General features: G+C 73.6%; 97 protein-coding genes and 2 pseudogenes (2 of these 99 cut by a window edge). 46 read left to right on the plus strand and 53 right to left on the minus strand.

Features of this window, described 5'->3' with window-relative positions; translation table 11 throughout:
• Positions 1-178, minus strand: the 5' end (the start) of a protein-coding gene (locus AC067U_RS26450) for a MarR family winged helix-turn-helix transcriptional regulator (protein WP_478832263.1). The gene continues 263 nt to the left of window position 1, outside the view; 178 of the gene's 441 nt are visible here — the first part of the coding sequence; it begins with the start codon at positions 176-178; the stop codon falls past the left edge of the window.
• A gap of 138 nt (positions 179-316) precedes the next feature.
• Between AC067U_RS26450 and AC067U_RS26455 the strand changes: the two genes are divergently transcribed.
• Both AC067U_RS26455 and AC067U_RS26460 read left to right on the plus strand, forming a co-directional pair.
• Positions 317-1,840 carry an MFS transporter gene (locus AC067U_RS26455; RefSeq protein WP_478832264.1) on the plus strand — a complete coding sequence of 508 codons (1,524 nt, stop codon included), beginning with the start codon at positions 317-319 and terminating at the stop codon, positions 1,838-1,840.
• A 218-nt stretch (positions 1,841-2,058) separates the two neighbouring features.
• Complete coding sequence (locus AC067U_RS26460; RefSeq protein WP_478832265.1) at positions 2,059-3,258, plus strand: alpha/beta hydrolase family protein; 1,200 nt, start codon at positions 2,059-2,061, stop codon at positions 3,256-3,258.
• A gap of 73 nt (positions 3,259-3,331) precedes the next feature.
• Here the strand turns inward: AC067U_RS26460 and AC067U_RS26465 are convergent, their stop codons facing one another.
• Both AC067U_RS26465 and AC067U_RS26470 read right to left on the minus strand, forming a co-directional pair.
• Complete coding sequence (locus AC067U_RS26465) at positions 3,332-4,141, minus strand: SGNH/GDSL hydrolase family protein (RefSeq protein WP_478832266.1); 810 nt, start codon at positions 4,139-4,141, stop codon at positions 3,332-3,334.
• Between the two features lies 1 nt (position 4,142).
• Entirely contained in the window at positions 4,143-4,895 is a 753-nt protein-coding gene (locus AC067U_RS26470) for a hypothetical protein (RefSeq protein WP_478832267.1), read from the minus strand.
• Positions 4,896-4,963: 68 nt separating this feature from the next.
• Here AC067U_RS26470 and AC067U_RS26475 point away from each other — a divergent pair, with 68 nt between their 5' ends.
• From AC067U_RS26475 to AC067U_RS26495, 5 genes are all read left to right on the plus strand, one after another.
• Positions 4,964-5,506 (plus strand): MarR family winged helix-turn-helix transcriptional regulator, encoded by a 543-nt coding sequence (locus AC067U_RS26475; RefSeq protein ID WP_478832268.1) that lies wholly within the window; start codon positions 4,964-4,966, stop codon positions 5,504-5,506.
• A 223-nt stretch (positions 5,507-5,729) separates the two neighbouring features.
• Entirely contained in the window at positions 5,730-7,919 is a 2,190-nt protein-coding gene (katG, locus tag AC067U_RS26480; RefSeq protein ID WP_478832269.1) for a catalase/peroxidase HPI, read from the plus strand.
• A 104-nt stretch (positions 7,920-8,023) separates the two neighbouring features.
• Positions 8,024-9,079: an FUSC family protein gene (locus AC067U_RS26485; protein WP_478832270.1), complete on the plus strand. Its 1,056-nt coding sequence runs from the start codon at positions 8,024-8,026 to the stop codon at positions 9,077-9,079.
• A gap of 98 nt (positions 9,080-9,177) precedes the next feature.
• Positions 9,178-10,545, plus strand: coding sequence for a cytochrome P450 (locus tag AC067U_RS26490; protein WP_478832271.1), 1,368 nt, complete (start codon positions 9,178-9,180; stop codon positions 10,543-10,545).
• Positions 10,546-10,596: 51 nt separating this feature from the next.
• Positions 10,597-11,004, plus strand: a complete 408-nt coding sequence (locus AC067U_RS26495) for a hypothetical protein (RefSeq protein ID WP_478832272.1) — start codon at positions 10,597-10,599, stop codon at positions 11,002-11,004.
• Between the two features lie 52 nt (positions 11,005-11,056).
• Here the strand turns inward: AC067U_RS26495 and AC067U_RS26500 are convergent, their stop codons facing one another.
• The 4 genes from AC067U_RS26500 to AC067U_RS26515 form a co-directional block, all read right to left on the minus strand.
• Positions 11,057-11,491, minus strand: coding sequence for a VOC family protein (locus AC067U_RS26500; protein ID WP_478832273.1), 435 nt, complete (start codon positions 11,489-11,491; stop codon positions 11,057-11,059).
• A 69-nt stretch (positions 11,492-11,560) separates the two neighbouring features.
• On the minus strand, positions 11,561-12,982 hold the full coding sequence (locus AC067U_RS26505) for an amidohydrolase family protein (RefSeq protein WP_478832274.1): 1,422 nt from the start codon (positions 12,980-12,982) through the stop codon (positions 11,561-11,563).
• A gap of 134 nt (positions 12,983-13,116) precedes the next feature.
• Positions 13,117-14,616: an APC family permease gene (locus AC067U_RS26510; RefSeq protein ID WP_478832411.1), complete on the minus strand. Its 1,500-nt coding sequence runs from the start codon at positions 14,614-14,616 to the stop codon at positions 13,117-13,119.
• A gap of 234 nt (positions 14,617-14,850) precedes the next feature.
• Positions 14,851-15,561 (minus strand): TetR/AcrR family transcriptional regulator, encoded by a 711-nt coding sequence (locus AC067U_RS26515; RefSeq protein WP_478832275.1) that lies wholly within the window; start codon positions 15,559-15,561, stop codon positions 14,851-14,853.
• A 146-nt stretch (positions 15,562-15,707) separates the two neighbouring features.
• Between AC067U_RS26515 and AC067U_RS26520 the strand changes: the two genes are divergently transcribed.
• The gene (locus tag AC067U_RS26520) at positions 15,708-16,934 is read left to right on the plus strand and encodes a saccharopine dehydrogenase family protein (protein WP_478832276.1); all 1,227 of its coding nucleotides are present in this window, start codon (positions 15,708-15,710) and stop codon (positions 16,932-16,934) included.
• Between the two features lie 156 nt (positions 16,935-17,090).
• Positions 17,091-17,963 (plus strand): glutaminyl-peptide cyclotransferase, encoded by an 873-nt coding sequence (locus AC067U_RS26525; RefSeq protein ID WP_478832277.1) that lies wholly within the window; start codon positions 17,091-17,093, stop codon positions 17,961-17,963.
• Positions 17,964-18,324: 361 nt separating this feature from the next.
• Here AC067U_RS26525 and AC067U_RS26530 read toward each other — a convergent pair whose 3' ends face one another.
• Positions 18,325-18,627: a hypothetical protein gene (locus tag AC067U_RS26530; protein ID WP_478832278.1), complete on the minus strand. Its 303-nt coding sequence runs from the start codon at positions 18,625-18,627 to the stop codon at positions 18,325-18,327.
• Between the two features lie 124 nt (positions 18,628-18,751).
• Complete coding sequence (locus tag AC067U_RS26535) at positions 18,752-19,375, minus strand: LysE family translocator (RefSeq protein ID WP_478832279.1); 624 nt, start codon at positions 19,373-19,375, stop codon at positions 18,752-18,754.
• A 538-nt stretch (positions 19,376-19,913) separates the two neighbouring features.
• On the opposite strand from AC067U_RS26535, the gene AC067U_RS26540 reads away from it, so the two are divergent.
• Positions 19,914-20,489, plus strand: a complete 576-nt coding sequence (locus AC067U_RS26540) for a dihydrofolate reductase family protein (protein ID WP_478832280.1) — start codon at positions 19,914-19,916, stop codon at positions 20,487-20,489.
• A 171-nt stretch (positions 20,490-20,660) separates the two neighbouring features.
• Here the strand turns inward: AC067U_RS26540 and AC067U_RS26545 are convergent, their stop codons facing one another.
• The 3 genes from AC067U_RS26545 to AC067U_RS26555 form a co-directional block, all read right to left on the minus strand.
• The gene (locus AC067U_RS26545) at positions 20,661-21,149 is read right to left on the minus strand and encodes a hypothetical protein (protein WP_478832281.1); all 489 of its coding nucleotides are present in this window, start codon (positions 21,147-21,149) and stop codon (positions 20,661-20,663) included.
• A 114-nt stretch (positions 21,150-21,263) separates the two neighbouring features.
• Positions 21,264-23,708 carry an ATP-binding cassette domain-containing protein gene (locus tag AC067U_RS26550; protein WP_478832282.1) on the minus strand — a complete coding sequence of 815 codons (2,445 nt, stop codon included), beginning with the start codon at positions 23,706-23,708 and terminating at the stop codon, positions 21,264-21,266.
• A 194-nt stretch (positions 23,709-23,902) separates the two neighbouring features.
• On the minus strand, positions 23,903-24,355 hold the full coding sequence (locus tag AC067U_RS26555) for a VOC family protein (protein ID WP_478832283.1): 453 nt from the start codon (positions 24,353-24,355) through the stop codon (positions 23,903-23,905).
• A gap of 193 nt (positions 24,356-24,548) precedes the next feature.
• Here AC067U_RS26555 and AC067U_RS26560 point away from each other — a divergent pair, with 193 nt between their 5' ends.
• The 3 genes and pseudogenes from AC067U_RS26560 (at position 24,549) to AC067U_RS26570 (ending at position 27,862) form a co-directional block, all read left to right on the plus strand.
• Positions 24,549-25,022, plus strand: a complete 474-nt coding sequence (locus AC067U_RS26560; RefSeq protein ID WP_478832284.1) for a hypothetical protein — start codon at positions 24,549-24,551, stop codon at positions 25,020-25,022.
• Positions 25,023-25,369: 347 nt separating this feature from the next.
• Positions 25,370-26,996 (plus strand): annotated as a pseudogene (locus AC067U_RS26565) (ATP-binding protein).
• Between the two features lie 170 nt (positions 26,997-27,166).
• Positions 27,167-27,862 (plus strand): hypothetical protein, encoded by a 696-nt coding sequence (locus tag AC067U_RS26570; protein WP_478832285.1) that lies wholly within the window; start codon positions 27,167-27,169, stop codon positions 27,860-27,862.
• A gap of 56 nt (positions 27,863-27,918) precedes the next feature.
• Here the strand turns inward: AC067U_RS26570 and AC067U_RS26575 are convergent, their stop codons facing one another.
• The 3 genes from AC067U_RS26575 to AC067U_RS26585 all read right to left on the minus strand — a co-directional run bounded on the left by AC067U_RS26575 (position 27,919) and on the right by AC067U_RS26585 (position 30,435).
• Entirely contained in the window at positions 27,919-28,593 is a 675-nt protein-coding gene (locus tag AC067U_RS26575; RefSeq protein WP_478832286.1) for a DUF4232 domain-containing protein, read from the minus strand.
• A gap of 292 nt (positions 28,594-28,885) precedes the next feature.
• The gene (locus AC067U_RS26580) at positions 28,886-29,881 is read right to left on the minus strand and encodes a GlxA family transcriptional regulator (protein ID WP_478832287.1); all 996 of its coding nucleotides are present in this window, start codon (positions 29,879-29,881) and stop codon (positions 28,886-28,888) included.
• A gap of 107 nt (positions 29,882-29,988) precedes the next feature.
• On the minus strand, positions 29,989-30,435 hold the full coding sequence (locus AC067U_RS26585) for a GNAT family N-acetyltransferase (protein ID WP_478832288.1): 447 nt from the start codon (positions 30,433-30,435) through the stop codon (positions 29,989-29,991).
• 169 nt (positions 30,436-30,604) lie between these two features.
• Here AC067U_RS26585 and AC067U_RS26590 point away from each other — a divergent pair, with 169 nt between their 5' ends.
• Positions 30,605-31,261: a hypothetical protein gene (locus AC067U_RS26590; RefSeq protein WP_478832289.1), complete on the plus strand. Its 657-nt coding sequence runs from the start codon at positions 30,605-30,607 to the stop codon at positions 31,259-31,261.
• A 104-nt stretch (positions 31,262-31,365) separates the two neighbouring features.
• Complete coding sequence (locus tag AC067U_RS26595) at positions 31,366-31,914, plus strand: 2'-5' RNA ligase family protein (protein ID WP_478832290.1); 549 nt, start codon at positions 31,366-31,368, stop codon at positions 31,912-31,914.
• A gap of 27 nt (positions 31,915-31,941) precedes the next feature.
• Here AC067U_RS26595 and AC067U_RS26600 read toward each other — a convergent pair whose 3' ends face one another.
• Positions 31,942-32,592, minus strand: coding sequence for a class I SAM-dependent methyltransferase (locus AC067U_RS26600; protein WP_478832291.1), 651 nt, complete (start codon positions 32,590-32,592; stop codon positions 31,942-31,944).
• A 237-nt stretch (positions 32,593-32,829) separates the two neighbouring features.
• Positions 32,830-33,240, minus strand: a complete 411-nt coding sequence (locus AC067U_RS26605; RefSeq protein ID WP_478832292.1) for a YciI family protein — start codon at positions 33,238-33,240, stop codon at positions 32,830-32,832.
• 145 nt (positions 33,241-33,385) lie between these two features.
• Here AC067U_RS26605 and AC067U_RS26610 point away from each other — a divergent pair, with 145 nt between their 5' ends.
• The gene (locus tag AC067U_RS26610) at positions 33,386-34,666 is read left to right on the plus strand and encodes an MFS transporter (RefSeq protein WP_478832412.1); all 1,281 of its coding nucleotides are present in this window, start codon (positions 33,386-33,388) and stop codon (positions 34,664-34,666) included.
• 29 nt (positions 34,667-34,695) lie between these two features.
• On the opposite strand, the gene AC067U_RS26615 is transcribed toward AC067U_RS26610, so the two are convergent.
• Positions 34,696-36,162: a helix-turn-helix domain-containing protein gene (locus tag AC067U_RS26615; RefSeq protein WP_478832293.1), complete on the minus strand. Its 1,467-nt coding sequence runs from the start codon at positions 36,160-36,162 to the stop codon at positions 34,696-34,698.
• 139 nt (positions 36,163-36,301) lie between these two features.
• Between AC067U_RS26615 and AC067U_RS26620 the strand changes: the two genes are divergently transcribed.
• Together AC067U_RS26620 and AC067U_RS26625 are read left to right on the plus strand one after the other, a co-directional pair.
• Positions 36,302-37,693 (plus strand): M64 family metallopeptidase, encoded by a 1,392-nt coding sequence (locus AC067U_RS26620; protein WP_478832294.1) that lies wholly within the window; start codon positions 36,302-36,304, stop codon positions 37,691-37,693.
• Between the two features lie 130 nt (positions 37,694-37,823).
• The gene (locus AC067U_RS26625) at positions 37,824-38,477 is read left to right on the plus strand and encodes a flavodoxin family protein (RefSeq protein WP_478832295.1); all 654 of its coding nucleotides are present in this window, start codon (positions 37,824-37,826) and stop codon (positions 38,475-38,477) included.
• 27 nt (positions 38,478-38,504) lie between these two features.
• Here the strand turns inward: AC067U_RS26625 and AC067U_RS26630 are convergent, their stop codons facing one another.
• Both AC067U_RS26630 and AC067U_RS26635 read right to left on the minus strand, forming a co-directional pair.
• On the minus strand, positions 38,505-38,930 hold the full coding sequence (locus AC067U_RS26630; RefSeq protein WP_478832296.1) for an SRPBCC family protein: 426 nt from the start codon (positions 38,928-38,930) through the stop codon (positions 38,505-38,507).
• Between the two features lie 190 nt (positions 38,931-39,120).
• A complete protein-coding gene (locus AC067U_RS26635; RefSeq protein ID WP_478832297.1) occupies positions 39,121-39,705 on the minus strand; it encodes a hypothetical protein in 585 nt (194 codons plus the stop codon).
• 93 nt (positions 39,706-39,798) lie between these two features.
• Between AC067U_RS26635 and AC067U_RS26640 the strand changes: the two genes are divergently transcribed.
• Positions 39,799-40,800, plus strand: a complete 1,002-nt coding sequence (locus tag AC067U_RS26640; RefSeq protein WP_478832298.1) for a hypothetical protein — start codon at positions 39,799-39,801, stop codon at positions 40,798-40,800.
• A gap of 264 nt (positions 40,801-41,064) precedes the next feature.
• Positions 41,065-41,607: a GNAT family N-acetyltransferase gene (locus AC067U_RS26645; RefSeq protein WP_478832299.1), complete on the plus strand. Its 543-nt coding sequence runs from the start codon at positions 41,065-41,067 to the stop codon at positions 41,605-41,607.
• A gap of 233 nt (positions 41,608-41,840) precedes the next feature.
• Here the strand turns inward: AC067U_RS26645 and AC067U_RS26650 are convergent, their stop codons facing one another.
• Together AC067U_RS26650 and AC067U_RS26655 are read right to left on the minus strand one after the other, a co-directional pair.
• On the minus strand, positions 41,841-42,716 hold the full coding sequence (locus AC067U_RS26650; RefSeq protein WP_478832300.1) for a DUF8017 domain-containing protein: 876 nt from the start codon (positions 42,714-42,716) through the stop codon (positions 41,841-41,843).
• Positions 42,713-44,287 (minus strand): outer membrane protein assembly factor BamB family protein, encoded by a 1,575-nt coding sequence (locus AC067U_RS26655; RefSeq protein WP_478832301.1) that lies wholly within the window; start codon positions 44,285-44,287, stop codon positions 42,713-42,715. The genes AC067U_RS26650 and AC067U_RS26655 overlap by 4 nt, the downstream gene beginning before the upstream one ends.
• A 181-nt stretch (positions 44,288-44,468) precedes the next feature.
• Between AC067U_RS26655 and AC067U_RS26660 the strand changes: the two are divergent.
• The 5 genes and pseudogenes from AC067U_RS26660 to AC067U_RS26680 all read left to right on the plus strand — a co-directional run.
• Positions 44,469-44,981: pseudogene (locus AC067U_RS26660) on the plus strand (hypothetical protein); the annotation flags it as partial.
• A 54-nt stretch (positions 44,982-45,035) separates the two neighbouring features.
• Entirely contained in the window at positions 45,036-46,484 is a 1,449-nt protein-coding gene (locus tag AC067U_RS26665) for a hypothetical protein (protein WP_478832413.1), read from the plus strand.
• Positions 46,481-47,947, plus strand: a complete 1,467-nt coding sequence (locus tag AC067U_RS26670) for a vWA domain-containing protein (RefSeq protein ID WP_478832302.1) — start codon at positions 46,481-46,483, stop codon at positions 47,945-47,947. The genes AC067U_RS26665 and AC067U_RS26670 overlap by 4 nt, the downstream gene beginning before the upstream one ends.
• Positions 47,948-48,027: 80 nt before the next feature.
• Positions 48,028-49,149 carry an ATP-binding protein gene (locus tag AC067U_RS26675; protein ID WP_478832303.1) on the plus strand — a complete coding sequence of 374 codons (1,122 nt, stop codon included), beginning with the start codon at positions 48,028-48,030 and terminating at the stop codon, positions 49,147-49,149.
• Entirely contained in the window at positions 49,146-51,977 is a 2,832-nt protein-coding gene (locus tag AC067U_RS26680) for a DUF5682 family protein (protein ID WP_478832304.1), read from the plus strand. The genes AC067U_RS26675 and AC067U_RS26680 overlap by 4 nt, the downstream gene beginning before the upstream one ends.
• 117 nt (positions 51,978-52,094) lie before the next feature.
• Here AC067U_RS26680 and AC067U_RS26685 read toward each other — a convergent pair whose 3' ends face one another.
• Complete coding sequence (locus AC067U_RS26685) at positions 52,095-52,583, minus strand: hypothetical protein (protein ID WP_478832305.1); 489 nt, start codon at positions 52,581-52,583, stop codon at positions 52,095-52,097.
• A 211-nt stretch (positions 52,584-52,794) separates the two neighbouring features.
• On the opposite strand from AC067U_RS26685, the gene AC067U_RS26690 reads away from it, so the two are divergent.
• Positions 52,795-53,610, plus strand: coding sequence for a hypothetical protein (locus tag AC067U_RS26690; RefSeq protein WP_478832306.1), 816 nt, complete (start codon positions 52,795-52,797; stop codon positions 53,608-53,610).
• A 225-nt stretch (positions 53,611-53,835) separates the two neighbouring features.
• Entirely contained in the window at positions 53,836-54,486 is a 651-nt protein-coding gene (locus AC067U_RS26695; RefSeq protein WP_478832307.1) for a DUF4360 domain-containing protein, read from the plus strand.
• 48 nt (positions 54,487-54,534) lie between these two features.
• Here the strand turns inward: AC067U_RS26695 and AC067U_RS26700 are convergent, their stop codons facing one another.
• Positions 54,535-55,170 carry a nucleoside/nucleotide kinase family protein gene (locus tag AC067U_RS26700; RefSeq protein WP_478832308.1) on the minus strand — a complete coding sequence of 212 codons (636 nt, stop codon included), beginning with the start codon at positions 55,168-55,170 and terminating at the stop codon, positions 54,535-54,537.
• Positions 55,171-55,180: 10 nt separating this feature from the next.
• On the minus strand, positions 55,181-55,363 hold the full coding sequence (locus AC067U_RS26705; protein ID WP_478832309.1) for a hypothetical protein: 183 nt from the start codon (positions 55,361-55,363) through the stop codon (positions 55,181-55,183).
• 124 nt (positions 55,364-55,487) lie between these two features.
• Between AC067U_RS26705 and AC067U_RS26710 the strand changes: the two genes are divergently transcribed.
• From AC067U_RS26710 to AC067U_RS26720, 3 genes are all read left to right on the plus strand, one after another.
• Positions 55,488-56,495 (plus strand): alpha/beta fold hydrolase, encoded by a 1,008-nt coding sequence (locus AC067U_RS26710; protein WP_478832310.1) that lies wholly within the window; start codon positions 55,488-55,490, stop codon positions 56,493-56,495.
• A 185-nt stretch (positions 56,496-56,680) separates the two neighbouring features.
• The gene (locus AC067U_RS26715; RefSeq protein WP_478832311.1) at positions 56,681-57,052 is read left to right on the plus strand and encodes a hypothetical protein; all 372 of its coding nucleotides are present in this window, start codon (positions 56,681-56,683) and stop codon (positions 57,050-57,052) included.
• A 278-nt stretch (positions 57,053-57,330) separates the two neighbouring features.
• Positions 57,331-59,022 (plus strand): FAD-dependent monooxygenase, encoded by a 1,692-nt coding sequence (locus tag AC067U_RS26720; protein WP_478832312.1) that lies wholly within the window; start codon positions 57,331-57,333, stop codon positions 59,020-59,022.
• 102 nt (positions 59,023-59,124) lie between these two features.
• Here AC067U_RS26720 and AC067U_RS26725 read toward each other — a convergent pair whose 3' ends face one another.
• From AC067U_RS26725 to AC067U_RS26740, 4 genes are all read right to left on the minus strand, one after another.
• On the minus strand, positions 59,125-60,414 hold the full coding sequence (locus AC067U_RS26725; RefSeq protein ID WP_478832313.1) for an NAD(P)/FAD-dependent oxidoreductase: 1,290 nt from the start codon (positions 60,412-60,414) through the stop codon (positions 59,125-59,127).
• Positions 60,411-60,740 carry a 2Fe-2S iron-sulfur cluster-binding protein gene (locus AC067U_RS26730; RefSeq protein ID WP_478832314.1) on the minus strand — a complete coding sequence of 110 codons (330 nt, stop codon included), beginning with the start codon at positions 60,738-60,740 and terminating at the stop codon, positions 60,411-60,413. The genes AC067U_RS26725 and AC067U_RS26730 overlap by 4 nt, the downstream gene beginning before the upstream one ends.
• 189 nt (positions 60,741-60,929) lie before the next feature.
• Positions 60,930-62,270 (minus strand): phytase, encoded by a 1,341-nt coding sequence (locus AC067U_RS26735; RefSeq protein ID WP_478832315.1) that lies wholly within the window; start codon positions 62,268-62,270, stop codon positions 60,930-60,932.
• Positions 62,271-62,561: 291 nt separating this feature from the next.
• On the minus strand, positions 62,562-64,514 hold the full coding sequence (locus tag AC067U_RS26740) for a protein kinase domain-containing protein (protein ID WP_478832316.1): 1,953 nt from the start codon (positions 64,512-64,514) through the stop codon (positions 62,562-62,564).
• 367 nt (positions 64,515-64,881) lie between these two features.
• On the opposite strand from AC067U_RS26740, the gene AC067U_RS26745 reads away from it, so the two are divergent.
• Positions 64,882-66,360: a glutamate-cysteine ligase family protein gene (locus tag AC067U_RS26745; RefSeq protein ID WP_478832317.1), complete on the plus strand. Its 1,479-nt coding sequence runs from the start codon at positions 64,882-64,884 to the stop codon at positions 66,358-66,360.
• 183 nt (positions 66,361-66,543) lie between these two features.
• On the plus strand, positions 66,544-67,512 hold the full coding sequence (locus tag AC067U_RS26750; protein ID WP_478832318.1) for a nucleoside hydrolase: 969 nt from the start codon (positions 66,544-66,546) through the stop codon (positions 67,510-67,512).
• Positions 67,513-67,658: 146 nt separating this feature from the next.
• Here the strand turns inward: AC067U_RS26750 and AC067U_RS26755 are convergent, their stop codons facing one another.
• The 3 genes from AC067U_RS26755 to AC067U_RS26765 all read right to left on the minus strand — a co-directional run bounded on the left by AC067U_RS26755 (position 67,659) and on the right by AC067U_RS26765 (position 70,134).
• Positions 67,659-68,405: an anti-sigma factor family protein gene (locus AC067U_RS26755; RefSeq protein ID WP_478832319.1), complete on the minus strand. Its 747-nt coding sequence runs from the start codon at positions 68,403-68,405 to the stop codon at positions 67,659-67,661.
• On the minus strand, positions 68,402-68,983 hold the full coding sequence (locus tag AC067U_RS26760; RefSeq protein ID WP_478832320.1) for a sigma-70 family RNA polymerase sigma factor: 582 nt from the start codon (positions 68,981-68,983) through the stop codon (positions 68,402-68,404). The genes AC067U_RS26755 and AC067U_RS26760 overlap by 4 nt, the downstream gene beginning before the upstream one ends.
• Positions 68,984-69,111: 128 nt before the next feature.
• Positions 69,112-70,134 (minus strand): DUF1996 domain-containing protein, encoded by a 1,023-nt coding sequence (locus tag AC067U_RS26765; RefSeq protein WP_478832414.1) that lies wholly within the window; start codon positions 70,132-70,134, stop codon positions 69,112-69,114.
• 360 nt (positions 70,135-70,494) lie between these two features.
• Here AC067U_RS26765 and AC067U_RS26770 point away from each other — a divergent pair, with 360 nt between their 5' ends.
• The 4 genes from AC067U_RS26770 to AC067U_RS26785 all read left to right on the plus strand — a co-directional run bounded on the left by AC067U_RS26770 (position 70,495) and on the right by AC067U_RS26785 (position 77,101).
• Complete coding sequence (locus tag AC067U_RS26770) at positions 70,495-70,746, plus strand: EF-hand domain-containing protein (protein WP_478832321.1); 252 nt, start codon at positions 70,495-70,497, stop codon at positions 70,744-70,746.
• A 135-nt stretch (positions 70,747-70,881) separates the two neighbouring features.
• Positions 70,882-71,694, plus strand: coding sequence for a VOC family protein (locus AC067U_RS26775; RefSeq protein ID WP_478832322.1), 813 nt, complete (start codon positions 70,882-70,884; stop codon positions 71,692-71,694).
• Between the two features lie 423 nt (positions 71,695-72,117).
• Positions 72,118-73,878 (plus strand): S8 family serine peptidase, encoded by a 1,761-nt coding sequence (locus tag AC067U_RS26780; RefSeq protein WP_478832415.1) that lies wholly within the window; start codon positions 72,118-72,120, stop codon positions 73,876-73,878.
• A gap of 436 nt (positions 73,879-74,314) precedes the next feature.
• A complete protein-coding gene (locus tag AC067U_RS26785) occupies positions 74,315-77,101 on the plus strand; it encodes a helix-turn-helix transcriptional regulator (RefSeq protein ID WP_478832323.1) in 2,787 nt (928 codons plus the stop codon).
• A gap of 131 nt (positions 77,102-77,232) precedes the next feature.
• Here AC067U_RS26785 and AC067U_RS26790 read toward each other — a convergent pair whose 3' ends face one another.
• Together AC067U_RS26790 and AC067U_RS26795 are read right to left on the minus strand one after the other, a co-directional pair.
• Positions 77,233-77,901 carry a DUF4360 domain-containing protein gene (locus tag AC067U_RS26790; protein WP_478832324.1) on the minus strand — a complete coding sequence of 223 codons (669 nt, stop codon included), beginning with the start codon at positions 77,899-77,901 and terminating at the stop codon, positions 77,233-77,235.
• Positions 77,902-78,043: 142 nt separating this feature from the next.
• Positions 78,044-80,101 carry a SpoIIE family protein phosphatase gene (locus AC067U_RS26795; protein ID WP_478832325.1) on the minus strand — a complete coding sequence of 686 codons (2,058 nt, stop codon included), beginning with the start codon at positions 80,099-80,101 and terminating at the stop codon, positions 78,044-78,046.
• A gap of 109 nt (positions 80,102-80,210) precedes the next feature.
• Here AC067U_RS26795 and AC067U_RS26800 point away from each other — a divergent pair, with 109 nt between their 5' ends.
• Positions 80,211-82,241: a SpoIIE family protein phosphatase gene (locus AC067U_RS26800; protein ID WP_478832326.1), complete on the plus strand. Its 2,031-nt coding sequence runs from the start codon at positions 80,211-80,213 to the stop codon at positions 82,239-82,241.
• A gap of 23 nt (positions 82,242-82,264) precedes the next feature.
• A complete protein-coding gene (locus AC067U_RS26805; protein WP_478832327.1) occupies positions 82,265-84,943 on the plus strand; it encodes a SpoIIE family protein phosphatase in 2,679 nt (892 codons plus the stop codon).
• Between the two features lie 21 nt (positions 84,944-84,964).
• Here AC067U_RS26805 and AC067U_RS26810 read toward each other — a convergent pair whose 3' ends face one another.
• Positions 84,965-85,885, minus strand: a complete 921-nt coding sequence (locus AC067U_RS26810; protein ID WP_478832416.1) for an NADP-dependent oxidoreductase — start codon at positions 85,883-85,885, stop codon at positions 84,965-84,967.
• Positions 85,886-85,996: 111 nt separating this feature from the next.
• Positions 85,997-86,620 (minus strand): LysE/ArgO family amino acid transporter, encoded by a 624-nt coding sequence (locus tag AC067U_RS26815; RefSeq protein ID WP_478832328.1) that lies wholly within the window; start codon positions 86,618-86,620, stop codon positions 85,997-85,999.
• An 89-nt stretch (positions 86,621-86,709) separates the two neighbouring features.
• Between AC067U_RS26815 and AC067U_RS26820 the strand changes: the two genes are divergently transcribed.
• Positions 86,710-87,612 carry a LysR family transcriptional regulator ArgP gene (locus AC067U_RS26820; protein ID WP_478832329.1) on the plus strand — a complete coding sequence of 301 codons (903 nt, stop codon included), beginning with the start codon at positions 86,710-86,712 and terminating at the stop codon, positions 87,610-87,612.
• On the opposite strand, the gene AC067U_RS26825 is transcribed toward AC067U_RS26820, so the two are convergent.
• The 7 genes from AC067U_RS26825 to AC067U_RS26855 form a co-directional block, all read right to left on the minus strand.
• Complete coding sequence (locus AC067U_RS26825) at positions 87,601-87,927, minus strand: TcmI family type II polyketide cyclase (RefSeq protein WP_478832330.1); 327 nt, start codon at positions 87,925-87,927, stop codon at positions 87,601-87,603. The two genes, AC067U_RS26820 and AC067U_RS26825, sit on opposite strands and share 12 nt — an antisense overlap.
• A gap of 12 nt (positions 87,928-87,939) precedes the next feature.
• Positions 87,940-88,386, minus strand: coding sequence for an SRPBCC family protein (locus AC067U_RS26830; protein ID WP_478832331.1), 447 nt, complete (start codon positions 88,384-88,386; stop codon positions 87,940-87,942).
• A 2-nt stretch (positions 88,387-88,388) separates the two neighbouring features.
• The gene (locus tag AC067U_RS26835; RefSeq protein ID WP_478832332.1) at positions 88,389-88,646 is read right to left on the minus strand and encodes an acyl carrier protein; all 258 of its coding nucleotides are present in this window, start codon (positions 88,644-88,646) and stop codon (positions 88,389-88,391) included.
• 13 nt (positions 88,647-88,659) lie between these two features.
• A complete protein-coding gene (locus AC067U_RS26840) occupies positions 88,660-89,940 on the minus strand; it encodes a beta-ketoacyl synthase N-terminal-like domain-containing protein (RefSeq protein ID WP_478832333.1) in 1,281 nt (426 codons plus the stop codon).
• Positions 89,937-91,220: a beta-ketoacyl-[acyl-carrier-protein] synthase family protein gene (locus AC067U_RS26845; protein ID WP_478832334.1), complete on the minus strand. Its 1,284-nt coding sequence runs from the start codon at positions 91,218-91,220 to the stop codon at positions 89,937-89,939. The genes AC067U_RS26840 and AC067U_RS26845 overlap by 4 nt, the downstream gene beginning before the upstream one ends.
• Positions 91,217-91,669 (minus strand): cupin domain-containing protein, encoded by a 453-nt coding sequence (locus AC067U_RS26850; protein ID WP_478832335.1) that lies wholly within the window; start codon positions 91,667-91,669, stop codon positions 91,217-91,219. The genes AC067U_RS26845 and AC067U_RS26850 overlap by 4 nt, the downstream gene beginning before the upstream one ends.
• Before the next feature lie 119 nt (positions 91,670-91,788).
• Complete coding sequence (locus AC067U_RS26855) at positions 91,789-92,904, minus strand: SchA/CurD-like domain-containing protein (protein ID WP_478832336.1); 1,116 nt, start codon at positions 92,902-92,904, stop codon at positions 91,789-91,791.
• Between the two features lie 293 nt (positions 92,905-93,197).
• On the opposite strand from AC067U_RS26855, the gene AC067U_RS26860 reads away from it, so the two are divergent.
• On the plus strand, positions 93,198-94,856 hold the full coding sequence (locus tag AC067U_RS26860) for an FAD-dependent oxidoreductase (protein WP_478832337.1): 1,659 nt from the start codon (positions 93,198-93,200) through the stop codon (positions 94,854-94,856).
• Positions 94,857-94,966: 110 nt separating this feature from the next.
• Here AC067U_RS26860 and AC067U_RS26865 read toward each other — a convergent pair whose 3' ends face one another.
• On the minus strand, positions 94,967-95,191 hold the full coding sequence (locus tag AC067U_RS26865; RefSeq protein WP_478832338.1) for an acyl-CoA carboxylase subunit epsilon: 225 nt from the start codon (positions 95,189-95,191) through the stop codon (positions 94,967-94,969).
• Between the two features lie 450 nt (positions 95,192-95,641).
• Here AC067U_RS26865 and AC067U_RS26870 point away from each other — a divergent pair, with 450 nt between their 5' ends.
• Positions 95,642-97,447, plus strand: a complete 1,806-nt coding sequence (locus AC067U_RS26870) for an ABC transporter ATP-binding protein (protein ID WP_478832339.1) — start codon at positions 95,642-95,644, stop codon at positions 97,445-97,447.
• A gap of 165 nt (positions 97,448-97,612) precedes the next feature.
• Here AC067U_RS26870 and AC067U_RS26875 read toward each other — a convergent pair whose 3' ends face one another.
• From AC067U_RS26875 to AC067U_RS26910, 8 genes are all read right to left on the minus strand, one after another.
• A complete protein-coding gene (locus AC067U_RS26875; RefSeq protein ID WP_478832340.1) occupies positions 97,613-98,293 on the minus strand; it encodes an ADP-ribosyltransferase in 681 nt (226 codons plus the stop codon).
• 206 nt (positions 98,294-98,499) lie between these two features.
• A complete protein-coding gene (locus AC067U_RS26880) occupies positions 98,500-99,327 on the minus strand; it encodes a class I SAM-dependent methyltransferase (RefSeq protein ID WP_478832341.1) in 828 nt (275 codons plus the stop codon).
• A 75-nt stretch (positions 99,328-99,402) separates the two neighbouring features.
• Positions 99,403-99,969, minus strand: a complete 567-nt coding sequence (locus AC067U_RS26885) for a GNAT family N-acetyltransferase (protein WP_478832342.1) — start codon at positions 99,967-99,969, stop codon at positions 99,403-99,405.
• An 11-nt stretch (positions 99,970-99,980) separates the two neighbouring features.
• Positions 99,981-100,589, minus strand: a complete 609-nt coding sequence (locus tag AC067U_RS26890) for an N-acetyltransferase family protein (protein WP_478832343.1) — start codon at positions 100,587-100,589, stop codon at positions 99,981-99,983.
• A 66-nt stretch (positions 100,590-100,655) separates the two neighbouring features.
• Complete coding sequence (gene galK, locus AC067U_RS26895) at positions 100,656-101,792, minus strand: galactokinase (RefSeq protein ID WP_478832417.1); 1,137 nt, start codon at positions 101,790-101,792, stop codon at positions 100,656-100,658.
• Between the two features lie 17 nt (positions 101,793-101,809).
• On the minus strand, positions 101,810-102,841 hold the full coding sequence (gene galT, locus AC067U_RS26900; RefSeq protein WP_478832344.1) for a galactose-1-phosphate uridylyltransferase: 1,032 nt from the start codon (positions 102,839-102,841) through the stop codon (positions 101,810-101,812).
• A gap of 89 nt (positions 102,842-102,930) precedes the next feature.
• Positions 102,931-103,521, minus strand: a complete 591-nt coding sequence (locus AC067U_RS26905; RefSeq protein WP_478832345.1) for a VOC family protein — start codon at positions 103,519-103,521, stop codon at positions 102,931-102,933.
• 278 nt (positions 103,522-103,799) lie between these two features.
• On the minus strand, positions 103,800-104,003 hold the full coding sequence (locus AC067U_RS26910; RefSeq protein WP_478832346.1) for a DUF2191 domain-containing protein: 204 nt from the start codon (positions 104,001-104,003) through the stop codon (positions 103,800-103,802).
• Positions 104,004-104,139: 136 nt separating this feature from the next.
• Here AC067U_RS26910 and AC067U_RS26915 point away from each other — a divergent pair, with 136 nt between their 5' ends.
• From AC067U_RS26915 to AC067U_RS26930, 4 genes are all read left to right on the plus strand, one after another.
• Positions 104,140-105,984 carry an RNA ligase family protein gene (locus tag AC067U_RS26915; protein ID WP_478832347.1) on the plus strand — a complete coding sequence of 615 codons (1,845 nt, stop codon included), beginning with the start codon at positions 104,140-104,142 and terminating at the stop codon, positions 105,982-105,984.
• Positions 105,984-108,953 (plus strand): poly(A) polymerase, encoded by a 2,970-nt coding sequence (locus AC067U_RS26920; RefSeq protein ID WP_478832348.1) that lies wholly within the window; start codon positions 105,984-105,986, stop codon positions 108,951-108,953. The genes AC067U_RS26915 and AC067U_RS26920 overlap by 1 nt, the downstream gene beginning before the upstream one ends.
• Positions 108,954-109,965: 1,012 nt before the next feature.
• Positions 109,966-110,772, plus strand: coding sequence for a hypothetical protein (locus tag AC067U_RS26925; RefSeq protein ID WP_478832349.1), 807 nt, complete (start codon positions 109,966-109,968; stop codon positions 110,770-110,772).
• A gap of 151 nt (positions 110,773-110,923) precedes the next feature.
• Positions 110,924-112,201, plus strand: coding sequence for a radical SAM protein (locus AC067U_RS26930; protein WP_478832418.1), 1,278 nt, complete (start codon positions 110,924-110,926; stop codon positions 112,199-112,201).
• 19 nt (positions 112,202-112,220) lie between these two features.
• Here AC067U_RS26930 and AC067U_RS26935 read toward each other — a convergent pair whose 3' ends face one another.
• Positions 112,221-113,297, minus strand: a complete 1,077-nt coding sequence (locus AC067U_RS26935) for an RNA ligase (ATP) (RefSeq protein ID WP_478832350.1) — start codon at positions 113,295-113,297, stop codon at positions 112,221-112,223.
• A 160-nt stretch (positions 113,298-113,457) separates the two neighbouring features.
• Between AC067U_RS26935 and AC067U_RS26940 the strand changes: the two genes are divergently transcribed.
• Positions 113,458-114,105, plus strand: partial view of an SDR family NAD(P)-dependent oxidoreductase gene (locus AC067U_RS26940; RefSeq protein WP_478832351.1) — the 5' portion only. Its footprint extends 93 nt past the window's final position; 648 of the gene's 741 nt are visible here — the first part of the coding sequence; it begins with the start codon at positions 113,458-113,460; the stop codon falls past the right edge of the window.

Raw genomic sequence — 114,105 nt, forward strand, 5'->3', positions numbered from 1 at the left:
CGGCGAGGCGGCGCATCGGCACCGGGCCGTCGAGCTGGGCGAGCACCCTGGCCTGGGTGGAGGTGAGTCCGTGGTGGGCCGCCGCAGCCGCGAAATCGCGCCACTGGGCGGTGGCGATGGCGGCGAGCAGCTCCTGGAGCTCGAGCTTGGTGGGGGCGTGGGGGGCGGTGGCGCTCATGCCCCCGGAGGGTACGCACTTTACTTCAGATTATCAATTGTTTACTTGACGTACTTAATCATTGAGGTTTACCGTCATCGAGTACTTGAGGACATGAAACATCTACGACCTGAAGCAGTGAGAAGGATCTTGCCAGCCATGAGCACCGCCGCACCCTCCCAGGCCAAGGCCCCGGCCGGGGCCGAGGCCAAGACCACGGCCAGAAGCGGGAACGAGACGGTCATCGTCTTCGCCCTGAGCCTCGCCGCCATGGTCGTGTCGATGATGCAGACCCTGCCGGTCCCGATCCTGGGCCTCATCCGCAACGATCTCGGCGCCTCGACCGCCGGCGTCAGCTGGGTGACCACCGCCACCCTGCTCTCCGCAGCGGTCTTCACCCCGCTGCTCGGCCGCTTCGGCGACCAGCACGGGAAGAAGCCCACGCTGGTGGCGGTCCTCGGCATCATGGTCGTCGGCTCCGTGATCACCGCGGTGGCGTCGTCCCTGCCGATGCTCATCCTGGGCCGGACCCTCCAGGGCGCGGCCACCGCGATCTTCCCGCTGGCCCTGTCCGTGCTGCGCGACGAGCTCCGGCCGCAGAAGCTGCCCGGCGCCATGGCCCTGGTCAGCGGCACCCTCGCGTTCGGCAGCGGCCTCGCGCTCGTGGCCACCGGCCTGCTCACCTCCGGCGAGGGCGCCGACTACCGCAACGCCTTCTGGATGGCCACCGCCTTCGCGGTCCTGGCCCTGCTCGCCGTCGTCTTCCTGGTCCCCGCCACCCGCACGAAGAGCGGCGGCCGCACCGACTTCCTCGGTGCTCTCACCCTCGGCCTCACCCTGTTGCTGCTCCTGCTGGCGATCTCGCAGGGCCACGAGTGGGGCTGGACCTCCGGCCGCACCCTGGGCAGCTTCGCCGGCGCGGCCGTCATGACCGTCGTCTGGGTGCTGACCGAACTCAAGGTCCGCGAGCCCCTCGTCGACATGCGGATGTTCGTGCACCGCCCGGTCCTCATGGCCAACCTGGCCGGCGTCCTCGTCGGCTTCGGCATGTTCGCGAACTTCCTCGGCATCTCCTACCTCGTCCAGATGCCCGAGGCGCTCACCGGGTACGGCTTCGACGCCTCCATCCTGCGTGCCTCCGTCCAGTTCCTGCTGCCCAGCGCGATCGTCTCGCTGCTCGCCTCCCCGGTGGGCGGCCAGCTCGTCCGGCACCGCGGTCCCCGGTACGTGCTCGGCGTGGCCGCGGCCTTCGGAGCCGTCGGCTTCGGCTGGCTCGCCCTCGACCACACGCACACCGCCTCGGTCATCGGAGCCGGCCTGTTCGCCGGCGCGGCCGTGAGCTTCGGTTACGCCGCCATGCCGGCCGTGATCATGGCCAGCGTCCCGCCCCAGCAGAGCGGCATCGCCAACGGCATCAACTCCATCTCGCGCTCCACCGGCAGCGCGATCGGCAGCGCCATCGTCACCACGATCCTCGCGTCGCAGACCATCGAGCACCTGCCCGCGGGCGTCCCCGCACTCCCGGCCGAGTCCGGCTTCACCCTCACCTTCTGGATCGGCGGCGCGGCCTTCGCCCTGCTCGCCGTCATCGGATGGCTGGGGCTGCGCGGCGGGCACGGCCCCCTCGCCACCGCGGCCGCTCCGGCCGCGGCCGAGCCCGCGAAGGTGACCGAGTCGGCCTGAGTGCCCGCGCGCTGGGGACCGCACCCTGAGCACCGCGCCCTGACGTCCGCAGCCCCCGCCCGCCTGACCCCAGGCCGGCGGGGGCTGCGGCGTGAACCCGCCTTCCCTGTCTACGACTTCGGAAGGAGGGCGGGCCCCCTCTCCCGGGTGAGGGCGACGCGTCGCACTCCTCCATGAAGATGACGGTCCGTCCGGTTCCGGCCCCTAGGTTCGATCACATGAACCAACGCCAAGCCGCCGCCGCCTTCGCCGTTCTCCTCGCCCTGGCCGTACCCCTGCCCCTCGTGGCGGCCGGGAGCGCAGTCGCCGCTCCCCCGGCATCGTCCGTCGTGGCCGCCGCCCCCGCCGCGGATCGCCAGGGAGTGCAGCTCGCGCTTCCCCGGCCCACCGGCCGCCACGCCGTGGGCCAGGACACCCTGCACCTGGTGGACCGCAGCCGCACCGACCCGTGGGCGCGTACCGGCCCGCGCGAACTCATGGTCACCCTGCGCTACCCGGCCCAGCGCGGCACCGGCGGCACCCCGCGCTACCTCACCGACGAGGAGGCGCGGCTGATGCTGGCCCGCGGCGGACTGGACCAGCTCGTCCCGGCGAAGACCCTGGCCGGCACCACCACCCACTCCCGCGAGCGGGCCCGCCCCGTGCCCGGCCGGTACCCCCTGGTCATCCTCTCCCCCGGCTTCACCGTGCACCGCGCCACCCTGACCTCTCTCTCCGAGGACCTGGCTTCCCGCGGGTACGTCGTGGCCACCGTGGACCACGCGTACGAGAGCGCGGGCACCTCCTTCCCCGGCGGCCGGGTGCTGGAGTGCCTGGCGTGCACCCGGGTGGAGGAGGGCGGGGGCACTCCGGACAACTACCGCGAGGTCAGCGACACCCGCGCCCGCGACGTCTCCTTCCTCCTCGACCGGCTCACCGGCCGCGCCCCGGCCTGGCGCCACGCCGGTCTGATCGACCGCGGCCGCATCGCGATGGCCGGGCACTCGATCGGCGGCGCGGGAACGGCCGCCGCCATGGCCGGTGACCGGCGCATCCGGGCCGGCGTGGACATGGACGGCACCCTGTTCACCCCGGTCCTGGAGAAGGGCCTCGGCGGCCGTCCGTTCCTGCTGATGGGTGCCGCCGACACGGTGCCGGGCAGCGAGCACAGCTGGGACGAGGCCTGGCGGCGGCTGGACGGCTGGAAGCGCTGGATCACCTTCAAGGACGCCGACCACTTCACCTTCACCGACGTCCCGTCCATCGGCGACCAGCTCGGCCTCCCCCCGATGAAGCCCCCGCTGCCCGGCGACCGTTCGGTGCGGCTGACCCGTTCCTACGTCGGCGCCTTCTTCGACCGCCACCTGAAGGGCATCCCGCAGCCGCTGCTGGACGGCCCGTCCCCGGACGCGCCGGAGGCCGTCTTCCACCGGCCCTGACGGAAGGCCGGCCGCCACGGGTCGGACGATGTGGCGGCCCGACCCGTACGGGACACCCGTCGGCGCCGGCGGTTCAGCGGCGAAGGGCCTGGAGCAGGGCCCCGGTGAGGGCCCGCTGGCCCGCGGGGGTGAGGTGGACGCCGTCCGGCTCGTGATGGGGGCGGGCCGCCGGGCGGGTGTCGACGGCGGGTTCCGGCTGGGTGCGCAGGAAGTCGGCCACGGCGTCGATGTCCGTACCGGACCAGGTCAGTCCGGCACGGCGGAAGTGCGGGTAGGACTCGATCCGGGCGGGGTCCACACCGGTGGGCGTGAGCCAGATCCAGCGGGCGCCGGTGCGCCGGACGGCGAGGTCGCGGAGGGCGAGCAGATTGCGGCGCGTTTCGGCGGGGGTGACCAGCGGAGTGCCGTCGAGCCGCTGGGCATCGTTCCCGCCCAGCATGCACAGGACCCAGTCCGGGCGCTGAGAGCCGAGCAGCGGGAGTTGGGCCAGGGCCTGCGTGGTGCTGCTGCCCGAGACCGCGAGGTTGGTGCACCGGACGCCGTCCGGGAGCAGGTGGCGGAGGATCTCGAACCACGAGAGCCGGTCGGCGGTCGTGCTCTCCCCCACGGCCACGAGGTGCTCCCCGGGCCGGAACGGCAGACCGGCGATCCGGGCGGGCGCGCCCGGGGCGGCGGCGAGTTCGGCGGCCGCCTTGCGGTTGCGCTCCTCGAGCCGTGCCAGTCGGTCGCGATAGTCGGTCACGTCCGTTCCGAACAACGCCGCCAGTGCCGTGTCGTCCTGGGGGCCCAGTCGGCGCAGGATCCGCTCCGGATGATAGAAGCGCAGCCGGCGCTCCGTCTCGTCGGGAAGCGTCTCGTCGGAAGGTGTCTCACGGTCCGTCATGTCAGGACTCCTCGCGGGTGCGGCGGCGCGGCAGGCGGAAGCCCGCCGCGATCAGCCAGGCCATGCCGGCGAAACGGGCCACCGGGAGCAGCAGGGCCATGCCCTCGGCCAGGAGGACGAGGGTGGAGAGTTCGGCCACGGCGGCCACCGCGAGCCCCGTGAGGGCCAGGGTGCGCGGCAGGAGGCCGGCGAGCAGGCCGGGGACGGCGATCCCGGCGACGAGCAGGCCGAGCAGCACCACGTGACCGGGCCCGCCGAGGCCGAAGGCCAGGTACTGCAGGGCCCGTACCGGCGCGGGCGCGGCCGTGACCGCGTCGTGCGAGAGCACCCAGGTGACCAGTCCCGAGCAGGCCAGGAACGCCGAGGCGAGGATCCCGCCGGAGAGGGCGATCGTGGCGCCCGGCGCACGGACCCCGAGCCGGTGCAGCCGGGCCGAGACGGTCGCGGCGTAGAGGGCGAGCGGGACCGAGGCGGCGAACTGGAGCGCCCCGGAGACGCGGACGGCGTCGGCATGGTCGCGGAAGTAGTCGGTGATGCGGTCGCCGGCGCCGAACGGCGAGGGGAAGGTATCGCCGTCCGCCAGCAGGGTGCTGACGATCAGTCCGGCGAGGAACAGCGCGGTGAAGACCACGGCCAGGATCCCGGGCGGCGGTCCGGCTTGCGGGTCGCGGCGGGTTCCGCGCGCCGCGCGGTTCCCGTTCGCCGGTGCCGTCGCCGCAGCTGCGACCGCGGCTGTCGCTTCGATCTTTTCCACGGGGGAATCCGTTCTCTTGGAGAATGATTCACTGTAGAGAATCGTTCGATGTCGCGTACGATAGCTCGGTGACCAGCGCCCGGCAACCAGAGACGACGTCCACCGCCGCAACGCCTGCCGCACCGGCCCCGGCCCCCGGCCCTCGCGGTGCCGCGTTCCTGCTCGCGCAGATCGGCGCGCACGCCGCCGGGCGGTTCGCCGAACGCGTCGGGGACCTGGGCCTCACCCCCGCCGACGTCGGCCTGCTGCGCATGATCGGCGGCCGGCCCGGCCGCAGCCAGCGCGCCCTCGCGGAGGACCTCGGCGTCGTACCCAGCCGCGTCGTGGCGCTGATCGACGGCCTGCAGGACAAGGGCCTGGTCGAACGGCGGCGCAGCGCCGAGGACCGCCGCAACCACGAACTGCACCTGACGGCCGACGGCGGGCGCGCGCTCGGCTCCGTCTCCCGGATCGCCGCCGCGCACGAGGACGACCTGCTCGCCGCCCTGGACCCGGAACAGCGCGAGCTGCTCCTCGGTCTGCTGCAACGCGTGGCGGCCCAGCAGGAGCTCACCCCCGGCGTGCACCCCGGCTACCGCACCCCGCAGAATCCCCGGCGGTCCCGGGACTGACCCGGCCGGGCGCCCGGTACCGGACACCGGTGCGCGAAGGACCTGTCACTTTGCGCCAGTACCGGACTCGCCCTGCGTGTTCTCACGGCTCTGCGGTCCGTGGTGCGCGACCATAACGGACGCCGAGACGGGGGGTCGCCGTGCTCGACACCGGCAGGGCGGCCGACGTCACGGGCGGGCAGCAGCCAGCACAGGGAAGTACCAGACAGGAAGAAGGACGTACGTGTCCGGCAGCGAGAGCGAAAACCCGGTGATCCCCTCCCCGACCCCCACGCCGACCCCGCCCAGGACGAACCGGGACTGGTGGCCGAATCAGCTGGACCTTCAGGTGCTCCACCAGCACTCGCCGCAGTCCAATCCTCTGGGCGAGGACTTCGACTACGCGGAGGAGTTCAAGAAGCTCGACGTCAACGCGCTGAAGCAGGACGTCTTCGACGTGATGACGAACTCCCAGGAGTGGTGGCCCGCCGATTACGGCCACTACGGGCCGCTGTTCATCCGGATGAGCTGGCACGCCGCCGGGACGTACCGCATCGCCGACGGCCGGGGCGGCGGCGGCAGCGGCGCGCAGCGGTTCGCGCCCCTCAACAGCTGGCCGGACAACGCGAGCCTCGACAAGGCCCGCCGGCTGCTCTGGCCGGTGAAGCAGAAGTACGGCCAGAAGATCTCCTGGGCCGACCTCCTGGTGTTCGCCGGCAACTGCGCGATCGAATCCATGGGATTGAAGACCTTCGGCTTCGGTTTCGGCCGGGAGGACATCTGGGAGCCGGAGGAGGTCTTCTGGGGGCCGGAAGACACCTGGCTCGGCGACGAGCGCTACGTCGGTGACCGGGAGCTCACCGGGCCGTTCGGCGCCGTGCAGATGGGCCTGATCTACGTGAACCCCGAAGGGCCCAACGGGAACCCGGACCCGCTGGCCGCGGCCGTGGACATCCGCGAGACCTTCGGACGGATGGCGATGAACGACGAGGAGACCGTCGCGCTCATCGTCGGCGGCCACACCTTCGGCAAATGCCACGGCGCGGTCGACGCCGAGTACGTCGGCCCGGAACCCGAGGCCTGTCCCCTGGAGGAGCAGGGCTTCGGCTGGCGGAACACCTTCGGCAGCGGCAAGGGCGCCGACACGCTCACCAGCGGGCTGGAGGGCGCCTGGACCAACGAGCCGACCAGGTGGGACAACGGGTACCTGGACAACCTGTTCGCGTACGAGTGGGAGCTGACGTCGAGCCCCGCCGGCGCGCACCAGTGGACCCCCAGGGACGCCGCGGCCCAGGGCACCGTGCCCGACGCCCACGACCCGTCCAAGCGGCACGCCCCCATGATGCTGACCACGGACCTCGCCCTGCGGCTGGACCCGGTCTACGCTCCCATCGCGAAGCGCTTCCACGAGAACCCGCAGGCCCTCTCCGAGGCCTTCGCCAAGGCGTGGTACAAGCTGCTGCACCGCGACATGGGGCCCGCCTCCCGCTACCTCGGCCCCTGGGTTCCCGAGCCGCAGCTGTGGCAGGACCCCGTTCCCGAGCCCGGCCGCGACCTGGTGTCGGAGGCGGACGTCGCCACCCTCAAGGAGAAGGTCCTCGCGTCGGGGCTGCCCCTCCCCCAGCTGGTCTCCACCGCGTGGGCGGCGGCGGCGAGCTTCCGCGGCACCGACAAGCGCGGCGGGGCCAACGGCGCCCGGATCCGGCTGGAGCCGCAACGGCACTGGGAGGGCAACGACACCCCCGAACTGGCCGCGGTGCTGCAGACCCTCGAAGGGATCCAGCGGGACTTCAACTCCTCCCGGGCCGGGGGCGCGGAGGTGTCGCTCGCGGACCTGATCGTGCTGGGCGGGTGCGCGGCCGTCGAGAAGGCGGCGAAGGACGCGGGTCACGACATCACCGTCCCCTTCGCGCCGGGACGCACGGACGCCTCGCAGGAGCAGACGGACGTGGAGGCGTTCGCCGTGCTCGAGCCGAGCGCGGACGGTTTCCGCAACTACCTGCGGGCGGGAGAGAAGCTGTCGGCGGAGACGCTGATGCTGGACCGGGCCAGCCTGCTGACGCTGACCGCCCCCGAGATGACCGCGCTGGTCGGTGGCATGCGGGCGCTCAACGCCAACTTCCGGCAGGCCCCGCACGGCGTCCTCACCGACCGGCCCGGGACCCTGACGAACGACTTCTTCGTCAATCTGCTCGACATGAGCACGGAGTGGAAGTCCTCGGAGTCCGCGGAGAACGTCTTCGAGGGCCGGGACCGGGCCACCGGGAAGGTCAGGTGGACGGCCACCGCCGTGGACCTCGTCTTCGGCTCCCACTCCCAGCTCCGGGCCCTTTCGGAGGTCTACGCGTCCCAGGACGCCGGCGGGAGGTTCGTGCGTGACTTCGTGGCGGCGTGGGACAAGGTCATGAACCTCGACCGGTTCGACCTCGTCTGAGCCGGGTCCGGGCCGGCCGGCGATCGGCCGGCCGGCCCGGAGCGACCCGTTCGACGGCGGTGAGTGCGAGGGTCCGGGCTCCCGGACCGCGGAGCGGTGGGCACGTGGACGACGGCGAAGGCGGGGGCGGCGGGGGCGGGGGCGTGTGGGGCCGGGCCCGCCGGGTGGTGGCGGCCGAGGGTCCGGTGGCGGCACGGATCGCGGTGACCGTGGTCGCCGCCTGGCAGACCGCCCTGTGGCTCGGCGCCGACCAGCCGCCGGTGTTCGCCGCCATCGTGCCGCTCGTGGCGGTGCGGAGCGATCCCTCCGCGGTGTACACCACCTCGCTGGAGCGCGTCGGCGGTGTCGTGGCGGGAGTGCTGCTGGCGATCGCCGTGCTGCAGGGCTTGCGTCCGTCGACGGCGGCACTGGCCCTGGTCGTGGTACTCGGCCTGGCGCTGGGCATGGTCCTGCGCTCGGGGAACGGCATCAACGTCCAGATCGCCGTGTCCTCCCTGCTGGTACTGGCCAACCCCAGTCCCGACGCCTACGCCCTGGACCGGGTGTGGGAGACGGCCGCCGGGGCGGCGGTGACGGTGCTGCTGGCGCCCCTGCTGTGGCCGCCCGACCCCCGGCGCGCGCTGGCCGCCTCGGTGGAGGAGTGCCGGCTGCGGCTGGCCCCCGCCCTGGCCGGAAGCCTACGGGTACTGGGGACCGATCCGGCCGCCGCGCGCGACAACCTCGGTGTCGTACGCCGTGGGACGGAGGCGGTGCGCCGGTCGGCGAGCGAGGCGCGCAACGCCCGGCGCGTCCTGAGGTTCGATCCGCTGCGCCGGCGGCGGCGCGAGGAGGTGAGCGGTCTCGTCCGGCGCCTGCTCCTCGCCCGCGACCTGTGCGGCGGGGTGGAGACGCTGGCCGAGGAGGTGGTGGCGTTCACCGGCCGCGCGGACCTCGCGGCCGACGTCGACCGGGCGCGCCGGGACCTGGCCCCGCTGGCTTCGGCCACGGCGCGGGCGGTGGACGACGCCCTGGCCGGGCGCGACCCCGGGCCCGCGGTCGCGGAAGCCCGCGGCTGCTTCGCCGGGTACTCGGCCGCGGTGACGCGCCCCGTCGCGGTGGCCCTGCGCCGGCCCTTCCTGCGGCTGCTCGACACGGTCGACGCCGCCGGGCGGCCCGGCTGAACGGCCGCACCCGATCCGGCCGAACGGCCGCGGGCGGCCAGGCCGTTCGGCTGCGCGGGGGTCTGGTGCCCGTACGGCGGCGGTGTCACGATGCGGGCGTGACCGCCACCCTGCTGCCCTCCGGTACCGAGCGCGGACCCCGTCAGTGGCCGCTCCTCGGCAATCTGCCCGCCTTCGCCCGCGACCCGCTGGCCTTCTTCGAGCACCTGCGCGACGAGTACGGCGACTGGGTGCCCTGGGCGCTCGGGCCGCGGCGCAACGTGCTGGTCTCGCGGCCGGCACACGCCGGGGAACTCCTCGCGTCGGTGGAGACGACCTTCGCGCCCACCGAACTCGGGTGGGCCTTCCGGCAGTTGCTCGGCAACGGGGTGGTGCTCGCCACCGGGGACGACTGGCGGCGCAAGCGGGCCCTGGTCCAGCCCGCCGTACGTCCGCGCCAGGTTCGGGCGTACGCGGCCGAGATGGTCCAGTGCGCGGACGCCCTTGCCGGCGGCTGGAGCGAGGGCCAACGGGTGGACGTCCACCGGGAGATGGCCGGGCTGACCCAGCGGATCGCGGTCCGCACCCTGTTCGGGGGCAACGCCGCCGGCCGTGAGGCGCCGATCAGCGCCGCCATGGCCACCGCGCAGCACGAACTGGGGGCGGAGTTCCGCGGTATCACCCTCTTCCTGCCGCCGTGGGTGCGGACCCCCGGGCGGACCAGGATGCGCCGGGCCGTGAACGTCCTGGACCGGGAGATCGCCCACGTCATACGGGAGCACGAGCAGGCTTCGGCGGCCGGCAAGGAACGCGACGACCTGCTCAGCCGGTTGCTCGCCGCCCGCGACGAGCACGGCCGGCCGTTGTCCCGGCGGGAGCTGCGGGACGAATCGATCACGCTCTACATCGGCGGCCACGAAACCACCTCCACGACGCTGACCTGGGCCTGGCAGCTGCTGTCGGGCGCCCCGGCGGCACGGGCGCGGCTGACGGAGGAACTGGACCGGGTGCTGGGCGACCGGCTGCCCACGTACGAGGACTACGCGCGGCTGCCCTGGACCCGGCAGGTGGTGAAGGAGGCGCTGCGCATCTATCCGCCGATCTGGCTGATCTCCGCGGTGGCACGGGAAGGGGCGCGGATCGGCGGGCGTCCGGTGCCGGCGGGGACCACGGTGTGGACGAGCCCGTGGTCGCTGCACCGGGACCCGCGCTGGTTCCCGGAACCGCTGGCCTTCCGGCCCGAGCGCTGGGACGAGGACGCTCCGGACCCGGTCCCGGAGCACGCCTGGATCCCGTTCGGCGGCGGCCCCCGCGCCTGCCTGGGCGCCCGATTCGCCCTCGTCGAGGCGGCGCTCGTGCTGGCGGTCCTGGCCCGCCGCTTCCACCTGGACACCGGCGCGACCCCGGTCCCGGTCTTCCCCGGCCTCACTCTCCAGCCGGCCGGGCCGGTGCGCGCCGTACTCCGCGACCCGGAGCGGACCCGATGACCCGATCACCCGATTATCGTCATTGAGACGATAATCGGTTATGATCAATCCATGGATGAAGCGAAGCACGACAGTGACGCCGAACTCGCTTGGCAAGCCGCAGAGTTGGCGACGGCATGGGTGTCGGCCGACATCCGTCTGACGGAGAATCAGGGGTGGACACTGGTCGGCTTCCAGTACGTCGGCTCCGCGCAGGAGGAGATGTACGTCTGGGGGCAGGTATGGGCCTGGGAGCGCGCGCTGGCCGAGGTCCTCGCCACCGATGACGGCACCGAGGAGAGCCGGAAGCGGATCGAGGAGGCCCGGCTGACCGCGACCGGATCCATGCGCGACATGCTGCTCGCGGGGATCCCCAAGGGCGGCCCGTCGCACCGGGGCTGGAAGCACGGACGGCTGCCCGACCCCCGCGACGCCCTCCGCCGGTTCATCGCCACCCACACCGCGGCCGCGGCCGGCTGACCGGGTCTGAGCCGCAGGCCCTCCGCGTTCGCGACCCCGGCGCCGGAGGGAGTCAGATCACCGGCTCACCGATGCCCAGCAGGTTCCCCTCGCTGTCGCGGAACCAGGCGGCCCGTTCGCCTCGGGCGCCCTTGCTCGGATAGTGGCCCTCGATGTCGGCGATCCCGCCATGGGTGCGGAAGCCGGGCACGTCGACCTCCTCGAACACCACGCCGCGCCGCCGGAGTTCCGCCACGGCGGTGTCCAGGTCGTCGACCTCCCAGCCCATCTGGGTGAAGGTGCCCGGCGAGGAGCCCACCGACGCGAACACGGCGAACTCCGTACCGCCGCACCGGTACAGCAGTCCGCCAGGCCGTTCGTCGACGGGTTCCAGGCCGAGCTTCTCGGCGTAGAAGCGCCGGGCCCGGTCCAGGTCCCGGGCCGGCAGCCGGGTGGCCACCCGCCCCCTGGCCAGTACGTTCCCGTTGTCGCTCTGCTCTGCGTTCATGCCCCCACTGTGCCGTGGGGGCCGGCGAACCGGTGGGAAGCGGGCTGCGCCCGGCCTCGTCGGCGCGGGTCAGGCCGCCGCCCGGAGACGGGATGCCGCGCGTTCGGCCCGGCGAACGACGGACGGCACGTCGACGTCCACGAGGGCGCCGCGGTCCTTGCGCAGGTGCCCGTCGACGAAGACGTGGCTGATGTTGGACGGGTGCCCGTTCAGGACGATCTGGCCGGTCCAGTCGGTGCGGGGGGCGAAGTTCAGCGCGGCCGGATCGATGACGATCACGTCGGCGCGCTTTCCGGGGGTCAGCGATCCCACGCGGTCGGCGAGGCCGATGCATTCGGCGCCACCGAGGGTCGCCATGCGCAGCACCTCGGGGATGCCGGGGTGGATCGTGGCGTCACGGTGCAGTGCCCGCTGCAGGCCCACGGCCGCCTTCATCAGCCCGAACATGTCGGAGGTGTCGTTCGCCCCGCCGTCCTGTCCGAGTCCCGCCCTCACCCCGCGGGCGTGCAGCGCGGGCAGCCGCATGATGCCGGAGGCGAGCCGCATGTTGCTCAGGGGGCAGTGGGCCACGCGCACGTCGTGGTCGGCCATGCGGGCGATCTCCTCGTCCGTGAGGTGGATCGCGTGGTTCAGCAGCAGGTCCGGGCCGAGGGCCCCGATGCTGCGCAGAGCTCCCACGGGGTCGTCCGCCCGGTCGTCGGGGTGCTCCAGCACGTGCGAGTTGAACATGATCCCCAGGTCCCGGGCGATCTCGTGGAAGCGCCGCAGCGGGTCCAGGACGGACTGCTGGGCGTGCACGGCGACCTGGGCCGAGGCGAGCGGCAGTGGGTCCAGGAGCTCCCTCTTCACCCGGGGCACCAGGTCCGCCTGCCGGACGTCCTGCGCCATCGCGTACACGAACCGCAGGCCGGTGTCGGCGAGGGCGCGGACGTAGCGCTCGCTGGTGTCGAAGGGGATCGGGTGCACCCAGTCGACCACGGTGGTGACTCCGGCAGCGAGCACGTCGAGGGCCGAGAGGCGGACGAAGTCGTACATCTCCTCGGCACCGATACGGGCGAGGGTGGGCCGGTTGCACGCGCCCAGCCACCCGTAGAGGTCCTTCGAGGCACATCCGCCGCGCATGCTGGACTGCCACAGGTGGTTGTGGATGTCCACGAAGCCGGGCATGACGATCCGGCCGGTCATGTCCAGGACCCGGGTGCCGTACGGCGCGGACAGCCGGCGGCCCACGGCCGCGATCGCCCCCCTGCGTATCAGCAGGTCGGCACCGGCCAGGGTGCCCAGCGGGCCCTCCCCCACGGCCGGGTCCATGGTGAGGACCAGGTCGGCGCCGAGGAGCAGTACGTCGTCCGTCCCGTCCGGGGGGCGGGCCGGGGGCCGCGGGGACGGCTCGGGGCGGCGGGCCGCGGCGGAGGGTGCGGCGAGGGCGAGGGGGGTGACGGCGAGGCCCGCGAGGAGGCCTCTTCGGCTCGGGTGCGAGAAATCGGTCATGTGGGGTGTATCTCGCGCACACTGCCCTGACGCAAGGTCAGTTTCCGGACAACGAGAACGGATTTCCGTTTCCACCGGACCGGGGCGGGCCCCGCATGGTATGGAGGGCCCGCCTCCGCAGCCCCCGTGTCCGCTCAGCCGGTGGCGGCGGTCTCCGCGTCCCGGGGCGGGCGCGGCGCCTGGTGCGCGCCGGGGCGCTCGCGCCAGAACGCCCCGGACGCGGCGCGGCGCAGCAGCATCAGCACCACCCCTGCGGCGGCCAGGAGGAGCGCGATCACGAGGGGCGCGCCCAGCCCGAACCAGGCGCTGCCGCTGTAGGAGTTGGCCGGGTCGGCCATGTCCGCGACGGATTCGGCCAGCAGCCAGATCAGCATCGCCGCGCCGAGCAGCGGGCCCGCGCCGAGGAGCAGGAAGGGGCCGAGCCCGCTGGTGAGCCGGCGCCGGTACCAGACGGCGCAGGCGATGCCGGTGAGGGCGTAGTAGAAGGCGATGAGGAGCGACAGCGCGGTCAGGGAGTCGGCGAGGGCGTTCTCGCTGATCCGGTGGATGACGACGTACCAGACCGTCGCGGTGCCGGCGACCCACCAGGTGCTGGTGCCCGGGGTGCCCCGGTGGGGGTCGATCCGGGCGAACCGGGCGGGCAGCGCGTGGCGGCGGGCCATGGACAGGGCGGTGCGGGAGGCCGGGATGATGGTCGTCTGCGTCGAGGCCAGGGCCGAGGTGCTGACGGCGAGGAGCAGGATCCAGTCCCAGCCGCCGAGCACGTCGCCGGCGAGGGCGGCGAACACGTCCTCCTCGGCATCGGCCTGTCCGGTGAGGTAGCCGGTGCCGGCGTAGGCGACGACGGCGAGGGCCACGGACAGGTAGGTGACCAGCAGGACGACGGTGGACCAGATGCCCGCCCTGCCCGGGGCGTTGGCCGGGTCCCTGGTCTCCTCGGTCAGGTTGACGGCCGACTCCCAGCCCCAGTACGCGAACACGCCGAGCAGCAGGCCGCCGGTGAGGGCGGTGCCGCCGGCCCCGAAGGGGTCGAGCCATTCGGCGGCCGGGCGGATCGAGCCGGGGCCGCCACTGCCGGTGTGGACGCGGTACAGGGCGACGGCCGCGAACACGACCAGGCAGACGACCTGGAGCAGCACGAGCACGTTCTGGAGGCGGGCGGACACCTCGGTGCCGCGTACGCACAGCCAGGACATGCCGAGGATGACCAGGACCGTGAGCGCTTCGCGGACCAGGGTGTTCGCGGCGAGACCGTCCGCGCCGACGGCGAGCAGGCCGAAACCGACGGCCACGTCGGCGAGGGAGCCGACGACCAGCACTCCGGTCATCGCGATGGCCCAGCCGCCCAGCCAGCCGGTGGTGGGGCCCAGGGCCCGGGTGACCCAGGAGAAGGTGGTTCCGCAGTCCGGATCGGCCCGGTTGAGGAAATGGAAGGCGGAGGCGATCAGCAGCATCGGGACGAAGGAGGCGAGCATCACGCCGGGGGCGTGCACACCGACCAGGGCCACGACGGGACCGATGACGGCGGCCAGCGAGTAGGCCGGCGAGGTGGCGTTCAGGCCGATGGCGAGGGCGTCGAGGAAGCCGATGGCGTCCGGCTTGAGCGCACCGGACGGGGCGGCCGGCGTCGGCATGGCGCCCTTCGCGGGAGCGGCCTCGACCGCGGCGGCTTCGGCTGTGGCGGCTGTCTCCCGCGGGGTGTCTACGGCCATCGTCCCTCGCTGTGCTGAGTGCGCTGCGCTGAGCGCGGTGTGCGGGCTGCGGTGTGCACACCGTGCCGCATCGGCGCAGTGTGAACAGGGCGTGAATGGGGAAGAGGAAACCCGCGCGGCCGCACAGGGGTCAATGGTGTTGGCGTAAGCGCCGGATCAGCCGTCCCGCAGTGCCTGAAGACGGCTCTCCGCGCTCGCGAGCAGCATGTCCAGGGCCACGGGGTAGGCGCTGTGGTTCATCCGGGCGGCGAGCAGCCGCGAGGTGGCCGCGATGTGCGGGTACTGCTCGGCCGGCAGCCGGGCGTACGTGGACTCCCACTGCCGCTCGTCGGAGGTCCGGGAGGACTCCGCCAGGGCGAGGGCGCCGGCGTCGAGGGCGGCGAAGGCCAGGCTCTGGTCGATGAAGGCGTGGTAGATCAGCACCGCCTCGGGGTCGGGGAAGCCCGCGGTGCGCAGGATGCCGAGGACCGCCTCGTCGGCGGCGATCTCGCGGGGCCGGCCGGTCACACGGCTGGCGGTCAGTACGGCGGCCTGCGGGTGGGCGAGATAGGCACCGTGGATGCGCAGCCCGAGTTCCCGCAGGTCACGGCGCCATTCCCCGGTGGCGCCCCAGCCTTCGAGGGCCCGGCCGATGAGTTCCTCGCCGATGGCGAGGGTGAGGCCGTCCATGCCGTCGAAGTACCGGTACAGGGTGCTGGGGTCCGCGCCGAGCGCGGCGCCGAGCCGCCGGGCGGACAGGCCCGCGCTGCCGTGTTCGCGCAGCATCCGCAGGGCGGTCTCGACGATCAGCCGCTCGGACAGGACGGTGCCCTGCCGGGTGGGGCGCCGCCGTCTGCGGGCCTCCTCGGGGACCACTTTCTTCGCCATTCCCTACCCCTGCTCCGCCATCGCGTCAGGTGACGTCCTGCGCACGACCTTATGCCAACACCATTGACCTTATCTCGTGCACGCGGTTTTCATCGCTTCCCATGAGGCGCGGACCTCCGTGAACCTCACCTAGAGAGGGTTTCGTCATGCGTGTTCTGCTTGTGGGCGCCGGTGGCGTCGGTACCGCGATCACCCGGATCGCGGCCCGCCGGGACTTCTTCGACCACTTCGTGGTCGCCGACTACGACCTCGCCCGCGCCGAGGCGGCCGTGGCCGCGCTCGGCGACGCCGCGGGCCGCTTCAGCGCACGCCGGATCGACGCCTCCGACGAGGCGGCGGTGGCCTCGCTCCTGCGCGAGGAGCGGTGCGACGTCCTGCTGAACGCCACCGATCCCCGGTTCGTGATGCCGCTGTTCGAGGCCGCCCTCGCGGCGGACAGCCACTACATGGACATGGCGATGTCACTGTCCCGGCCGCACCCCGGCCGGCCGTACGCGGAATGCGGGGTCAAGCTCGGCGACGAGCAGTTCGCGCGCGCCGAGGAGTGGCGGAAGTCGGGCCGGCTGGCGCTGGTCGGCATGGGCGTGGAGCCCGGCCTGTCGGACGTCTTCGCCCGCTACGCCGCCGACGAACTGTTCGACGAGATCGAGGAGATCGGCATCCGCGACGGGGCCAACCTGACCGTCGAGGGCCATGACTTCGCACCGTCGTTCAACATCTGGACGACGATCGAGGAGTGCCTGAACCCGCCGGTGGTCTACGAGCGGGACCGCGGATGGTTCACCACCGAGCCGTTCAGCGAGCCGGAGGTGTTCGACTTCCCGGAGGGCATCGGCCCGGTCGAGTGCGTGAACGTCGAGCACGAGGAAGTGCTGCTGGTGCCGCGCTGGGTGGACGCCCGGCGGGTCACCTTCAAGTACGGGCTGGGCGACGACTTCATCGGCAAGCTGAAGACCCTGCACGCGCTGGGCCTGGACTCGACCGAGCCGGTCACGGTCCGCGGCGCGGACGGAACCCCCGTACGCGTCTCCCCGCGCGACGTGGTCGCCGCATGCCTGCCCGACCCGGCCACCCTGGGCGAGCGGATGACCGGCAAGACCTGTGCGGGCACCTGGGTGAAGGGCACCAAGGACGGCCGGCCGCGCGAGGTGTACCTCTACCACGTGGTGGACAACCAGTGGTCGATGGGCGAGTACGGCTCCCAGGCCGTGGTGTGGCAGACCGCCGTGAACCCGGTCGTGGCACTGGAGCTGATGGCCGGCGGGGTGTGGGCGGAGGCCGGGGTGCTCGGCCCGGAGGCCCTTCCGCCGCGCCCGTTCCTGGACCTGCTGACCGCGTACGGCTCCCCGTGGGGCGTCCGGGAGCAGGGCTGACCACCGCCCCGGCGGAGCGGAGCCGCCGGGGGTGCGTCCGGCCGGCGTACGTCCGGCCGGGTGAGTTGTGGCCCGGCACCCGTGGTCCTGTCCCGGTCCGCGGGTCCGCCGGGAACATCCTCGGAGGACACGTTCGCACGGCTGTGAGGCGGCTCCGTGGTGGGTGCTCTGTCGCGCTGCGGGCCGCTGATCACCGGCGCCGCGCTTCCCCTGGTGCTCTTGGGACTCCTCCCCGAGGTGACCGCGGACCGGGAGGAGCGCCCGCACGCCGCCGTGGCGAGCCGTGCCGCGGAACGCCCCCGGAGACTGCGGGTGCGGGTGCTCGGCACGCTCCCGCACGACAGACAGGCGTTCACCCAGGGGCTGGAGCTGCACGACGGCCTGCTCTACGAGGGAACCGGGCTCACCGGACGGTCCGAGGTCACGGTGGGTCCCCCGGGCGGGACGCCGACGCGCCGCGCGGCGCTGCCCCGGGAACTCTTCGGCGAGGGCATCACCCTCGTCGACGACCGGCTGTGGCAGTTGACCTGGCGCGACGGCATCGCCTTCGAACGCGACGCGTCCACGCTCGCCGAGCGGCGCCGGGTCTCCTACGAGGGCGAGGGCTGGGGCCTGTGCGCCCAGCCCGGCCGGCTGGTGATGAGCGACGGGTCCGCCACCCTCGTCTTCCGTGATCCGGCGACGTTCACCAGGAAGGGGTCGGTGACGGTGACCGAAGGCGGCCGCCCGCTCGGACGGCTCAACGAACTGGAATGCGCCGCCGACGGCTCGGTGTACGCCAATGTGTTCCTCACCGAGCGTCTCGTACGCATCGACCCGGCCTCGGGCGCGGTCACCGCGACGATCGACGCCTCGGGCCTGGTCAGCCCCGCGGAACGGGCCGAGGGTGCCGGGGTCCTCAACGGCATCGCCGAGATCCGCGGTACCGGCGGGTCTCCTGGTGCCGGCGAGTCACCCGGTACCGGCGAGTTCCTCGTCACCGGCAAGAACTGGCCGCGGGTCTTCCGGGTGGCCTTCGTCCCCGAGTGAGCCGCCCCGGGATCAGCGGGTGTGGGTGCTCTGGTCTGCGGGCTCGGTGTCCAGCGCCTGGCGGGCGAAGACGAGCATGCCGTGATCAGCTCCAGCAGGGCCGCGCCGGGCAGGGCCGCCATGAGGACGACCCCGAGGCCGAAGATCAGGAGGGTGGCCGGGATCGGCGTGCGCGTACGCGGCCGGCGCCTGCTCCTTCTCCAGCACCGACTCCTGCTCCTGCTCCTGTCCGCGCCCCCGCCTCGCCGGAACTCCCGCCGTCCGGCCCGCCACCCATCGGAGCGCGTGCACCGTCGTCCGCGCCCGGCAGGACGCCGCCGGGCCGGTCAGCGAAGGACCCGTCCGGCGAGCCGGCCGACCGTCAGGCCGGGTCCAAGGACATGAGCTGATACTTGAGGGTCATCTCGGGTTTCAGGATCTCCGGCTTCGTTTCGTGCCCCGGAGCTTCCGGCAGGGTCTCGGCCTCGGGAGGCTCGGGCTCGCAGTACACCTCACCCCTGCCCTGAGCGAGGTCCGGATGACCTCCGACGACGGCAGTCACGTCTGCGCGCTGCGCCGGAGCGGAAGCGGCGAACGCGCCGACGGGCAGGAGCAGAGCACCTCCGACGAGCGCGGACGAAAGGGCGACCATCGCAAAACGCCGCTTCCTGGGCATGCGGGTCATGGCAACTCCCCTTGGGGAAGGAAAGACGAATGGGAGATCCATTCAGCCCTCTGCCCAGCAGCCCCCGCACGCCCCGGAATCTCGGGGCTTGACAGCCGACGGCCGGCACTCCGCCCCGCCGCCCTCAGGCCCGGCTCGTGGCGACCTTCACCCCGAAGCCGATCAGGACCACACCGGTGACGCGGTCCAGGGCGCGGCGTACGGCGGGCCGCTCGAAGTACGCACGGGCCTTGGCCAGCAGCATCACGTAGCCGCCGAGCCAGAGCACGGTCAGGGCCGCGTGCAGCAGGACCAGCAGCGCCATCCCCGCCTGCGGGGCGAGGCCGGGCGGAGCCAGGGTGGGCAACAGGCCGGTGTAGAAGACGGCGATCTTCGGGTTGAAGATGTTGCTGACCAGTCCGGTCCGCCACGGGCTACCCGATACGGCCGTCTTCCCGCGTGCTGCCGAGGCCCCGGGCCTGCTCCGGCGGCTGTTCCACAGCGCCTGCGCACCGAGGAAGACGAGATAGACCGCCCCGGCGAGCTTGACGGCGGCGTAGGCCGTCGCGGACGCCGCGAGGACGGCGGCCAAACCCACGACGGTGAGAACGCCCCAGGTCAGCAGTCCCGCCGCGATGCCGCCGACGGTCCGCAGACCGTCCTGCCGGCCGGCGGCGATGGCCCGTTGCGTCGTCACGGCCATGTCCGGACCGGGCACGATGGTCAGCACGGCGAGCACACCGGCTGCGGCAAGAAACTGTACGAGCATGAGCCCAGCCTCTCGCACCGCCCCACGACCGCTCCAGCGACGGAGAGTACTCCTGTGCACGAGCGGCCGGTGGGGGAACGGGTCCGTGACCCGTTCCACCGCATGGGGTTGCCGCCGTCACCCCGACGACGGGCTGTCCCGGATGTGCGGCGAGCGGAACCGGGTCACCATGGCGGAAGACCAGTCGGCCGGCGCGCGGGCGCCCGCCACGACGGGGAACGGCATGTCCCGGTCGGGAGGCGATGCATGCATCTGGACGAGTCGGCCAAAGCATGGGCCATGATCATCGGCGTCTTCGCCGTCATCCTCGGGAATCTCCTCGCGATCATCCTGATGAACGCCCTCGGGCGGTGACCCCGCCCTCTGAGAGCGACGCGACGCGACACGGAACGGAACGGTGACTTCGGCGAGGGGCTGAGGGGTGCCGCAGGTCCCCACGCGCAAGGCCGGCCGGCGGCGGGCGCGGCTTCCCCGCGCTGGTGGCAATACCACAAATCGGCGGCGGTGGTGTGGAAACCGTTCCCGGGGAGGAGTTCCGATGCGCGGCGTGACCTACTCGATGGGTGTCTCACTCGACGGCTACATCGTCGGGCCGGACGGCAGCTTCGACTGGACGACGCCGGACGAGGAGGTCTTCCGCTTCGTCACCGAGGAGGTTCGAGGGGTCGGCGTCTACCTGTTGGGACGGCGGCTGTACGAGACGATGCTGTACTGGGAGACCGCCGACCGGGATCCATCGCTCGACGACTCCATGCTCGAATGGGCCGCGCTCTGGAAGCCGCTCCCCAAGGTGGTGTTCTCCACCACGCTCTCGGCGGTGCAGGGCCATGCCCGCCTGGCCTCCGGCGGTCTGGCGGAGGAGATCGAGCGGTTGCGAGCCGAGCCGGGGGAAGGCGACATCGCGATCGGCGGCGCGACCCTCGCCGCCGAGGCGGCCGCGCTGGGTCTGATCGACGAGTACCGGGCCAGGGTCTACCCGGTGTTGGTCGGCGGTGGCATTCCGTTCTTTCCCCGGCGCGAGCGCCGGGTCGATCTCGAACTCGTCGAGACCCGCGCCTTCGGCTCTGGAATCGTCTACCTCCGCTACCGCGTGGCGCGCCATGCCGTGCTCTAGAAGGTGCCGACGTGCTGGGGCGGGCCGTCCGGGAAAGTCGGGCACGTCCTCGCACGGGTCGTCGATGCGGTCGCCGCTTCCGGGCAGTCACTCACGGTCGGCTCGGCGTCGATGTGGAACCGTCCGCGTGGGTGCCCGCGTTCGCCCCCGTTCGGGGGGCGGACCGGACCGTCACCCTCCGCGCGCGGTACGCCGAACGGGGGCGGGGCGGGGTGACGGTGCGTAGGGGACCAGGGCGGCCGAGGGGTCGTCCGCGGGGGTGACCGGCCGCCGGTTCCGGGAGCGGTAGAACACGTCCTCGAACTCGACGCTGTGGTCGAGCAGCAGGGCCGGCTCCGGGGCGTCGGACAGGGGTGGCAGGTGCGGGGCCAGGCGGTAGCCCGTTTCGAGGACCTCGTCGGACGGGCCGCTGCCGCGGACCGCGGCGAAGCCCCCGGTGTCGGCGGCCCATTCGCCGGCGACCTGCCACGTGTAACGGAGGGTCAGCCGACCCTCGGCCGGGCAGTGCCAGCGGAAGCGGCCGACGCCGAGTTCGCCGCTGATGCTGTCGAACCTGCTCCAGCCGCGGCCGTCGGGCAGGAACACGATCGCGCTCGATTCCATCACGCCCACGATGGAGCCGGACCAGGAGCCGATCAGGCGTTCGTCAAGGAAGATCACCTGTCAGTGGCAGTGGTTCGGGCCGCCGCCCCGGCCATGACAGAGCCCGACGGCGACGGGGACGACGACGGGGCCGCATCGTGAGCGGCCCCGTCGGGGTGGTCGTGCGCCCGGTCAGGTGGTGACGTAGGCGGCGAGGTGTTCGCCGGTGAGGGTGGAGCGGGCCGCGACGAGTTCGGTGGGGGTGCCCTCGAAGACGATGCGGCCGCCGTCGTGACCGGCGCCGGGGCCCAGGTCGATGATCCAGTCGGCGTGGGCCATGACGGCCTGGTGGTGCTCGATGACGATGACCGACTTACCGGAGTCGACGAGGCGGTCGAGGAGGCCGAGGAGGTGCTCGACGTCGGCGAGGTGGAGGCCGGCGGTCGGTTCGTCGAGGACGTAGACCCCGCCCTTGTCGGCCATGTGGGTGGCGAGCTTGAGCCGCTGCCGTTCGCCACCGGACAGGGTGGTGAGCGGCTGGCCGAGGGTGAGGTAGCCGAGGCCGACCGCGGCGAGCCGCTCCAGGATGCGGTGGGCCGCCGGGGTCTTCGCCTCACCGGCGGCGAAGAACTCCTCCGCCTCGGCCACGGACATCTCCAGTACCTGGCTGATGTCGCGGCCGCCGAAGCGGTATTCGAGGACCGACGCGTCGAACCGTCTCCCCTCGCACTCCTCGCAGGTGGTGGCGACGCCGGCCATCATCGCCAGGTCCGTGTAGATGACGCCGGCTCCGTTGCAGTTGGGGCAGGCGCCCTCGGAGTTGGCGCTGAACAGCGCCGGCTTGACGTCGTTGGCCTTGGCGAAGGCCTTGCGGATCGGGTCGAGCAGGCCGGTGTAGGTGGCCGGGTTGCTCCGCCGCGAGCCGCGGATCGGGGCCTGGTCCACCGACACCACGTCCGCACCGGCCGGGATCGAGCCGTGGATCAGCGAGCTCTTGCCGGAACCGGCGACGCCGGTGATGACGGTGAGCACGCCGAGCGGCACGTCCACGTCCACCTCGCGCAGGTTGTGCGTGGACGCGCCCCGGATCTCCAGCGTGCCGGTGGGCTTCCGTACGGACTCCTTGAGGGAGGCGCGGTCGTCGAAGTGGCGGCCGGTGATGGTGCCGCCGGTCCGCAGTCCCTCGACGCTGCCCTCGAAGCAGACGGTGCCGCCCGCGGTGCCGGCGCCGGGCCCGAGGTCGACGATGTGGTCGGCGATCGCGATGACCTCCGGCTTGTGCTCCACCACCAGGACGGTGTTGCCCTTGTCGCGCAGGCGCAGCAGCAAGCTGTTCATCCGCTGGATGTCGTGGGGGTGCAGGCCGGTGGTGGGCTCGTCAAAGACGTACGTCGTGTCCGTGAGCGAGGATCCCAGGTGGCGGATCATCTTGACGCGCTGTGCCTCGCCGCCCGAGAGGGTGCCGGCGGGCCGGTCGAGGGAGAGGTAGCCGAGGCCGATCTCCACGAAGGAGTCGAGGGTGTGCCGGAGCGTGGCGAGCAGTGGTGCCACCATGGGGTATCCCCTGCTCGAAGAGCTTGGGGACGGCTCGGTGAGGCCGCCGACCCAGTCGGCGAGGTCGCTGATCTGCATCGCGCAGGCGTCGGCGATGCTGATCCCGTCGATCTTCGAGGAGCGGGCTGCTGCGCTGAGCCGGGTGCCGTCGCACTCGGGGCAGGTGGTGAAGGTGACCGCCCGGTCCACGAACTCGCGGATGTGCGGCTGCATCGACTCCCTGTCCTTGGAGAGCATCGACTTCTGGATGCGCGGGACCAGACCCTCGTAGGTCATGTTGATTCCCGCGATCTTCATCCGGGTCGGCTCATGGTGGAGGAAGGCCTCCAGTTCCTTCTTGGTGTACCGGCGGATCGGCTTGTCCGGGTCGTAGAGGCCGGACTCGGTGTAGAGGCGGTGGTTCCAGCCGCCCGGCTTGTAGCCGGGGATGGTGAGGGCTCCCTCGTTGAGCGATTTGGTGTCGTCGTAGAGCTGGGTGAGGTCGAGGTCGGTGACGGATCCACGGCCTTCGCAGCGCGGGCACATACCGCCGGTGATCTTGAAGTCTCGGCGCTCCTTCACGGTCTTGCCGCCGCGCTCGAAGGTGACCGCGCCGGCGCCGCTGATCGAGGCGACGTTGAAGGAGAACGCCTTGGGCGAGCCGATGTGCGGGGTGCCGAGGCGGCTGAAGAGGATGCGCAGCATCGCGTTGGCATCGGTGGCGGTGCCGACCGTGGAGCGGGGGTCACCGCCCATCCGCTGCTGGTCGACGATGATCGCGGTCGTGAGGCCTTCGAGGACGTCTACCTCGGGGCGGGCCAGCGTGGGCATGAAGCCCTGGACGAACGCGCTGTACGTCTCGTTGATCAGGCGCTGCGATTCGGCGGCGATCGTGTCGAAGACCAGTGAGCTCTTGCCCGATCCGGAGACCCCGGTGAAAACCGTCAGCCGGCGCTTGGGGATCTCGATGCTGACGTCCTTGAGGTTGTTCTCGCGTGCGCCGTGGACGCGGATCAGATCGTGGCTGTCGGCGACCTGCCGGCCGGGCGACGGCGACTGCGACTGCGCGTCGTTCGCGTCCGTCGTCCTGGTGCGCTTGCTCATCGTGTCTCCATCCGGGTGGGGCCGCCCGCGCGGGCTCCTGGCGGCGCACCGTCGTCCAACTGATCAACTTCGAGCAGTATGACCGGTACTGCCCGCGCGGCGGCCGGAATGCTGAGTTCGGCCGGCTCCGCGGCCGGGGGCCGGAGAGCCGGCCGGCCGGCCGCGGTCGTGGTCGTGGTCGTGGGGGAATCGGCTCAGCGCAGCTCGTTGAACCGGATCAGATTGCCCGCGGGATCGCGGAACGCGCAGTCGCGCACACCGTAGGGCTGCTCCGTCGGCTCCTGGACGACCTCGGCCCCGCCCGCCCGCAGCCGGGCGTAGACACCGTCGAGGTCGGAGGTGGCCAGGGTGATGCGGGCGTAGGTGCCCTTGGCCATCATCTCGGTGATGGTGCGGCGCTCTTCGTCGGTGATACCGGGGGTGACGGCCGGGGGTTCGAGGACGATGGAGGTGTGCGGCTGGTCGGCGGGGCCGACGGTGATCCAGCGCATCGCACCGTTCCCGACGTCCTTGCGGACCTCGAAGCCGAGGCCGTCGCGGTAGAAGGCCAGTGCGGCGTCGGGGTCGTCGTGCGGAAGGAAGGCCCAGTGGATGCTGATGTCGGTGGTGTTGGTGTTGGTGTTGGTGTGCGCGCTGTCGGTGTCCATGGGCCTCAGGCTAGGGACGGCTCGCTGACCGGCGCTTCTCCGATCCTGACCGGTTCCGGCAGGAGCCGTCGCGCCCGCCCCGCGCGGCACCCTCGGCGGGTGCCGCCGAGCCGCAGCGGGTGCGAGGTGCGCCCGATTGGGGGAAGCTGGCGGTGGCCGGACCCATCGGAACGGAAGGGCGAGGAGGGGTCTCGTGAATACACCGGGCGCCCGTCGGAACGCCGGCGCGGTCTGGAGCAGGGCACGGGCGGTGACGCTGCTGTGTCTGGCGGCGGCCTTCGCCACCGCATCCGTACCGGCCTCGGCAACCGGGCCGGTCCAAGGGCCGGAGCCGGTGGTGGTCGTCGACTGCTTCGGCGAACCGCAGGTACGTCCCGAGGAGTACCTGCTCGCCTGTGGCGACGGGAACAACCGCCTCGTCGGGCTGAAGTGGGAGAACTGGGGCGCCAGGACGGCGGTGGCCCGCGGTACCGACATGGTCAACGACTGTGTGCCGTACTGCGCGGCCGGCCGGTTCCGCGCGTACCCGGTCGACGTCACCCTGAGCCGTCCGGAGTCGTGGGACGCCCGGCCCGGCACGCAGCGGTTCACCACGATCCGCCTGGTGTACCCCGGCCCCGCGCCGACGCCGATCCCCCACGACGTCACGTACAAGATCGCCTACTGACGCCGCTACCGGAAGAGGCAGCGAAGCCCTGTACGGCGATTTCAGCGGCTGCCACGCTTTCCGAATAGGGGGGATGGCAGTCGGACTGCGAACGGGCCGCTACGCGACGATGAAAGCCTCAGAGAAGCCATTGCGCAGCTGACCCTGGGCCGCCGAGATCGCATTCGCGATGACTTCGGCCGGCCGAATCGGTAATCTGGACGAGTCGACGATCTCCGCGTCCGCCGTGGTCGTCGGCTCAGTCGTGCGCGCCGTCGGCTGTCCGGCCGGCCGTCTTCCTGTCCTGTGACGCGCTCCCGCCCGCCGTGGCGGGAGCGTGCTTCGTGCTGCGCTGGAAGGAGTGTTCCGTGACCGTTTCCGGTACCGCCGCCCCGCCCGCCGCCGTCTCCACCTCCCCCGGGGGCAGCCCCGCGTACGACGGCGGCTCCATCACCGTCCTCGACGGGCTGGACGCGGTGCGCACGCGGCCGGGCATGTACATCGGCTCGACCGGCGAGCGGGGGCTGCACCACCTGGTGTACGAGGTGGTCGACAACGCGGTCGACGAGGCGCTGGCCGGGGTCGCCGACACCATCGAGGTCACGGTCCTCGCCGACGGTGGCCTCCGGGTGACCGACAACGGCCGCGGCATCCCCGTCGACATCGTCCCGTCGGAGGGCAGGCCGGCGCTGGAGGTCGTGATGACGGTCCTGCACGCGGGCGGCAAGTTCGGCGGAGGCGGCTACGCGGTCTCCGGCGGCCTGCACGGGGTCGGCCTGTCCGTGGTCAACGCCCTGTCCTGGAAGGTCAGGGCCGAGGTGTGCAAGGACGGGCACCGCTACGTGCAGGAGTTCAAGGCGGGCAGGCCCGTCGCGCCGCTGGAGCGGCGCGGGGCCACCACGGCGACGGGAACGGCCATCACCTTCTGGGCCGACCCCGACGCGTTCGAGACCACCGACTACTCCTTCGAGACCCTCTCGCGCCGGTTGCGGGAAGTCGCCTTCCTCAACAAGGGCCTGACGGTCACGTTGCGGGACGAGCGACCCGGGTCAGCGACCGAAGCGGTCGCAACGGACGCAAAGGGCTCAACAGGCGCAACGGGCTCGGCCGGCGGCAGTCCGGCCGCGCACGGGGACCGACGCACACCGGCCCGTACGGTGACCTACCGCTACGAGGGCGGCATCGCCGACTTCGTGGCCCACCTCAACTCCCGCAAGGGCGAGACCGTACACCCCGGCGTGATCTCCTTCGAGGCCACCGAACCCGGGCGGACCCTGTCCGCGGAGATCGCGATGCAGTGGAGCACCGGCTACAACGAGAGCCTCCACTCCTTCGCCAACGCCATCCACACACACGGCGGAGGCACCCACGAGGAGGGCTTCCGTACGGCGCTCACCTCGCTGGTCAACAGGTACGCGCGCGACAAGAGGCTGCTGCGCGAGAAGGACGACAACCTCACCGGTGACGACATCCGCGAGGGTCTGACCGCGATCGTCTCGGTCAAGCTGGGCGAGCCGCAGTTCGAGGGCCAGACCAAGGACAGGCTGGGCAGCACCGAGGCCAAGGCCTTCGTACAGCGCGTCACGCACGAGCACCTGTCCGACTGGTTCGACCGCCATCCCGGCGAGGCGGCCGACATCGTCCGGAAGGCGACTGCCGCCGCCACCGCGAGGTCGGCCGCCCGCAGGCCCGGGACCTGACCCGCCGCAAGGGACTGGCGACCGGCACCGCGACGCCCTCGTCGACCACGGCCGGCGCCGGGGCAAGCGGCTGCGCGACGACACCATCCAGCGCTTCAAGGGCCTGGGCGAGATGAACGCCGAGGAGCTGCGCGTCACCACCATGGACGTCGACCACCGCGTGCTCGGCCAGGTCACCCTGGACGACGCCGCCCGGGCCGACGACCTGTTCTCGGTGCTGATGGGTGAGGACGTCGAGGCCCGGCGCTCCTTCATCCAGCGCAATGCCAAGGACGTCCGCTTCCTCGACATCTGAGTCGGTCCGGGGCGGATCGGGACTCGGTTCGCGCGGTCCCCGGACGGTGAAGAGCGTGGCCCGGACGGGTGTTCGCGCGTCGCCGCTGACCCCGTGCGGTCAAACCGGCCCGGCGGAAGGGGTGGCCCGCTAGCGTGGAGGCGGATGGGCACCCGGTGCTGGGAGGGGTCGTGGCGACGACGGTGGTGGGGTTCCGGATGGGCTGCGATGTGCGGGCCCGGCAGATCACCGTGCTGGTCTCCCATTCCGGTGTCCTGTACCGGTCCAACGGCCCCTACGGGAAGGAGGCCGCGCTCGGGAAGCCGGAGCTCTCGCCCGCGCTGTTCGGGCCGCCCTCGCCCGTGGGACGCGAGCACCCGCTGGCCAGGCCCATCGCCTCGCTGCGGAAGTACCACGCCCAGTGTCTGGAGAACGGCTACACCCGGGTGCTCATCCCGCCCGGCGTCGCCGTGCTCGACGTGGACGAGCGGCTGGACGTACCGGTCCCGGCGCCGGACCGGCCGCGGTTGCCGCACCGGGAGCTGGCCGAGGCGTTCGTGGGTGAGGCGCCGTGCGCGGAGCAGTCCCTGGAGGATGCGATCCGGGCCTTCCGGACCCTGCTCGGTCTGCCGAACCGGTCCCTGCCGGTGCAGGGCGGCGGGGGCGCCACCGGCGGCGCCCCGCTTCCCCCGCGCGCCCAGGCCATGGCGCGCATGCTCGAGAACGGGCAGGTGCTGTCGTCACCGCGCGGGCTGGGGGTGGGCTGGACGGTGAGCGGTGACAGCGTCCGGCTGCACGTCGGACGCACCGGCCAGTACCTCAACCGGGCTGCCGCAGCCGAGCTTCACGCGGCGCTCACCGCCTGGTTGTCCATCGGCCGGCCCTGACCTCGACCCGGCCCGGACCCTGCCCCGGCCCGGACCCTGACCGGGCCGGTGTGCCGTCACAGGGTGAGCGCGTCCTCCGCGGTCGTCATCCACGGGGTCACCGAGTTCTTGTCGGGAGAGACGTACAGGCCGGGGGTGGAGGCCTTGAGCGGCGTCTGCTTCAGGTCCGACTGGGTGCTCATGGTCATCGAGATCGAGTCGACGGTCTTGCCCTTGCCGTCCTTGACCCCGCCCATCAGCCCGGCGTAGGCGGACTCGCCCGGAGCGATCTTGAACGCGTCCTCGATGCCGGGGGCCTCGCCCCGCTCCGTGGCCTGCCCGTCCAGGTCTCCGAAGGTCACGATGGGGAAGTCCAGCACCCGGCACGGCTTGGTGCTCTTGTTCGTGACCTTCAGCAGGTAGCCGCTGTGGGTGGCGCTGGCGAGGCTTGCGGTGAACGTCACGTCGAAGGTGCTGCACGGGAAGACGCCGTAGTCGGGGTCCTTCGGGCCGCCGCCGGGCGGGGTCTTGGTCGGGGAGGCCGCCGGGATGCCCGGCTTCGAGGGCTTGGGCGGCGTCGGCAGCTTGGTGGGAGTCGTGGGCAGGGCGCTCGGAGTCGCGGACTTCGTCGGGCTCGCGGTCGGCGTGCCGCTCCCGCCCGCCGCCTCGTCCTCTCCGGGTCCGCAGGCGGTCAGGAGGGCGAGGGCGGATGCGGCGGCGAGGGCGACGGCTGCTCTGCGTACGGTGCTCATGGTGTGGGTACCCCCGGCTGTGAAGTGCGAAGTTCGCTGGGCTGACGAACACCAGCGTCCCGCCGAACCTTCACAGGTTGGTGACGGTGTGTTGCCGAGTCGACCACGATCGTCCCCACGGCGGTGCTCGTGGTGCCGGTCGTACCCGTGGGACTCGTGGTGTGGGTGGCGGCAGTGGCCATCAGGGCCTTCCACCAGGACGAATCGGGCAGGCCGAAGTGCTCCGCCGCGCGACATGCCGAAGGGACAGGGGTGGTGGCCTGTGGTCGGACCGGACCCCGGTCCGGTCCGGTCAGACCGGCTGGGTGCGGAAGCGGCGGCGGTAGGCCGCCGGTGTGGTGGCGAGCTGCCGCCGGAACGCCCGGTGCAGGGTCTCCACCGAGCCGAGTCCGGATACGGACGCGACCTGATCGAGCGGCGAGTCGGTGGTCTCCAGGAGTCGTCTCGCCGCCTCGACCCGGGCCGCTTCGACGTAGGCTGCGGGGCTGATGCCGGTCTCCTGTTTGAAGACCCGCGCGAAGTGCCGTTCGCTCAGGCACATCCGGGAGGCCAGGGCCTCCGCGGACAGGTCCTCGTCGAGGTGGTCGGCGATCCAGGTCCTCAGTGCGTCGATGTCACGCCGGTTGGCCGCGGGACGGCTCAGCGGTACGGAGAACTGGCTCTGGCCACCCTGCCGCTTGAGGTACATCACCAGTTGCCGGGCCACCGACAACGCGGTCTCCTCCCCCAGGTCCACGGCCACCAGGGCCAGGGCGAGGTCCAGGCAGGCGCTGATCCCCGCCCCGGTCCAGAGCCGTCCCCGGTCGGCGCGGACGAAGATCGGGTCCGGGTCGACCGTGACCTCGGGGTGTTCGGCGGTGAGCTGGGCGGCGGTCGACCAGTGGGTGGTGGCCGTCTTCCCGTCCAGCAGTCCCGCCGCGGCCAGCAGGTGCGCGCCCACGCACACCGACGCGACGCGCCGGGCGTGCGGGGCTGTCGCCTTCACCCACTCCACGACGGCGCTGTCGACGCGGGCCACGACACCGTCGCCGACGACGTCGACGGCGCCCGGCACCAGGAGGGTGTCCACCTGTTCGCCGACCTCCTCGAAGGCCAGGTCGGCATGCAGGCGCACCCCGGCGAACGTCCGGACCGGCCCGGCGGCCGGCCCGGCGAGCCGGACCTCGTAACGCTCGCCCGCGGTCACCCGGTTGGCCAGCGCGAAGACCTCGGCCGGACCGGTGACATCGAGGAGGTCGACGTCGGGGAAGACCGCGATGACGACCCGGTGCGGAGGAGGAGTGGGCATGCACCCACCCTCGCCGCCGCCGTCCATGGCCGCAATGACGGTTCCCTGTCACATCCGGACACCGCGGTACGCCGTCCGCGCGGTCGCACCGTCCCTCATGGACCGGCTCACCGGTCCCCCGTGGGCTTCAGCTCCTTGGTGAAGTGGAAGGCCACGATGTCGAAGCGCTCACGCAGGTAGAAGCGGTGGGCGCCGGTGCGGTGGGTGCCGGAGTCGAGGTTGAGCTCGTGGCAGCCGGCCGCGCGGGCGTGCGCCTCCAGATGGCCGATGAGCGCGTGGCCGACGCCGGTGGAGCGGGCCGAGTCCGCGGTCACCAGGTCGTCGACGTAGAGCTTGCGCAGGGAGCTGGTGTTGTCGATGATCCGCCAGCCGGCCGCGCCGACGCAGGCGCCGTCGTCCGCGTACGCGGCGGTGAAGCGCAGGCCCTGGGCGCGGCCGCGCTCGTACACCTCCAGGAAGAGTTCGGGGGTGAGGTGGGGGCGCAGTTCGCGCAGGACCGGAAGGAGTTCGCTGACCAGGCGCGGGTCGCCGGGCTCGAGGTCGATGATCTTCATGCCAGGACGATATCCGTACCGGATGCCGAACCGTCCCCTCGGATGGGCGGGCGCTGCCGGTAGGCTCGCGCGTCGTCGGACCGGCGGTCACCGTCGTCGTCACCGGTCCGGTGGGCCGGGCCTGACGGCACGTGGTCCCCGGTGGTCCTCCCGAGAGCGGAGCATGGTGATGACGGCCCACGAGTTCGGCTACCGGGTCCTGCCGGGCGTGGCACTGGAGACCCCGGGGATCGAGGAGGTCCTGCGGCGGCGTGAGCGCGGTCTGAGGTGGGGCGCGTGGGCCGTGGCCGTCGAGGTGCTGCTGCTCGTGGTCGTGCCCGTGCTCAGCGGTCCCGCGTCGGTGTCCGCCCTGCTGGTGTTCGCGGGGCTGGGTCCCGTCACGGTGGTGACGGTGGGGCTGCTGTTGTTGTGGCGCCGGGCGCGAAGCAGGGAGCGGCGCGTGGTGGCCACGTACGGGTGGCAGGTGTGGCCCTGCCGGCCCCGGCAGGTACGGGTGATCGCCGCGGAGGGGCAGCGGGCGCAGGGGCGTCGGTGGGGAACGCAGGGCCAGGTCGTGCTGTTGCGGCCGGACGGTCAGAGCCACTGCTCGTTCCCGCCCCCGTGGGAGGGGTGGGACGGGCCGAAGGTGCCGCGCCCGGCGGAATCCCCGGAGGAGGTGTGGTTCGCCGGTGACGCCCGGTTCGGTGGGATGCTCGCCCTTCCGGGGGGTCTCCCGTTCCGGTACGTCCTGCGGTCCGCGCCGGGCCGGAACCGGGCTTCGGCGGCCGAGGACGAGGCGGCGCGGCGGGCCGGGCTGATGCCTCGGAACTGGCAGCCGCGTTCCTGACGGACGGCCCGGACCGGCCCGGAGAGCCGGTCGGTTCCTCGGACGGGCGGCGGATACGGCGATGTGCCCTGCCCGCCGCTGTGGAGGTGGCAGCATGCGGTGTCATGGCAGACGACCAGAGCAGTGTGTTCGAGGCCGGGCAGACGGCACTCGTCATCAACGTTCCGGAGGCCGAACCGGCCGTGCGCGGATGGCGTGAGCGCCTGGATCCCGCCGCTCGGGCCGGGGTTCCGGCACACGTCACCGTGGTCTATCCGTTCCTCGACGAGAGCCGCGTCGACGAAGGCCTCTGCGCGGCCCTCACCGACGTGTTCGGCCGCCATCCCGAGTTCGACCTGCGGTTCGCGCGGTGCGGACGGTTCCCGGGCGTGCTGTACCTCGTTCCCGAGCCCGACGGGCCGTTCCGGCGGCTCACCGAAGCGGTCGTCGGGCGGTGGCCCGAGGCTCCGCCGTACGGCGGGAAGTTCGCCGAGGTGGTGCCGCATCTGACCGTCGTCCAGGTAGAGGACGACACGGTCCTCGACGAGATCGAGGGCGCCGTCCTCGGACGGCTTCCCTTCACCTCGCGGGTCTCGTCGGTCGACCTCATGGTGTACGACGGCGTGAAGTGGCAGGAGCGGGCGTCGTTCGCGCTCCGGCCCGCAGCGGAATGAAGCCGTTCGGTCCCTCCCCGGGGGCGATCAGCCCGGCGCGCCGTCCTTGCGCATCAGCAGGCGGCCGTGCCGGAAGCGCTCCGTGTCCTGCGGAGCCCGCACCATCCGGCCGACCTCGGTGAAGCCCGCCGCGGCGGCCAGACCGGCGAGGCCGTCGACGGGCCACCGGTAGGCCGTCACCACCTTGTGGTCGAAGGCCGTGACCGGATCGCCCTCCGACTCGAAGAAGCCGAGCAGGAGATGGCCGCCCGGCGCGAGGACGCGGTGGAACTCGGCGAAGTACGCGGGCAGCTCCCGCGGTGGGGTGTGGATGACCGAATACCAGGAGAGGATGCCCCGGAGCGTGCCGTCGGCCAGGTCCAGGGCGTCCATGGAGCCGACCTCGAACCGCAGGTCCGGGTGGGCCTCGCGGGCGAGGCCGATCATCACGGGTGACAGGTCGAGGCCGAAGGCGTCCAGCCCCAGGTCCCGCAGGTGCGCGGTGGTCGCGCCCGGACCGCATCCCAGCTCGGCGACGGGTCCCGGCCCGGTGCCGCGCACGAGTTCGGCGAACGCGGCGAGGAACGCCCGGTCCAGCGGGAGGGCGTCGAGCGCGTCGCGGAAGAGTGCGGCGTAGCGGACGGCGACGGCGTCGTAGGCAGCGGCGGTCGCGGCGAGGTACGGGGAGGGTCCGGTCACGAGCGACAACCCTAATCCCGCGCCCGCGCGTTCAGGAGTCCCGCGCAGGACGCGGGGGTTGATGCGGTTGAGGCACCTGCGGCGCCCGGGGGGCGGCTGCGGTTCGAGTCGTTCTCCGGGTGCTGCCGGGTGTACGCCCGGCTGACCTGCTGCGGGAGGGGCTCGGCGGGGCCGGCACGGGACACGGCAGCACCGACGTCGACGTGAACGCCGCGCGCGGCGGGCCACGTGGCGGGCTCAGGTGCCGGGGGCTTCGCCGATCGGGCGGATCACCACGGGGTATTCGGGGGAGCCGGACGGTACCGGGCACTGGGTGATCCGGGCGGCGATCTCGGTGACCCGTTCGAGGCTGGAGCATTCCAGCAGCCAGTAGCCGGCCGGCTGGACGTCCGTGGCGGCGTAGGGGCGGTCGGTGACGACCGGGTTGGTGCCGGGTGATCCGGTGACGAAGCGGGCATCGGCGGGCGGGCCGAAGCCCTGCGCGTCGAGGAGCTCGCCCGAGGCCGCGAGTTCGTTGTTGAGCGCGCCCATGAAGTTGACCATGGCGAGCACGTCCTCGCGGCTCCACCGGGGCGAGCCCGGCGTTTCCGTCCCCTCCATGGCGTCGTAGTCCATCTCCGTCGCCTGGACCGTCACGAAGTATTTCACCGGCCCAGCGAAGCAGCTCACCGTCCCCGGCGGTGCGGTGGCGGGCCGGTGTGCCCGCGATTTCCCCCGCGCGGGCGGAAAACCGGTTGCTCCGGGCAGGGGCGGTGACGAACGATCGGCCGTTGTGAGCAAGACCCGCACCCGCATGGCCTCGATCCTGCCCGACACCTCCCCCTGGCGTTCCAGCCGCGATTTCCGGCTGCTCTTCTACCAGGGCACGGTGACCTTCTTCGGCAGCTTCATGGCGATGATCGCGCTGCCGCTGCAGATCAAGGACCTGACCGGGTCGCCGCTCGCCGTCGGTGCGATGGGGGCGGTCGAGCTGGTGCCGCTCGTGGTCTTCGGCCTCTACGGAGGCGCGCTCGCCGATGCCGTGGACCGGCGGCGGCTGATCCTCTGGTCCGAGGCGGGCCTGGGCCTGCTGGCCCTGGTGCTGCTGGTGAACGCGCTGCTGCCGGAGCCGCTGTTGTGGCCGCTGTACGTGGTGGCGGCCGGCGTGTCGGCGCTGTCCGGGTTGCAGCGTCCCGCGCTGGACTCACTGACCGCCCGGATCGTGCCGCACGACCAGCTGACGGCGGCGGCCGCGCTCGGCTCGCTCCGCTATCAGATCGGCGCGATCGCCGGTCCGGCGCTGGCCGGCCTGGTCGTGGCCTACGCGGGCCACGCCCCCGCGTACGCGGTGACGGTGGCCGGGTTCACGGTGTCGGTGCTGCTGTGCGCCCGGCTGAGTCCGGCTCCGCCGGCCCGGGACGCCGAGCGGCCCTCGCTGCGCGGGATCGCGGAGGGCGCCCGGTACGCGTGGAGCCGGCCGGTGCTGCTGGGCACGTACGCGATCGACCTGGCGGCGATGTTCTTCGCCTTCCCGAACGCGATCTTCCCCTTCCTCGCCGACGAGCTGGACGCGCCGTGGGCGCTCGGGCTGATGTACGCGGCCGGGTCGGTGGGCTCGCTGGTGGTCGGGCTGACCAGCGGCTGGACCTCCCGGGTGCACCGGCACGGGCTGCTGGTCGCCGGCGGGGCGACCGTGTGGGGTCTGGCCGTGGCCACCGCGGGCTGGTTCACGAACGTGTGGCTGGTGCTGGTGTGCCTGGCGGCGGCCGGGGCCGGGGACATGCTGAGCGGGCTGGGCCGTTCCACGATCTGGAACCAGACCATCCCGGAGGGGCTGCGCGGGCGGCTGGCCGGCATCGAGGTGCTGTCGTACAGCGTGGGGCCGCAGCTCGGGCAGGTGCGGGCGGGCTGGTCGGCCGGCTGGACCGGTACCCGTACCGCCTTCTGGAGCGGTGGTCTGGCATGTGTGGCATCGGTGGCACTGCTGGCGGCGCTGCTGCCCGCGTTGCTCGCGTACGACGCGCGCACCGATCCGGACGCCCGCCGCCGGGCGGCGCAGGCCGCCGGCCGGGGGACCGCTCCGACGGCGGCCTGAGGTTCCTCCCGTCCGGCACGCCTCCGCCCTCAGGAGCGCCACTGCTCCGGCCCGGCCCCGTCCGCGGCGACCGTCGGGGCCGGGCCCAGGGTGGTGGTGCCGATGGCCGCGCGGTGGCCGAGGCCGGTGCGGTACGCGTCGAGGGCGGCTTCGGTCCGGCCCGTACGGCGCAGCAGGTCGCCCAGGAGCCGGCACAGGTCGGCGAGGTCTCCGGTCGCGCCACTGCGTTCCAGCAGGGCCAGGGCGCGTACGTAGTGTTCCTCGGCGGCTTCGGTCTCGCCGCGTTCCTCGGCGATGAGGCCGAGCAGCCGGTGGGCGCCGCCGGCGTGCACGGCGCCGCGGTGGTCGGCCAGACCCTGGTGGCCGTCCGGGTCCTGGTGGCTGTGCGGGTCCTGGTGGCTGTGCGGGTCCTGGTGGCCGTCCGGGTCCTGGTGGCCGGGCCGGCCTTGGGGGCCGTCCGGGCCGAGCAGGGCCGACAGCAGTTCGGCGGCCTCCCCGTGGCGGCCCAGGCGGCGCAGTACGTCGGCGAGTTCGACCTCGACCTGTGCGGTGTAGAGCGTGGCGCGGCGGGTGGCGAGCATCGCGCGGGCGGTGCGCAGCTCCTCCTCGGCGGCCTGCAGGTCGCCGCACTGGGCTTTCACATAGCCGCGCATCCAGTGGCAGTGCGCGAGGTCGGTCGCCAGCTGGAGCTGCCGGTACACGGCCTGGGCCTTGGCCAGTGAGGCGTCGGCGTCGGCGGTGCGTCCCTCGGCGAGGAAGGTGCGGGCGACCTGCCGGTGCATGCCGGCGATCAGGACGGGGTCGGTGACCCGGGGAGCCAGGGAGAGGGCGGTCTCGGCGGCGTGGGCGGCGCGCGCGTGGGCGCCCATGTCGATGTACGGGCCGATGACCGCGGCGTAGAGCAGGACGAGTGCCTCGGGGTCGGCGAGGCCGCCGGTGCCGAGTTCGTCGATGGCGGATTCGAGGAGGTAGCAGGCGTAGCGCAGTTCCCCGGCGAGGAGGTGGGCGACGGCGCGGCCCCGGATGGCGCGGGCACGGCGCGGCAGCGGTTCCCCGGCCTGCAGGGATTCCGCGGCGGCGAAGTGTGCCCGGGCGTCGGCCAGGTCGCCGGTCTCCAGCGCGCAGTCGCCGAGGCCGAGCAGTGCTTCGGCCTGTTCGGCGGGCAGGTCGAGGTGCCGGGCGTCGGTGAGCAGGCACCGGTAGTGGACGGCGGCCTCGTCGGCGGCGCCGGTGGCCAGGGTCCGCTGGGCGTCGGTGAGGGCGAGCCGGAGTTCGGTGGCGAGGTGGGCGGGGCGGCCGGTGGCGAGTTCCTCGTATGTGGTGCCGAGGCGGGTGGCGAGGAAGCGCAGCGCCGTTTCGGACGGGCGCACGCGGCCGGATTCGAGGGTGGAGATGTAGGCGGCCGTGTAGGAGGGCTCGGCGAGCCGGCGCTGGGTCAGGCCGGCTTCGGTGCGGAGCCGTTGTACTCGTCTGCCGATCTCGGCCGGTTCGTCCATGCCGCACCCCCTGGTCGGTCAACTCCCTTGGTTTTCAAGGGGACACGATCATTGCGCATCCCCTCCGGCACCCCCTAGTTTAAGCGACCGGTTCAATCTGCTTAAGCGAGTGGTTAATTACCGTATCCGGGAGGATGCCGTGCGCTCTGCCCTGCGCAGTTCACTGCTGTCGGCGGGGGTGGCCGCGGCCGTCGTCGCCGCGCTCGGCGCCGTACCGGGCACGGCGTCCGCCGTACCGGGCGGCCCGTCGTCCGTGCCGGGCGCGGCGGTCTCTGACCCCGGACCGCGCCCGCTGGTGGAGGTGGAGATACCGGGCCCCGAAGACGGGGTGACGGCCGGATCGGGGCACGCCTCCGTGCCGTCCGAGGGCCGGGGCGCACCCGCCGGGCGCCGCCTTTCGGAACCGGAGGCCCAGGCGGACGGCGCGATCGCCAAGATGATCGACAACGGCCCGTCCGCCGACCGCTTGGACGTGGTCGTGATCGGTGACGGGTACGCGGCGGACGAACTGGGACGGTTCCACGCCGACGCCCGGGCGAAGTGGGGCGAGCTGGCGGCCGTCCAGCCGTACACGACGTACCAGGGGCTGTTCAACGTGTGGACGGTCGACGCGGTCTCGCGGGAGTCCGGGGTCAGCGGTGATCCGGGCCGGGACGTGGTGCGGGACACCGCCCTCGGGTCCTCCTTCTGGTGCGGGGACATCGAGCGGCTGCTCTGCGTCGACCAGGAGAAGACCGACGGGTACGTGGCGCTGGTGCCCGATGCCGATCTGGTCCTGGTGCTGGCGAACAGCTCCAAGTACGGCGGGGCGGGCTACAACGAGCCCAGCAAGACGCTCGGTTACGACGGCATCGCCACGGCATCGGCGCGCAACGCGAAATCCGGACAGGTCGCGGTGCACGAGACGGGGCATTCCCTGGGGTGGCTGGCCGACGAATACTTCTACCCGGGCGTTCCGGACTACGAGCGGTACACCGGTCCCGAGCCGGCCGAGCCGAACGTGTCCGGGATGGACGCCGACGCGATGGCGGCGCGCGGGGAGAAGTGGCACCGGTGGCTGGGCGAGGCCTCCCCGGACGGCGGCTCCGTCGGCGCGTACGAGGGCGGCGGCTACTACGTGAAGGGGCTGTACCGGCCGACGGAGGGCTCGCTGATGCGGGTACTGGACCGGCCGTTCAACCTGCCCGGCGTCGAGGCCATGATCGCCGGGTTCTACCGGCACGCGCGACCGGTCACCGCGCTCACTCCCACCGGGCGCACGCTGCGCGCCCACCAGTCGGCGGAGATCTCGGTACCCCGGCTGACCGGAGCGGAGGCGCGACAGCTGTCCGTCCGCTGGTACCTGGACGGGCGGGAACTGCGGTTCCTCGAGGGGCGGAAGCGGGTGTGGGTGGGCGAGCTGGGGCTGCCGCTGCTCGACTTCCGTACGCACCGCCTGTCGGTGCGGGCGGAGGACCGGACGGGCTCGGTACGGGACCCGGAGGTCGCGCGGACCATGGCGGCGACGGTCGAGTGGAAGGTCCGGCTGTAGGGCCTGGCGGCGGGCTTCGGGGGTGCGACTGCCCCGCGCGTCCCGCGCGAATCCCGTGCCAATCCCGTGCGAATCCCGTGTGACCCGCCCGGCCGGAATTTCGGCCCGGTGGCCGGGGTTGGTAGCGGTCATGACGATCGAGACTGGCACTGATACTGGCACTGGCACTGACCCGCGGCCCGGCACGGGCTCGGACCGTTCGTTCCTCTTCCTCCTCGGCAGTTCCCGGCCCGACGGCAATACGGAGACCCTCGCGCGGACGGCGGCCGAGCAGCTCCCCGCCGGTGTTCGGCAGCGGTGGGTGGACCTCAGCCGGCTGCCGCTGCCGGACTTCCAGGACGGACGGCACGAGTCCGAGGGGTGGCCGGTCAGCGAGAACGAGGAAGAGCTGCGGCAGGCGACCCTGGACGCCACCGACATCGTCCTCGCATCGCCCCTGTACTGGTACACCCTGTCCGCGAACACCAAGCGCTACCTGGACTACTGGTCGGGCTGGCTCGCGGTGCCGGGGCTGGACTTCAAGGCGCGGATGGCGGGGCGGACGCTGTGGGGGGTGACCGTCATGGCGCACGAGGAGGAGGTCGTCGCGGACGGCCTGGTGACCACCCTGACCCACACGGCTGCGTACATGCGGATGCGGTTCGGGGGTGTGCTGTTCGGCAACGGGTCCCGGCCGGGCCAGGTCCGGGACGACGAGCGGGCCGCCCTCCGCGCCAAGACCTTCTTCCAGCAGGATGCCCCGCCCGCCTTCTTCCCGTACGAGGAGCAGGCCGCGGACCGGTAGGGCGAGCGGGGCGCCGCCACCGCCTGCCTAGGGGCGCTCCATGAGCCTCTTGAGGGTGGCCAGGTCGGTGCGTACGGCGGTCGCGTCGTGTTCGAAGTCCTCCTCGGTGGTGCCGGGGCGCCGGCGGAGGGTGAAGACCACCTCGCAGCCCGCCCCGGTGGCGTCGGGGAGGACGCGCATCGGATTGTGGACGGTCTCACCGGTGGGGAGGGTGACGTGGTGGTCGAGTACGCCGAACTCGTTGCGCGGGGCGAAGGCGACCACCACGCGGCCCGGGAGGGCCTCGTCGGCGATCCACCGGCCGTCGACGTACTCGACGGTCCTGCCGAGGCCGTGGGCCCACTGCGGGAGGTTGGCCGGGTCCGAGGCGAAGGCGTAGACCTCGTCGGCGGGGCGGTCGATGTGCGAGGTGATGTGGCGAGTGGGTGATCCGCCCGCTCCGGGGGTTTCCATGGGGGCGACGGTAGTTCGTCACCGGGCCCGCGGTCTTGAACGAATCGGCCGGATCGGCCGGTGGTCGTTCCGAGTCATGGCCTCGCCCCGGCCGCGCGTGGGTAGCCGGTGATCCCGGGTTCCGGAGGGTCCCCGACCTGTTGGACGGGTTCACCGTTCCGGGGATCCCTCGGTCCGGGGGGTAAGCGGATCAGCGGACGCCGCGGTGCTCGTAGACGGTGAGGGCCAGGGCCTTCATCGCTGCCTCCGCGAGAGTGGAGTCCGCTCCGTGGTCGATGGCTTCCAGCGCTTCGGCCGCCGAGACGCGCACCGGGCGGGGCAGGCCGTCGTAGGCGGAGATCCGGTAGGCGATGGTGCGGCGGGCGGCCCGCTCCTCGTCGGACACCCCGTCGGGGGTGAGGGGGAAGACCGCGGCCTGGTAGGTGGCGATGCTCAGGACGACCGCGTCGGCGATGCCCTCCGCGTAGCCATCGGCCCGGGAGGCCTCTCCGGCCGCCTTGCCTGCCGCTCCTCCGGAGGTTCCTCCGGCGTTTCCTCCGGCCGCTGCGCCGGCCCCGGGCCCCCCGGGCGGATGGTCCGGCCCGAGGTGGGCGATCACCTGGCGGCGGGCCAGGTACGCTCCGAGGCCCGCGCCCAGGGCGGCCGCGCCGCCGGCGAGCACGGCCGTGAGCCACCCGCCCAGGATCAGGCCGACCAGGGCTCCGCCCAGCGCCCCGCACATCACCAGCACGCCGGTGATGATCAGATGGACCCGGTTGCCGAGCGTGAAAGCCATACCCTGCAGTATGCACAGCGCCCCGTACGCCCCGTACGCCCGGACGGAGCATCCGGGCCTGCGGGCCTCCGTGCGGGGATCTTGAATGGCCGTATGGCAGCCAAGCCGGACGGAGAGCCCAAGAACCTGCTGCGCGCCGCGCTGGCGGAGCCGAGCCGGCTGCCCGAACTGCTGGCCGGCTTCGGTCTGCGGTTCTCCGGACCCCGCGCCGCACGCAACGTGGCCCGGCTGCGGGCCCGGCACCCGGACGCGGACCCCGCCACGCTCGGCGCGGAGGTGGTCGCCCACGGCATGCGGCGGACGGTGGCCGAGGGCGCCTTCGTGGGCGGCCCCTTCCTGGTGTTCATCCCGGTGGCGTTCTGCGCGGCGCTGCTCAGCCAGGCTCAGATCATGCTGGAGCTGGCGGCGGTCGGGGGACACGATCCGACCGCTCCCGAGCGGGCCGCCGAACTCCTGGTACTGCAGGGGGTGCACCCGGACACGGCGACGGCGGCGAAGGCCCTGGAGGCCGGTCCGTCTCCCGCCGTCACCGGGGCCTCCAAGAAGCGGCACAGGCGGCTGTCGGTGCTGACCGCGCTCACGGTCCGGATGGCCAAGCTGCTGGGGCTGGTGACCCCCGATCAGGCGACCACGGTCACCTGGCGGACCCGGCTCGCCCGGCTGGGATCGTGGGTGCTGCTGGGCGTGGTGCTGGTGGTGGGGATGGTGGCGCCGCTGGTCTGGATCCCGTACATGGCGGTGTCCTACCGGAAGGCCACCGCCCGTCTGATGCCGCGGGTCATCGCCTTCTACCTCGACGACGTCCCGCTGCCGCCTCGGCGGCGCGGCCCGTCCCGGCTCGACCCGGGGTCGCTGGCGGGAGCACTGCGGGCCCTGTCCTCCGTGCTGGTGCCGCTGAGCGTGGTGCTCGTGGTCCTGTTGGCCGACCTGCGGCTGTTCGGAAGCTCCTGGCCGGTGCTGGGCATCGCCCTGGTGGCGGTCTCCATCGGAGCGGGTGTGCTGTGGCACCTGCACCGACGGCGCCACCACCGTGACGAGGCCGCAGACGAAGACGGGAACGGAGACGGGGCGGGAAACCCGGCCGGGGCCTCCTGACCCCGCTCCCCACACCCGGTCACGATGCCGACCGGCCAACCCGATCGTCCGGCCACTGACGGTCCTCCGCAAGAAGCCGCTCGTACGCGTTCGGCTCTCGTCCCGAACCGTCTTGTTCCTCCCTGCCCCGCTCCACAAGCACCCCCCGCAACACGGCCTTGCCCGAACTGGGTCCAGTATTCCTCCGGACGCTCCAGCCCTCCATGCCGTTGCCCGTCAGATATTCGTTTGCCGTCGGCCGGGCCGGGCGGATAGGAAGCGTGCATGCTCAGAGGCGGCAAGGTTGGGCTCAGGGCCCGGTATGAGGACGACATCCCGATCCTGCGGGCAGAGCTCTACGACGACGTGGTCAACTCCTCGCGGGCCGAGAGCGGGCCGTGGCGGCCGATCACGCCCGGGTCGAAGGATCCGCGGCTCGTGACGGACGACAACGACCCGGGAAGCGTCAAGTTCTCCGTGGTGGAGCTGGAGGCCGGCACGCTGGTCGGCTCCGCGACCCTGTGGGGCATCGACGACCACAACCGGTCCGCGCACATCGGGCTGGGGCTGCTGCCGTCCTCCCGTGGCAAGGGCTACGGCACGGACGTGGTCGCGGTGCTGTGCCACTACGGTTTCGTCGTGCGCGGTCTGCAACGGCTGCAGATCGAGACGCTGGCGGACAACGCGGCGATGCTGCGCTCCGCCGAGCGCAACGGCTTCGTCCGCGAGGGCGTGCTGCGCTCCTCGGCCTGGGTGATGGGCGAGTTCCTGGACGAGGTGCTGCTCGGGCTGCTCGTCCGGGACTGGAAGCCGGAATCAATGGTCTAGGCCGCCGCAGCCGGGTGTGGACACGCGGGTGAATCAGCCCCGGAGCGGCTCCTCGTAGTCATACACTCGGAGATGAGATACGCCTCCCGGGTCTCCCGCCGAGTGTGTGTTTTCGGTTGGCCGGCGCCCTTGCCACCCGCCTCGGCGGAAGTGGGCGCCGGCCGTTTGCACTCACTCGCCCGGGAACGGACCTTTTGCGCGGACCATGTGCGCGGACCATGTGCCGGGCGGCTTCACGGCAGTCCCGGGTCCGGGGAGGGCTCGCCGGAGAGGCGGACCGTGCTGAGGATCTTCATGACCACTTCGTCGGTGACGGCGCCCGGTACGCCGGTGCGGCCGTAGAAGTCCCAGGCGACGAAGTCGCCTTTGGAGTTCTTGAAGCCGAAGGCGATGGCCCGGCCGTCGCCGGCGCACTTGTGGCTCCGCTCGACGCCCTCGGAGCGGGCCTTCACATAGCTGCCCCGCACACCCGACCTGGTGGTGTACGGGACCGGGTCGTCCCACTTCACCGCCGATTTGTCCGGCTGGGCGTAGGCGCCGTAGACCCAGGCCCTCGCGGTCTCGCGGGCGACGTCGTCGGTGTCCGTGCCGCCGTCGGCCCCCTTGCTGCCCGCGGAGGCGAGCGGGAAGTCGGTGATCATGCCGTCCCCGTCGGAGTCGACGCTGCACCACTTGGACTTGTGGAACGCGGGCGCGGTGTGCCCGGCGATCACCTTCTTCGGATCGGTGCGGTCCTCGTAGCCGCTGAACACGGTGGATGCGGCGACCTCCCAGTCCGGCGGGACGTCGAAGGCCGTGCCGTGCCGCGGGTTGACCACGGTCTTCCAGCCCGCGATCGACGGCTCGGGCGGGCCGACGGCGGACCCGGTGGGGGTGGTGGGAGGGGTGGAAGTGGTGCCGCCCGATGCCCGGTCGCCGCGTCCGTCGTGGCCGAGGACCACCGCGGTGGTGACCGCGGCCGCGATGAGCACCGCCGCCGCGGAGCACACCGCCACCAGCCTGGTCCGCTTCCTGTCCTCTTGCCTCGGGGGCGGCGGGCCGAAGGAACCGGGCACCGGCTGACGGTAGGGGTCGGGGCCGTACGGGTGCGGGGGCTGGTGTTCCGTCATGACTGCCTGCCGAACGAGAGGAGGGCGTGGTCCACCTTCTTCGGCTCGGGGCCGTTCACCCTGCCCTTGAGCAGGAAGATCCGGCCCTCCGACCAGGCGACCCGCACGTGGAAGGGGTAGAAGACGGACTCGGCGCCGGTCGCGGCCGCCGGGCTCTGCAGCACCACCTGCGGGGCGCCGCCGGTGACCGGGAGCGTGGCGACCGCTCCTGCTGCGCCCGTGGAGGGGGTGACGTAGACGGTGATCCTGCCGTCGGCGACGGCCAGCGGCCACATGGCACGGCCCTGGGGGGCGGCCGCGCGCCACTTCTCCCGGCCGGTGTTCAGGTCGACGGCCACGACCTCGTCGGTGGTGTCGATGCCGAGCTCCCTGCCCGGTTTGCCGGCCGCGAGGTAGAGCGTGTCGGCGTCGGCCACGGCGGCGTTGCAGTAGTGCAGGCCGTAGGTCCCGTCGCCCCAGCCGTTGCACCGGCTGGTCACCCCGAACTTCGGCTCGGTGCGTGAGCGGACCTTGCCGTCGGGGGTGTACGCCGTGATGCTCCAGACCTTGCTCCCGCTGTGGTAGGCGGCGACCACCAGGGGGTCCACGGACAGGGCCCGCCCGACGGTCCAGCCCTTCTCGTACGAGTGGCTCCACTTGGGTGCGCCGGTCAGCGGGTCGGCTTCCTGGAGCATCGCGTTCAGCGAGCCGGCGTCGCCCGGGTCGGGGCAGCCCCGCAGGACGAGCAGTCTGGGGCCTCCGCCGACGCCGGTGGGGAAGCAGTTGCCGGTCTTCGAGGTGCCGAACAGCTTCCTGCCGTCGGTGACGGAGAAGCCGCTGATCACGGCCGAGCGGACCACGGCGACGGTGTCCCCGGAGACGGCGAGCTGGAACTCGAGCGCGCGGTCGAAGGCGTTCTCGGGCGGCACCTCGGTCTTCCAGCCCGTTCGGCCGGTGGTGAGGTCGATCTGCTGGAGGTGCGTGCAGTGGGCGCCCTTGGAGGTGCTCGCCAGGACTCCGACGACCAGTTTCCCGTCCGCCGCCGGTGCCTGCGGGGCTCCGCAGACCGGGGTGTCCAGGGAGACCTTCCACTTCTCCTTGCCGTCGGTGACCGTGTGGGCGACGACCTCCCGGTACATCACCCGGACCACCGTGTCGCCGACCCGCCACGGGCCGTACTGGGTGACGCCGGAGCCGGGCAGCTCGGTCCGGTTGTCGACCACCCAGACCGGGGCCTCACCCTGCTCGATGCCCGCGTTGGGGTCGTAGGTCTCCGGGCCGCCGCCGGGGCCGCTGCCGTCGCCCTTGTCGACCGACGGCGTGGCGGAGGGCATGGCCGGATCCGATCCCCGGGCGGCGGGCCCACCGGGTGCGTCACGGCTGTCGTCGCCTCCGCCGGCCACGGTGGCGTAGACACCGCCACCGATGAGGAGGACGGCCGCGGCGACCGCCGCGATCAGCACGGCGGGCCTGCGGGCCCGTGGGCGGCCGGACCGCCCGGGGTCGAACGCCGGGGGCGGCGGCCCGAATCCCGGCACCACGTGCCCTCGCCCCGAGGGGTACCGCTGTTCACCTGAGTCGCGACCGGTCATGGGGGAAGTGTGGCCCGGGGAAGGGCCCGTCTGGAACGTTTTTTTAGACCTTCTCTCTAGTTTCCGGCGCGGCGTCGAGGCCCGTCGACGGATACCGCACACAGCCCGGACGGCGTTGTCAGTGGTCGCCCCTATGTTCGTTCGTGTTCCGCCGGTGCGGCACTGAAGTGCTGTTTTGTGCATGGGAGATGGTGCGTTGTCAGTTTGGGAGAGGTCGAGCACGGCACGGGTGACGGTGCCCGCGCGGCCGCGCAAGCTCGCCAAGGTTCCGTTCGTCGAACTGGCCGACGGGCGTCTACAGGGTGTGGTGTCCAGCGGCTCGGACATCGGCCGGGTCTACGTCTCGTCCGTCGCGGCGGGTACGTACGCCTTCGCGTGCAGCACCAACAACAACCGGCCCTGCGGCGGGGCTCGGGGATCCTTCTGCAACCACATCCGGGCTCTGGTCACCGAGGCGGTGCTGCAGTACGGGGCCGGGCGCGTCGCCCGCTACCTGAAGGCGGAGCCGGCGGACGGGGAGCCGAGCGCGGCGGGCATCACGGCCGATATGACGGCCGCGCGGCCGTCGCAGGCGGACAGGACGGCCGCGGCGCAGGTCTTCAGCCGGTTCCTGCGGCACCTGGCCTATCTGGAACTGGCCCCGTCCACGGTGCCGTTGCCGGAGATGCAGTGGTTCCCACCGACCCGGGCAGTGACGATGGGGGTTCCTCGGCGCGGGCTCGACGTGAGCGCGGGGGCGGACGTGAGGATGGCGGCCGGTCCGGTGGAGGGGCTCGACGAGGCGCTGGCAGCCGTCGACGGTTTCGACCGGGCGCTCGTGGCCGGGCTCCTGCGGCCGCGGGCCGAGGAGGCGGCGGGCCTGACCGGGCTCGCCGACGCCGTCGCCGGGACGCCGCTGGCCGAGCGGGTGGCCGAGGCGGCCGGGAAGGCTGCCGCCGGAGCCGCGGGCGAGGACCACTTCGTGGCGCTCGCCGCCGCCCGTACGGCGCTGCTGGGCTCCGTCCACGACGCACTGACGGCCCGGGTCGCGGAGACGACCGGACGGTCCGCCGGGGCGGCGGAGGCACCCGCCGCGCCCGCGCCCGGGGCCGGGGCCGGGGTGAACGTGCTGGTCGCCGCCCGGTCCTGGCTGTCCGACCTGGCGCGCCGCGGATGGCGGGGCATCGACCACGAGGTGGTGTCCGGGGCGGCTCCGGTGGTGTCCGCGATGCTGCCGGATCCGTCGCTGCGGCGCCTCGCGATGCTGCTCGACGGTTTCGCGGCCGAGCTCGCCGCGTCCTGCCCCGGGGCGTCCCTGGAGCGGGTGCCGGTACGCCGCTGGGCCGACCTGTGGTCGCGGGCGGTGCTGCTGACCCTGCCCGGGGCCGCGGAAGCGGCCGCCACCGGGACGGCCACCGGCCGCCTGCTGCCCCTCGGTGTCGACCTACAGGAGCATCCGACCGGCGCGCAGGCCCAGGTCCATGCCGTGTTCGAGCCCGCGGACGGTTCCGCGCCCCGTCTGGTGCGGGCCGCGGTGTCGGTGCCGAAACCGGACACCGTCGTCGGGGCGGGCGTCTGGCAGCTGCTCCGCCCGCACATGTCGCTGCTGGCTGCCGTCGGCGAGGGGCGTTCGATGGAGCTCACCGGTATGCCGGTCACCGCCGAGGGCGACCTGATCTGGAGCGATGAGCACGCCCGTCAGGGCGAGCCCGCCGACGCGTTCGCCACGGCCCGGGTCGCGCTGCCCCGAGCCGCCGATGCCGCGGCCGCGCCGCTGGACCGGCATCCGGCACGGATGGCCGTGCCCGTCTTCCTGGAGGGGTACGCGGTCGAGCCGGCCGCGGACGGCGGCGGGACCGGGAGCACGGACGGGGAGGGCGGCGGGGACGGCGAGGACGGCGGCGGGGACGCCCTCGTGTTCACCGTGGCCGGCCGTCCGCTGGCGGTGGACACCGACCGGATTCCGGTCGCCGGTCCGCTCACACCGGCGGGGGTCGCGGCCTCCGGCGCGTGCATCGGGCTGCTCCGCTGGGACGCCGGGGCCTTCCACGTCCAGCCGCTGGCGGTGGAGGCGACCGTACGGAAGAAGCCGGTCGCGGTGCACGCGGGCGGATGGGCCGGGGGCACGGCCGACAAGGCCGGTGTGCGGGCCGAGAAGGCCGCCACCGACGCCGTGGCCGTGCTGCGGGAGCGGGCGGGAAGGCTGCTGCGGAAATGACGGAGACACAGAACGCGCCCGGTCCCGGGCAGACGGACCCGGCGGCAACGGGAGGGCGGGTGCACCCGGAGGCTCTGGCCGACCCCCAGGACAACCGGCGGCAGGTGCTGTACTGGCGGCTCCTGGCCCGCCTCTTCGACCACGAGGAGCAGGCCGCGCTGGAATCGGCCAGCCTCGCGGTCGTCGAGGACATCGGCCTGCCGACCGCGCTGCTGGACCCGAACGCCTCGGTGGACTCGGTGGTGCAGCGGCATCCGGAGCTGGCCGCGGAGTTCGACGGACTGATGGCGCCCGCAGCGGAGGAGGACGGCGCCCGTGACCGGTCCGCCGAGGTGCGCCGCGCCGCCCTGGTCTCCAAAGTGCTGCTCAACGTCTACGCCTCCGGTTCCGGCACGGTCTCCGCCGGACAGCTGGCCCGCTGGCAGTCCGACGCGGGCTGGCTGGAGCGGGCGCTCGGCTGCCGGCCGGGCGACCTCCGCGGCGGACCGGGAGCGGGGCGCGCCGCGGGGCGCGGTGCCGGCCCCACCGGCAACGGCGGACCGGGCACCACCCCCGACCTCAGCCGCCTCATCCCGGCGATCGGCCCCGAACTCGGCGCGATCGAGGCCGACCTGGTCAAGCGGATGCACCTGCGGGAGGTGCTCGCCGACCCCGGGCTCGCGGCGCGGCTCACCCCGAGCATGTCGCTGATCGAGCAGCTGCTGCGGGACAAGGACAACCTGTCCGGGGTGGCCCTGGCCAATGCCAAGGCGCTGATCCGCCGCTTCGTCGACGAGGTCGCGGACGTGCTGCGCACCCAGGTGGAGAAGGCCACCGTGGGACAGCTGGACCGGTCGGTGCCGCCCAAGCGGGTGTTCCGCAACCTCGACCTCGACCGCACGATCTGGAAGAACCTCACCAACTGGAGTCCGGAGGAGGAGCGGTTGTACGTCGACCGCCTCTACTACCGGCACACCGTCCGCAAGACCACGCCCCAGCGGCTGATCGTCGTCGTGGACCAGTCGGGCTCGATGGTCGACTCGATGGTGAACTGCACCATCCTGGCGTCGATCTTCGCCGGGCTGCCGAAGGTGGACGTGCACCTGATCGCGTACGACACCCAGGCGCTCGACCTCACGCCCTGGGTCCACGACCCGTTCGAGACCCTGTTGCGCACCAAGCTGGGCGGCGGCACCGACGGGACGGTCGCCATGGCCCTGGCCCAGCCGAAGATCGCCGAGCCGCGCAACACGGTGGTCGTGTGGATCTCCGACTTCTACGAATGGCAGTCCGAGAAGCTGTTCGAGAGCATGGCGGCCGTCCACCGCTCCGGGGCCAGGTTCATCCCCGTCGGGTCGGTCACCAGCTCCGGCCGCGGCAGCGTCAACCCGTGGTTCCGGGAGCGCTTCAAGGACCTCGGTGCACCGGTGCTCTCCGGGCACATCCGCAAGCTCGTCCACGAGCTCAAGGCCTTCCTGGCCTAGCACTTTCGCAGGAGGTCCTCGACCTCCTCGCCCGGAACCTTCCCTTCCTCGCTCAGACCCGTTCGTAGAAAGGCCCTTTCATGTCCGACCTGCTGCGCGCCCCGGCCGAGATCAAGTACGCCGAGGAGCTGGACTGGCTGGAGTCCGTCGACGACGGACCCAAGCCCTTCTCCTGGCGCCTCTCCCCCAAGATGGTCCGCCTGTTCATCCTGGGCTCCGAGCGCTCCGACGGCCTGGACCGGGAGATCCCGCAGAAGTGGTTCGGCGACCGCAGTTTCGTCGAGCGGTCCATCGTCACCCTGGCCTCCGACCGCGGGCTGCTGCTGATCGGCGACCCCGGGACCGGCAAGAGCTGGCTGGCGGAGCTGCTGGCCGCCGCGATCTCCCGCAACTCCACCCAGGTGGTGCAGGGCACCGCCGGCACCACCGAGGACCACATCAAGTACTCGTGGAACGTGTCCATGGTGATCGCCAAGGGGCAGTCCAGGGAGTCGATGATCCCCTCTCCGATCATGAACGCGATGGAGACCGGCACCATCGGCCGGTTCGAGGAGCTCACCCGCTCGACCAGCGACGTCCAGGACGCCCTGATCTCGATCCTGTCCGAGAAGTACGTCTCCGTCCCCGAGCTCGACGGTGAGGCCGGCGACAACATCGTCTTCGCCAAGCCCGGCTTCTCGATCATCGCCACCGCCAACAGCCGCGACCGGGGCGTCAACGACCTGTCCTCCGCACTCAAGCGGCGCTTCAACTTCGTCCGCATCCCGGTGGTGACGAACAAGAAGAGCGAGGCGGAGATCGTCCGGTTCCGCACCGAGGAGCTGCTGCGCCGCCACCGCATCGAACTGGACGTACCGCCGACGCTGCTCGACGTGCTGCTGCAGAGCTTCGCCGATCTGCGGGCGTCCTCGGCCGCGGCCGGCAGCGACGACGAGAAGCTGGAATCGGCCCTGTCCACGGCCGAGCAGATCGGCGTCCTCGAGGACGCGATCCTGCACGGCACCTTCTTCGGCGAGCGCGCCCTGACGGCGCGTACGCTCGCCTCCTCGCTGGTCGGTTCGCTGGCCCGGCGCGAGCCGGAGGACCTGGCCATCCTCAACAAGTACCTGCACGGCGTCGTCGAGCCGCGCAGCAAGGAGGAGGGCGGCTCCTGGCCGGAGTTCCTGGAGGGCGGCCGCGACGCGATCGCCACCCTGTCATGAGCGCCGCGGAACTGCGGGAGGGGACCTTCGAGGCGCTGCGCGGGCAGCTGCAGGAGGCCGCCGCGGCCTTCGCCGGCGGGCCCGACGCCCTGGAGGGCATCCTGCTCGGCATCGTCGACGACGTCGACCGGGCGGTGCGCGAACCCCTGGAGATCTTCCCCGTCTGCCACCACTCGCCGGCCTCCGCGCTGGCCATGGCGCGCCGCCTGCGGGAGAAGCGGCCCAAGGTGGTGTACCTGGAGCTGTGCGAGGACATGGCACCGCTGCTGACGGAGCTGCGCAACTGCCGGCTGCCGGTGGCCGTGCAGGCGTTCGCGACCGAGGTGGACGGCTTCCCCGCCGAGTGGGCACCACTGTCGGTGGTCGCCCCGGTCACCGAGGCGTCGGCGGAATACCAGGCGATCGCGTACGCCCTGGACACACCGGGCGTGGAGCTGGTCCTCGTCGACCGTTCCTCGGACCACGTCTACCAGTGGGACGCGCGCCGCGCCGGGTCCGGCACGCCCGGGGACCCGGACGGTCCGCCCGACGGGGAGGAGGCCGCCCTGCACGGCGACGCGGTCGGCGTGGAGATCGGCGACCTGCGTCCGCGGTTCTCCGAACTGGAGGAGCACCTGCTGCGGCACGGCCGGGTGCGGCACTGGTCGGAGTGGTGGCACCAGTACGTCGAACTGCCGCTGGGCGAGGCCGACCACGACGGCTACCGCCAGGTCATGCTGCTGATCGGCAGCCTGTTCCGCCGCCTCGCGCCCGGCGACCCGCACCGGGTCCGGGTGGACGAGGACCGCGAGCGCCACATGTGGACCAGGATGCGCGAGCACCTGGCCGCGACCGGCACCGATCCCGCGGACTGCGTCTACGTCTGCGGCGCCTTCCACGCGGCCAGCCGTGTCGCGGAGTTCGGTGTGCACGGCGCGGACACCTTCGAGATCGGGCCGCGGACGGCCACCACTTGGCAGCACGGCCTGATCCCGTCGAGCCATGCCGCGATCGAGGCGCAGTTCGGTCTGGCCGCCGGGTCCGTGTCGATCGCCGCGACGGAATGGGCCAAGCAGCTGAAGCGGACCCGGGTGGAGCCGTACCGGCTGGCCGGGCAGGCGGGCGCGGCGCGCGCCGCGAAGCCGAAGGGCGGCGGGCGGGGGCGCGCCGTGCAGTCCGCCGTTCCGGCGGACCTGCCGAACGAGCCGCCGGCGGACCGGCTGACCGGCTTCCTCCGGCGGCCGCCCGTGCTGGACCGGCTGGACGAGGCCGAACTGCTCGGCTGGTCGGTGGAGATCGTGCGGGCGGCACGGCGCAACGGCTACCTCGCCTCGACGGCGGACGCCATCGCGGTGTTCGAGACCTCGGTCCTGCTGGCGGGGATGCGGGACCGCGCCAAGCCCACCCCGTACGACTTCCAGGACGCCGCGGTGACCTGCATCGAGAAGGAGGCCGTGCCCGGGCGGCGCGACGTGCGCCGGCTGGTGGAGATCATGATGGGCGGCGACCGGACCGGCCAGGTCGGGTACGACGCCCTGCCGCCGCTGGCCCGGGACGTGCACGACCGGCTGGCCCCGCTCGGCCTGAAGCTCCAGCAGAGCGGTGTGCGGCGGGCGCTGCTGGACATCGCCTCCCGGCCGGAGCTGGAGCAGTGCTCCGACGTGCTGTGGATGCTGCGGTACCTGCTGCCGCGGGGCGCCGCCCGGCCGATCATGGGTGAGCGGCGGCTCGGCGAGCGGCCGATCCAGGAGTCCTGGGACCTGTCGCTGGGCACCCACCAGCGGGCGCTGATCGAGCTCGGCTACGAGGGCGTCAGCATCGAACAGGTCCTCGAACAGCGGCTGCGGCGCACCGCGTACGGGCCGCAGGCCACGGCGGCGACGGTGCTGGAGGCCGTGGAGGACGCGACGCTGTACCTGGGCAGCCGGCGGCTCGCGGACGAGCTGGGCATGCGGGCGCTGGAGGTGCTGTCGGCCGAGCGCAGCGTGGACGGGGCGCCGGAGGTGCTCCACCGGGTGCGGCGGCTGCTCGCGTACTACCGGACCGCCGAGCCGGTGCTGCCGCCGTGGATCGAGGCCTTCGTGAAGACCGGCTACGCGCACTACTGCACCCTGCTGCCCATGGTGTTCACCGACGAGGACGCGACGCTCCGCCAGGTCGCGGCGACGCTCGGCTTCCTGTTCGGCATGGAGGGGCTGGCGCTGTCCCTGGGCTGCGACCGGACGCAGCTGGAGCTGGCGGTGGCCCAGTCGCATCCGGCGGACCCGTCGAAGACGGCACTGCTGTGGGCCGCCCGGAACCATCTGGGCGGGATGTCGCGCGCGGAGCTCCGGGCCACGTGCGACGAGCTGCTCGGCAATCCCCTGGTGGTGCCCGCGTACCCGCGCTACCTCAGCGGGTTCGTGCACGCGCTGGAACCGGTGCCGGCGCTCGCCGACTTCGTGGTGGAGGCGGTGTCGAACGCGTTCGGGCGGCTGCCCGACCCGGTGCTGCTGCCGTGGCTGCCGACCCTGATCGGCACGCTCCGGTCGAGTGGCGCGGACCTGGCGCCGCTGCTGATCCGCGAGGCCGGGCGGGTCTTCCCCGGCCGGCTCGCGGAGCTGGACGCGTGGGTGCCGCCGTGGCGGGCCCCGGCCGCGCCGGAGGCCGTACCTCCGGCCCGGCGTGCGGGACGTGGCCCCGCCGGTGCGCTGCTCGCCGCCCACCCGGCGTCCTGCGGGGCGGTCGCGGCCCTGCTGGGCTGCGAGGGCACCTGGGAGTCACCGGGCAACGGGCCCGCGGGAGCGGCCCTGCTGAGCGCGCATCCGGCGACGGCGGAGGCGCTGGGAGTGCTGCTGGCCGGGGTCTGACCGCCGCGCGGGGGCCTCCGGCCTCCGGGGCCGCCGCCCGCCCCCGTACCCCGGCCGGCGGGAGCGGGCAGGCGGGCGGCCGCAGACCGTCACCGGTCAGCAGTCAGCGGTCAGCGGTCAGCGGGCGGGCTTGATGTGGTGGCCGCCCGCCGGGCCGGGCAGGACACCCGCTTCGGCCGCGGCCAGGATCGCGTCAGCCTGGGCCCGGGTCAGCTTGCCGTCCTTGACGGCCTGGTCGAGGCGCTCGGAGAGCTTCTCCTTGAGCTCGGCCGGGTCCGGGCGCCGCGCGTCGCGCTCCTTCGGGGACCCCTCTCGTCCCCCGGCGCGCTTCTTGTGCTCCTCGCGCTGCGCGTCCCGGAACTTCTCCAGGGACTTGGTCACCTTCTCCACGGGTACGCCGAGGTCCTTGGCGAGCGACTCGGCCAGTTCCTTCCGGTGCTGCTCGTGCCGCTCGGCGGCCTTCTCCTTCTTGAGGACCGGCTGTGCCTGGGTGACGGCGGCCGGCTTGCCGGAGTCCTCGGCGAAGGCGACGGCCGGGAAGACGAGGCCGATGCCGGCCAGGGCCGCGCCGGCGGCGATTCCCGCGCGTTTGCGGACGTTGTTCATGAACACCCCTCCGTGCTCTCGACCGGCAGGTCCGATCGATCGACGGGGCTCATTCTGCGGGTCGCGGCTGAGCGGGAGCTGGGCGCCGGATGAGAAGTTCCTGAGGACGGGACCTCCTGTGGCGGCGAGCGGGCCGGGCACGTCCGGCGCACGGCCGGGGCCGCGATATATCGAATGTACGGGCGACCGGTGCGCGACCTACGCTCGGCACATGGACCCCGTCATCGTGGCCTGCGCCGAACTCCCCGTCACAGCACTGCTGTACGGGATGCTCGGCGTGCGCGGGGCCCGGCGCCGCCGGTGGCTGAGGGTGTCGGCGAAGCGCTTGGCCGCACTCGTGATCGACCCGTACCACGCGGCAGCCCAACGCCGGCTCGAGGACGACGTCCAGGCGGCGGCCTCGCGGCTGCTGCTCGACGGACTGGTCACCGTCAACCACCGGGGCAACCTGTTCCTCACCGCGACCGGCGCCGACCCCGCGGTCTTCGCGGGACACCCGCTGCCGGACGCACTGCTCGGCGCGCTGCGCCGCCGCACCGCGCCCGCCACCCTGGGGAACATCGCCTTCCACGACGACGTGTTCCTCGCGCGCCGGAGGGAATTCCACGCGATGTACCGCGCCAGGCTGTGGTCCCGCATACCCGACCCGCCGCGCGAGGCCGGCCGGGTGGCCCTGGTCGGGGGGTGGGTGGTGCTCGCATGGCTGCTGTTCACCACGTTCGTACTGATGAGCAGCTTCCCCCGCGGGGCGGGGGCAGGGACCGCGGGGTGGGTCATCTGGTTCGCGCTGGTGGCACAGTGCGTCTGGTTCGGCCTGTACGGCCGGCAGCGGAACAGGCCCGGCAGCCTGCCCGACCCGATCCACGCACGGCTGACCGCCCTGGACAGGCACCCGATGCTCACCGAACTGGCAGCGCGCGACCCGGAAGCCGTGGCCCGGCTGCGCGTGAGCCGGCTGCGCACCCGTCGCGGCCGCAACCGGGGCCGCCCCCGCCGCCGCACGGCACCGGCCGGGACGGCCGGCTGAACTCCCGGGAATGGCCAAACTCCGCGCTGGTACCGGGCGGTGGGGGACCCTACGATTCCGCTGTCCGGGTGGCCGCGTGCACCGCCCACCCGGAGGCGTGGAAATTGTCATGACCACGCTACCACCGTGCCAATAGCACAGGTCAGTCCTGTGCCCCTGCGGCTTCCGCCGGCTCCACACCCCCCACTTCACCCCCGCGTCTCCCAAGCAGCGGATTGGAGAGTCATGGCCGGAGGAGTTCTCGTGAGCGGCGCGATCGGCGTGCTGCTCGCAACGGCCCTGCCCGCACAGCACGACACCTCGGTGATCACGGACCCGCCGCCGGACCGGATCGTCATCGAGGTCGCGACGGTCAACGGGTCGGGGTGCCCCAAGGACACCGCGGCGGTCGCCGTGTCCCAGGACAACACCGCGTTCACGGTGACCTACAGCGAGTACCTCGCACAGGTCGGGGGCGGTGCGCCGTCGACCGCCGCGCGCAGAAACTGCCAGCTCAACCTGATCGTGCACGTGCCCCACGGATTCACCTACGCGATCGCCAGCGCGGACTACCGCGGCTACGCCTCCCTCGCCCCCGGTGCGAACGGCACCTCGAAGGCCTCGTACTACTTCCAGGGTTCACCGCAGACGGCCGCCCGCGAGCACGTGTTCAACGGCCCGCTCGAGGACAACTGGCAGGCCACCGACACGACCGACTGGGCCCAGCTGGTGTGGGCGCCGTGCGGCGTGCAGCGCAACTTCAACATCAACACCGAACTCCGCGTGCGCAAGGGCACGTCGGCCCCCTCCTCCACCAGCTACATGACCATGGACTCCACCGACGGTGACATCAGCACCGTGTACCACCTGGCCTGGCGGGAGTGCCCCGACCGCTGACGCCGGCGTACGGCGGGCAGGTTTACTCCCGCGCCGCCCCCGGCCGTGTCACGTGCCGTCGACGACGAGGTCGGCGCGGTGCCGGCCGGGGGCGATCAGCCGGGCGTTGGCCTCGTCGGAGCGTGCCACCCAGGCGCGGGCGTGCTCGGGCTCCCTGCCGTACCGGACGTGGCGCTCGATCAGGCGCCGTACGCGCAGCCCCTCGTCGGGGGCGAGGTACCACGCCTCGTCCAGCAGGGGGCGGACATGTGCCCACTCCCCCGCGTCGTGCAGCAGGTAGTTCCCCTCGGTGATGACCAGGGGGACGCCAGGGCCCACCCGGATGCTCCCGGCGATGGGCTCCTCCAGCGCGCGGTCGAAGGAGGGGGCGTAGACCGCGGCCGGTCCGGCGGCGCGGAGCCGGCGCAAGAGGGAGGTGTATCCGGCCACGTCGAAGGTGTCCGGGGCGCCCTTGCGGTCGGCCCGCGCAAGCCGGTGGAGTTCGGCCTGGGCGAGGTGGAAGCCGTCCATCGGGACCACCACCGCCCGCTCCGGCCCCAGTGCCCGGGCGAGCGCGGCGGCCAGGGTGGACTTGCCCGCTCCCGGGGGCCCGGCGATGCCGAGGAGGCGCCGTCCGCCACGGGCGGCCAGCGCGCCCGCCCTCGCCGTCAGTTCGGCGCTCGCCGCCGGTTCCTTCGTCTCCATGGGTACGTCCTCACCTCCTGCGGTCCGCCCACGCCGAGATCTCCTCGGCGCCCCGGCGGACGGCTGCTTCCGGGAGCGTTTCCGCGGCTTCGGGAACCTCGGCCAACGGAGCGAGATCCCGCCCGGCGCGGACGCGCCGCGTCCACGACGGGGACGAGGCCTCGGCCAGCGCCGCTTCCCACCCGCTCGTCATGTCCGGCATGGTCAGACGGTCTCATGCCCCGTGAAGCACACCGCCACCGCCCCCGGCCCGCCCGCTGGCTTGATCGTTTCCGTGGACGCGGGGGCGGGATCCGGCCGGATCTACGATGCGGCACATGACCGATACAACGGGCAAGACGGGCAAGGGACATGGGCGCCGCACGCTGCTGCGGGCGGCGGTTGCGGGGGCGGGGGCGGTCGGTGCCGCGGCGGCGGGTACGTCGACGGCGGCGGCCGCGACCGGGGCGGCCGAGCGGGGAGGCGCCCGGCCCGGAGCGCCGACGTTCGTGTTCGTGCACGGGGCGGGGACCAGTTCGGCCTCCTGGCAGCCGGTGGTGGCGGAGATGGGGATCCGCGGCCACCGGGCCGTGGCGGTGGACCTGCCGGGCCACGGCTGGGGCGCGTACGTCCCCGTGTCGTACCAGTCCCCGCAGGACCTGGAGCGGCTGCGCACCGAGCCCTCGCCGCTGGCCGAGGTGACGCTCGACGACTTCGCCGACCACGTGGAGGACGTCGTCCGGCGGGCCCGGCGCAACGGGCCGGTGATCCTGGTGGGGCAGAGCATGGGCGGCGTGACGCTGAACGCCGTCGCGAACCGGGTCCCCGAGCTGCTGGCCCACCTGGTGTACGCCTCCGCCTTCTGCCCGACGAAGCACCCCACGGTGGTCTCGCTGGCGGTCGCGCCGGAGAACGCGGGGAGTGCGCTGTTCGCCATACCCGTGGTGGCGACGCCACGGGAGCTCGGGGTGAACCGGGTCAACTGGCGGTCCGCCGACCCCGCGGTGTTCCGCGCCGCGAAGCTGGCGATGGCCGCGGACTACCCCGACGACGAGATCCGGATGCTGATGGCGCTGTTGGAGCCGGACGAGTCGGCGGCGATCGGGACGACGGACGCACGGGGGCTGCCGGACCGGTGGGGGCGGGTGCCGCGGACCTTCCTGCGGTTCACCGAGGACCGGTCGATCCCGCTGCCGCTCCAGGACCTGATGATCCGCGAGGCCGACGAGACCACCCCGGAGAATCGTTTCCGCGTACGGTCCTTCGCCGCCCCCCACATCGGGCCGCGCGACCCCTCGGTGCTCGCGGCGGAACTGGAGCGGATCGCCCGCCTCTGCCGGGAGTAGGCCGGGTGGACCCGTCATCGCGCCTCCACGGGCTCCGGAGCGCGATGCCGGGGCACGGTCGCCGCACGGTCGCGGCGCGAACGGGTGATGGGCCCGGTGTGCGGTGGTGGCTGCGGCCGGGACGGGGCGGTGGTCCCTACGATGGCGCAGGCCCGCATGCCCTCAACGGTGGAAGGGAACCTCGCATGACTACCGAGGAAAGCACCGACCATGTCAGCCTGCACCTCTCCGACTGTGACCACGACACGGCCGAGGTGGTCTTCGACGCCCTGCGCGCCTCGTTCGCCGACGTGTCCGCCCCCGGCGGGACCGTCCGGGCCGCGGGGGGCGGCAGCGCGGCGACCGTCTGGTCGCTGACCGTGGACGCGTCGGCCCGCACCGCCTCCGACGCGACGCCGGCCGCGCTCGGTTCGCCGGTGACGGCGGAGCTCTACGGGTCCGCCGACCAGGTGCGCCGGGTGCGGGACGAGCTGGCGCGGGCCTTCGTGGTGCAGGACCTCGGCACGGTGCCCGGTGAGCACGAGGTGGAGACCCGCCTCCGCCTGAGCGGCCGCTGAGACCACGGGCCGGGGACGGCGGACCACGGACCACCGGTCACCGACCACCGACCACGGACTACGGACTGGAGACCGGAGACCGGAGACCGGAGACCCGGGACCAACGGCCGCCGTATCCGCCGGGCCTCCTGCCGCCCTCTCCCCCGGGACAGGGGCGCGCCGGCCCCGCGGTACGCCCGTCGGCCACGGACGCCTGCCCGAGTGGCGGCGGCCCCGGACGGTGGGCGACCATGGTGCCCGGGGCCCATCCGCGGGGGGCCGCACGCCCGGAGGCGGACGTGGCACAGACCTTCGCAACGGACGTACTCGTCGTCGGCGCCGGGCCGGTCGGTCTGACCACGGCCGTGGAGCTGCGCAGGCGCGGTGTCTCCTGCCGGATCGTCGACCGTCTGGTGGAGCGGCTCCCCTTCGCGAAGGCGGTGGGAGTCCAGCCGCGCACGCTGGAGGTCTGGGACCGGATGGGGCTGGTGCGCGAGGCCCTCGAGGCCGCCATTCCGCTGCGCGGTCAGCTCGTCTACGTCAACGGCGGCGAGGAGGCCCGGTACGACCTCTACCTGCCGCCCGAAGTGCCGTACGGCTTCGCCGCGTTGCCGCAGTACGAGACCGAGCGGATCCTCACCGAGGCCCTGGAGCGCCATGACGCGCGGATCGAGCGGGGCACGGAACTGGTGTCGTTCCGGCAGGACGACGACGGTGTGACCGGCCGGCTCGTCTCGGCGGCGGGAGTGGAGGAGGAACTGCGGGTCCGGTACCTGGTGGGGTGCGACGGCGCGCACAGCGCCGTCCGCAAGGGGCTCGGACTGTCCTTCGAAGGCGGTGCGTTCCCCGAGGAGTACATGCTCGGCGACGTGGAGGTCGACTGGGACCTGCCGGAGGGATACACGGTGCGCTCCTCGCACCTGGGCGCGGACGGGGCGGTGGACGACGTGCTCGTGTGCATCCCGCTGCCCGGCCGGAAGCGGTACCGGCTGTCGATGATGGTGCCGCCCGAACTGTCGGCGGCTGGGCGCGACGGGGCGGCGGCCGGAAACCCCGACGGTGTCGCCCACGGCCTGGAGGGCGGCAGCGCGCCCGGGCTGGCCGATATCCAGGCCGTACTGGACCGCCTGGCGCCGCAGCCGACGACGGCGTCCTCGCTGCGCTGGGCCTCGGTGTTCCGGATCAGCCACCGGATCGTGGACCGCTACGGGGAGGGCCGGGTGTTCGTCGCCGGGGACGCGGCGCACATCCACCCGCCGACGGGCGCCCAGGGCATGAACACCGGTATCCAGGACGCCTGGAACCTCGCGTGGAAACTCGCCCTCGCCGTGGAGGGCACCGCGGGTGCCCGTCTCCTGGCGAGCTACGACGCCGAGCGGCGACCGGTGGGCGAGGAGGTCGTGGGCCGGACCGTCCGGCACGCGACGCAGGGCATGGAGGCGGACATGCGGGACCCGGTCACGGCGATGCTGCGCGAGGCGCAGTTGCTGGTCGGGTACCGGGGCAGTCCCGTGCTCGGGCCCGTGCGGTCGGCCGGAACGGCGGGTTCCGCCGGTGCCGGTTCCGGACCGCTGCCGGGCGACCGCGCCCCGGACTGCGGTGGTCTGACGGACCGGATCGCCGCGTATCCGATACGGCTGTACGACGTGCTGCGGGGGCGCGGGCACGTGTTGGTGCTGTACGACGGCGGGGGCGCCGGCGAGGGCGGCACCGGACCCCGGGCCGATGAACTGGCCGCAGAGGCACGGAAGTTGTCGGGAGGCCGGGTCGATGCGTTCGTGGTGGTCGGGGCGGGCGACGGGGACGGATGGGGTGGCGGGACGTTGCTGCCGGTGTACCGCGACGCGCGGGGCGAGTTCGCCCGGATGTACGGGGTCGCGGACGGGGCGACGGCTTTCGTGGTCCGGCCGGACGGGTACGTGGGGGCTCGGCTGGTGCGGCCGACCGCGGGGGAGCTGGGCGAGTGCCTCGCCGCCGTGTTCGGCGGCTGAGGAGCGGTCATGACGGCTCGCCGGCCGCGTTCTTGAGCGGCGGTGGGTCGAGGGAGAACAGGCCGGGCGCCCGCCTGGTGGGGGGCGCCGCGGCCGGCAGGATCAGGCTGCCGCGGGGAGCGGCGGGGTGGTGCGGGACTTGAGGTGGGCACGCAGGGTGAAGCCTTCGGCGGCGGCCTCCCAGCGGCTGAGGGGGATACCCCCGGTGAGGATGCGGCGGGCCGACATGTGGTCGGCGGGACGGTTGACCGATTCCACGGCGACGAGTTCGTCCGCGCGGAAGAGGAGCACCGAGAAGGCTCCGTCCGGATCGCCCAGGACCAGTTCGGAGTCGGCCGTGTGGCCGAGCCCCGCGATCTGCAGGGTGGTGGAGAACTGGCTGCTCCAGAACCACGGAAGGTCGTCGTAGGTCCGCACGCCGCCGGTGAGCCGGTCGGCGACGAGGCGGGCGTGGTCGACGGCGTTCTGCACCGACTCGATGCGCAGCGGTGCGTCCGCCCGCGGGTGGGGGAAGACCGCACAGTCACCGACGGCCGAGATCCGGGGGTCGCCCGTCAGCAGCCGGTCGTCGGTGATCACGCCGCCGGTGACCGCGACGGCCAGTCCGGCGGCCTCGGCCAGTTCGGTGGAGGGGGTGACCCCCGCACCGACCAGGACGAGATCGGCGGGCAGGCGGCGGCCGTCGGTGAGTTCCACCGCCGCCACCCGACCCTCGCCGTCGCCGTGGAAGGCGGCGATGCCCTGGCCGAGCAGCAGCGTGTTGCCGCGTTCCCGGTGCAGGCGGGTGAAGTGGGCGGCCGTGGGAGCCGACGCGACCCGGGCCAGGGGCCGGTCGACGGCTTCGACGACGGTCACCGCGTGTCCCAGTTCCCGCGCCGCCGCGGCGAACTCGAGGCCGATGAACCCGGCCCCGACGACCACCACGTGCCCGGCCCCGGTGAGGGCCTTCCGGAGCACGTCCGCGTCCTCCAGGGTACGGAGGGTGCGGATGCCCTGCAGGTCGGAGCCGGGCACCGGGATCGTCCGGGGCCGGGCTCCTGTCGCGAGGACCAGGTGGTCGTAGGCGTGGACGGAGCCGTCGTCGAGACGGACCGTGCGGGCGGTGCGGTCGATCGCGACGGCGGTGCCCGTGACCCGCTCGACCGCGTTGCTCGCGTAGAAGGTCTCTGGTCGGAGCCGGAGCTGGATTTCGTCCGCCTCGCCCTTGAGGTAGGCCTTGGACAGCGGCGGCCGTTCGTACGGGAGGACTCCCTCGTCCCCGATCAGGGTGATGCGGCCCTGGTGGCCGTGCTCGCGCAGGGAGGCGGCGGTCTGCAGGCCGGCCTGGCCGGCGCCGAGGACGAGGACGTGACCGGCGTCGGCGGGCTGCCCGGCCTCGGTGCCCGCGCTCACTGGTACTGCCTCTCCGGGATGCGGACGATCAGCCCGTCGAGCTCGTCGGTGACGGTGAGCTGGCAGCTCAGGCGGCTGCCCGCGGCGCGCTCGCAGGCGGTGAACTCCAGCATCTCGTCCTCCTCCGCCTCCGGCTCGGCCAGCTTGCCGAGGCCCTCGGGCTCGACGTAGACGTGGCAGGTGCCGCACTGGGCGTAGCCGCCGCACTGGCCGACGATGCCGGTGACGTCGTTCGAGACGGCACCGCGCATGATGCTCGTGCCGACGGGGATGTCGAGCGTGGTCTCGCGACTGCGGTCGGTGGCGAGGTAGGTGATCTTGGGCATCGGGTGCTCCTGGAGGGGCCGTGGGTCGGTTCTGTCGGTTCTGTCGGTTCTGTCGGTTCTGTCGGTGCTCTTCGCTCCGTCTGGACACGACATTAGGAACGGGCCCTATCGACCGGATACCGGCGCACTATCGCCTTGGCCGGGGCGGGCGGCATGCGCTGCCCGCCCCGGTCGCCCCGGGGGCGGAGGTCAGTCGTCGATGCGGTCCAGCACCGTGCCGAGGTCGACGAACTTGAAGCCGGTGGCGGTGCGTTCGCCGTCGTGCGGGGCGTCGTGGCCGTCCTGGACGACCAGCAGGCCGCGCGGGTACTTGGGGCCGAGCGGCTGGTTGAGGGCGGCCGCGCCGTCGCACTCCTCGGAGCCGTCGAGCTCGCGGGAGCGGGCGGTGATCCGCAGGCCCGCCTCGTACTCGTTGTCCTCGTCGGCCTCGCGGTCGTAGAAGGCGAAGGTGTCGTCGCCCTGGCTGGAGGCCATCAGGTAGCCGTCGCCGCCGGGTTCGCCGATCACGGTGAGCCCCTCGACATCGGCGGTCAGGTGGCGGCCTCCGAAGCCCGGGTCGGCGCCGGCGGCGCACTCCTCGGTCTCCTCGTCGTACACGGCCGGAACGCCGTACTCGCGGACCCGGTCCATGAGTTCGGGGCGTCCGGTGAGGTCGGCGCGGACCCGCCAGATGCCGACGTCCTCCTGGCCGGCGTAGAGCACGCCGTTGGCCGGGTCGATCACCATGCCCTCGACCTGCGGCCGTTCGCCGGGTTCGCCGCAGGGCGTCCAGGAGGCCCCTCCGGGCATGCGGAACGAGGACGGCAGGTCCAGCGTGCGGACCTGGCGGTAGCCGACCGTGCCGCCCGGGCCGGCGAGGAGTTCGAGGAGCGCGACGCGGGTCTCGTGCCGACGGCTGACCACCGCGTACGAGCGCCCGGTCGCGGGGTCGGTCCAGGTGGCCAGGCCGTAGGCGGTCCGCTGCTCGTTGATCTCGGCCTGGTCGGCGGAGAAGACGGGGCGGGCGGCCGGGTCGGTGACGTCGGTCAGCGGGCCCTGCGGCCGGTTGCGGTCGATCCGGTAGAAGCGGAGCCGGTCGTTGCCCCGGTCGGTGACCACCGCGATGTCCGCCCGGCCGGAGGTCAGGCGCATGCCGTGGACGAGGTCGACGTTGTTGAACCGCCCGGGCGCGTCCTCCGCTCCGGGCCCGGCCGGGGCGGGCAGGGACTGGACCTCCTTGGCGTCGAGGTCGTAGACGCGCAGACCGCCCTCCTTGGCGGTGGCCACGACGAGGCTGCGCGCGGGGTCGGTGCGGTTGCGCCAGATCGCGGGGTCGTCGGCGTTGGCGTTGCCGCCCTCCTCGTCGTCGAACAGCGGCGCGGTCTGGGCGGTGGGGGTCACCGTGGGCAGGGCGCGGGCCGGACGGCCCTTCGCTCCGGCGGGCCCGGGCTGGGCCGCGGCCGGGGCCGGGGCGGTGACGGCGGTGACGAGGAGCACCGCGGCCGCGCTCAGGGTGAGCGCGGCCGGCTTGGTGCGGCGGTTCAGGGCCACGAGGACTCCAACATCAGGGCCATGACAAGTCAGGGCCTTGGGGGGTGGACGCGCAGAGCCTCGGACCGCCGGATGACATCCGGCGGGTCACCCGGCGAAGGTCCGATGTGCGCCGGGTGAACTCGGCACTCCGGGCGCGAACCCCCTTTCAACACGGGGAAGATGATCAACCATCAAGAGTTGCCGCACGGCCGGACGGCGCTGATCACGTAGCCACGGACGGCACCACCGCCGGGACCTCCGTCCAGGACGGCTCACGCCGGACCGACGAGGAATCTCCGGCTCGGGACACTAGGAGCGGGTCCAGCGCTGGGACGCCTCGCCGGCACAGGAGGCGGTGACCAGGTCGCCGGTCATGCCCAGGTCGAGGCAGCCGCCGCCGTACAGGCTGCGGAGGCTCCCACCGGAACCCGTACGCCACAGGCGGCCCACGTCCTGGGCGCAGTCGCCCACGAAGACGGCCTGGCCGAGCCCGTTGGAGTACAGGCACTGCCCGGTCTGCTGGTTGGCCAGCTTGAACGTACCGTCCGGCCGGCTCCGCACGGTCCACCGTGCGGTCGAGTCCCCGCAGTCCCCCGCCGCCGAGGCGCCGAAGACCTGGGTGATGCACCGGCCGTTGTCGCCGTTGCGGTAGCGGGAGGTGCCCGAGGCGGGGGGCGGGGTGGCCGGGGGCTTGGTGGTCGGCTTGGGCGTGGACGTTCCGCCGCCGGGGGTGCCGCCGCCGGGAGTGCCGGATCCGGTCGTGCTGCCGGAGCCACCGGAGGCCGCGGCACCGCCGGGACCGGTGCCCGCCGTGCCGCCGTCCTGCCCGCCGGCCGCCGCTCCCCCGACGGCGTTCTGCTGCGGACCCGTCCCGCCCGGGCCACCCGGACCGCCCGCGCCCCCGGGGCCGTTGCCGGCCGTGGTGCCGGACGGTGCGGTGGGAGCGGGGTTCGACGGGCTGCCGCCCGAGGCCGGTGCCGTCGGTGCGGAGCCCGGCGCCGCGACCGAGACGGAGACCGAGACGGACGGGGACGCCTGTCCCCCGGCCTGCGGCGTCGACGCGAACGGCAGGTTCTGGAGGACGAGCGTCGTGCTGCCCGCGACCACGACCACGGGGACGACGGCGAGCACGACCCGAGTGCGGCGGCTGCGTCGCGGCCCCGCGGGCCGCTCCGGCGGCACCTGCACCTGCACCGGCGGTGCCGACTGCCCGGGCGGGTCCGCGGGCTGCGGCCGCTCCGGCTGATCCGCACCCGGAGCCGCTGCCGGACCCGGCTCCTCCCCCGCCTTCGCCTGCGCCTCGCCGCCCGTGAGCGGGACCGTCGGCACGTCGGCCTCCTGCACGTCCGCGGCGAAGGCGGCCCGCTCGGCCAGCCGCTCTGCGATGACCGCCGGCCACTGCGGACCCGCACCGCCCGGGGAGGTGCGCTCCGAGGCGCGGCCGAGGAGTGCGGCGGCGGTGGGGCGGGCGTCGGGGTCCTTGTCCAGGCAGGCCGCGACCAGCTCGGCGAGCTCCGGGTCCAGCGCCCGCAGCGGTTCCAGATCGGGCTCCTCGTGGACGATGCGGTAGAGGACCCCGTGCCCCGACTCGTCACCGAACGGCGGCCGGCCGCAGGCGGCGTACGCGAGCAGCGAGCCCAGCGTAAACACGTCGGTGGCGCCGCTCACTCCCCGCGAGCCCGAGGCCTGTTCGGGTGCCATGTAGGCGGGTGTGCCCACCACCATGCCGGTCCGGGTCAGCCGGCTCTGCTCGGCCGCCCTGGCGATGCCGAAGTCGATGAGGACCAGGCCGTCGAGCGTCAGCATCACGTTGGAGGGCTTCAGGTCGCGGTGCACCATGTCCAGGGCGTGCACGGGTGCCAGGCTCGCCGCCGCCTCCCGCAGGAGCAGCCACAGGGCGCTCCCCGGCAGGGGGCCGCCGTGGACGTCCACCGCCTCCCGCAGGGTGAGGCCGGGCACGTAGGCGGTGGCGAACCACGGGGGCCGCGCGGTGCGGTCGCCGGCCAGCAGCGGCGCGGTGCTTTCCGCGGGCAGCCGGGCGAGGTTGTCGAGCTCGTGTCCGAACCGGCGCAGGAAGTCCGCGTCCTCTCCGACGACCGAGGCGAGCAACTGCTTGACGGCGACGTACCGGCCCTCGTGGACCCCGAGGTACACCCGCCCCATGCCGCCGGCGCCGAGCCGGCCCACCAGCGGAATCGGCCCGATACGGCGCGGGTCCTCCGCCTCCAGCGGCTCGGCCCCGCTCCCCCTCAGCTCTGACACGTCGGTAACCCCACCATCGAAACTGGAATCATTTTCCGGAATCTACCGCATGGGTCAGCCTGAACAGCCCGCGCATGAGCGGGAGTTCGGAGGACCAGGTGGCCGATCCCTCCCGCCTCCTGCACGAGCCGGCTCCGAGGCCCGCGCACGGCGCTCCCGTCGGCGGCCGTGGCGTACCGTAACGGTCCGTGACCGGGTCCCGGTGGGGCGGTCCGGGCCGTCGAGGGCGCCGAGAAGCCGATCCCCAGGCCCGGAGCCGACTCGCCGCGGACCCGCTGCCGGTTCCGGGCGGGCCACGATGGCCCGGCGGGCCCGGGAGTGGGACGCTGTAGGCGGGGGCGGACCGAGGAGACCCGGGAGGGCCGACATGGGCCGTGACGTTCCGGCGCTGGTGTTCACCCGTGACGATCGACGCCGGTTCCGGAACAAGATGCACACGTGCCTCGACGTGTTCACGCGGATGCTGCGGGAGTCCCGGTTCGAGTTCGAGCGGCCGCAGGTCGGTCTGGAGATCGAACTGAACCTCGTGGACCCCGTCGGCGAACCCGCCATGCGCAGCACGGACGTCCTGCAGGCGATCGCGGATCCCTCCTGGTCGAGCGAGCTGGGCCGGTTCAACCTGGAGATCAACATCGCGCCGCGGCGGCTGACCGCGGGCGGACCCGACTCCTGGGAGCAGGAGATCCGGGACGCGCTGAACCACGCCGAGGAGAAGGCTGCGGCGATCGGCGCCCACCTGGTCATGGTCGGGATCCTGCCGACGCTGGAGCCGGCCGACGTCGGGCCGGAGTCACTGTCGGAGAACCCGCGGTACCACCTGCTGAACGAGCAGATCTTCGCCGCGCGGGGCGAGGACCTGCTGATCTCGGTGGACGGGGTGGAGCGCCTGGAGATGTACGCGGAGACCATCACGCCCGAGGCGGCGTGCACCAGCACCCAGTTCCACCTCCAGGTCTCGCCGGAGGATTTCGCGGACTACTGGAACGCGGCCCAGGCCGTCGCCGGGGTGCAGGTGGCCCTGGCGGCGAACTCTCCGTTCCTGTTCGGCAAGGAGCTGTGGCGCGAGACGCGCATCCCGCTGTTCGAGCAGACCACGGACACCCGGCCGGACGAGATCAAGGTGCAGGGCGTGCGGCCCCGGGTGTGGTTCGGCGAGCGGTGGATCAACAGCGTCTTCGACCTCTTCGAGGAGAACGTGCGGTACTTCCCCGCCCTGCTGCCGCTGTGCGACGAGGAGGACCCGCAGGAGGTGCTGGACCGCGGCGGCACTCCCTCACTGGCGGAGCTGACCCTCCACAACGGCACGGTCTACCGCTGGAACCGCCCCGTCTACGCCGTGGTCGACGGCGTGCCGCACCTGCGGGTGGAGAACCGCGTGCTGCCCGCCGGCCCCACGGTGGCCGACGTACTGTCGAACGGCGCCTTCTACTACGGGCTGACCCGCGCCCTGGTGGACGAGGACCGGCCGGTGTGGTCGCGGATGTCGTTCTCGGCCGCGGAGGACAACCTGCACACCGCGGCACGCCACGGGATCGACGCGCACCTGTACTGGCCGGGCATGGGCCAGCTTCCGGTGACCGAGCTGGTGCTGCGCCGCCTGCTGCCGCTGGCGCACCGCGGACTGGAGGCGTCCGGCATGGACGCGGCCTGGCGGGAGCCGCTGCTGGGCATCATCGAGCAGCGGTGCGTGAGCGGCCGCAACGGCGCGGTGTGGCAGTCGGAGGTGTTCCACCACATCCACGACATCCGCCATGCGGACCGGCACGAGGCACTGCGGCGGATGACCCAGCAGTACATCGGCTACATGCACTTGAACGCTCCGGCGCACACGTGGCCGGTCGACTGACCGTCACACCGACCGTCACTTCCTCGATGCCGCAGCCCGCGCGCCTCCGCCGGGTTCGATCACCATGGCCGGAAACGGTAGGGCGGCACGGCCCGGCCGCCCATGCGTGCGGGCACCACCGTCCGGGTCCGGTGCATGGTGGAGGCACACACCGTGGGCACCGCGCACGCCGAGGAGAGACACGTGGCCGTACCGATCATCATCGACTGCGATCCGGGGCACGACGACGCGCTCGCGATCCTGCTGGCGGCCGGTGATCCCGCCGTCGACCTGCTGGCGATCACCACGGTCGCGGGCAACCAGACCGTGGAGAAGACCACGTTCAACGCACGCCGGGTGTGCACGGTGGCGGGTATCACCGGGGTGCCGATCGCGGCGGGCTGCCCGAGGCCCCTCGCCCAGCCGCTGGGCGTCGCCGCCGACGTGCACGGCGAGTCGGGGCTGGACGGCCCGTGGTTCCCGGAGCCGGTGGTGGACGCGGAGCGGGAGCACGCGGTGGAGCTGATGCACCGGATCCTGACCGCGCACCCGGAGCCGGTGACGCTCGTCCCGACCGCTCCGCTGACGAACATCGCCCTGCTGCTGACCCGTTACCCGGAATCCGCGTCCCGCATCCGGGAGATCGTGCTGATGGGCGGCTCCACCGGACGCGGGAACCGCACCCCCGCCGCCGAGTTCAACATCCACACCGACCCGGAGGCCGCGGACATCGTGTTCCGCAGCGGGGTGCCGCTGACCATGTGCGGACTGGACGTCACCCACCAGGCCCTCGCCACGCCCGAGGTGCTGGCCCGCCTGGACGGGCTGGGCACGGACCTCGGGCGGATCTGCGCGGAGCTGATCCGTTTCTTCGCCTCCTCCTACCGCACCCTGTACGGGTTCCCGGCGGCGCCCGTGCACGATCCGGTGGCGGTGGCCCGGGTGATCGATCCGGAGGTCGTACGGTGCGTGGAGACGAACGTGGCGGTGGAGCTGCACGGGGAGCTCACCCGGGGCATGACGGTGGTGGACCTGCACGGACGTACGGGCCGGCCGGCCAACGCGAAGGTGGCGCTGGACCTCCGTCAGGACCTGTTCTGGGACCGGGTGGTGGCGGCGATCGCCGCGCTCGGCCCGGAGGCCGGGGTCCGCTCCCCCTACGGCAGGAGCTGAGCGCGGCGGCCGGAGCGCCCGGGCCGGAGTGCGTGCCGGAGCCCGGGAGGGGACGGTCTCCCGGGCTCCGGTCTGCCTTCCCCGGCACGCGCCGTCGTGCCGGGGAAGGGGCGTGGCGTCCCTGCCCCGCGCTCGCCGCCCGCCCGCTACAGGGGGACGGTGACGAAGGTCCTGCCGGCCTCGTTCTCGACGGCGATCGACTCGACCGCCGAGGGGTCGACCGCGGCGGAGCCGTCCAGCGAAGCGCCCTTGGCCTCGCCGTTGGCGTGGCTGCCCACGACCCAGCCGCCCGCGGTGGTGCGGCTGCCGTCCTTGGCGACCACGACCAGCCGGCAGCGCTCGCCGGGCGGCAGGCCGGTGACGGCGGCGTTGACCTTCACCCAGCGCACGGCGGGGGTCATCCGTACGGTCATCCGGGCGCCGGTGCCGGCGTCGGTGGCGGACCCGACCTTGGTGCCGGCCGGCGGCGTCGCGGGGGTGGCGGGCGCCGTCGAGGGCGGCGGGGGCAGGGCGACGGGCCCGTCCCCGCTGCCGCCGGTGGCGGTGCCGGCCCAGAACACCGCGGCGAGCGCGGCCGCCGCCGCGAGTCCGCCAAGGGCCAGCCGGCGCCGGCCGTCCCGGTTCCGTTCGCCGCGGACCTGCCGCAGGGTCCGCTGGAGCATCAGGTCGCCGCCCTGCGGCGGCCCGTCCAGGAACGCCTCCGGCGGGACTTCGCCGAGGGCCGCCTCCATCTCCCTCAAGGTGGTCACCTCCCGCCGGCACTGCTCGCAGCCCCGCACGTGTTCCTCGATGCGCCGGGCCTCGTCCTCGTCGAGTACCCCGAGGACGTACGGGCCGAGCTGTTCGTTTTCGTGCTGTCCTCCGTGCCGTCCTTCGTGCTGCTGCCGGTTCATGCGACCACCTCCCTGAGTCCGGCGGGGCGTGCGGGGCTGCCCGGTCGGCTGCCGCCTTCCCTGAACGTCTCGCGCAGCGCCTTGAGCGCGTAGTGCGAGCGCGATTTGACCGTACCCGCGGGGATGCCGAGGCGGTCGGCCGCCTCGGCGACGCTGTGCTCCCGGTAGTACAGCTCGGTGAGGACGTCCCGGTGCTCGGGCGACAGCCGGTCGAGCGCCCCGAGGACGGTCATCGCGTCGACGACGGCGTCGGAGTGGTCGGCCTCGACCGGGGGCGTGGCGCCGGTTTCCGCGACCTCGGTGGGCCGGGCCGCCTTGGCCCGGTAACGGTCGGTGATGATGTTGCGGGCCACGGTCAGCAGCCAACCGCGCACCGACCCCTTGCCGTTGACCAGGGCGTCGGAGTGCCGCCAGGCCCGGATGAGGGTCTCCTGGACGATGTCCTCGGCGGCGGCCCGGTCGCCGGTGAGCCGGGTCGCGTAGGCGAGCAGCGCGTTGCCGTGCTCCTCGTACACCGACCTGATCAGTGCTTCGTCGGTCGAGCCCCGCCTGCTCCGGGGCCACAGTGGTCCGGCCATCTCACCCTCTCTCTGCCCGGCGTGCCGCGCGTCTTCCCGTGTGCGCCGCCCGCGTCGTGACCAACACGCGCCGGAGCCCCCGAACGGTTCATGTGGCCCGCGTCACACCGGGGAGAGGGGTGTCCGGCTCAGCAGTGGCGGCCCTCGTTGAGGCAGGCGACCACGGCCGCCATCCGGCTGTCCGTCATCACGTTGACGAACATGGCGTGGTCGGTGAGGGGGCTGTGGCGCTGCTCGGGGAAGGAGTCCAGCGCGATCGGGGTGCCCGGCGGTACGTCGTAGGCGAGCGAGATCCGCAGTTCCGGTACCGGGAAGGTGCCCTGCGGGCAGACTCCGTTCGGGGCGGCGAACCGCAGGTGGGTACGCGTCTCGTTGGCGGTGTCCAGGCCGTTCCAGCAGCCGGGGAAGGCCAGGGTGCGGGTGAGGCGGTCGCCCTCCGGGCAGAGGGGGTACTTGACGGTGGACCGGTCCGGTGCGCCGGAACAGCCCCAGCGGGCCCGCACGTCGGCGGCGCGGCCCGCGGTGAACGCGACGGCGTCGCCGGTCATGGCGCGCAGGAAGCGGGGCATCGGGACGACCTTGCCGACGGGGTTGCCGCGGAATTCGAGGCGGACCTCGGCGGGGAGCAGGATCTCGCCGGAGTTGCCGTGCCCGGCTGCGCGTTCGTGGGGGCGGGTGCCGGGCCGGTCGGTGCGGCGCAGCACCGGCCAGTAGTAGGTGGAGCGGTCGCCGCCCTCGCAGGTGGTGGGGGCGGCGGCGAGTTCGGCGTCGGTGGAGGTCGCGCGGGTGGAGAGGTTGCCGACGTAGGCGTGGGTGTGGTGGGCGCCGCCGGACAGGCCGGGCGAGACGACGAGGTTGTCCTCGTTGTAGTGGGCCTCCTCGTTGCGGCCGCAGTCGACGGTGAACGTGCCGGTGGAGGCGTCGGGTCCGGTGGGCGGGGGGTCTTGGTCCGGGCCGGCGGGTACGTCGGCGGGGTCGGTGAAGTCGGTGAAGTCCTCGTCCGGGGGCGGGGCTCCGGCGGTGGCGTGGTGCGGCGCGCCGTCGCGGGCGGTGCCGAGTGCGGATGCGGTGAGCACCCCGCCCAGCGCCAGGCAGACGAACAGCGCGAGCAGCAGCCGCCGTTCCTTCACGGTCTTCCCGTCCATCCCCATGCGGGTCACGGTCGCCGGTGCCTCCTCCCTCGTCAACCACGCCTCCGGGGCCCGGGGCGGATCGTACCCAGGGGGTGGGGCGTGGGGGCGGTCAGGGTGCGGGGGGCACGGGCCGGCCGGTGGCGGTGAGGTCGGCCGCGTCGGTCCAGGACCCGCCTTGGCCCGTGGGCGGCTCTTCGACGAGGCCGTGGACGTGTCATGCGCTCGGCAACATGCGCGCCACCGGATCCCAATGAAGGGATCTGCTGGAAACCGGCCGGTTTCGCGCAGGATCGCGCACGGTGCCGACGTGTGAGGATGGCCGGAGGGGCTGCGCACGGCGCGCAGCCGCGGAACGGACACGGAAAGCGGGACGGGACCATGAGCGAGAAGGCCCGGAAGCTGTTCGACGCACTCGACCTCAACCACGACGGCGAGCTGACCCGGGCCGAGGTGATCACGGCCTTGCGGGTCAAGGGGCCGACCCTCGCCGCCCAGGGTGACCTGCCCTTCTGGGCGGTCGGGGACGCCGAGAGCTCCTCCGCGCTGTTCGACGCCGCCGACCTGAACGGGGACGCCGTGCTCACGTTCGAGGAGTTCGCCGCACTGGTGGACCGGCGGTTCGGCTGGTAGTCCGGCCGCCCGCGCGTCGGGACGCACCGTGACCGGAAAGGCGCGTACCGTCATCCCCGATGCCGCCGGGGGGTTCCGGGCCCTCCCGGGGTGAGAGAATTTGTGAGACAGCCGAGGCGGATGGGGTTGACAGCCATGTCGACGTCTACCCATGAGGTGTTCGGTGCGCCGTGCTGGGTCAGCCTGATGGCCCGCGATCTGGCCGCATCGGAGAAGTTCTACGGCGAGGTGCTCGGATGGGAATTCCGTCCGACCAGGCTCGGTGAGTCCTTCCGCGTCGCCCTGCTGGAGGGCACGCCGGTGGGCGGGCTCGGGGCCATCGCCGAGCAGCTCGCCGCGCCCGTGGTCTGGACGCCCTACTTCGCCGTGGACGACGCGGACGAGACCACCGCGCGGATCCGGGAGCGCAGCGGCACGGTGGCGGTCGGGCCGCTGACCTTCGGGACCGGCCGCGCCGCACTGGCCGCGGACCGCGAGGGGGCGGTGTTCGGCATCTGGGAGGGCGCGGCCATCCCGGACTGGCACGTCGGCCGGGAGAACGCCCCGGCCTGGCTGGAGCTGCGGACCCGGCAGGCGCTCGACTCCGCGATCTTCTACGGAGAGGTCCTCGACTGGGGATGTGGCCGGGACGGCTGCTGCGAGACCTCCTTCGAGGACGACCACGTGGTGCTCCGCCACAGCGGGCACCCGGTGGCACGGATCCGCGGCGGGGCGCTGGAGGTCGCGCCCGACCCCGCGATCCGGCCGCGCTGGCACGTCAACTTCCGGGTGGCCGATCTGGACAAGGCCGTGAACACGGCGGTGGCGCTGGGCGGCACCCTGGTCACCCGGATGCCCGGCGAGGACGCCCGGCACGCGACCCTGCGGGACCCCGACGGAGCGCTGTTCACCGTCGCGACGACGGTGGACGTGGACCCGTACGACCCGCCGGCGGCGGCGAAGGCCTGAAACGGCCCCCGCGATCCCCGTTCCGCCGTGAGCTGCGGGGTTGTGCGTGTCGCGATCTCAGCGGACACCGGCGTCCGATATTCGGATGAATATGTCCGGCGTGTGAACTCTTTTCAGGGGTGCGGAGGGGTGACGCGCGCGGCGTGACCGTCAACTTCCCAGCTCTTGCCGGGAGTTGATGAAGGCGGCGGCGTGGGGGCCGTTGGGGGTGCGAGGGGGCGGGAGGGGACCGGCAAGGGTTTTCCCCGTATCGGGTTCATCCCGGGTTTGCCTACTGTCTGCCCACCGGCGATCACTTCAGGCCGCGACACCTCTCGCCGGTACACCTCCCACACCGCACCAACCGGTCGCTCCGGCCTGTCCGGAAACGCCCGCGAAGGGAACACCGTGCACGCACCCAGACGGCTCATATCCGTCGTGGCGATGTCCGCCACCCTGCTCGGCGGCACCGTCACCACCTCGATGGCGCTGTCCCGCCCGGCCACCGCGCCGACCGCCGGCACCGCGGTGCCACAGCCCGCCGCTCCGGTCGAGAACCTGATCGTCGGCTACAAGTCCGGTGCCACCGAAGCCAGTTCCAACACCGCCGCCGACGCGGACGCCAAGGCGAAGGGCAAGAAGGCCGGCGAGACCGTGGCCTTCGAGCGCCGCCTCGGCACGGGGGCCGCGCTCGTGGACCTCGGCGGGACCCTGGCCCCGGCCGAAGCGGCCGACGTGATGGCCCAGTTCCGCGCCGACCCGGACGTCGCCTACGTCGAGCCGGACACCCGCGCGTACGCCATGGCCACGCCGAACGACACCGAGTACGCCCAGCAGTGGGACCTCTTCGAGGCCACGGCGGGCATGAACGTCCCGGCGGCCTGGGACACCACCACCGGCACCGGCGTCACCGTCGCCGTCATCGACACCGGCTACGTCGCGCACTCCGACGTCGCCGCCAACATCGTGGCCGGCTACGACTTCATCACCAGCTCCAGCGCCGCCCGCGACGGCAACGGCCGCGACAGCAACCCGGCGGACGAGGGCGACTGGTCCTCCGCCGGCGAGTGCGGCCTCGGTTCCAAGGCGAGCACGTCCTCCTGGCACGGCACGCACGTGGCCGGCACCATCGGCGCCGCCACCAACAACGCCAAGGGCATCGCCGGCATCTCCTACGGCGCCAAGATCCAGCCCGTCCGCGTGCTCGGCAAGTGCGGCGGCGCCACCTCCGACATCGTCGACGCCATCACCTGGGCGTCCGGCGGCTCGGTGCCCGGCGTCCCGGCCAACGCCACCCCGGCCAAGGTCATCAACATGAGCCTCGGCGGGTCCGGCACCTGCGGCACCAGCTACCAGAACGCCATCAACGCGGCCGTGTCCCGCGGCACCACCGTCGTGGTGGCCGCCGGCAACAGCAACGCCGACGCCGCCGGGTTCTCCCCGGCCAGCTGCGGCAACGTCATCAGCGTCGCGGCCAGCAACCGCACCGGCGACCGCTCCTACTACTCCAACTACGGCGCCTCCGTGGACATCGCCGCCCCGGGCGGTGAGACCCGCCGCGCCACCGACACGCCCGGCACCATCACCACCCCCGAGAACGGCATCCTCTCCACGCTGAACTCCGGCACCAGCACCCCGGGCACCGAGAACTACAAGCCGTACCAGGGCACCAGCATGGCCGCCCCGCACATCGCGGGTCTCGCCGCGCTGATGAAGTCGGCCAACTCCGCGCTGAGCCCGGCCCAGATCGAGTCGGCCATCAAGAGCAACGCCCGCCCGCTGGCCGGCACCTGCACCGGCGGTTGCGGCGCCGGCCTCGCCGACGCGGCCACGACGGTCGCCGCGGTCACCGGCCCGGTCACCCCGGCCTACGAGAACACCGCCAACGTGTCCATCCCGGACAACGGCGGTGCCGTCTCCTCCTCCATCACCGTCTCCGGCCGCACCGGCAACGCCCCGGCCGCACTGAAGGTGAACGTCGACATCAAGCACCCCTACCGCGGTGACCTGGTGATCGACCTGGTCGGCCCCGGCGGCGCCGTCAAGCGCCTGCAGAACTCCTCCAGCGACAGCGGCGACAACGTGATCACCACCTTCACCGTCGACGCCTCCGCCTGGACCGCCAACGGGACCTGGCAGCTGCGGGTCCAGGACGTCGCCTCCGCCGACACCGGCTACATCGACGCCTGGAGCCTCGGCTTCTGACCCCCCACCCCCTGATTCACCCCCAGGGCGATTCGGGCCCCACCCCGGACCGCCACCCCCCACAGGTCCGGACCAACTGACCACTGGTCCGGACCAACACCCCCCGCGGGCCTGCCGGACGTCCCATGCCGGCAGGCCCGCGGGTCTTTCCGAACGCCGGCGGGCCGCCGACGGTCCGGCGGCGTTGCGTCGGCGTTGCGGCGGCATTGCGTCGGCGTCGCCGGAGGGAGCGCGGGCAGAGTGCCGGCGGAGTGCGGGCGGGTGCTGACACCCTGTTGAACGTTCATCAACTGCCCGTCGAACATCCACCTGTCGGACTCCGGCTGATTTCTCCGTCACACTCGGGTTCCGCTTCGCCCACGACCTCGTATTCTCGCGCTCACAGGTGCACAGGCAGGGCACAGGAATCCGGGGAGCGAGAGGGTGGTGGCTGTGCGTGGCGGCGACGGGGGGCTCTGAGGCGACCGTCGGACACGGCGAACTGATCGAGGCGGTCGACCGTGCGCTGACCACCCGCGGCCGGGCGATCCTCACCGGGCCCACCGGAGCGGGCAAGAGCACCCTGGCCGGGGTCGTGGCGGACGCCGCCGAACGCCGCGGTCAGACCGTGCTCCGGCTGGCTCCCGAGGCGGTCGACCGGTGCATCCCCGAGGGCTGTGCCGCGGCACTGCTCGCGGCCGTCCCGGACGCGGTCCTGGAGGGCCTGGCCGGGCCGCAGCGGACGGCGATCGCCCAGCTGCGCCGGGAGGCGGACGCGCCGCGGGCCGGACGCGACCACGTCGCGCTGCGGCTGGCGGTGGTGGAGGTGCTGCGCGCCCTGGCCGCCGCCGAACCGGTGCTGCTGGTCGTCGACAACGCGCAGTGGCTGGACGAGGAGAGCGCCGCGCTGCTGCGGTTCGCGCTGCGGCTGACCCCGCCGGAGGTCCGGCTGCTCGCCGCGGAGTGCGCGCCGGGCGGCGCCCCGGTGGCGGAATCCCTGTGCGGGCCGGACACCCCCGTGCTGCGGGTGCCGCCGCTGGGCGCCGACGAGGTGGCCGAGCTCCTGGCGCGGCGCGGCCTGCCGGCCCGGCTGGCCGGCCGGATCCACCAGGCCAGCGGCGGCAACCCGCGGCTGGCCCTGGCCCTGGGGCATTCGCTCGCCGAGGCCGGGGACGGCTGCGCACACCACGCCGACACACTGCCGGTGGCCGGGCCGGCCCGGGCGGTGACCAGGCGGCTGCTCGCGGAGGCTCCGCCCCGGGCCCGCGGCACCCTGCTGCTCGCCGCGCTCGCGGCCCGGCCCACCACGGCGCTGCTGCGGCGGGCCGGGCGGCCCGACGCGGAGGCCGAGCTCGCCGAGGCGGAACGGGCCGCGCTGGTCACGGTGGCGCAGGACGGTGCCGTCGAGTTCACCGCCGGGGCGCTGCCGGCCGCACTGGCCGCGGACGCCGGCTGGCCGGAACGGGCCGCCGGACACGCGGCGCTGGCCGCCGCGGTCGACGACCCGGTGCAGGCGGTACGGCACCGGGCCCTGGCCGTGGACCGGCCGGACGAGGAACTGGCGGCCGAGATCACCGGGGCGGCGGCGGCCTGCCGTCGGCGCGGCAACCGGGCGCTCGCCGCCGAACTGGGCATGCTCGCCGCCGAACGCACCCCGGTGGACCGGCCGCGGGACGAGCTGGCCCGGCTGGTCGCGGCCGCGGAGGACGCGGGCTGGTCCGGGCGCGCCGACCTGGCCCGGCGCGCGGCCGAGGCGGTGCTGGAGCGGGACGCGACCCCCGCCGACCGGGTGCGGGTCCGGCTCGCCGTGATCGACGCCGCCGGGCAGGCGCTGGCCGACCTCGACGAGACCTTCGCCCACGCCACGGCCGACGCGGCCGGCGATCCCGCGCTGCTGGCCGCCGTACGGCTGCGGATGGCCTGGAAGCACAACCTGAGCGACGGCGACCCCGTACGGTCCATGGCCGCGGCGGCGGAGGCCGGGGAGCTCGCGGCGGCCGGCGGGGACCGGGTGGCCGAGGCGATGGCGCTGACCGTACGGGCCCGGATGGGCCGGATCCTGGGCGATCCGGGGGCCGAGGACATCCTCGCGGAGGCGCTCGCGCTGCCCGCGCCGGAGGTGCCGCTGGGGATGCGGAACGCCCCGCAGTACCTGGCGGTGCGGCACGCGCTGTTCGACGACCGGCTGGCGGACGCCCGGGAGCAGCTGATGGTGCTGCTGCCCGCGGTGGAGCGGACCGGCTCCGCGGAGGACGTGTTCGAGGTGCTGCGCAGCATCACCGAGGTGGAGCTGCGCGGCGGCCGGTGCGCGGCGGGCACGGCCTGCGCGCGGCGGGCGCTGCGGCTGACCATCGAGGCGGGGCTGTCACCGGGCCCGGCGTGGTACGTGGCGGCGATGGCGGAGTACACCGGCGGCAGCTTCACCCGGGCCGCCGGGTACGCCCGGCGGGGTGTGCGGGCCTCGGAGGAGGAGCGCGACCAGGTGTTCCTGTCGCGGAGCCTGCACGCGCTGGGGCTGGTGGAGCTGGCCACCGGGGAGACCGTACGGGCGGTGGCCACGCTGCGCCGGGTGGCGGAGCTGGAGGCCGCCCAGCAGGTGGTGGACCCGTCGATCCTGCGCTGGCACGGGGAGTTGGCGGAGGCGCTGGTCGCGGTGGACGCGCCGGGCGAGGCGGAGGCGCTGCTGGGGGCGGTGCGTCCGGTGGCCGTGGAGCTCGGGCGGACGGGCGTGGTGGCGGCCCTGGACCGGGCGCGCGGCCTGCTGCTGTCGGCGGGCGGGGAGGCCGGGGCGGCGGTGGCGCTGCTGGAGGCGACGGCGGAGGCCTTCGACACGCTCGGGCTGCCGTGGGAGCGGGGGCGGACGCTGCTTGCGCTGGGGCGGGTCGAGCGCCGGCGCCGCCGCCGCGCGCCGGCCCGGGCGGCGCTGGAGACCGCGGCGGAGGTGTTCGGGGCGGCGGGGGCCGTGCCCTGGGCCGCGCTGGCGCGGGAGTCGGCGGCCGGCGGGGCCGGACGGGGTGGCACCGGCCGGGCCCGGACCGAACCGGGGCGGGTGGCCGACCCCGGGGCGCTCACCGAGGCCGAGATGCGGCTGGCGGTGCTGGTGAGCCAGGGGGCGAGCAACCAGGAGGCGGCGGCGAAGCTGTTTCTGAGCGTGAAGACGGTGGAGGCGCGGCTGACGCGGATCTACCAGAAGCTGGACGTGCGGTCGCGGGCGCAGCTGGCCACGGCCATGCGCCGGTACTGACGGCCCCGGGACCGGGAGCCGGGTTCCGCCCCGGGTCATCCCGCCGCCGGGCCATCCCGCCGCCCGGCCCCGGGGCACCGGCACACGGGGCCCGGCACCGCGACCCGCGACCCGCGACCCGCACACCGGCCCTATCGGTGGATCGGGTTCGGAAGGCATTCCTTCCAGGCGAAGTGGTAGACGGTGCTGAAGGTGCCGTCGGTGGAGTCCATCGCCATGAAGCTGGTGGTGCTGGTGGTGTCGGAGGTGCCGCCGTTCACCCGGAGTTCGGTGTTGATGTTGAAGTTGCGCTTCTCCCCGCACGGGGCGAACGCGAGGGATTCCACCGGGGTGACGTCGGTGACCTGCCAGTTGCCCTGGAACGGGCCGTGGAAGGTGTGGCTGCGCCGTGAGGTGCCCGACATGCCCTGGAAGTAGTAGCCGGCCTGCTGGACGCCGCTCGCCTGGTCCTGGAGGCTGGCGAAGCCCCGGTAGTCGACCTTGGCGATGGCGTAGGTGTAGCCCTGGGGGACGTTCACGCGCAGGCCCAGCTGGCAGTTCTTGCGGAACTCGGTGGGCTGGGCCCCGAAGCCGATCTGGGCCAGGTACTCGCTGTAGGTGATGGTGAAGGCGGAGTTGTCCGGCGCGACGTCCACGGTCGCGCTGCCGGGCCGGCAGCCCGAGCCGTTGACGGAGGCGAGGTCGATGGTGACCTTGCCTGCGGGGTCGTCGGCGGGCCGGGGCGCGGCCGCCGCGGGGGCGAGGGCGGCTGCTGCGACGAGGGCGGTGGCCGCGCCACCGATGAACACCGATCTGAACACGGGGTGCCTTGCCTTTCGTGCTGTGCGCTGGGGGCCGTACGGACCCTCCGGGCGTACTACAGCATGATGTGACTTATCGTCACGGACCCCATGCCGGACCGCGGACCGCGACCACCCGCATGGCCCCAGCCTCACCCCGGCCTCAGGAGAGCGGGCGGGCGAGGAGGAGGGCCACGTCGTCCTGGGCCGGGGCGACCGGAAGGCGGTCCAGGACCGCGTCGCAGACCTCTTCCAACGGGAGGCCGGGGTGGCCGAGGGCATCGGCGAGCAGGCACATGCCCTCGTCGAGGTCCCGCTGCCGGGACTCGATCAGGCCGTCGGTGTAGAGGGCCAGCAGGCTGCCCGGCGGCAGCGGGACGTGCTCGGACCGGAAGCGGCCGCCGCCGGCGCCCAGCGGCGTGCCGGGCGGGCCCTGCAGGAAGCCGACCCGGCCGCCCGGGGTGACCACGGCCGGCGGCGGGTGCCCGGCCCGGGCGATCTCGGAGCCGCCGGTGGACGGGTCGTGCACGGCGTACACGCAGGTGGCCATCTCGTCCTCGCCGAGCTCGGCCACGATGTCGTCGAGCGACCGGAGCATCCGGTCCGGCGGGACGTCGTGCCGGGCCAGGGTGCGGACGGCGGTGCGCAGCTGCCCCATCACGGCGGCGGCGTGAATGCCGTGGCCCATCACGTCGCCGATGACCAGGCCGGTCCTGCCGCCGGGCAGGCTGATCGCGTCGTACCAGTCACCGCCCACGTCATGGGCGCTGGCCGGCAGGTAGCGGCCGGTGAGGGCGAGTCCGGAGACGTCCGGCAGGGTGCTGTTGGTCAGACTGCGCTGGAGGGTCAGGGCCGCCACCCGCTGGTCCGTGAACATCCGGGCGTTGTCGATGTTGAGGGCGGCGCGGGCCAGGAGTTCGTCGATGAGCAGGCTGTCCTGTTCGTCGAAGGGTTCACGGCTCATCAGCCGGGTGACCACCACCGCGCCGAGCGGCCGGCCCCGGGCGACCAGCGGGATCAGCCGGGCGGAGCCGATCCGGGAGCCGAGGTAGTCGCGCAGGGCCGCGGCGCGGGGTCCGGTGATCAGGGCCGGGATGTCGGCGTGGGTGAGGGACATCGGGCGGCCCTCGGCGATGCCCCGCTCGTACACCGAGCCGCGGGGGATCTGGAAGGTCATCCCCGGCAGCAGCTTCGCGGTGGGCGCGCCGGGGTCGGGAAAGACCGCGGCGAGCCGGCGGACCAGCCCGTGCCGGGCGGCCCCGGCCTCGTCCGGGGCGAGGACCTCCTCCAGGACCTGAACGTCGGCGGAGTCGGCGAGGGCGGGCACCAGGACCTCCACGATCTCCCGGGCGGTCTGCTGGAGGTCCAGGGTGGTGCCGATGCGCGCGCCGGCCTCGGCGAGCAGGGCCAGCCTGTGGCGTCCCCGTTCGGCCTCGATCAGGGCCTGCTGGCCCTCGGTGATGTCGATGAGGGAGGCGATCACGCCGAGCGTACGGCCGGCGTTGTCGCGCAGCGGTGCGTAGGAGCAGGACCAGGTGTGGTCCCGGCCCGGGTCGGCCGGGGTGCGGCCGGTGCGGCGGGTGTCGATGACGGGCGTGCCGCGGTCGAGGGCGCGCTGCATCATCGCCTCCAGGGCGTTGGCGTTGACCCCGGGCACCACCTCGCTGAGCCGCCGGCCCAGGTGGTCGCGGGCGGACACGCCGTTCATCCGGGCCAGGGCCTCGTTGACGCGCAGGAAGCGCAGGTCGGTGCCGAGGGTGGCGAGGCCGATCGGCGACTGGGTGAAGAGGCTCTCCAGCGCGGCGAGGGAATCCCGCATCCGCAGGACCTCGGAGGTCTCCACGGCGATCAGCAGCGCCCCGGAGCGTCCTCCCGAGTCGGTGGCGGGCAGGATCCACATCTCCATGGTCACCGAGTGGCCGTCCCGGTGGCGCACCGACAGGGTGCCGCCGACCGTCTCGCCGGCCTGCACCCGGCGGGTCAGCTCCTCGGCGAGCTCCCGGTTGCCGTCGGGGACCAGCACGGCGGCGGCGGACCGGCCGATCACCTCGGCCGGGGTGTGGCCGAGCAGCTCCTGCGCGGCGAGCGACCACTCGACGACCCGGCCGTCGGCGTCCTCCCGCCACAGGGCGATCGGAAGCAGTTCCTCGAGTACGCCCGCGTACCCCACGCCTCGCTGGGGCTGCTCCGGCGCCTCGCCAGCCCACTGATGTGTGTCCAAGGCAACGACCTCACCCCGAGGGGTACATTTCGTTCAAAACACCCTATCGGAGACCCGTGCGGGTGGCTCTCACAAGGCCCTGACGGGCCCCAGGGGGCAGCATGGAGGAGTGACCGAATCGCCGGAGCCGAGGGGCCTGCTCGACGTCCTCGGCGTGGCCGCCGTGGTACTGGACTCGGAGGGGCGGATCCGGTTCTGGAGCCCCGACGCGGAGCGCCTGTTCGGCTGGAGCGCGGCCGAGGCGCTCGGCAAGTTCGCCGCCCGGCTGCTGGTCCGCGAGGAGCACCGCGAGCTGGTGGTCCGGCTCTTCGCCGACGTGCTGGTGACCGGCGAGAGCTGGGCGGGGGCCTTCCCCGTGCAGCACAAGGACGGATCCACCCGGATGGTGGAATTCCGGAACATGCGGCTGACCGACACCTTCGGTGACCTCTACGCCCTGGGCATCGCCGCCGACCACGCCACCGTCCAGCAGGTGGAGACCGATCTGGCCCTGTCCGAGCGGCTCGTCTCGCAGTCCCCCATCGGGCTGGCGCTGCTCGACACCGACATGCGGTACGTGATGGTCAACCGCGCGCTGGAACGCATCAACGGGATCCCGGCCGAGCAGCACATCGGCCGCCGGATCCGGGACATGCTGCCGTTCCTCGACGTGGACGCCCTGGAGGGGCTGGTCCTGCGGGTGCTGACCACCGGTATGCCGGTCCTGGACGAGTTCACGGTCGGCCGGACCGCTGCCGACCCGGACGAGGACCACGCCTGGTCCGTCTCCTACTACCGGCTGGAGAGCCCGCACGGGCGGGTGCTCGGCGTCGGCATCTCGGTCATCGACGTCACCGAACGGCACCGGTCCACCCTCGCCGCGGACCGGGCCCGGCGGCGGCTGGCGGTCATCGCCGACGCCTCGGCGCGGGTCGGCACCACCCTGGAGGTGGACCGCACGGCCCACGAACTGGCCTCGGTGGTGGTGCCCGACCTCGCCGACATCGCGGCGGTGGACGTACTCGACTCGGCGCTGTCCTGCCGCCGCCCCGGGGCGCCCGAAAGCGGGCCGGAGCTGTTCCGGGCGCTGGCGGTGGAGGCGGCGTACCCGACGGAGGCGCTGGACGCCGCCGACCCGGTCGGCGAGCTCGCCATGTACGGGGAGGACCGGCTGGTCACCCGCTGCGTGCACACCGGCCGGCCGGTGATCGTGCCCCGGGTCGGCACGGACGACCTGGCGCGCATCGCCCGCAGTTCCAAGGCCGCGGAGCAGCTGGAGCGGGCGGGCGTGCACTCGTACCTGGCGGTGCCGCTGATCGCGCGCGGCGAGGTGCTGGGCGCGCTGGACCTCAAGCGGGCCCGCAACCCGCTGCCGTTCGACGAGGACGACGTGCTCACCGCCACCGAGCTCGCCGCGCGCGCCGCCGTCAGCATCGACAACGCCCGCTGGTACCAGAGCGTCCGCAACTCCGCCGTCACCCTGCAGCGCAGCCTGCTGCCCGGCCCTCCCCCGCACCCGCCCGGCCTGGAGGTCGCCTCCCGCTACCGGCCCGCGCACGGCTCCAGCGAGGTGGGCGGCGACTGGTACGACGTGATCCCGCTGGCCGGGGACAAGACCGCGCTCGTGGTCGGGGACGTGATGGGCAGCGGCATCGACGCCGCGGCCACCATGGGCCGGCTGCGGACCGCCACCAACGCCTTCGCGGACCTCGACCTCGATCCGGCGGAGGTCCTCCGGCACCTGGACCGGATCACCGGGGGGCTGGAGCACTACATCGCCACCTGCCTGTACGCCGTCTACGACCCGAGCCGTGGACAGATCCGGATCGCGAACGCCGGTCACCTGCCGCCCGCGCTGCTGCGCATCGGGGGCCGGGCCGGACTGGTGGACCTGCCGACCGGAGCCCCCCTCGGGGTCGGCGGGGTCGCCTTCGAGACCAGCGCGGTGCCCTTCGCCCCCGGTGACCAGCTGGTGCTGTACACCGACGGGCTGGTGGAGACCCGGCACGACCCGATCGACGAGCGGCTGGCGGCCCTGGTCGCCCTGCTGGACGACGCGGACCGGCCGCTGGAGGAGACCTGCGACCTCCTGCTCGACGAGCTGCGGCGGCCCGACGAGACCGACGACGTGGCCCTCTTGATCGCCCGGAGCCGGCCGTGAGTCCCCGGGCGTGGGCGCGCAGCATGTCCGGTCAGGTGTTCGCCCTGATGGCGGTGATCGTGCTGCTGCTGGTGACGACCGCCCTGCTGGCGCTGATCCTGCAGGCCCGCAGCGACAGCGAGCGCGAGGCCCGGCGCCAGTCGCTGGCCGCCGCGGAGGCGTTCGCGCACGCCCCGGGGATCGACCGGGCCCTGCTCTCCTCCGATCCGACGGACCTGCTGCAGGCCCGGGCGGAGGCGGCCCGCAAGGCCTCCGGGGTGGACTTCATCGCCGTCATGAGCCCCACCGGAATCCGGTACACCGATCCGCGGCCGGAGCTCATCGGCGTCCGGGCCACCGGAGTCGAGCGGGCCACGTCCGGCACCTCCTTCACCGAGGTCTTCCACGGCCAGCCCAGTGACGCGGTCCGGGCCGTGGTCCCGGTGCGCGGCCCCGACGGAAAGGTGGTCGGGCTGGTCGGCACCGGCATCGAGATCCAGAACGTCGGCGACGTGGTCGAGGACCAGCTGCCGCTGCTGCTCGGCGCGGCCGCGGGCGCGCTGATCGTCGGCACGGCCGGAACGGCGTTCGTCAGCAGACGGCTGCGGCGGCAGACCCGCGGCATGGGGCCGATCGAGCTGAACCGGATGAACGAGCACCACGAGGCGGTGCTGCACGCGGTCCGCGAGGGCGTGCTGATCATCGCCGCCGACCGGCGGCTGCTGCTCGCCAACGACGAGGCGCGGCGGCTGCTGGACCTGCCGGCGGACGCCGAGCAGCGGCCGGTGGACCAGGTGGGCCTGCCGCCGGCCATCGGCGGGCTGCTGGCCTCCGGGCGGACCGCGACGGACGAGGTGCACCTGGCCGGGGACCGGCTGCTGGCGGTCAACGTGCGGCCCACCCAGCCCTTCCCCGGCGAGCCGACCGGGACGGTGGCCACCCTGCGCGACTCCACCGAGCTGGCCGCGCTGGCGGGCCGGTCCGAGGTGGCCCGGAGCCGGCTTCAGCTGCTGTACGACGCCGGGGTGCGGATCGGCACCACCCTGGACGTCGTACGGACCGCGGAGGAGCTGTCGGAGGTGGCGGTGCCGCGGTTCGCGGACTTCGTCACGGTGGAGCTGCTGGACCCGGTGCTGCGCGGCGAGGAGCCCTCCGGGGTGCACACGGAGATGCGGCGGACCGCGTTGTGCGGGGTGCGGCCGGATCCCCCGCTGCAGCCGGTGGGCGACCTGATCCGGTTCGTGGTGCCGACCACGCCGATGGCGGCGGCCCTGGAAACCGGGCGGGCGGTGCTGGAGGCGGACCTGACCACCGCTCCCGCCTGGAAGGCGCAGGACCCCCCGGGCGCCGCGCAGGCCCTGGAGTACGGGATCCATTCGCTCATCGCGGTGCCCCTGCAGGCCCGCGGGGTGGTGCTGGGGATGGCGAACTTCTGGCGGGCCGACACCCCGGAGGCCTTCGTGGAGGAGGACCTGTCCTTCGCCGAGGAGCTGGCCGCCCGGGCGGGCGTGTCCATCGACAACGCGCGCCGGTTCACCCGGGAGCACACCATGGCGGTGACCCTGCAGCGGAGCCTGCTGCCGAGGGTGCTGCCGGAGCAGAACGCGGTGGAGGTGGCGTACCGGTACCTGCCGGCGAAGGCCGGGGTGGGCGGGGACTGGTTCGACGTGATCCCGCTGCCGGGGGCGCGGGTGGCACTGGTGGTGGGCGATGTCGTGGGGCACGGGCTGCACGCGGCGGCCACGATGGGCCGGCTGCGGACCGCGGTGCACAACTTCTCCACCCTGGACCTGCCGCCCGACGAGCTGCTGGGGCACCTCGACGAGCTGGTCGGGCGGATCGACATGGACCAGGCGGAGTCCCGGGAGGGACCCGGCATCACCGGCGCCACCTGCCTCTACGCCGTCTACGACCCGGCGTCCGGGCAGTGCGCGGTCGCCCGGGCCGGGCACCCCGGGCCGGCGCTGGTGGACCCGGACGGGCGGGTGGAGTTCCCGGAGGTGCCGGCCGGGCTGCCGCTGGGGCTGGGCGGGATGCCCTACGAATCGGCGGTGCTGGAGCTGGCGGAGGCGAGCCGGCTGGTGCTGTTCACCGACGGGCTGCTGGAGGACCGGGACCGCGATCTGGAGAGCGGGCTGGGGCTGCTGCGCGGGGCGCTGGCCCGGCCGGGCCGCACGCCCGAGCAGACCTGTGTGGACGTGCTGGACGCGCTGCTGTTCCCGGCGCCGAGTGACGACATCGCGCTGCTGGTGGCCGGGACCCGGATGCTGACCTCGGACCAGGTCGCGGAGTGGGACGTGCCGGCGGACCCGGCGGAGGTGTCGCGGGCGCGGAACGCGGCCTCGGCCAAACTCTCCGAGTGGGGGCTGGAGGAGGTCTCGTTCACCTCGGAGCTGATCCTCAGCGAGCTGATCACGAACGCGATCCGGTACGGCGGCGAGCCGATCAAGGTGCGGCTGCTCCGGGAGCGGGTGCTGACCTGCGAGGTCTGGGACAGCAGCAGTACGGCACCGCACCTGCGGTACGCGGCGAGCACCGACGAGGGCGGGCGCGGGCTGTTCCTGGTGGCGCAGATGGCGGAGCGGTGGGGCACGCGGTACACGGGGCGGGGGAAGGTCATCTGGGCGGAGCTCTCCCTGTCCGGCGGCGGCGCCGCCGCGGTTCCGATCGTCCCGGGCCTGGCCGGCCTGGGCCTCGACGACCTGGAGGACCTCGCCTGGTGACCCGGGTCAGGTCGGGTCAGGTCAGTCGACGGAGATCGTGATCTTGCCGGAGGCGTGGCCGGTCTGGCTGAGGGCGAAGGCGGCGGGGAGGTCCTCCAGCGGGAAGGTCGCCGCGACGGGGACGGTCAGCGCCCCGCCGTCGGCCAGGCGGCCCAGTTCCGCGAGGTCGCTGCCGCTGGGGCGGACCCACATCCACTGGCCGCCCGCGCCGAGCACGGAGGGGTCGGCGATGGAGGCGTGCCGGCCGCCTTTGCGGAGCACGGCCCGGGTGGTCTCCAGGGCGCCGCCGACGAAGTCCGCGACGACCGTGACCCCCTCCGGCACGAGGTCCCGGACCCGGTCGGCGAGGCCGTCCCCGTACTCGACCGGCTCGGCGCCCAGCGTCCTGACCTTGTCGTGGTTGCGGGCGGAGGCGGTGCCGATGACCCGGGCCCCGAGGGAACGGGCGATCTGGACGCCCATCGAGCCGACGCCGCCGGCCGCGCCGTGCACCAGCACCACGTCGTCGGAGAAGGTGCCCAGCCGGGTCAGGAGCTGGTAGGCGGTCAGGCCGGCCAGCGGCAGCCCCGCGGCCTGGTCCCAGTCCAGCGAGGCCGGGCGCGGTGCGAGCGCCCGGACGGGCACCGTGACGTACTCGGCGAAGGTGCCGCCGTGCACCCAGTCCTTGCGGGCGTAGGCGATGACCTCGTCGCCGACCGAGAATTCGGGGGTGTCGATGCCGACGGCCTCGACGGTCCCGGCCACGTCCCAGCCGGGGACGACGGGGAACACGACCTCCATCAGCCCGGCGAGCCCGCCGGCCATGATCTTCCAGTCGACCGGGTTGACGGCGGCCCGGCGCACTCGGACGAGGAGCTCTCCCGGACCGTACTTGGGGCACGGCAGCCAGGTCTCGGCGAGGACCTCCGGCCCGCCGTAGGCCTCGTACGCCATCGCCCGCATCTTGGTGTTCTCGGACATGTGCCGGCCCTTCGCTCCCGCGGCCCGCCCCACCACCCTTTATGGCACCACGGACATCGGGTTCCGGCCAGACCTGTTTTTCGGGGGCGGCCCTCAGGTCCCCGCCAGCAGCAGGCCTCCCATGGCGAGCATGGTGGCGGCCACCAGGCCGTCCAGGACCCGCCAGGCCCGGGGCGTGGACAGCAGGCCGCGCAGCAGCCGGGCGCCGTAGCCGAGGCCCGTGAACCAGGTGAGGCTGGCCAGGGCGGCGCCGATGCCGAAGGCCCAGCGCAGGTCGCCGCGGTCGGTGGCCAGGGAGCCGACGAGGAGCACGGTGTCGAGGTAGACGTGCGGGTTGAGCCAGGTCATGGCCAGGCAGGTGAGGACGGCGGCGCGGGCGGAGCCGGCGGCCTTGCCGTCGGCGGAGAGGGCGGCGCCGGGGTCGGGGCGCAGCACCCGGCGGGCGGCGAGGACTCCGTAGCCGACGAGGAAGAGGCCGCCGGCGATGCCGACGGCGGTGATGGCGGCCGGCCAGGCGGTGACCACGGCCCCGACGCCGGCGACGCCGAGGGCGATGAGCAGGGCGTCGGAGAGGGCGCAGATGGCGACGACGGCGAAGACGGCGTGCCGGCGGACGCCCTGGCGCAGGACGAAGGCGTTCTGGGCGCCGATGGCGACGATGAGGGAGAGTCCGGTGCCGAATCCGGCGAGGGCCGCGGTGAGGGTTGCGCTGGTCATGGCTCCGACGGTACGCACGCGACGATCATGCGTACAGCTAAAGATTCTTACGTATCCTTAGCAGAACTTTCGCTAGTCTCGTACGCGTGATGGACGAGCTGCCCCTGGAACACGTACGGACCCTGCTCGCGGTGGTGGACGAGGGCACCTTCGACGCGGCGGCGGCCGTGCTGCACGTGACGCCCTCGGCGGTGAGCCAGCGGGTGAAGGCCCTGGAGCAGCGCACCGGGCGGGTCCTGCTGATGCGCACCAAGCCGGTGCGGCCGACCGAGTCGGGGCAGGTGGTGGTGCGGTTCGCGCGGCAGCTGGCCCGGCTGGAGCGGGACACCCGGACCGAGCTGGGCATCGGGGACGGGCAGGGGCCGGCTCGGCTGCCGATCGCGGTGAACGCCGATGCGCTGGCCACCTGGTTCCTGCCGGCGCTGACCCGGGTGCCGCAGGATCCGCCGGTCTGCGTGGAGCTCCACCGGGAGGACGAGAGCCGCACCACGATGCTGTTGCGGGAGGGGCAGGTGATGGCGGCGGTCACCTCGTCCCCCGACCCGGTGGCGGGCTGTTCGGTACGCCGGCTCGGCCTGGCCCGCTATCTGCCGGTGGCCTCGCCCGCCTTCGCCGAGCGGTATCTGGGCGGTCCGCTGGAGCGGGACCTGCCGCAGGCCCCGGTGATCGTCTTCGACCGGAGCGACGACCTGCAGGACGCGTTCACCCGCAGGCTGACGGACGGGCGCACGGGTGCCGGACCGGTACGCCACCACGTGCCGGCCTCGGAGGGCTTCCGGGACGCGGTGGCCGCCGGGCTGGGCTGGGGGCTGGTCCCGGAGCCGCAGGCGCTGCCCCTGCTGGGGTCCGGCGCGCTGGTGGAACTGGCGCCGGACCGTCCGCTGGACGTGGCCCTCTACTGGCAGCAGTGGAAGCTGCACTCCCCCGCGCTGTCCGCGGTCGCCGGGGCGGTGGCCGCGGAAGCGGCGGAGGCGCTGCGGTCAGCGCCCTGACTGCCAGCTGTAGAACTGGCGGGCCATGGCGTCCTTCGGGCTCCGCCAGGTCTGCGGGTCGTAGGGCCTGACGTAGGCGGAGAGCTGTTCGCTGATGTCCTGGAACAGCGGGTGCTTCGAGGCCTTGGCGACCTCGGGGCCCGGCGGGTGCGGGGTTTCGAACAGGTGCAGGTAGACGTCGCCGAACTGGAACAGGCTGCGGCGGGTGACGCCGACGATGTGCGGCAGTTCGCCGGCGTCGGACTCGGCGAACACCCGGGCGATGTCCTCCGCCGAGTCCGGCTGCATCCGGGCGATGATGAGGGCTTGGTGCATCGTGCGGCCTCCTCAGACTCGCGCTTCGATCTTTTCCCGGATGAGTTCCATCTGGATCTTCGAGTTGTGGTTGATGCGGTCGGTCATCCCCGCGTCGTCGAGGGGGGCTCCGGGCTTCATGGCGAACTCCTGCCGCCAGCGCATCTTCGTGCCGCCGGGCACCGGGGTGTACTCCCAGTGGATGTTCATGAACTCGAACGGTCCGGTCTCCACCCGGCGGGCCTTGACCTGGAGTTCGTCGCGGAAGACGGTGCGCTCGGAGACCCAGCTCCACACCACCCCGTTCTCGTCGGGGTGCATGGCCAGGCGGAACCGCGTCGTGTCGCCCTCCTCCGCGAGGATCTCGATGGAGGCGTACTCGCTGAACAGCTCGGGCCAGGTGGGGAGGTCGTTGGTGACGTCCCAGACCAGGTCGAGGGGTGCGGCGATCTTGATCTCGTTGTCGGTGCTGCCGGGCATGCTCAGGCTCCCGTCATCAGGCAGTCGTTGACCAGGTCCAGGAAGGCCCGGGGGGTCTTGCAGTGCTCCACCTCGATGGGGAGCGGGTGGCCGTGGCGCTTCTCCAGCTCGGCGACGATGCCGAGCAGGCCGAGCGAGTCGAGGCCGTAGTCGGCGAACTCGGCGTCGGGCCGGCCGGCCAGGACCGCGGGCTCGACGGAGACGCCCGCGCTGCGCTTCATCAGCGCGCTGAGTTCTTCGACGGTGAGTCGTTCGGACATGGTGCTTGCTCCTTCAGGGGGAGGGGCGGACGGGGGTGCGCAGGACGAGGGCCGAGTTGGACCCCATCAGGCCGCGGCTGAGGACCAGGGCGGTCCGGAGCGGGGCGGTCTGCGCGGTGCCGGTGACCAGGTTGAGGTCGTGGCAGACGTCGAAGACGTTCGGTGTGGGCGGTACCAGGCCGTGTTCCAGGGCCAGTGCGGCGGCGGCCACGTCGAGGGCGGCGCTGCCGCAGTAGGCGCGGCCGGTGCCCGTCTTGGGGGCGGTCACCGGCACGGTGCGGCCGTGCGCGGTGCCGAGGGCGTCGGTGATCGCGAGGGCCTCGGCGCGGTCGGCCTCGGGGACGCCGAGGGCGTCGGCGAAGACCACGTCGATCTCCTCGGCGGCGCAGCCGGCCTGCCGGAGCGCTCCGGTGATCGCCCGGGCCAGTCCCTCCCGGGACCGCTGCCACTGTCCGGCGCCGGTGAAGGTGGCCGCGTGGCCGGCGATTTCGGCGCGGACCGGGGCGCCCCGGGCGGTGGCCCGTTCCAGGTCCTCCACGATGAGGACGGCGCCGCCCTCGGCGGGGGCGAACCCGCAGGCGGAGGCGGTGAACGGGCGGTAGGCGCGCTCCGGGTCGGGGTGGGTGCTCAGTTCGGGGTAGCCGAGCTGGCAGACCATCGAGTACGGGGCGAGGGGGGCCTCGGCGGAACCGACCAGCACGGCGTCGGTGCCGCGCCGGATCGTACGGGCGGCCTGGGCGAAGGCGTCGAGGCCGCCGGGCTCGTCGCTGGCCACCACCTGGCAGGGGCCGCGGAAGCCGCCGCGGATGGAGATCTGGCCGCTGGTGGCGGCGTAGAACCAGGCGATGGACTGGTAGGGGCCGACGTACTTCGGACCCTGGCCCCACAGCTGCTGGAGCTCGCGCTGGCCGAACTCGCCGCCGCCGGACCCGGCGGCGGTGATCACGCCGATGGAGAAGGAGTCGTCCTCGTAGTCGGCGCGGCCGAGCAGGGCCTGTTCCATGGCCATGTCGGCGGCGGCCAGCGAGAAGTGGGTGAAGCGGTCGGTCTGCACCAGGTAGCGCTCTTCGACCAGGCCGTGCGGGTCGAAGTCCCTGACCTCTCCGGCCACCCGCAGGGGCAGGTGTTCGCAGCCCTTGCGGGTGATCCGGTCGAGTACGCAGGTTCCGGCCTGGGTGGCCTTCCAGAAGGCGTTCATGCCCACGCCGTTGGGGGCGACGACGCCGATGCCGGTGATGACCGCGGTGCGGCCGGGGGTGGTCCCCGCGGCCGGGGGCTCCGGTTCCGGGCTCATGCCGTCCTCACCTTCGTCCGGGTTTCGGGGGGCTTCGACATGACGACCGCGGACTGGAACCCGCCGAAGCCGCTGCCCACCGACAGGACGGTGTTCAGCTTCCGCTCGCGGGCGGTCACCGGGACGTAGTCGAGGTCGCACTCCTCGTCGGGGTGCTCGTAGTTGGCGGTCGGCGGCACCACCTGGTGGGTGAGCGCCAGCACGCAGGCCACCAGTTCGATGGCGCCGATGGCGCCCAGGGAGTGGCCGACCATGGACTTGATGGAGCTCATCGGGGTCCGGTAGGCGTGCGGGCCCAGGACCCGCTTGACGGCGGCGGTCTCGTGCCGGTCGTTCTGCTTGGTGCCGGAGCCGTGCGCGTTGACGTAGTCCACCTCGGTGGGGGCGAGGCCGGCGTGGTCGAGCGCGGTGGAGATGGCGCGCGCCATCTCGATGCCCTCCTTGGTGAGCCCGGTCATGTGGTGGGCGTTGCCGAAGGTGGCGTAGCCGCCGATCACGCAGTGCACGGTGGCGCCGCGGGCCCGGGCGTGCTCCAGTTCCTCCAGCACCAGGACGGCGCTGCCCTCGCCGAGGACGAAGCCGTCCCGGCGGGCGTCGAACGGCCGGGAGGCGTGCTCCGGGTCGTCGTTGTTCGCCGAGGTCGCCTTGATGGCGTCGAAGCAGGCCACGGTGATGGGCGAGATCGGCGAGTCGGAGGCGCCCGCCACGCACACGTCCATCAGGCCCTCCTCGATGGAGTGGCAGGCGTAGCCGATGGCATCGAGGCCGGAGGTGCAGCCCGTGGAGACCGTCTGCACCGGGCCGCGGGCGCCGACGTCCTCGGCGACCGTGGCCGCGAGGGTGGCCGGTGTGAAGGCCCGGTGCAGGTCGGGGCGGGCGGGGTGGTGGTCCACGTCCCACCAGGCACCCTTGCCGCTGACGAGGGTGTAGTCGGACTCCAGGCGGGTGGTTCCGCCGACCGCGCTGCCCAGGGAGACACCGGTGCGCCACGGGTCGGCCGCGGCGAGGTCCAGCCCGCTGTCGCGGACCGCCTCCCGCGCGGCGACCAGGGCGAACTGGATGTACCGGTCGCAGCGCGCGACCGTGCCGGCGTCCAGGCCGTGTGCGGCGGGGTCGAAGTCCACCTCGGCGGCGATCCGGGACCGGAACCCGGCGGGGTCGAACAGGGTGATGCCGCGCGTCGCCGTACGGCCGTGGGACAGCAGGTCCCAGAAGGCCGGGGCGCCGATCCCGCCGGGGGCGACCACGCCGATGCCGGTGACGGCCACCCGCCGGGTCACGACACTGCCTCGGACGGGGCCGGGGCCGGGGTGTGGGACGGTGCCGGGTGACCGGCTCCCGCCGGGTTGGTCTCGGTGTCGACGTGGCCCAGCTCGGGGCGGGGGGCCAGCGGGCCGAGGTGGAAGACCATGCGGGCCTCCTCGGATCCGGTGTTGCGGAACCGGTGGCGGACGTTCATCGGGACGAGCAGGCCCTGATCGGGGCGCATCTCGTGGGTGACGCCGTCCAGGTCGACCTCGACGCGGCCGGCCACCAGGAACACGAACTCCTCGGAGTACGGGTGGTAGTGCTCGGCGATCCACTCGCCCGGCTCCATCAGCGCGAGGCCCATGAACCCGCTGGTCGCGCCGCATGAGGTGGGGGTGAGAACGGCGCGGATGTCACCGCCCCGCCTGCGGTTGGGCTGAGTCTCGCTGAGGTCCACGATGCGTGGGGCGTGCGTGGTCATGACTGCGTTCCTCCTGGCGGGGGCGGGCTGGGGCGTGGTTTACGGGTCGGGGGGCGGGGCCGGGTCGGCGGCGGGGTCCGGGTCGGGGGCCGGGTCGGGGGGTCCGGGCCGGCGGCGGGTCAGGAGTCCCGGGCGGACCGGTCGGTGACCAGGCGCATGCCGGAGCGGACGAGCAGGTGTGCGGGCTGCTGCGCGGTGGCCGGGGGCCGGTACGCCGTGCCGTCGAGCAGCCGGTCGAGCACCGCGCTCTTGCGGGGCCCCCGGATGCCGAGGATCGCGACGGGGTCCTCGCCGAGCGGGCCGCGTACGTCGATCAGGCGTACGACGATGTCGTCGCGCTGGAAGACGGTGCTGCTGACCACCGGTCCGGTGGTGTCGCCGGCCGCGGCCTCGGCCTGCCGGGCGAGGAACTTGGCCAGCAGCGTGCCCCGTCCGGGCTTGGCCCGGTAGTAGATCGCGTGCCGCTCCACCTCCTCGGGGCGGCACCGGGCGGCGTCGCCGTGCGCGGCCACGTGGTGCACGGCCGGCATGGCGGCCCGGGTGAAGAACACCCGCGCCGATTCCGGGTCGTCGAGGTCGCGGTCCACTTCCAGGTACGGGTTGATGGCCTCCTCGACGGCCCGGACCTCGGGCTGCCGGGCGACGTGCCGCAGGGCCTTGGTGAGGTCGCCCTTGACCTCGACCGTCCGCACGACCCGGTTGCCGTGCATGAACAGCGTGGTGCGGCACAGCCGGGTGGTGTCGTCGACCTTCGCGGACGGCGGGTCGTACTCGGCGAGGAGCTTGGCGACGGCCTCCTCGCTGCCGGGGCGCACCGTGAAGGTCAGCGCGTGCCGCACCAGGTCGTCGCCGAGCCGCGCTGACTGCTGGACGGCACCGCCGGTCACCCTCTCGCCGGTCTCCCGCAGCACGTTGAAGCGCATCGAGGAGGTGGTGCGGATGCAGGCGCTCAGCGGCCGGATCTGCTCGATGTGCGCCTCGCTGTTGACCCAGTCGAGGAACTGCGGGGCGCTCGCCCACTCGCTGGTGATGAGCCATTGGGAGGGATTCTCGAACGACTGGCACAGCTGGTCGTTGAGGTGGCCCGGGGTAGCGGCAACATGGTGGCGGATCTGCTCGTAGGCCTCCAGGAACCGGTTCTGGGCGCCGTCGTGCAGGTCGACCAGCATGACGACCCGGAGCCGGGACCCGTCGAAGGCCGACTGCGAGACGCGATCCGGCAGGGTGATGGTCATCTTGCACGCTCCCTTGTGGTGACAACGGCCGCGCTCCGCGCGGGCCTTGTGTCCTTGCGCTGTCGGGGTCGGTGGCAGCGGCGCGGGCGTCCGGCCCGCTGATCCGGTGGCAGGCCGGCCCTCGTGCGGGCACGGGCGCTGCTCCTCCTCTAGACAGATCGTTGCCGCAGCCTCCAGAGAACGCGACACATGCAGATCAAACGGATGAACGGCGGCCGTATCGGGCCGGTCAGCGGGCAGCCAACGGGCATAGAAAGCTGCGTCATCCCCCGCGGGAAGGAGCCGAGCAGGCCATGGAAGAGAAATACGACGTCGAGGTGCCGGTACTGGTGGTGGGCGGCTCCCTGGTGGGACTGTCCGCCTCGCTGTTCCTGAGCCGGCACGGGGTCGCGCACATGCTGGTCGAGAAGCACGCCGGCGTGTCCCCCCACCCACGCGGCCGCGGCATCAACGCCCGGACGATGGAGCTGTTCCGGGTGGCCGGCGCGGAACCGCGCATCCGCCGGGCGGCAGCGGTGCTGGAGGAGAACAAGGGGCTGATCCAGGCCACCTCGCTGACCGGTGGCGACCACCGCTGGCTGGTGGAGAACACCGACCCGGGCGGCGCGCTGGCCAGGTTCAGCCCCACCCGGTGGTGCCTGTGCAGCCAGAACAACATCGAGCCGGTGCTGGCCGAACTCAGCCGTGAGGCCGGCTCGGACGTGCGCTTCTCCACCGAGCTGATCTCCTTCGACCAGGACCCCGAGGGCATCAGCGCCGTGGTCAAGGACCGCGACACCGGCGCCCACATCCGGGTGCGCGCGCAGTACCTGGTCGCCGCGGACGGCCCGCGCAGCCCGGTCCGGGAACAGCTGGGCATCCGGCAGACCGGCAACGGGGACCTGTTCCACAACGTGAGCGTGACCTTCCGCTCCCGTCGGCTGCCCGAGGTGCTGGGCGACCTCCGGTTCATCGTCTGCTACCTGATCAAGCCGGGCGCGGACGGGGCGCTGCTGCCGGTGGACAACGCCGAGAACTGGGTGTTCCACGCCCCGTGGCACCCCGAGGTCGGCGAGACCATGGAGGACTTCACCGACGAACGGTGCGCGGACCACATCCGCCGCGCCATCGGGGTGCCCGACCTGGACGTGGAGATCGGCGGGAAGGCGGCGTGGCACGCCGCCGAACGGGTGGCGGACCAGTACGCGGCGGGCCGCGTGTTCCTCGTCGGCGACGCCGTGCACGAGATGTCGCCGACCGGCGCGTTCGGCTCCAACACCGGTATCCAGGACGCCCACAACCTGGCCTGGAAGCTCGCGGCCGTGCTGGCGGGCGAGGCCGGGCCGGGCCTGCTGGACACCTACGGGGAGGAACGGCGACCGGTGGCCCTGGCCACCAGTGAGCGGGCCTCGGCGCGTTCCGTCGAGCACGACCACCCCGGCTACTCGCCGCTGCCCGGCGCGCCCGGAGTACCCGGCGGGCCGAGCGCCAAGGCCGGCAAGGACAGCCGGATGCTGCCGACCGCGATGGCGTACTGCTACCCGCGGGGCGCGCTGATCGGCGGCGACCCCGAGCGCGAGATCATCCCGCCCGGGATGCTGCTCGACGGCTCCCCGGGCACCCGGGCCCCGCACCTGTGGCTGGACGGGCCGGACGGCCGGATGTCCTCCCTGGACCTCTACGAGCGCTCGTTCACCCTGCTGTGCTCGCCGGGCACGCCCTGGCGGGCGGCGGCGGAGCGGGTGGCCGGACGGATGTCCCTGCGGCTGGCGGGACGCGTCCTGGGCGAGGGTCCGGACGCGGAGTTCCGCACCCAGGACGGGGCGGACTGGGCGGACGTACACGGCGTGCGGGCCGACGGGGCGGTGCTCGTGCGGCCCGACGGGTACGTGGCGTGGCGGTCCGAGGGGCCGGTGGCGGACCCCGAGGCCGAGCTGTCCTCCGTGCTGCAGCGGGTGCTGCGGCGCGGCTGACCGGCGGGACGCTCCCTCCGCGCGGTGGTGCGGGCCCGCGCCGTGACGGGCGGGCCCCCACCGTGCCGGAGGGTGAGCGCGGCCGCCGGCCGCGGTGGGGCCTGCCGCGGTCAGCGGCAGGCCCAGCACCCGGACCAGCAGGCCGCATGCGCGACGCCCGGCCGCCGGGCTGAACGGCGGCCGGGCGTCGCGGGGTGCTGCTCGGCGTGCAGGGCGAGGGCGCGGCGTCCGGCCACGCAGGCGGTCAGCACGGCGGTTATCGCGGCGAGTTCCTCGGGCTCGGCGTGGCCGCGTTCTATCCGCAGCAGGGCGGTGCTCGGAAGGTTGGTCTGCATCGGCTCGGCTCCTCGTACGGAGTGCCGGTCGGGCCCTGCCCGACGGCGGGACAGCCCCAAGCCCCCCTCCCGCGGCGTACGCGGCCGGTCCGGTCGCGGACGCCGGGTGGCGTACCGACGACGCTACGGGTGCGTGCCCGGCGTGTCGTGCCGGAACTCCCCCCACGGGCGCCTCCGTTCGTGTCACCGCCGGTACGCCGCACGGGCCGTGCGGCCGGGCGGTCCGGGGGGCGCTGGTCCGGACGGGTGAGGCGGAGGGTTCACCGCGGCGGGTGACGGCGGCGGGTGAACGCGGGGTGCGAAGGCGGCGTGCGAAGGGTGTACGCGGGGGGCGCACGAAGGCGGCGTGGCCGGAGCGGTATCGCCGTTCGGCGGCTGCCGGGAGCGCCAGGTGACATACGCGGTCCACGGCCGGCGCCCCGCCCGGCGGGTTGCTCGATGCTGGCCGGCATGGACTATGCAGAGGCGGAGAAGGAAGCCGCGCGGAATCGGCCCGCGGCGCAGAACTGGAAGGCGCTGTACCGGCATTTCCGGCCGCACCGGTGGACGGTCGCGCTGGGCGCGCTGTTCTCGCTGATCGGTGCGGCGAGCGGGCTGGCGCAGCCCCTCGCCGCGAAGGCGCTGGTGGACCGGTTGGGCCGCGGGGACTCGGTGGCAGGCCTCCTGGTGCTGCTCACGGCCCTGGTGGTGTTGGCCACGGTGATCGACGCGCTCGGCGCGTACGTGCTGGAACGGACCGGCGAGTCCGTGGTGCTGGCGGCGCGGCGCGGTCTGGTGCAGCGTCTGATGCGGCTGAGGCTGCCGGAAGTGGAGCGCTCCAAGCCCGGCGACCTGATGTCCCGGGTGACCTCCGACACCACACTGCTGCGCGCCGTGACCACGAAGTCGGTGGTGTCCGCGGCGACCGGCGGCATCACCTTCCTCGCGACGGTGGCCCTGATGGCGGCGATGGACCTGGTGCTGCTCGGGGTCACCCTCGGGGTGATCGTGCTGGTCGGCGGGGCCACCGGCGTGGTGTACCCGAAGATCGCGAAGTCCTCCGAGCGGGCCCAGGAGGCCGTCGGCGAGATCTCGACCGTGCTGGAGCGGGCCTTCGGCGCCTACCGGACCATCAAGGCCTCAGGTGCAGAGGCCCGGGAGACGGCGCGGGTGGAGGCGGCGGCCGAGGAGGCCTGGCGGCACGGGGTGACCTCCGCCAAGTGGCAGGCGGTCGCCGGGCCTTCGATCGGCCTGTCGGTGCAGGTGTCGTTCCTGGCGGTGCTGGGGATCGGCGGTGCCCGGGTGGCCTCGGGGACGATCTCGGTGTCCACCCTGGTCGCCTTCCTGCTCTTCCTCTTCTACCTGATCGACCCCATCTCGAAGCTGGCGGACGCCGCCTCGCAGTACCAGGTGGGTTCGGCCGCCCTGGCGCGGATCACCGAGGCCGAGGAGCTGGAGACGGAGCCGGTCGGCGGGCCGTCGCCGCGGCTGCCGGAGGCGGAACCGCGCGTCCCGGCCACGGTGTCCTTCCGGGACGTGCACTTCGGGTACGGGCCGGACCTGCCGCCCGTGCACCACGGGGTGAGCTTCGAGGTGCCGGGCGCGGGCATGACCGCCTTCGTCGGCCCGTCCGGTGCCGGCAAGACCACGGTCTTCGGGCTGATCGAGCGGTTCTACGAGGCGACCGGCGGGCGGGTGCTCGTCGACGGCCGGGACGTGCGGGACTGGCCGCTGGCCGAGCTGCGCGCCACCATCGGCTACGTGGAGCAGGACGCCCCGGTGCTCGCGGGCACCCTGCGCGAGAACCTCCTGCTGGGTGCGCCGCACGCCACCGAGGAGGAGATCGCCGGCGTGCTGCGGCGGTCCCGGCTGGAGGGCCTGGTCGGCCGGCTGCCGCAGGGGCTGGACACCCAGGTCGGGCACCGCGGGTCCACCCTGTCGGGCGGTGAGCGGCAGCGGGTGGCGATCGCCCGGGCGCTGCTGCGCAAGCCCAGGCTGCTGCTGCTGGACGAGGCCACCTCGCAGCTGGACGCGGTCAACGAGCTCGCGCTGCGGGACGTGGTGGCGGAGGCCGCCCGGGACACCACCGTGCTGGTGGTGGCGCACCGGCTGTCCACGGTGACGCTGGCCGACCGGATCGTGGTCATGGAGGCCGGGCGGGTGCGGGCCACCGGAACCCACGAGGAGCTGGTGGCGGGCGACCCGCTGTACGGGGAGCTGGCCGCGACCCAGTTCCTGGCCGCGGCCGAGGCGCAGCCGGCGGGCCTTTCCGCGTGACGGCACCGTCCGGGGCCGGAACCCGTGCCACGGGTCCGGCCCCGGCCGTGCGGGCGCCGTGGGGCGGGCCGCACCGGCCGGGTCGGGACGTCAGGAAGTCAGGACGGCAGGCAGCCAGGAAGTCAGGACGCGGCAAGCCGCGAAGTCCGGGTGCGGGGCGGGCCGTCAGGACGCGGCGGTCCGGGCCGGCCAGGCATTGCGCCAGGGCACGTAGTAGGGGTTGTCCCGGCACTGCTCCATGATCTCGGTCTTGGTGGTCTTGTCGACGGGACAGACACCGACGATGAACTTCCGGTCGACCCCGCCGGGAAAGGCCACCTCCACCTGCGAGGCCCACTTGTGGGTGTCGCCGATGGTGGCGTTGACGTCCACCCCGCCCGGGGCGTCCACGTAGTAGTTCCAGCCGCTCTTCCACCAGGTCTTGTACAGGTCGTGGTCGTACGAGGTGGAGACGTACGGGGAGGGCTGGTTGACCAGGACGTACTGCTCCAGGTCGTACTGGCCGTTCACGGTGTCGCGGGGGTGGAAGCCCTGCTCGAAGACGATCTCCGGCGGGCGGCCGTCGGAACGGTAGAGCTGCTTGCAGTTGGTCCGCCAGGACGGGGCCGGAGTGATCCTGGCCAGGTCGACCGAGGTGTCGGCGGCGGCGAACAGGCGGTCCTCGACGACGGGGCAGGAGTTGGCGGGGGCGGCGGCCGCGACGGGGGCGGTGCGGACCGTCCCGGCCCGGACGGCGTCCGGCAGGGCCGCGGGGTCGGCGGCCTCGGACCGGGCGGACGGCAGCAGGGCCGCGGTCAGGGCGGCGGCGATGACGACGGCACGGCGTCGCAGGGCATGGGTGATCATGAAGACACCCTGCCGGTGCGGCACCCCGCGGCCGGGGACAGTCACCCGAACGTGAGCGTGTCACGAACTCCGGCCGTCTTGGCGGTACTTGTACGGCTTAGGCCACCACCCCGGCCGCGCCGGGCCGGTCCTCGCCAGGCGGCCCAGGCCGCCTCTTACGGATCTTGCCTGACCCGCGCCGGCCGGCAGGATCCGAAAGAGCCGACCTAGAGCACGCGCGCGGTGAACAGCAGGTACTCCCAGTCCATGGCCCCGTCGCGCATGAAACGCTCCGCGAGGGCGTCGAGTTCACGGTCGAGGGAGGACAGCTTCGCGGGGTCCTCCGCATTGAACTCGTACACGGCGATGGTGGGGCCGTAGCAGTTCTTGAAGAACTCGCGGAACTCCCCCGGCCGGCCGAACCGGTCCACCCGCACCGTCCGGGTGCGGGCCTCCACGTCGGTGACCCGGTCGCCGAACAGCGCCCGGACGTGCGCCTCCTCGCCCCAGAGCGGGGGCGGCTGCGCCCCGGGCGGCGGCGGGGGCGCGAACGGCTTCATGGCCGCGAACATCTGGCCGATGAACCCCTGGGGGGTCCAGTTGACCAGGCCGATCCTGCCGCCGGTGCGGCAGACCCGGACCAGTTCGTCGGCGCTGGCCTGGTGGTGCGGGGCGAACATCACGCCCACGCAGGACATGACGGCGTCGAAGTCGCCGTCGGCATAGGGCAACGCCTCGGCGTCCCCCTCCTCCCACTCCAGCTCCAGGCCCTGTTCCCGGGCGAGCTGGCGGCCGACGTCGAGCAGTTCGGGGGTGAGGTCGGAGGCGACGACATGGGCTCCGGCCCTCGCCGCGGGGATGGCCGCGTTGCCGGAGCCGGCCGCGACGTCGAGCACCCGCTGGCCGCTGGTGACCCCGCAGGCGCGGGTCAGCACCTCGCCCAGTTCGGGGATCAGCCGGGACGCCACTGCGGGATAGTCGCCCAGGGCCCACATCTGCCGGTGCTTGGTCTTCAGAGCGCGGTCCGCAGCGGCCGCGTCGCTCGCCTCGGTCATGCTTCCGAGCATGCACCGGCGGGCCTGCCCCCGCGCGCCCAGGACGGCTCGCGGGTGAACCTCGCGGGCGGCGGGTCAGCCCTGAGCGTTTTGTTCGGGTGTGCTCCATTCGCGGTCGAGGATCGCGTGCACCACCGAGTCCCGCCAGACCCCGCCCTTGTGGACGTGCTCGCGGATCCGGCCCTCCTCGACCAGGCCGGCCCGGGCCATGGTCCGGGCCGATGCCACGTTCAGCGGGGACCTCGCGCCCCAGATGCGGTGCAGGCCGAGCTCTTCGAAGCCGAGCGCGAGCAGCAGCCGTACGGTCTCCAGGCCGTAGCCCCGCCCCCAGGTGTCGGGGCGGAGCGCGAAGCCGAGGGTGGCGGCCCGGGTCTGGTGCGGGTCGGCGGCGAGCCGGCCGAAGCCGACCAGTGGCCCGCCGGAGCGTTCCACGACGGCGAGGGCGTACTCGGTACGGGGGACGGCCCCGGCGGAGGCGACGGACCGGGCGACGATCCCCTCGACCTCGGCCCGGGTGCGCGGCTCGAAGGACAGGTGCTCGGTCGCCTCCGGACTGCCGTAGACCGCCAGTACGGCGTCCACGTCGGCGGGACCGAGCTCGCGCAGCTCCAGGCGCGTACCGTGGCGGTGGACCGGGTGCATGGCCCGGAACTCTACCCGCGGGCCGGGCCGGGCGGGGCGGGATCGGCGGCTTCGGCGCCGGCCATCGGCTTCTGGAACCAGGCCACGTCCCAGAACTTCCCGAACTTCCGCCCGACCTGCTCGAACCGGCCGACGGGCCGGAACCCGAAGCGTTCGTGGAGCCGCTGTGACGCCTCGTTGGGCACGGTGATCCCGGCGAGCGCCAGATGGACGTCCTCCCGCTCCAGTACCTCGAAGAGCGCGGTGTACAGCAGGCTGCCGATGCCGCGTCCGGTGTGCTCGGGCGCCACATAGGCGCTGATCTCCACGGAGGTCGCGTAGGCCTGCTTCGGGCGGAACGCACTGCTGGTCGCGTAGCCGAGGAGCTTGCCGCCCTCCTCGGCCACCAGGAGCCGGTGCGGGCCGTGGGCGGGATGGGCCGCCAGCCACGGCCGGCGCTGGTCCACGGTGAACGGCTCGGTGTCGAAGGTGATCGGCGTCCGGGTGACGTAGTGGTTGTAGATGCGGGTCAGTTCCGCGAGGTCGTCCTCGGTGCCGGGGCGGATGTGCCTCACGGAGCCGGTCCCGTCCGCGTTCGCGTTCGCGTTCCCGTTCGCGTTCGCGTTCGCCTGCGTGCTCATCGGGCCCACGCTACGGGCCGCGCGTTACACCGGTGTTTCGCTCGGGGGGAGGGCCTGCCGCCGACCTCAGGAAAGGCGGCACGCTCCGCGGGAAGGGAGGGCTTCGAGTACGGACGGGGTGCGGTGGCCGGCCCGGCGGGAGGCCTCGGTGACGGCGTCGACGACCGCGCGGGCCTGGCGGTCGCGGATCAGGACGATCACCGAACCCCCGAATCCGCCGCCGGTCATCCGCGCGCCGAGCGCGCCCGCGGCCACGGCGGTGTCCACCACCAGGTCGGTCTCGGCACAGGAGATCCGGTAGTCCTCGCGCAGGGAGGTGTGGCCGGCGGTGAGCAGCGGGCCGAGGCCTTCGGTGTCCTCGGCCTCCAGGTGGGCGACGGCCCGGGTGACCCGTTCGTTCTCGGTGACCACGTGGCGGACCAGCGGGGCGAGTTCGGCGGGCAGGCCGGCCAGTGCCCCGTCCAGGTCGGCGGGGGCCAGGTCGCGGAGTGCGGGCAGGCCGAGCAGGGCGGCCGCGCGTTCGCACCCGGCGCGCAGGGCGGCGTACGCGCCGTCGCCGAGGTCGTGCTTGACCCGGGTGTCGAGGACCAGCAGTCTCAGGCCGTCCGCGGCGAGCCCGAAGGGGATCCGCCGGTGGTCCAGGGTGCGGCAGTCCAGGAGCAGGGCGGTGGCCTCGGCGCTGCAGACGGAGGCCATCTGGTCCATGATCCCGCACGGCACGCCGGCGAAGGCGTGTTCCGCCCGCTGGGCGGTCCGGGCCAGTTCGGGTCCGGGCAGGCCCAGCCCGTACAGGTCGTCGTACGCGAGGGCGACCGCGCACTCCAGGGCGGCGGAGGAGGACAGTCCGGCGCCGGTGGGGACGGTGCTGTCGATGTGCAGGTCGGCGCCGCCGCCCACGTCGTGACCGGCCCCGGCGAGGGCCCAGACCACCCCGGCCGGGTAGCGGGCCCAGCCGGTGGCGGCGCCGGGGGCGAGGCCGGCGAGCGGGAGTTCGGTGATCCGGCCGTCGCCCTGGGCGCTGTGCAGCCGCAGCAGGCCGTCGGTGCGGCGGCGGGCGGCTACCAGGGTGGCCTGGGGCAGCGCCATCGGCAGGCAGAAACCGTCGTTGTAGTCGGTGTGTTCGCCGATCAGGTTGACCCGGCCGGGGGCGGACCAGACCCCCTCCGGGGAGGTGCCGTAGAGCTGCCGGAACGCGGCTTCCATGATGTGGACCGGGCCGTTCACCGGACCTCCCGCAGGCGCCGGGCGGCCTCCTCGGGGGCCACGTCGTTGATGAAGGCCTCCATTCCGGATTCGGTGCCGGCCGGGTACTTGAGCTTGCCGGGGGCCCGCCGCACCGTGAACAGCTCCAGGTGCAGGGCGAGTTCCCCGCCGCCGCGGGCCGGCGCCTGGTGCCAGGCGGAGACGTACGGGGTGGGTTCGGGGAGGCCGAAGAGCCGGTCGAAGCGGCGCAGCAGGTCCAGGTAGAGGCCGGGGAACTCCTCGCGTTCCGCCTCGGTGAGCCGGGTCAGGTCGGGCACCCGGCGGTGCGGGTAGAGGTGTACCTCGTAGGGCCAGCGGGCGGCGTAGGGGACGAAGGCCGTCCAGTGCTCGCCTTCCGCGACCAGGCGTTCGCGGGCGGTGCGGGCACCGGAGAGGAGGTCCTCGAAGAGGTTGCGGCCGGTGGCGGAGCGGTGCGCGGCCGCGGCGGCGGTCATCTTGGCGGTGCGCGGGGTGGTGAAGGGGAGGGCGTAGATCTGGCCGTGCGGGTGCGGGAGGGTGACGCCGATCTCGGCCCCGCGGTTCTCGAAGCAGTACACCTGCTCGATGCCGGGGAGGGCGGACAGTTCGGCGGTGCGGTCGGTCCAGGCGTCCAGGACCAGCCGGGCCCGGGCCGGGGTGAGGTCGGCGAAGCCGGCGTCGTGCTCGGGGGTGAAGCAGACGACCTCGCAGCGTCCCGCTCCGCCGGCCAGGGAGGGGAATCGGTTCTCGAACACCGCGACCTCGTAGTCGGCGGCCGGGATCTCCCCGGCGCGGCCGTCCCGGGCGGGGCAGAGCGGGCACGCGTCGGCGGGCGGGAGGTGGGTGCGGGCCTGGCGGTGGGCCGCGATGGTGATCCAGTCGCCGGTCGCCTCGTCGCGGCGGAGCTCCGAGCGGCTCCCGACCGGGGTGAGCGGGCGCGGGTCGGGCACGTCGCGCACGGCGTCGCTCGCGTCGGCGTCGTAGTAGATCAGCTCACGACCGTCGGCGAGTTCGGTGATGCTCTTCTTCACCCGCCAAGAGTAAGCACGCGGGCCCTGCGCCGGGCCCTGAACCGGGGCCCGGACCGGGCCCGGCGCGGGGGCGGGCGGGGCGGCCGGGGTCAGTGCGCGACGTGGAACTCGTTCCCGGCGGCATCGAGGAACTCGCCCGGTTCCCGGTCTCGACGGGTGACCTCCAGCCGCAGCCTGTTCCGCGCCGCCTTCGGCGCCGCGGGCGGCCCCATCACCAGCGAGACGGTGCTGGTGGGCCGACGTCGGAGCCGGAAGCCCCAGTCGTGGGACTCGACCGCCTGCCAGTCGGCCTGGGACGGCCAGAAGGCCTGCTGCGCGTGGCGGTCCTCCGCGGAGACGTCGAGGCAGATCGCGACGAGGCCGGAGTCGGCGAGCACGCCGGGGTGGCCGGGACGCAGCACGCAGAACTCGTTGCCCTCCGGGTCGGCCAGCACGTCCCACGGGACGTCGCCCTGGCCGATGTCGACCCGCGTCGCGCCGAGCGCGAGCAGGCGCGCCACCTCGGCCTCCCAGTCCGGCCCCCCGGCCAGGTCGAGGTGGAGCCGGTTCTTGTGCGCCTTCGGCTCCTCGGTCGGCACGAACCGCAGCTGCAGGCCGCCCGTCCGGCCCTGCGTCGCGTCCCGCCAGAAGCGGTCCATGCGTGCGACGTCCAGCGCGTCCATCACGATCCCGGTCAGCATGCCGTTCCCCCCAAACCGTCGAACCCGTCGGCGGCTGATCGAAGCCGCCGCTGCCGGCGCGCCGTCCGGGAGCGGGCGGCGGCAGCGGGCCACCCGCTCCCCCGGTCCTCCCGCCCCACCGAACAAGATCGGCACGCACACCGGACACCCTGCCGACCAGGATCTGCGAACACAAGACCTGCGACTCGCCCCGATCAGGCACGGACGGTCAGGCACGGCGGGTCAGGCACGGCGGGTCAGGCACGGCCGATCCGGAACGGCCGGTCACGAACGGCCGGTCAGGCCGTGTCCGGATTCGGCGCGGGAGGGGCGGTGGGGTGGCGCCGGTGGTCCTTCAGTTCGACGCGGGCCTCGGTCCGGTGGGCGCGCTCGATGTAGTCGCGGACCACGGCCTCCACCGCGTCCTGCGGCGAGCCCACACCCGCGAGCACCATCACCTCCACCACCAGTTCGGCGTCCAGGCTGATGCTGACCTTGGCCATCGTGCCCCCTTCTGCGCGTCCGTTCCCGACCGGACTGTAGTCGGCGCCGCCCGTGTTAATGGGTGGATCCGGCCCCCCGCCGATCCCTACAGTGACGCGCACATCGTCATCCGAACGGACAGGTCAGCAGGTCATCATGCGTACGCACTATCCACGGACGCCACACCTGCCCTGGTCGCCGGGAGCCTCCTCGGACGACGTCCGGGCCGGGGACCTGTCCGGGTTCGCCGGACGCGAGGTCGTGGTCACCGAGAAGCTCGACGGGGAGAACACCACCCTCTACCGGGACGGGCTCCACGCCCGTTCGCCGGACTCCGGGCACCATCCCTCGCGGGCCTGGGTCAAGGGCCTGCAGGGCCGGATCGGCGACCGCATCCCGGCCGGGTGGCGGGTGTGCGGGGAGAACATGTACGCCCGGCACTCCCTCGCCTACGGAGAACTCGACAGCTGGTTCTACGGGTTCTCGGTGTGGGACGGCGCCGGACGCTGCCTCGGCTGGGACGCCACCGTCCGCTTCCTGCGGGCGCTCGGCGTGCCGTCGCCGCGGGTGCTCTGGCGCGGCGTCTTCGACGAACGGGCGCTGCGCAGGCTCCGGTTGGACACGGGCCGGCAGGAGGGGTACGTCGTCCGGACCGTCGAGGGCTTCGGACAGGAGGAGTTCGGGCGGCGGGTGGCCAAGTGGGTGCGGACCGGGCACGTGCAGACGGACACGCACTGGATGCACGCCGCCGTGGTCGAGAACGGGCTGGGGGCCGCGGCCCCGCTGTGGGCCGTCCGGTCCGGCGCCGAACCCGACCCGGCCGCGCTGCTCACGGCGGTGGGCCGGACCGGCCCGGAGGCGGGCCCGTCGGGCCGTTCGCACGGCGGTGCCCGCCCGCCGGCGCACGAGGCGGTCGTACGGGATGCCGCCGGCCGGCTCGATCTGCTCGGGCGGACCGGGGACGACCGGCTGGCCGGCGTACTGGCCGCCGCGCTGCACGACCGGCCGCGGGGCACCCTGGTGTCCGCGCTGGCCGGGCCGCTCGGCCTGCCCCTGGCCCGCCGGGTCGCCGACCTGGTGGGGCTGTACCCGCTCCTGTGGCGCCCGTTCGCCGACGAGGAACGCCGGAGCGGGCTGCTGCGGCTGTCCGCCGCCGCCGACCTCGGTGTGCTGCACGCGGTGTCCGGCGCCGTACTGGCCGGGACTCCGCAGCAGGATGCCGGGGCGGCCGAAGCGCGCGAGTGCCTGGACTGGTCGGCCCTGTACGCGGAGGACGAGGGGCTGCTGGACGGACCGCCGCTGGAACCGCTGCGGTCCGGGCTCCGCGAGGCCCTGGCGGATCTGGCGCGCCGGAACCCCGACGCGGCCGACCGGTGCTGGGCCGAGGCCCGGGACGCGTACGCCCGGGGCGGGGTGCGGACCGCAGACGAGGCGGTGGCGGCGACCTGGCGGTGGCGGGAGGGGGCCTTCCCCCGGCTGGTGCAGCTGGTCGGCCCCTCGGGCAGCGGCAAGAGCACGGTGGCGCGCAGCCTGCCGGGCGTCGACACGTACGTGTCCCTGGACGACCTGCGCTCGGCCCGCGGTGACCGCGCCGACCAGCGGGCCAACGGGGAGGTACTGCGGGCCGGCCTGGACCGGCTGGACAGCGCCCTGGCCCGCGGGGGCACAGTGGTGTGGGACGCCACCTCGCTGACCGAGCAGCAGCGCGGCCTGGTCCTCGGGGTGGCGCGGCGCCGGGACGCCCTGGTCACCCAGGTCGTGACGGTGGTGGACGAGCAGGAACTGGTGCGGCGCAACCGCGTCCGGCCGCATCCGGTGCCGCCGGAGGTGCTGGCGGGGCAGCTGCGCCGGTTCAGTCCGCCGTATCCGGGCCGGGCCCACCGGATCCGGTACGCCGGCCCGGACGGCCGGATCGAGGACCGGGCCGGCGGCCTGGCCGACCCGGCCGGCCCGGGGGCGGCCGACGAGGACACGGGGCACGAGCGGGGCGTGAGGAACTGATGCGTACCAGCGAGCAGATCTACCACCAGGTGCGCTGGGACCCGCGCTTCGACCCGGCACGGTTCGTGCTGGGCCTGCACCAGCGCGGTGCGCCGCCCAAGCGGGTGCCGCTGCCCTCGTTCGTGCCGGGCGGCGACATCCCCTGGCACCGGGTGCTGTTCGTGGAGGCGGACGGTCAGCTGGTCTGGGACCGGGCCAGCGGCCTGGACGTCGTGGGCCGGTCGGACGCCGGGCGGGTACGCGAGCCGCTGCGGCTGCCCGCGCCCTTCTTCACGGCGCGGACCCCGCACGCCTGGGACCCGGCGTCCCGGCAGTGGGCCCCGGCGCCGGCGGCCCGCACCTCGTCCGCCACCTCACTGCGGGTGCTGACCTGGAACACCCTGTGGGACCGGTACGACGCCGACCGGATCGACACCGCGCTGCGCCGGCCCCGCCTGCTGGCCGCCCTGGCCGCGGCCGACGCGGACGTCATCGCCCTGCAGGAGGTGGAACCGGCCCTGCTGGAGATGCTGTTGGCCGCGGACTGGGTCCGCGCCGGATACACCCTCGGCACCCACCCGGCCGGGGCGGACGTGGCCGACAGCGGGGTGGTGCTGCTCAGCAGGCTCCCGGTGAAGGAGGCCGGAGGGCATCTGCTGGGCCGGCACAAGGCCGTCGCCGCGATCGCGGTGGAGACCGGCGCCGGGCCGGTGGTGGTGGCCGCCGCCCACCTCAGCAGCGACCACTCGGAGGACGGGGCGGGACGGCGGGCCGCCGAACTGGCCCGGCTGGCCGAGGGCCTGGGTGCGGTCGAGGGGGAACTCGTCCTCCTCGGCGACTTCAACGACGGGCGGGAGGGCCCCGAGGGTCCCGCCGGCCGGCTCGGGCTGCGGGACGCCTGGACGGAGACGCACGGTCCGGCCGACACCACGGCGACCTTCGACCCGCGGGTGAACCCGCTCGCCGCGGTGTCCTCGCTGACCGGGCGGGCCGGCCGGCTGGACCGGATCCTGCTGCGGGGGGCCGCTCGGGTGGCGGGCGCGGGGCTGCTCGGCGAGGTGCCGGGCCCGGACGGGTTGTTCGTCTCGGACCACTACGGGGTGCGGGCGGACCTGACGCTCGGCGGGGCGGTCACCGCCCCCGGTGCCGAGGCGGGGGGACGGGAGGCCCCGGAGGTCCTGGACGTGCCGGGGACGGCCCGCACGGCGCTGGCCTGGCTGCCGCCCGCCGACCTGTGGCCCGCGGTCCAGGAGCTGCGGCGGGCGTACGACCCGCAGGTCGACCGCTGGCCGCCGCACGTCAACCTGCTCTTCGGCTTCGTACCGGAAGCGGAGTTCGACCGGGCGGTGCCGCTGGTGGCAGGGGCGGCCGCGACCACGGCCCCGTTCCCGGTGCGCTGGGCCGGGGTGCACACCTTCGGGCACCGCGAGGACGCCACGGTGTGGCTCGACCCCGCGGGCGCCGGCGAGGCCCCCTGGCAGGAACTCCGGGCGGCCCTGGCGGCCCGGTTCCCCCGCTGCCGGGGCGGGGCCGAGGGCTTCACCCCGCACCTGTCCCTGGGCCGTACGCCGGACTGGCAGCGGGTCGGTGCCACGTGCGGGGAAGCCCTCGCCGGGCTGCCCCCGACCCGGGCCGGGGAGCTCGTCCTGCTGTCGCGGCGCGGAACGGAGCCGATGCGCGTCCGCGCCACGGTCTCGCTCGGCACGGGCGCGGTCCGCTGGGCGCCGGAGGCCGACCCGGGCGCGGTCGGCCCGGAGCCGGGCGGGGCCTTGCCCGACGGCGCGGGGGCCGGGGCACCGGGCAGGTCCGTGATGCCCCCGGCAGATGGCCCCGGGCCGGCGGAAACCCTGCTCGTGGACACCGTGACGGCGCGCGTCGCGGCGGCGTTCGGCGACGGAACCGTGCGGGTGGCCGGGTCGCGGCGGATGGGGTGCTCGCTGCCCGGCGCGGACCTGGACCTGGTGGCGGCGGTGCCCGGTGCGGCGGACAGCGCCCTGGCGGAGGAGCGGCTCGCCGCCGCGCTGCCGGAGGCGGACCGGCTGCGACGGGTGCGGGGCGCCCGGGTCCCGGGCGTGCGCTTCGCCGTGGGCGGGCTGGCCGTCGACCTGGTGCTGGTCGGCACCGGTTCGCTGGACCCGGCGCACGCGGTGGCGGACCGGGCGCAGCTGGGCGAGGCGGCGGCGGTCGCCCTGAGCGCGCTCCCGGACGCGGACGCCGTCCGCGCGGCGGTGGCCGGCCGGGCACCCGCCTTCGAGCAGCTGGCCCGCCGGGTCAAGGCCTGGGCACGGGTACGCGGCCTGGACTCCGCCCCGCACGGCGGCCTCCCGGGGCTCGCCTGGTCGGTCCTGGCGGCCCGTACGGTCCTGGAGGCCGGCCCGGAGATGGCGGGCGAGGGACTGCTGCGGGAGTTCTTCGCGGGCTGGGCCGCCTGGGACTGGCGGCGCCCGGTCACCCTCACCGGCGCACCCGCGGCACCGAGGGCAGCGGACGCGGACGCATCCGCAGACGCATCCGCAGACGCGCCGATGACGGTGCTCACCCCCACCGCCCCGGTCCGCAGCTGCACCACCCAGGTGGGCACCGGCTTCCGGGACCTGCTGGTGCAGGAGCTCTACCAGGCCTGGGAGGCGCTGGAGGGCGGCAACCCCGGCGAGCTCTCGGCCCCTCCCCCGCTGCACCGGCGGCACGCCGCCTGGGCGGTGGTGGGCGTACGGGCGTACAGCCCCGCGGAGTTCGACGAACTGCTGGGGCGCGTCCGGGGACGCACGCGGGCCCTGCTGACCGCCCTGGAGGCAGCGGGCGTGCCGGACGCGCACGCCTGGCCCCGCCCGTACCGGAGCGGCCCCGTCTCGGCCCGCTTCGCGATCGGCCTCGGCCACGATCCGCCCACGGAGGCCGGCCTCGCCGCGCTCGCCGGGACGTGGTGCCGCGATCTGCGCGGCGTGGAGATCACCCGCCTCGGCGGCGGCGACCTCCCCTCGCTGCCGTAGCGGCGGCCGCCGTGCCGCGCCGCCATAGGGGCGTCGGCCTCCGCCACCGCGGGAGTGCCGGCCGTTGCCCCGGCCGCGTGGCAGGCGCGCCGGCCCCTCGCCGCCGGCCGCGCGGGTACCGCCCGCTGCCACGGCCGTGGGGCGGGCGCACCGGCCCCCTCGCCGCCGGCCGTTGCCACGGCCGTGGGGGCAGGACGGCCGGACTCAGCCCGCCGTGTGGGCAGTCGTGCCGCTGGGGCGATGGGGGTCCCCCCTGCTCGAGCGAATTCGAGAGCTTGGGGGAGGGTGGGCACACGGCACCCCGGTCCCGCGAGGGCTCGCGCAGCCACCCCGCACCCCGGTCCGGCTGCTGTCCGGACCCCGTCCGGGCGGAGCTCCGCTCCCGGCGTGCCGGGCCCGGCGAAGCCACCGCCCTGGCCGGGCCCGAGCGCGGCTGCGGCGGAGCCGAGCCATGGCTTCGGTGGGGCGGGGGCGCAGCCCGCTGGGCGGCGTTCCGGTGTGCCCACCCGTTCCGCCCTGCGGAACGCCTGCCCACACCTCAGCGGAGGCCCGCCCACACCTCGGGCGGAGGTACCTGCCCACACCTCGGCGGGGGCCGCCCCACCGGGGCGGGAGGGCACAGCCCCGCGGAACGCCTGCCCACACCTCGGCGGAGGCCCGCCCACACCTCGGCGGAGGTACCTGCCCACACCTCGGCGGGGGCCGCCCCACCGGGGCGGGAGGGCGCAGCCCTGCGGAACGCCTGCCCACACCTCAGCGGAGGCCCGCCCACACCTCGGCGGAGGTACCTGCCCACACCTCGGCGGGGGCCGCCCCACCGGGGCGGGAGGGCGCAGCCCCGCGGAACGCCTGCCCACACCTCGGCGGAGCCGCCCGCATCTCGGGGGAGCGCGCCCCCGCACGGGGCAAGGCGCGGACCGCCCCGCGGAACGGCCGGCCGCGAGGCCGGGGTGGGCGGCGGCCGCCTCGGGAGGGTGACCGGGCCCCGCCCAGGGGGTGGCAGGATGGGGCCATGTCCGGCATCCGCGAGCTCTGGGTCCCCGCCGCCTCCGCCGAGGCGGACTGGCTGGGCGGGCTCAGCCAGGACGACGGAATCCCCGGTTTCCCGGTGTCCGGGCGGCCCGACGCCGCCTGGGTGCTGCACGCCATGTACGAGAGCGAGATCGGCCCCGGCGTGGTCTCGCACGACGAGCTGCTGCGCGCCGACATCGCGGCCGGGGACATCGAGATCCCGCTCGGCGTCGGCGGTGTGGACTTCAGCCGGCTGCCCCACGGAGTCGTCACCGGCGCCAGGCTCGGGCGGGCGGAGCGGCCGGGGCCCGGCTGGCGGCGGCTGCGCTGGTCCGAACTGGCCGAACGGACCGGCAGCCCCGTGGTCGCGGAAGGCCGGCCGCCCTCGCACCACAGCGTGCCCGACGCCTCCCTCGACGACGGCAGCTGGCCGGCCGGCATCCGGCCGCCCACCGAGGGCGGGCTGGACCGACCGACCTGGGACCGCCTCGTGGAACTGCTCACGGCCCACAGCGCGGACGGCCCGGACACCCGCTGCTTCGCCTACTTCTGCCCGTTCCTCACCCAGCGGTGGGAGGACATCCGGGCCCACCACGTGGTCGCCGGACGGCTCGGCGACGCCGGCGCCCTGTTCGACTTCCCCGGCATGGCGGGCACCCCGTCCAACGTCTGGCCGGCCGACCGGTCCTGGGTCACCTACACCGACTGGGACCTGTGGGGCACCAAGGTCGCCGGGCCGCGCCCGCTGGTCCGGGCCCTCCTGATGGACCCCGAGATCGAGGCCGTACGGCTGCCCTGGGACGCCTGACCGACGCCTGACCGACTTCTGACCGGAATTCACGGACCCGCCGCAAGCCGGGCAAACCCGGGCTGATATTCCTGGAGGGGTGACCGGAGACATCGCGGCAACCCCGCACACCCCCGCAGCACCGCGTCGTACCGACACCATCGAATCGCTGATGGCGCGCTTCCCGCTGGTTCCGCGCGAGGCCGTGATCAAGGAGGACCTGCTGCGCGGCGGCATCGCCTTCGACGAATCCGCGCTCAGCGACAACGAGTCGGGTGAGGTCAAGCCCAAGTCGTACTTCATCTTCTCCTTCGACCACCGCACCCTGCCCGAGCTCGGCGCGGCCGCCCTGCGCCGTCCGCCGGAGGAGATCGTGCTCACCGGCGGGCCGTACGACCTGCGCCGGACCGTGGTGTCGGTCCGGGTCAACCCCGCCTCCCCCTACCGGGTCGCGGCGGGCGAGGACGGCATGCTCGGGCTGTGGCTGGACGGCGCGCGGATCGCGGACGTCGGGCTGCCGCCGATGCCCGAGTACTACCGGCACAAGCTCAGCAACGGGAAGTCCGTGATGGAGGTGGCGCCCACCATCCAGTGGGGCTACCTGATCTACCTGACGGTGTTCCGGGTCTGCCAGTACTTCGGCGCCAAGCAGGAGTGCCAGTACTGCGACATCAACCACAACTGGCGCCAGCACAAGGCGGCCGGCCGCCCCTACACCGGGGTCAAGCAGCTCGACGAGATCCTCGAGGCCCTGGAGATCATCGACAAGTACGACACCACGAAGGCCTCCAAGGCGTACACCCTCACCGGCGGGGCCATCACCTCGCAGGTCGGCGGCAAGGACGAGGCGGACTTCTACGGGCAGTACGCGAAGGCCATCGAGGAGCGCTTCCCCGGCCGCTGGACCGGCAAGGTGGTCGCGCAGGCGCTGCCCCGGGAGGACGTGCAGCGCTTCTACGACTACGGCGTGCGGATCTACCACCCCAACTACGAGGTGTGGGACCGCCGGCTGTTCGAGCTGTACTGCCCCGGCAAGGAGCAGTACATCGGCCGGGACGAGTGGCACCGCCGGATCCTGGAGTCCGCCGAGGTGTTCGGCGCGCGCAACGTGATCCCGAACTTCGTGGCCGGCGTGGAGATGGCCGAGCCGTTCGGCTTCACCACGGTCGACGAGGCCATCGACTCGACCGTGGAGGGGCTGCGCTTCTTCATGTCGCGCGGGATCACCCCGCGGTTCACCACCTGGTGCCCGGAGCCGACCACTCCGCTGGGCAAGGCGAACCCGCAGGGCGCACCGCTGGAGTACCACATCCGGCTGCTCCAGGAGTACCGGGCGACCATGGAGGAGTTCGGGCTGAGCTCCCCGCCCGGATACGGCCCGTCCGGTCCGGGCCGGGCCGTGTTCTCGGTGAGCTCCTTCATGGACAGCCTGCCGGCCAACGACGAGTGATCCCGTCCGGCCCCACGCCTCACTCGTACTCCGTGCCGCCCTTGCGGGTGAGGTAGGCCGGGCTGACGGCCTTGGCGATGGCCCGCCCGCCGGTCACCGGGCTGTACCGCTCGGTGACCGGCCGGACCACCACGCCCTCACGGAGGTGGAGCTCGCGGCCCGAGACGGTCTCCCGTCCGGTGGCCAGCTCCAGGACGGCGGCCTGGTCGTACGGGCCCTCGTAGAGCCGCGGTACGAGGGGCAGCTCGCCGTCGAGCAGGTCGGCCAGCTCGTCCTGGTCCAGCCAGCGGACCCGGCCGTCGATCTCGGCGGAGACGTCGAAGGCGGCGTAACCGGGCCCGGTGGTCCGGGCGTCGGAGCCGTACACGAGGTCCTGGACCCCCGCGCCGAACACCTCGCCGAAGATCCCCACCCGGGTGGCGCCGAGCCGTCCGGCCAGCTTGGCTGCCGCCTCGGGGACGGCGTGGCCGCGGACGGCCCGCCAGTAGAGGTTGCGGTCGTCCTCCTTCAGGGCCAGGCCCTTCGCCCCGAAGCCCTTGGAGGAGACCAGCACCTGCCCGTCCTCCGCGACGTAGGTGACCAGGCAGGCCGTGCCGTGCAGCTTCTCGGTGAGGACCACCGGCTCGCCGGTCTCGAAGATGTGCGGGTAGCGCTGGAGGTTCTCGATGTCGACCCACGGCAGCAGATCGGGGGCGGAGTCCACCTCGCCGTTCATGGTGGTGGGGACCGGGGGCACCCATTTGGTGATGCCGAGCAGCTCCGCGAAGTCGGTGCCCTCCTCGACGGCGGCCTTCAGGTCCCTGCCGGCGACGGCGCGCGGCAGGCAGACCAGTCCCTGGGAGAGCTCCCCGCGCAGCCGGACGGCCTTGACCCGGTTGGCCGCGCCGCCGGCGAGCCGGCCCGTGAGCCCCAGCTCCTCGATCAACGCGTCGGGCAGGACGGCCTGTTCGGGTACGTAGAGGGCGATGTCCCCCGTGCGGTGGCGGCCCTTGGCGACGACGGCGCGGTAGAGGCCCACTTGGGCCAGTTCGAGCGCGTCGGCGTTCGGGTGCTCGTGGACGGTCAGGACTTCGGCGGTGACTTTGAAGGTCGACATTCCCCCACTCTGACCGGCGGTTTTTCGCTGGGCGAATGGATTTCGGCCTGCTACGTGACGGCGCGCCGGGAGACCCGGGCCGGGTGTGGATGCGGGCGCCACCTAACATGCCGGGGAAACCCCATCAGCCGGAGAAACCCCATGAGCCCGGGAGGCGTTCATGTCACGTCCCGTCACCGTCGTCACCGGCGGCAGCCGTGGCATCGGGGCGGCCACCTGTGTGCGGCTGGCCGCCGAAGGGCACGACCTGGCCCTCGGGTACGTCCGTGACGGCGCGGCGGCCGAAGCCACCGCGGAGGCGGTGCGGGCGGCCGGCGCGCGGTGCGCGGTGGTCCGGGTGGACACCTCCGTGGAGGCCGACGTGGAGCGGCTGTTCGACCGGGCCGCGGCCGAACTCGGGCCGGTGACCGGACTCGTCAACAACGCCGGCGTCACCGGCCCCCTGGGCCGGCTCGCGGACGCCCGGACCGAGGACCTGCGGCGGGTGGTGGAGGTGAACCTGCTCGGCTGCCTGCTGTGCTGCCGGCGTGCGGCCCGGGACATGACGGCCGCGGGCGGCGGGGCGATCGTCAACCTGTCCTCGGCGGCGGCCACCCTGGGCGCTCCCGGGGACTACGTGCACTACGCGGCGACCAAGGCGGCGACGGACGCGCTGACCGTGGGACTGGCCAAGGAGCTCGGCCCGTCGGGCATCCGGGTCAACGCGGTCGCCCCGGGGATCATCGAGACGGACATGCACGCCGCGATGGGCGATCCCGACCGGCCGGCCAAGGCCGCCGCCTCGATCCCGCTGCGGCGGCCCGGCGCG

The sequence above is a fragment of the Streptomyces sp. NPDC043853 genome (genome assembly GCF_056436025.1).

Coding starts and splice junctions, on each gene's coding strand:
- AC067U_RS26770 (WP_478832321.1), top strand. CDS start 70,495: ATGAGCGAGAAGGCCCGGAAGCTGTTCGACGCACTCGACCTCAACCAC.
- AC067U_RS26550 (WP_478832282.1), bottom strand. CDS start 23,708: ATGAGCAAGCGCACCAGGACGACGGACGCGAACGACGCGCAGTCGCAG.
- AC067U_RS26515 (WP_478832275.1), bottom strand. CDS start 15,561: ATGGCGAAGAAAGTGGTCCCCGAGGAGGCCCGCAGACGGCGGCGCCCC.
- AC067U_RS26890 (WP_478832343.1), bottom strand. CDS start 100,589: ATGAGCACGCAGGCGAACGCGAACGCGAACGGGAACGCGAACGCGAAC.
- AC067U_RS26500 (WP_478832273.1), bottom strand. CDS start 11,491: ATGAACGCAGAGCAGAGCGACAACGGGAACGTACTGGCCAGGGGGCGG.
- AC067U_RS26585 (WP_478832288.1), bottom strand. CDS start 30,435: ATGAAGATCATCGACCTCGAGCCCGGCGACCCGCGCCTGGTCAGCGAA.
- AC067U_RS26460 (WP_478832265.1), top strand. CDS start 2,059: ATGAACCAACGCCAAGCCGCCGCCGCCTTCGCCGTTCTCCTCGCCCTG.
- AC067U_RS26840 (WP_478832333.1), bottom strand. CDS start 89,940: ATGAGCCCGGAACCGGAGCCCCCGGCCGCGGGGACCACCCCCGGCCGC.
- AC067U_RS26930 (WP_478832418.1), top strand. CDS start 110,924: ATGGCGCGCTTCCCGCTGGTTCCGCGCGAGGCCGTGATCAAGGAGGAC.
- AC067U_RS26775 (WP_478832322.1), top strand. CDS start 70,882: ATGTCGACGTCTACCCATGAGGTGTTCGGTGCGCCGTGCTGGGTCAGC.
- AC067U_RS26670 (WP_478832302.1), top strand. CDS start 46,481: ATGACGGAGACACAGAACGCGCCCGGTCCCGGGCAGACGGACCCGGCG.
- AC067U_RS26715 (WP_478832311.1), top strand. CDS start 56,681: ATGACTACCGAGGAAAGCACCGACCATGTCAGCCTGCACCTCTCCGAC.
- AC067U_RS26710 (WP_478832310.1), top strand. CDS start 55,488: ATGACCGATACAACGGGCAAGACGGGCAAGGGACATGGGCGCCGCACG.
- AC067U_RS26805 (WP_478832327.1), top strand. CDS start 82,265: ATGTCCGGTCAGGTGTTCGCCCTGATGGCGGTGATCGTGCTGCTGCTG.
- AC067U_RS26655 (WP_478832301.1), bottom strand. CDS start 44,287: ATGACCGGTCGCGACTCAGGTGAACAGCGGTACCCCTCGGGGCGAGGG.
- AC067U_RS26935 (WP_478832350.1), bottom strand. CDS start 113,297: ATGTCGACCTTCAAAGTCACCGCCGAAGTCCTGACCGTCCACGAGCAC.
- AC067U_RS26745 (WP_478832317.1), top strand. CDS start 64,882: ATGGGCCGTGACGTTCCGGCGCTGGTGTTCACCCGTGACGATCGACGC.
- AC067U_RS26820 (WP_478832329.1), top strand. CDS start 86,710: ATGGACGAGCTGCCCCTGGAACACGTACGGACCCTGCTCGCGGTGGTG.
- AC067U_RS26575 (WP_478832286.1), bottom strand. CDS start 28,593: ATGAGCACCGTACGCAGAGCAGCCGTCGCCCTCGCCGCCGCATCCGCC.
- AC067U_RS26730 (WP_478832314.1), bottom strand. CDS start 60,740: ATGCCCAAGATCACCTACCTCGCCACCGACCGCAGTCGCGAGACCACG.
- AC067U_RS26910 (WP_478832346.1), bottom strand. CDS start 104,003: ATGGCCAAGGTCAGCATCAGCCTGGACGCCGAACTGGTGGTGGAGGTG.
- AC067U_RS26555 (WP_478832283.1), bottom strand. CDS start 24,355: ATGGACACCGACAGCGCGCACACCAACACCAACACCAACACCACCGAC.
- AC067U_RS26495 (WP_478832272.1), top strand. CDS start 10,597: ATGGATGAAGCGAAGCACGACAGTGACGCCGAACTCGCTTGGCAAGCC.
- AC067U_RS26540 (WP_478832280.1), top strand. CDS start 19,914: ATGCGCGGCGTGACCTACTCGATGGGTGTCTCACTCGACGGCTACATC.
- AC067U_RS26465 (WP_478832266.1), bottom strand. CDS start 4,141: ATGACGGACCGTGAGACACCTTCCGACGAGACGCTTCCCGACGAGACG.
- AC067U_RS26760 (WP_478832320.1), bottom strand. CDS start 68,983: ATGGCCGGACCACTGTGGCCCCGGAGCAGGCGGGGCTCGACCGACGAA.
- AC067U_RS26830 (WP_478832331.1), bottom strand. CDS start 88,386: ATGCCCGGCAGCACCGACAACGAGATCAAGATCGCCGCACCCCTCGAC.
- AC067U_RS26875 (WP_478832340.1), bottom strand. CDS start 98,293: ATGATCACCCATGCCCTGCGACGCCGTGCCGTCGTCATCGCCGCCGCC.
- AC067U_RS26755 (WP_478832319.1), bottom strand. CDS start 68,405: ATGAACCGGCAGCAGCACGAAGGACGGCACGGAGGACAGCACGAAAAC.
- AC067U_RS26835 (WP_478832332.1), bottom strand. CDS start 88,646: ATGTCCGAACGACTCACCGTCGAAGAACTCAGCGCGCTGATGAAGCGC.
- AC067U_RS26870 (WP_478832339.1), top strand. CDS start 95,642: ATGGACTATGCAGAGGCGGAGAAGGAAGCCGCGCGGAATCGGCCCGCG.
- galK (WP_478832417.1), bottom strand. CDS start 101,792: ATGGAAGCCGCGTTCCGGCAGCTCTACGGCACCTCCCCGGAGGGGGTC.
- AC067U_RS26650 (WP_478832300.1), bottom strand. CDS start 42,716: ATGACGGAACACCAGCCCCCGCACCCGTACGGCCCCGACCCCTACCGT.
- AC067U_RS26530 (WP_478832278.1), bottom strand. CDS start 18,627: ATGACCCGCATGCCCAGGAAGCGGCGTTTTGCGATGGTCGCCCTTTCG.
- AC067U_RS26610 (WP_478832412.1), top strand. CDS start 33,386: ATGGCCTCGATCCTGCCCGACACCTCCCCCTGGCGTTCCAGCCGCGAT.
- AC067U_RS26880 (WP_478832341.1), bottom strand. CDS start 99,327: ATGACCGAGGCGAGCGACGCGGCCGCTGCGGACCGCGCTCTGAAGACC.
- AC067U_RS26810 (WP_478832416.1), bottom strand. CDS start 85,885: ATGCGGGCGATGGCGTACGAGGCCTACGGCGGGCCGGAGGTCCTCGCC.
- AC067U_RS26865 (WP_478832338.1), bottom strand. CDS start 95,191: ATGCAGACCAACCTTCCGAGCACCGCCCTGCTGCGGATAGAACGCGGC.
- AC067U_RS26595 (WP_478832290.1), top strand. CDS start 31,366: ATGGCAGACGACCAGAGCAGTGTGTTCGAGGCCGGGCAGACGGCACTC.
- AC067U_RS26625 (WP_478832295.1), top strand. CDS start 37,824: ATGACGATCGAGACTGGCACTGATACTGGCACTGGCACTGACCCGCGG.
- AC067U_RS26925 (WP_478832349.1), top strand. CDS start 109,966: ATGTCCGGCATCCGCGAGCTCTGGGTCCCCGCCGCCTCCGCCGAGGCG.
- AC067U_RS26815 (WP_478832328.1), bottom strand. CDS start 86,620: ATGACCAGCGCAACCCTCACCGCGGCCCTCGCCGGATTCGGCACCGGA.
- AC067U_RS26590 (WP_478832289.1), top strand. CDS start 30,605: ATGACGGCCCACGAGTTCGGCTACCGGGTCCTGCCGGGCGTGGCACTG.
- AC067U_RS26705 (WP_478832309.1), bottom strand. CDS start 55,363: ATGACGAGCGGGTGGGAAGCGGCGCTGGCCGAGGCCTCGTCCCCGTCG.
- AC067U_RS26765 (WP_478832414.1), bottom strand. CDS start 70,134: ATGGGGATGGACGGGAAGACCGTGAAGGAACGGCGGCTGCTGCTCGCG.
- AC067U_RS26675 (WP_478832303.1), top strand. CDS start 48,028: ATGTCCGACCTGCTGCGCGCCCCGGCCGAGATCAAGTACGCCGAGGAG.
- AC067U_RS26685 (WP_478832305.1), bottom strand. CDS start 52,583: ATGAACAACGTCCGCAAACGCGCGGGAATCGCCGCCGGCGCGGCCCTG.
- AC067U_RS26905 (WP_478832345.1), bottom strand. CDS start 103,521: ATGCTGACCGGGATCGTGATGGACGCGCTGGACGTCGCACGCATGGAC.
- AC067U_RS26665 (WP_478832413.1), top strand. CDS start 45,036: ATGGCGGCCGGTCCGGTGGAGGGGCTCGACGAGGCGCTGGCAGCCGTC.
- AC067U_RS26700 (WP_478832308.1), bottom strand. CDS start 55,170: ATGGAGACGAAGGAACCGGCGGCGAGCGCCGAACTGACGGCGAGGGCG.
- AC067U_RS26455 (WP_478832264.1), top strand. CDS start 317: ATGAGCACCGCCGCACCCTCCCAGGCCAAGGCCCCGGCCGGGGCCGAG.
- AC067U_RS26885 (WP_478832342.1), bottom strand. CDS start 99,969: ATGCACCCGGTCCACCGCCACGGTACGCGCCTGGAGCTGCGCGAGCTC.
- AC067U_RS26780 (WP_478832415.1), top strand. CDS start 72,118: ATGTCCGCCACCCTGCTCGGCGGCACCGTCACCACCTCGATGGCGCTG.
- AC067U_RS26580 (WP_478832287.1), bottom strand. CDS start 29,881: ATGCCCACTCCTCCTCCGCACCGGGTCGTCATCGCGGTCTTCCCCGAC.
- AC067U_RS26860 (WP_478832337.1), top strand. CDS start 93,198: ATGGAAGAGAAATACGACGTCGAGGTGCCGGTACTGGTGGTGGGCGGC.
- AC067U_RS26645 (WP_478832299.1), top strand. CDS start 41,065: ATGCTCAGAGGCGGCAAGGTTGGGCTCAGGGCCCGGTATGAGGACGAC.
- AC067U_RS26520 (WP_478832276.1), top strand. CDS start 15,708: ATGCGTGTTCTGCTTGTGGGCGCCGGTGGCGTCGGTACCGCGATCACC.
- AC067U_RS26850 (WP_478832335.1), bottom strand. CDS start 91,669: ATGACCACGCACGCCCCACGCATCGTGGACCTCAGCGAGACTCAGCCC.
- AC067U_RS26505 (WP_478832274.1), bottom strand. CDS start 12,982: ATGACCGATTTCTCGCACCCGAGCCGAAGAGGCCTCCTCGCGGGCCTC.
- AC067U_RS26920 (WP_478832348.1), top strand. CDS start 105,984: ATGCGTACCAGCGAGCAGATCTACCACCAGGTGCGCTGGGACCCGCGC.
- AC067U_RS26535 (WP_478832279.1), bottom strand. CDS start 19,375: ATGCTCGTACAGTTTCTTGCCGCAGCCGGTGTGCTCGCCGTGCTGACC.
- AC067U_RS26690 (WP_478832306.1), top strand. CDS start 52,795: ATGGACCCCGTCATCGTGGCCTGCGCCGAACTCCCCGTCACAGCACTG.
- AC067U_RS26680 (WP_478832304.1), top strand. CDS start 49,146: ATGAGCGCCGCGGAACTGCGGGAGGGGACCTTCGAGGCGCTGCGCGGG.
- AC067U_RS26915 (WP_478832347.1), top strand. CDS start 104,140: ATGCGTACGCACTATCCACGGACGCCACACCTGCCCTGGTCGCCGGGA.
- AC067U_RS26510 (WP_478832411.1), bottom strand. CDS start 14,616: ATGCCGACGCCGGCCGCCCCGTCCGGTGCGCTCAAGCCGGACGCCATC.
- AC067U_RS26640 (WP_478832298.1), top strand. CDS start 39,799: ATGGCAGCCAAGCCGGACGGAGAGCCCAAGAACCTGCTGCGCGCCGCG.
- AC067U_RS26695 (WP_478832307.1), top strand. CDS start 53,836: ATGGCCGGAGGAGTTCTCGTGAGCGGCGCGATCGGCGTGCTGCTCGCA.
- AC067U_RS26630 (WP_478832296.1), bottom strand. CDS start 38,930: ATGGAAACCCCCGGAGCGGGCGGATCACCCACTCGCCACATCACCTCG.
- AC067U_RS26825 (WP_478832330.1), bottom strand. CDS start 87,927: ATGCACCAAGCCCTCATCATCGCCCGGATGCAGCCGGACTCGGCGGAG.
- AC067U_RS26635 (WP_478832297.1), bottom strand. CDS start 39,705: ATGGCTTTCACGCTCGGCAACCGGGTCCATCTGATCATCACCGGCGTG.
- AC067U_RS26615 (WP_478832293.1), bottom strand. CDS start 36,162: ATGGACGAACCGGCCGAGATCGGCAGACGAGTACAACGGCTCCGCACC.
- AC067U_RS26855 (WP_478832336.1), bottom strand. CDS start 92,904: ATGACCATCACCCTGCCGGATCGCGTCTCGCAGTCGGCCTTCGACGGG.